The following is a 112,714-nucleotide window of genomic DNA, read 5'->3' on the forward strand; positions in this document are numbered from 1 at the left end:
TCGGCGTCGTGCGCCGTGTGGCAGTCGCGGGGGACGACGGTTCCGGGGGCGTCGCGGTCGATGTCGAAGCAGTCGCCGACGCGCAGCACGTCGTACGGGCGGGGCTCGGGGCCTGCCGGGGCGCGGCGGGCCGCGGTGGTACGGGGGCGGGGGCCGGCGGTGCCGGTGGCGCGGGCGGTGGGGGCGGGCGTGCCGGTCGCGGTCGGGTGCCCGGGGCGGGCGTGGTCCGCGCCGGGCGTGGCGGTGGGCCGGGCGCCGCGGGTGGGCCGCGTCGAGGGCGTGCCGGTGCGCGCGGCGGGCCGTTGCCCGGACGCGCCGGAGGCCGTATCGGACGGCCGGACGGCCATGCCGGAGGTGTTGCTGGGGACGGCCGGCGCGGGGGTGGCCGCGGTGGCGCGCGCGTGGCCGTCGGCGGTTCCGCCGCGCGCGGTGACGGCGACGGAGAGCGCCAGGACCGCGGCGAGCGCCGCGACCGGCAGGACGACGACGCCCGGCCGTCTCGGTGGCCGGGCGTCGCGGGACGGGGTTTCCGTCGGCGGGTGGAGCATGGGATCCAGGGTCACCCGGCCGCGCCCATGTGGCGACCGATACCGGTGAGTTGGGCGGCGCTCGTACAGAACCGTGACAATTGCGCGGCGCGGACGGGATCCGCGCCGTGCCCCCGTGCTGCCTGCCGTCGCAGTCGCCGTCCCATGGGCGCGTCCGGCCTAGCGGGCGGCCAGGCCGAGCTGTCGCTCGGCGGCGTCGGCGGTCTGGGCGAGGAGAACGGCGATGGTCATGGGGCCGACGCCGCCGGGGACGGGGGTGATGAGGGAGGCGCGCTCGGCGGCGCTGTCGAAGTCGACGTCGCCGACGTTGCCCGGGTTGTAGCCGGCGTCGATGACGACGGCGCCGGGCTTGATGTCCTCGCCCTTGATGAAGTTGGGCTTGCCGACGGCGGCGACGAGGATGTCGGCCTCGCGGACGGCGGCGGAGAGGTCGGTGGTGCGGGAGTGGCAGTAGGTGACGGTGGCGTCGCGGCCGAGGAGCAGCAGTCCGGCGGGCTTGCCGAGGATGGCGCTGCGGCCGACGACCACGGCCCGCTTGCCGCTGAGCTCGACGTCGTACGCGTCGAGCAGCCGCATGATGCCGCCGGGGGTGCAGGAGACGAAGCCGGGCAGGCCGAAGCCCATGGCGGCGAAGGAGGCCATGGTGACGCCGTCGACGTCCTTCTCGGGGGCGATGGCCTCGAAGGCGGCGCGCTCGTCGATGTGCGGTCCGACCGGGTGCTGGAGCAGGATGCCGTGGACGTCGGGGTCCTCGGACAGCGCGGTGATCGCGGCGACGAGTTCCTCGGTGCTGGTCTCGGCGGGCAGCTCGACGTGCTTGGAGCGGATTCCGGCCTTCGCGCAGCGGTTCTGCTTCATCTTCACGTACGTGACGGAGGCGGGGTCGGCGCCGACGAGGACGGTGGCGAGGCAGGGGGTGGTGCCGGTGCGGCGGGTGATCTCGGCGGCGCGGGCGGCGGTCTCCTCGACCGTGCGGCGGGCGAGCGCGGTGCCGTCCATGAGGCGTGCGGTGCTGGTGGGCATGGGAGCTCCTGAGCGTCGTCGTTGACCGGTTGATCGCCCAGGCGCACGGCAGCGGCACGGAGGCACGGAATGCGCGCGTCCGCCGGGCCGCTCCCCGGTGGTGATCCACCTCAAGCGCCAGTCACGGCCCGCGCACCACTCTACGTGACGCCCAGGTGAGAGATACCGGCCCGGTATCGGTCAGGACCGGGTCGGGCATCGGCCGGCGCGCGTATCCGGTATCCGCCGGAGCGCGTGTCAGGTATCGGTCAGGGCGCGTGTCAGGTATCGGTCAGGGCGTGTGTCAGGTATCGGTCAGGGCGTGTGTCAGGTATCGGTCAGGGTGCATATGCGGTCCGGTCCGGACGCTTGTCGGCGGGGCGTGCGCGCATGACGATGACGTCCACGGTGCGGACGACCTCGACGGGGAGGCCGAGTTGATCGGGACGACATCGGCGGCGGGCACGGACGGCGCGGCGGTACGGCGGGCGCACGAGGCGTTCACGGCCGGCACCGCTCCCGGGGCGCCGCCGGACACCCCGTCCGTGCGGCCGCTGGTCGCGGATTCCTGGCGGCGTTCGGCACGCGCGCGCGTGAGCCCGGACGGCGCGGCACGCGTGGAGCTGGACGAGGAGGAGCTCGCCGGGCACCGGGACGGGCATCCGCTGGCGGCGGTGATGCCGGTGGTGCGGGAGCTGATGGGGGCGTACGCGCGGGACGGCGAGCATCTGCTCGCCGTGTGCGACGCGGCGGGCCGGATGCTGTGGGTCGAGGGGCATCCGCGGACGCTGCGGCTCGCGCAGGGGATGAACTTCGTCGCGGGGGCGCGCTGGTCGGAGTCGGCGGCGGGGACGAACGCCCCGGGGACGGCCATGGCGGTGGACCGGCCGGTGCAGGTGTGCGCGGCGGAGCACTTCCGGCGGCCGGTGCAGGCCTGGACGTGCGCCGCGGCGCCGGTGCACGATCCGCACAGCGGGCGGCTGCTCGGGGCGGTGGACATCACCGGCGGGGCGGGGCTCGCGCATCCGCACAGCCTGGCGTTCGTGCAGGCGGTGGCGCGGGCGGCGGAGTCGCAGCTCGCGCTGGTCTCCCCCGCTCCGGCGGCCGGTGGCCGGCCCCGGCTCACGGCTCTCGGCCGGGACGAGGCGCTGCTGCACGTCGCGGGGCGGCGGCTGCGGCTGAGCCGGCGGCACAGCGAGCTCCTGGTGATCCTGGCGCAGCGCCCGGAGGGGGTGTCCGGGGAGGAGCTGCTCACGCTCCTGTACGAGGACGAGTCGGTCACGCCGGTCACGCTGCGGGCGGAGCTGTCCCGGCTGCGGGGCCTGCTCGGCCCGGAGCTCCTCGCCTCGCGTCCGTACCGTCTGACGGCGGACGTCGACGCGGACTTCGCCGCGGTGGACCGCCGGCTGTCCTCCGGGGCGGTGGCGACGGCGCTCGGCGGGTACGCGGGGCCGCTGCTGCCGTCCTCTTGCGCGCCGGGTGTCGTACGGCTGCGGGAACGGCTCGCCGGGCGGCTGCGGGCGGCGCTCGTCGACCGGGGCGATCCGGGGCTGCTGGCGGACTGGGCGTACAGCACGTGGGGCGAGGACGACGTGACGGTGTGGCGGGCGCTCGCCTCGGCCGTACCGGCGGCCCAGGCGCCGGCGGTACGTGCCCGGCTGGCCGCTCTGGACGCGGAACTGTGCGCCGGTGCAACGGGGTTGCAACGTCGGGGCGCGCACCATCGGCCGTGAACGCCGGCCGAGGGCGGCCGGCGCGGTCCGAGGGAGGTCCTGCCCATGACCCGTTTCGCCGCACCCGGCACCGAGGGTTCGCTCATGTCGTACGCGAGCCGTTACGACCACTGGATCGGCGGGGAGTACGTGGCCCCGGCGGGCGGCCGGTACTTCGAGAACCCGAGCCCGGTCGACGGCCGGGCGTTCACGGAGGTGGCCCGCGGCACCGCCGAGGACGTGGAGCGCGCCCTGGACGCGGCGCACGCGGCGGCCCCGGCCTGGGGGCGCACGGCGCCGGCCGAGCGGGCGCAGGTGCTGCTGCGGATCGCCGACCGGATGGAGGCCTCGCTGGAGGCGCTGGCGGTGGCGGAGAGCTGGGAGAACGGCAAGCCGGTACGGGAGACGCTGGCCGCCGACATCCCGCTCGCCATCGACCACTTCCGCTACTTCGCGGGGGCACTGCGCGCGCAGGAGGGCGCGCTCAGCCAGATCGACGAGGACACCGTGGCGTACCACTTCCACGAGCCGCTGGGTGTGGTGGCGCAGATCATCCCGTGGAACTTCCCGATCCTGATGGCGGTGTGGAAGCTGGCGCCGGCGCTCGCCGCGGGCAACGCGGTCGTCCTCAAGCCGGCCGAACAGACCCCGGTCTCCGTGCACTTCTGGATGAGCCTGGTGGCGGATCTGCTGCCGCCGGGCGTGGTCAACATCGTCAACGGCTTCGGCGAGGAGGCCGGCAAGCCGCTCGCGTCCTCCCCGCGGGTCGCGAAGATCGCCTTCACCGGCGAGACGACCACCGGCCGCCTGATCATGGAGTACGCGGCGCAGAACCTGAAGCCGGTGACCCTGGAGCTGGGCGGCAAGTCGCCGAACATCTTCTTCGACGACGTGTCGGCGGCGGACGACGACTTCCGCGACAAGGCCCTCGAAGGCTTCACCATGTTCGCCCTCAACCAGGGCGAGGTCTGCACCTGCCCCTCCCGCGCCCTCGTCCAGCGCGGCCACTACCACGACTTCCTGCAGGCGGCGATCGCCCGCACGGAGGCCATCGTCCCCGGCCACCCCCTCGACACCGACACCATGATCGGCGCCCAGGCCTCCGCCGACCAGCTCGCCAAGATCCTCTCCTACCTGGAGATCGGCCAGCAGGAGGGCGCCAAGATCCTGACGGGCGGTCAGCGCGTCGAGCACGGCGGCGACCTGGCCGGCGGCTTCTACGTCCAGCCCACCATCTTCGAGGGCGACAACCGCATGCGCGTCTTCCAGGAGGAGATCTTCGGCCCCGTCGTCGCCGTCACCTCCTTCACCGACCTCGACGACGCCGTCCACACCGCCAACGACACCCTCTACGGCCTCGGCGCCGGCGTCTGGACCCGCGACGCCACCACCGCCTACCGCGCCGGCCGCGCGATCCAGGCGGGCCGCGTCTGGACCAACTGCTACCACGCGTACCCGGCGCATGCCGCTTTCGGCGGGTACAAGCAGTCGGGGGTCGGACGGGAAACCCACAAGATGATGCTGGAGCACTACCAGCAGACGAAGAACATCCTTCAGAGTTACTCCCCCAAGAAGCTGGGGTTCTTCTAGCACGCCGAGTCTGTCCACCTGTCCCGAAACTGCTCATCCAGCCCAGCGCCGAATCAGTCATCGTCCGACTCCCGTCCAGCACCTCAAGCAGTCGGCTCGATCGCTCAGCGCTCGTCTCCGGACCAGTCACGGACCGGACTCCCGCCCGAGGCGAGCCAGGCGGCAATCCTTTGACAGGTGCGGTGACACGGCGAGCGTGGACGGCTCAGGGTTCTGTCGCGCTTCCCCTTCCGCATGACGGTGCGGAGGGGGATCCCCAGTGGGGCGGACGATGGTCGTGTCCCGGCTGACCTCGATGTCCTCCGCCACCTCGGGCTTCCTGTTGAGCCAACTGGCGAGAGCGTCCACCTCGCTCTCGTCAACGGGTCACTCCTCCTGTCGATGGCTCTGCCTGCGGACAGCCCCGGTGGCGATGGTGCGGGCCTGGTCGACGGGGTAGCGGGGGCGTACGGCGTGCATGCCGTCCCGCGGGGTCACGTCCTGTATCGGCGATGGCCAGGAGGGGCGCCTGGATCCGGGTCCGGATCTCCTGGCGGCGCCTTCGGGCCGGGGTGCGGGGGCGATGAGATGCGGGCGTCGTACCCTCGGGGCAGAGTGGGGAAGGACCTGTTCGTACCGAGGTGGTCCCCCTTGGTCCCGCGTGCTGGAGACGGGACGGAGTGATGCGAGGATTGTCGTGACGTCGGAGTGATCGATGTTCCGCAGACGGCCGGCCGACAACAGCGAGGACCTTCTGGTCCGGCTCGGGTCGCTGACCGCCAGGGCCCGGGAGTTGGCCGAGACGCAGCGTTCCCGTGTCGAGCTCGCCGTGGCCCTGCAGCGCGGCATGCTGCCCTCGGACCTGCCCAGCTTTCCGGGCGCCCGGCTGGCCGTCCGCTATGAGCCCGCCAACCACGGGCTCAACGTCGGCGGTGACTGGTACGACGCCTTCTCCCTGCCCGGCGGGCAGATCGGCATGTCCATCGGTGACGTGCAGGGGCACAACATCGAGGCCGCCGCCTTCATGGGACAGGTCCGCGTGGCACTGCGCGCGCTGGCCTCCGTCACCGGAGACCCGGGAGAGCTGCTCGGTCGCACCAACGACCTGCTGATCTCTCTGGGCGCCGACCTCTTCGCCACCTGCACCTTCCTGCGGCTCGATCCCGCTGCCGGCACCCTGGAGTGCGCCCGGGCCGGTCACATCCCCTACATCTGGGCCACCAGCGACGGCCGCTCCGGCATCGACGACAGCGAGGGCGGGCCTCCGCTCGGTGTGCTCCGCGACGTCGACTACCCGGCCACGCGCCACCGGCTCACCGCCGACGGTGTCTTCGTCCTCCTGACCGACGGGGTGGTGGAGGGGCCCTCGCTCCACGTCGACGAGGGTCTGGACCGGGTGACGCGGCTCGCCGGGATCACCGCCGTCGCCGGGCTGGACGTCGACGCGCTCGCCACCGCCGTCATGAAGCTGGCGGCCACGGTGGGGCACGAGGACGACGCAGCCGTCCTGGTCGTCGGCCATGACGGCGGTCCGGCCCGGTCGACAGTCGAGGGGTGACGGGGGCTCGCCCCGGGTCGGCACGCCCCGGTTCGGGCCAGACCTCGGGCCGGTCCGGAATCCACCAGCGGATCCGGACTCCATCCGGCCCGAATTCCAGCCGGCCCGGACTCGTGCCGGACGGCGGCGCCCGACACGCAGGGGTCCTTGCCCGGTCGTGGCGGCCCGGCCGGTGTCTGATGGCTTGCGTGTTGGATATTCGGCAGTTCCGGCCCTTTACCGAGGCGGCGCTGATTTCGCTGGCCGTGGCGGTCTGCTACTACGCGGCCGGACGGCTCGGCCTGCTGGGCCGCCTCGTCGTCGACGGCGTGGTGGCCACCCCCATCTGGCCGCCCACCGGCGTCGCAGTCGCCGCCCTGCTGCTGTTCGGCGCGCGGGTCTGGCCCGGGATCGCCCTCGGCTCCTTCCTCGTCATCGCCTCCCTGACCACCCCTGGGCCCACCACAGTGGTCACCGTGGTGAGCAACACCGTCGCGCCGCTCTGCGCCTTCCTGCTGCTGAGTCGGGTCGGCTTCCGGCTCGACGTGGCGCGGCTGCGGGACGGAGTCTCGCTGGTCTTCCTCGGCGGGTTCGGCGCCATGCTGATCAGCGCGACCGCGGGGGTCGGACTGCAGGTGGTGACAGGCTCCCTGGACAGGGGCGAGTTCTGGGCCGTGTGGCTGGCCTGGTGGGCGGGCGACACGATGGGGGTTCTGCTCGTCGCTCCGCTCCTGCTCGTACTCGCGGGGCCGGCCGGACGGTTCCAGGTACGGCGCTGGAAGGAGGCGGCCTTTCTGGGGCTGACGACCCTGGTTCTCGTCCCCCTGGCCGTGCTCAGTCCGATGGGCCTGCTCTTCCTCGTCTTCCCCCTGCTGGTCTGGGCAGCCCTCCGCTTCCAGCTCGCCGGCAGCGTGCTGTGCGCGCTCTTCGCGTCCGTACTCGCCACCTTCGTGGCAACCTCTGACCAGGGTGCGTTCTTCCGCCTGTCGGACGTCGAGATCATGGTCAAGCTCCAGACGTTCAACGGTTCCGCCGCCCTGACCGCTCTGCTCCTCGCCTCCGTCATCACCGAGCAGCGTGCGACCCGCCGTTCGGTGCGCCGCGCCTGCGAGGAACTGGCGGAGGTCCTGGAGCACCTCGCGGCGGGCGAGCCCTCGCCGGGTCCGGCCGCCGGGCCCCCGCCCGAGCCCACCGAGAGCCGGGCAGCCCCACCCGGCGGACACCCGGATCCGTGACCCTCCGCGTCCGCGACCGATCCGTTCAACGGTGGCTGCGGCGGTCGGAGTCGGGCCGTTGGTCCGGGGGGGGGGCGAGGAGCGGGGCGATCGCTGACGCCGGGTGGGCGGCGGTCGAACAGAAGCGGCGTCGGAGCCGGTGCCGGGGGCAGGACGGGGATCGGAAAGCCGTGCTCCGGCGGGCATCCGCGGATCTCGGACCGGGTTTGCCACGTTCGCCCTGGCGGGCTGGGGGGGGCTGGCCGGCTGGGCGAGCGAACGGTACGTGTCGAGCAGCGCGCCCCGGTCGTGCGTGTTCCTGACCGCGGGCCCGAGGCCGACCGCGAGGAGCGGGCCGGTCCGGAGACCGGCGGGCGCGGGTAGTGGGACCGCTTCGCCCTGGGCGACGCCGGTGAGAACGACCGCCATTCCCAGGGCGATCCGGAGGCTGAAGTCCTCGTGGAGGACGACGGCGCCGAGGGCAACGGAGACCACGGGCAGCAGGTAGCCGATGGTGGCCGTGTGGGTGGCGTCTTCGGCCGCGATGTTCCGGTAGGTGAGGTGGAAGGTGACGCCGGTGGCGACGACGCCGAGGATCACCGTGGCGATCAGCTGTCTCGGGGTGATCTCGATCGGTGTCAGGCCGTCCGCCGCCAGGATCGGTGCGGTGAGGACGGTCGCGGCGGTGAGCTGCGCCGCGGACAGCGCGAGGGTCGGGATCCCCTTGCCGACCAGGTGGCGGCTCATGAACAGGAAACCGACCGCGTAACCGGCCGCCGCGCCGACGATGGCGAGGGCTCCCCAGCCGCCCGACTCGCCGGCCTGCCACGGCGCGAAGATGAGTACCACCCCGGCGAATCCCAGCAGCAGGCCGACCACCCGTGCCGGCCCCCGGTCACCGACGCCTGCGCCGCGGCAGGCTTCAGCCCTGACTTCGCGGCCACGCCGCAGGACTACGCCACCGCACAGGGCTTCGTCGCCGCGTGTCTCGGCGTGAGCCTCGTCCCGCAGCTCGGACTGAGCGCCCCTCACCCCGGCGTCGCGATCCGCCGCGTCAGGCGCTCCGAGCCGGTCAGGGCGATCCACGCCGTGTGCCGGGCCGGTTCCCTTGAACAGCCCGTCCTGCACACGCTCCTCGACGCCTTCCGCGAGTCGGGCGGGGTGGGACGACCGACGCCGGAGGCCGAAGGACGCGTGGCCCCGCGCACCCGGAGCAGCAGCTGAAGCGACGCGGTCCGACGCCGGGTGCGGGGCACCGGTTGTCGGATGCTCTTCCCAGACTCTGATTCGTCATGACGGGCATCGAGAGGATTCATCCGCGTTCGACGAGCGGTGGGAAGGGTTCTCCCAGGAGCGGCTGGGCGGATTCCCGGCTCCTGAGGACGTACGCATCCTGTCCACGGCACAGTGGGCGGGACGCGGGCACTGCTTCGAGCAGTTCGAGATCCCCCTTCTGGAGCCCGGCGCCCGGCACCAGCTGACTGACACCGGCCACCCGAGCGAGGAGCGCACCGACCGCGAGATCATGGCAACTCGGCGACAGTCAAACAGATGACCCGATATCCGAGGCCCGCAGGTGATCGACCACCAGATCAGGCGGCGGTGCCGGGCCACCCAGGGCAGGAACCTTCGGGGTGGCAAAGAACAGATGGGCGCCGAGCGATGAGTTTCCGGTGACCCGGCGGTCCGCCCTGCATGGACAACACATCACGCATGACACCGATCGACCTGGGGGCGGCCGCGGAGCGCGTCGCCCGGCTCGTCGAGGGCATCGACGACGAGCGGCTCGACGACCCGACGCCCTGCCCCGAGTACGCGGTACGGGAGCTACTCGCTCATGTCGCCGGGCTGAGCGTCGCCTTCCGCGACGCGGCCCGCAAGCAGTTCGGGCCGACGACCGGCACACCGCCCGGCTCAGCCCGTCCGGTACTGGCGGACGACTGGCGGACGGCCCTGCCGAATGCGCTGAACGAGCTGGCGGCCGCCTGGCGGGAGCCGGACGCATGGGAGGCGAACACGCAGGCGGGCGGCGTCGACCTGCCGGCCGCTGTCATGGGCCGGGTCGCGCTCGACGAACTGCTGATCCACGGCTGGGACCTGGCACGGGCGAGCGGCCAGAGCTACGAGGTGAGTGAGGAGGAGCTCCGGGTCTCCGAGGCTCTGCTGACTCCGGCTGATGACGCTTCCGGCGAGGGGTTCTTCGGGCCGGTCGTCGCGGTACCGGACGGCGCGCCCCTGCTGGACCGCGTGATCGGCCTCAGCGGCCGCCGTCCCGACTGGCACCGGCCCCAGGGGCACTGACCCGCAGGGTTGCTGACGGGACCGGGTCTTGATCACGCGAAGACCTCCGGTGTGGTGGAGGCGTCCAGGACCACACCGCACGGAGGTCTTCGTATCTCACCGTGATGCGCGCCCACTCCGCCACGGCAGGCGGCTGGTGGTGGTGGTGGAACGGGCCGCTCCGGCCGCCCCCGACGCGCACGTCGCCGCCGAGCTGGGCCGCGAAGCCGGCCAGCCGCGCGGGTCCACCGCCTCCGTGCGCAGCGCCGGGTGTGCACCTCGGGTCAGCGCACACGCTGACCCGAGGTGCCGGTCGGGCGAACGTCAGCCCTGGCAGACGCCGCGCGTGTAGTCGTACGTCGCCGTCGCCTGCGAGTACTTCCACTGCGGCGCGAGCAGCCCGTCCGCCAGCTGGCGCGCGGCGGCGGGGCTTTCGATCACGTAGCCGAAGTCCTGGAGCCAGGAGGGGTACAGGTTCTTCGAGCCGATGTAGAAGGCCGAGTCGTCCACCGAGACCAGCTTGTGGTGCTGGGCGTACGGCTTGCCGTCCGCCCACGTCGGCTTGTCCGAGGCGCGGAAGGTCGCGAGCTGCAGGTTCCGGCACATCGCGGCCCTTGCCTTCGGCACGTCACCGGTCAGTGCCGTGAGGCGGCCGCGCAGGGCGTCGCTCACCTCGGACAGCGACTTGATCTGCGAGTAGCCGCCGCTGCCGATGGTGCCCCGGTTGGCCGGGTCGCTGACGACGATGCGCACCTTCACACCGGCGGCGAGTTTCGCGGCGAGTGTGTCGTAGAGCCGGATGTCGTAGCGGGGCAGCGGCGGGCAGGTCGCGTTCAGGTCCTGCTGCGAGATCTCGACGTGCTCGGTCGCGCTCGCGACCAGTGCCCGCAGGGCGCTCTCCTCCGGGTTGACCGTGTCGTAGTCGCGGTCGGAGTTGGTGTGGTCACGCACACCGAATCCACAGGTGGTGTCGGCGGCCTTCGGCAGGACGGGCTGGAACGACGAGGACGGGTCTCTCTGCCGGATCCCGACGCCGAGGCCACCCACCGCGAGGGCGGGAATGTCACCGTCGGCGGAGGGGGCGGCAGACCGGGGCAGGGTGGGCAGGCAGCCCGCACCGTTGGAGGAGGCGAACCAGACGGCGGTCCAGTTGCTCTTGTTGCGACAGGTCCAGTCCCACAGCGTGTCGAGGTAGCGACCGGCGGAGCCCGCCGCCGGGCCGGACAGCGCGAGGTCGACATCGTTCACCGGGTGGGTGGTGTCGAGGTAGTCGTCCTTCCAGCTGTTGATGCCGCCGGTGATCACCGAGTTCCCGTCCACCACGACCAGCTTGGAGTGGTTCCAAGAGAAGGCGGTCTTCGACGTCGTCGCCGAGGCCACGTTGAGGGTGACGCTCGCGGCTGCCGAGCCGAGCCTGTTCACCAGCTCGTCGCGGTAGGAGGACGGGATGACGTTGGCGTGGTAGACCGGCGCGGCGCCGACGAGGATGCGGACCTGGAGGCGGTTGCCCTTCTCCGCCGCCTCCTTCAGGCCGGCCACGATCGCGTCCTGGAAGCCGCCGTTGGGGAACGGGGCCAGCGTGGATATGTCCACGCTCTGCCGGGCGTTCGCGATGTCCTCGCGCACCTTCTCCAGGAGGCGTCGGGAGCCGGTGCGGTCGCCGCAGGTGGGATCGCCCCAGCAGCCGGGGGTCTGGAGCAGCCAGTCGGAGGCGCCGGGGTCGGAGGCACCCAGCCGGTTCCCCGACGTGCGCTCCCACACGGAGCCCTCCAGGCCGGGAGAGACCTGGCGCAGGGACTGCTCCACCGCGTCCAGGTGCGGGGTCGGAGCGTCGGCGAACGCTGGGGCAGCGGACAGCAGAAGGGTGGAGAGGGCGAGCGGAAGGGCCGTCGTACGGATGATGCGGGCCAATGTGGTTCCTTGCTGGGGGGGGGTGGCTCGGGCCAACGGATCCGTGAACGGGGCGTCGACCTTGATCAACTCCCGTAAGTTACCAACGCGTATCTCCTGGTTCACCCCAACCACGCTGCTTTCAGCCGCAATCGCGCCCTGCAGACGAACTTCTCCTCCGTCACCCGCAGCCGGGTGAACAGGGCCGGGTCGAGCGGAACCTGCCCGATGCCGGCGGCCACCCCGAGTGGGGCGGAAGCCGGTCCGAGCAGCAGTCCGACGGCTCCGGCCACCTCCAGGGCGCCGACGACGCGGTAGAGGCCAGGCGACATGCCGAGGTGCGCTGCCGCACAGCTGCCGGGTTGACGACCTGCTCGACCGGATCGCCCTGAAGGAGGCGCTTGCCTCAGGCCCGGCTCCACTTCTGGTTGGTCTGGCCGTTGCACGTCCACAGGACCAGCGGGGTCCCGTTGGCGGTGCCGGCCCCGTTGACGTCGAGACACAGCCCGGCGTGGACGTTTCGGATCGACCCGTCGGAGCCGACTGTCCATTTCTGGTTGGCCTGGCCGTTGCAGGGCCAGGTGATGACGCGGGTGCCGTTGGTGCTGCCCTGGTTGTAGGCGTCCAGGCACTTGTCGCCGAAGACGCGGATCTCGCCGCCCGCCCATGTGGTCCACAGCTGGTTGGCGGCCGTGTGGCAGTCCCAGATCAGTACCGTGGCCCCAGCTGCGGTGGAGGCGTTGTCCACGTCCAGGCAGCGGCCGGATGCGTTGCCCCGCAGGCGCGAGGTGGTGGCCGCCTGCGGGCTGCCACCGGTCACCCGGAATACGGCCACGCCGTGGGCGGGGACGCTCGCCGAGATCTGCCCGGTCGTGCTCGCCGTGCCGCCGGTCCACAGGTCGGCGAGGGTGAACGTCCCACCAGACAGGCCGACTTGTGCGGCCGTCGTGGTGACCGTCGCGGTGCCGCCTCCTCGGTTGAACAGACCCACCGCGACCGAGCCGTCGGACAGGGGCTTGGCGAACACCTCCGTGCTGCCGTCGTCACGCACTCTGCGTCCGCCCGCGCCCAGCTGATCCTGGTTCACCGCCAGCAGACGCGGGTTGCGCAGGATGGCGCTGACGTCGGCGGACATGGTGCGGATGTCGTTGCCTGCCATGAGCGGGGCGCCCATCAGTGCCCACAGGGCGAAGTGGGTGCGGGACTCGGTCAGTGACAGGCCGGGACGGCCGACGACCAGCATGTCGGGGTCGTTCCAGTGCCCGGGCCCCGACTGTGCCGCCAGCGGCGCGGTGACATCCAGGACGTTGCCGACGCCCATCGGATAGCTGTTGGTGTTGCCGTTCTGCCAGATGTCCAGCAGGTCCTCGGTCGTCCGCCACAGGTCGGCGACCTCGCCCCAGTTGTACGTGGCACCCGTGATGGCGTGCAGGCTGTTGGGGTTGATGCTGTAGACGATCGGCCGCCCGGTGGCACGCAGGGCGTCGCGCATGAGCGTGAACCGCGCGACCTGCTCGTCGCGGGTGCCGCTGGACGAGCACCAGTCGTACTTGAGGTAGTCGACGCCCCACGAGGCGAACGTGGCGGCGTCTTGAGCCTCGTGCCCCTTACTGCCCGTGGACCCCGGGTAGCCGCCCGTGGCCTGCGCGCAGGTGCGCTCACCCGGCACCTGGTAGATGCCGAACTTCAGCCCCTTGTCGTGGATGTAGTCCCCGAGCGCCTTCATCCCGCTCGGGAACTTGGCCGGATTTGCCCGCAGGTTGCCTGCCGCGTCGCGCTGCGGGTCGAACCAGCAGTCGTCGACCACCACGTACTGGTAGCCGGCGTCGCGCATGCCCGAGGACACCATCGCGTCGGCGGCCTGGCGAACCTGGGCCTCGGTGATCCCGCACCCGAAGCTGTTCCAGCTGTTCCAGCCCAGGGGCGGCGTGAGCGCCGGGCTGCCGGGCGCGGCCGAGGCGGTGGAGTGGGAAGAGGCCGTCACGGACGCGGTGACCGTCAGCACGGCGGTCGCGAGGAGGCGGAGCAGTCGTCCGCCTAATCGTCTGGACACCAGGAACTCCTTCTACGGAAAGGCAGCATGAGGTGGGTGGATAAACATTCCTAATGTCACGTTCATGACATTTCAGGAAAAGAGAGAGAGTGTTCGGAATTTCGAATTCTATTTCGAGACTTCGGCGTCCCCCGAATAGTAGAGACGTGAACGAACATTTCAACACCACCCGATGGCCCAGCTCCGCCACGCGACCTGCCAGGGCCGGAAAGGGTGGGTGGGGACCGGACCGGCTCCTTGCCCGGGGCCGGTACGAATCAGCAGAGCCCGGGCGACAGGCGAACCCGTACGACCAGCCCGCAGGAGCGCCTAACCCGGGGTGCCCCTGCAGGCCGGCCGCCGGGTCACCCCATCGTCCACTGCTGGTTCGCGCCGCCGCTGCAGGACCACAGCTGGACAGGCGTGCCGTCGGTGGTTCCCAGGCCGGCCACGTCCAGGCAGAGCCCCGACTGCACCCCGGTGACGGTACCGTTCGGGTTGACCCGCCACTGCTGGTTGGGCTGGCCGTTGCAGGACCAGACGATCACCTTGGTGCCGTTGGTGGTCCCCTTGGCGCTGGCGTCCAGGCATAGCGTGCCGCCACCGACGGTGACGGTCAGCTGGTTCAACGCCGTACGCGTCCAGGTCTGGTTCGCGCCGCCGCTGCAGGCGAAGATCTGCTGCTGCGTGCCCGGCGCCGCGTTCGCGTCGGTCAGGCACTTACCTGCGGCCACCGCACGCAGCGCACCTGTCGTACCGCCGGAGGAGGCAGCGTCCAGTCCCATGAAGTGGACCGCGTCGGCGGCCATCCCCGAGCCCTGGACCGGCAGTTGGTGTCCGGCCCCAGCGATGCTGTACGCCTCGACCTGGGTGGCGCCGGCGCTGTTGTCGTACCGGGTCCGGGTCCAGTTGGTCGCGGGGGTGTCGGTGGCCGACGGCGTCTGGCTCACGCCGAGGACGTTGGTCCACTGCTTGATCTCTTCGCCGAGGTTGGTGTGGTTCAGGATGGTGTCGGCGGTCCCGTGCCACAGCTGCACACGCGGCCGCGGGCCGGTGTAGCCGGGGTATCCGGTGTTCCGCACCAGTCCGCCCCACTGCTGCGGGGTCATGGACACCTGGCCCTGGGCGCAGGCCGAGTTCCAGCCGCGCACCGAGCCGGTGGCGAAGCAGTGGTAGGGCACTCCCATGAACGCCGCGCCCGCCTTGAAGACGTCGGGGTAGTCGGCGAGCATCACGTTCGTCATCATGCCGCCCGAGGACTCCCCGGTCACGTACACGGCGTTGGGATTGCCGCCGTAGTGCTGCTCCGCGTAGGTGATCATCGACATGAGCCCGACCGGGTCGCTGCCGCCGTTGCGGGTCAGCGCCTGGTCCGAGGAGACGTCCCAGCAGCTTCCGCTCGGGTTCGTCGAGGGGTAGATCACGAGGAACCCGTACTTGTCGGCCTGGGAGGCGAAGTCCGTACTCGAGTACATGTAGGGGCCCGTTCCCTGGCAGCCGTGCAGGGCGAGCAGGATCGGCGGGTTGGGCTTGACGTTGTTCGGCACGTACAGGTGCATCAGCAGACCGGTCGGGTTGGTGCCGAAGTTCGTGATCTGCGTCAGCGAGGCGGCAGCGGCCCGTGGGGCCGTCTGCAGGCTCAGGCCGACCGCGAGGCCGAGCACCGTGATGATGCCGAGCAGCCGGTACGCGAGCGAGCAGGATCGGGACATGGGACCTCTCCGTCGGGATGGCCAGGAGCGTGAGGAGGTCCGGCGCCACCGCGGAGCAGCGCCACCGATACTCGCGCCGGTCCGCCGCTTCCGTCAACAACCGCGCCGCGACCTTACGGTGGCCGGGCGGGCCCGCTCCGCCCACCTGTGGATTCGCCGGCGGCCGGACCAGGAAGTCCCGCCGTACGCGGTGAAAGCCGCACACGGGCCGGCCGCCGAGAGCGGAGGACGCGCCCCGGCCGCCTCCCCGGGGCGGCCCCGTGCGCGGAGTTCCGACAACATGCAGCGCCTGACGAAGGTTTCAGCGGGGGCAATCTTGCAGAGGCTTGTCTCGCAGGGAATGTTAGCGCTAACATTCCCTGCGAGGAGCCCGGCACCGCACCCACCCAATCCCCTCGACTCTCTCCCGCCCCGTGTACGCCGCCCGGCAGGAACGGCCTGGGGGCGTATGCGCTCACAGGACCGCCAGGACGAGGCTGTGCCTCCGACCGGCATGCAGGCATCCCCCACCCAAGGAGAGCGATCCGTCATGCCATGACTCAACGGGAACCCCGTCTCCGCAAGGTCCGGACAACAGCCGGGTGCACGGCCGTCGGCATGATCACAGTCGCCATCACCAGCCCCGCGGCTCACGCCGGGGCGAGCGCGCTCGGCGCGGCAGCAGCCGGCAGCGGCCGCTGCTTCGGCACCTCGGTACCCGCGGCCAAGCTCGGCGACTCGACGTACTCCACCGTTCTCGACCGGGAATTCACCATGATCACCCCGGAGAACGAGACGAAGTGGGACACCATCGAGCCGTTCCAGGGGTCGTTCAATTTCGCCCCGGGCGACCCGATCGTCGACCACGCCCCACGGACGGCCACCACGAGGCCCGTTTCCGCCCTGTTGACGCGCGACTGATTTCATCAAACGTCATCGGCCATTCCACTCGGGCCATCGCCGCGAACCAGCCGGTCAATCTCTGCGGCGGAGTCGGCGGCGAGGCGGTAGATGCCCTGGAGGCTCGCTGAACGGATCAGGCGTCCGTCCTCGACGTGCTTGAGCAGTCGCTCGCCCCGGCGGGATGTGTAGGTCAGCCGCTCCAGGAGGTCCCCTGGGACGACGGTGTCGAACCTGAGCGGGGCACCTGGCGGCCCGATGAGAACTTCGGTGACACATCCGGTCTTGAGCGGGCGCCAGTCCAGCAACTTCACGTAGTCGTCATCGGGAAGCGCCGAGCCGGCGTTCTCGTAGGGGACGATCTGAGCTACCTCCAGCGCTCCCAGCACGTAGAGACAGGTGCGGTTGGCTCGCACAGGGTAGACACGGTCGCCAGGCTGCACTCCCGCACGCAGGAAGCTCGGCAGTGACTGGTGCGGCCCGCCGAACAGCATCGTAAGCCGCTGCCCGGTCCGGCCCGACCGTTCCAGCTCCCGGCACAAGCCGTTGGTCCACAACGTCGTATAAGAGTTCGCCACGTCGGCACGGTAGCCGCGCCCCCTGACAGCCATGCCCCTGGAGGTCGATGTCAGTACGTGGTGGCATGCTCGCGGCCATGAACAGGGAGCAGTTCTGGGTATTGATCGAGGAAGCCCGCGAGCAGGTGCTCGACACCAGGGACGCCTCCGGCATCGCCTGCCGTGCCTCCGAGCTGCTTGCCGGCCGCTCGTCACCAGAGATCACCGCAGCAGAGCAGATCCTCTGGGATCTCATGGCCGACTCCTACCGAAATCCGCTGTGGGCCGCCGCCTACGTTCTCAACGGCGGGTGCTCGGACGATGGCTTCGACTACTTTCGCGGCTGGCTGATCGCGCAAGGCCGCACGGTATTCGAGCGCGCCGTTGCTGACGCCGACACACTTGCCGTACTCCCTGATGTCCGCGCTGCCGCGCCTGAAGGGGTCTTCGACTGTGAAGAGATGCTGAGCATCGCCTGGAACGCCCACCGGAAGGCCACCGGCCAGGGACTTCCCGCCGATGTCTTCACCATCCGGTACCCGGACCTGGACCCTGCCTGGGACTTCGATTTTGACGATCGTGAAGAGATGGCTCGCAGGCTCCCCGCCTTGAGCGCGCTTTATTTGTACTGACAGCGGACAGCAACATCCCGTGCTCCCGACAGAGCCCGGCCTGAGCTGACCCACCGTAACCGCCCCTCAAGTCCTCTCCGGAAGGCCACCATGAGCTGGGACGTGATCCTCCTACGCCTGCCCGACGACGTCACATCGGTGCAGGTGCTCCACATCCGGGGCTCCGGCGACGGCGTGCTGGCGCCCGTCCTCCGTCTCGCCGAGGCTCTGCGGTGCAAGGCGCTCGACTGCGCCGAAGGGGACCTGATCGCTCCGGGTCAGACCTCGGGCTGGCACGCTTTCCAGCAGTTCCGCGATCGAGTGATGGGATCCTCTCAGTGATAACTCCCGGTCACAGCACCAGCAGCCGCCCCCTGCACTCCGAAACCCGATGGGGCCTTCCGCCCGGTCGGATGGTCACATCCGATGAGGGCGACGGAGATGTACAGCCCCTGTGGCTCAGCGACGACCCGGCCACGGCCGAGCTGTGGACGCGGATGCACGCCGAGCACACGCGCTCCGGACTGTGGCCGCTGCTACTCGACTCGCTGGATCCGAGCGATGGCGAGTTCCGCCCATGGGGATCCGGAGAGGTCTTCCCCGAGCAGATGTCGTCCCCGGCGAACCACGACTCTGCCGGCCTCCTCGCGCAGTGGTGGGCGACCTACACAGCCGTCGACGAAGACGACATGCTCGACACCGACAGGCGCTTCGCCGTCACGGCCCCCTTCGGACAGAGCTGGCCCGGCCCCGCGCTCAGCCGGGAGACGGCAACGGACCCCGACCATCTGGCCGCCGAGTACGCGCAGGCATTCCTCGCCGACCACCCACAGACACGACTGGGGCTGGTCGCCGCGGCATCCGGTGCGGAGGCGTTGGCAGCTGTGGGCTGGTCCGGGCCCTGCAACTACGACAACGACACCGCGAAGTTCTCCGCGGTCGTCCGTGACTGGGAACACCGCTTCGGCGCCCGGGTCATCGCGGTCGGCTTCTCCACGCTGCGCCTCAGCGTCGCCGCGCCACCTGTGGACGAGCACGAGGCTCTCCTGGTCGCAGCCGAGCACTTCGCCTTCTGCCCGGACAACATCTGGCAGGGCAGCAGGCCGTACACAGTGGCCGCATACGCCGAGCGGATCGCCGGCGCCCATCAATGGGACTTCTGGTGGGACTGATCCACTCGACGGAGGACGCTCAACCGGGAACCGGCCTTCAGGGATGCGGTGCTGGTTCAAGCGACGACGGACAGTCTGTGCCACCAGTGACTGCAGCCTTCGGAGCAAAGGCGCTCGCGGCGCCGCGCGTCGGCAACGGTGAGCACCGCGGTCAGTAGCCTGAACGCCTTCCGGCGCTCGTCCAAGGGTGTGAGGCCGGCGATCTTTCCCAGTTGCTCGTCGATCCGGCCTCGTGAGAGCAGCACTGCGGGCGTATGCGTCGGGCGCAGCCCGGAACGGCGGATGCTCTCTGGTGCGTCCTCGGCGACGGCGCGCGCCTGGATGCAGTGATGACGCAGGAGCAGCAGCACTTCGGACTGCTCTTCCTGGCTGAGGGCGTCGAACCATTCAACGCCGTCTGACATCGGGCGCATCTCCTGCGCGAGCTCGTTGAGCAGGACATCGCGTTCGTTCATGACTGCCTCCCGTGGGACGGACGCTGTTCCGCGGCGGTGATCAGGATTCCGAGCAGCACCGCCAGGTCGGCCGCGCCTTCGGCGTCGTCGGCCCCTGGTCGAGGAGAACGCCTTTGCAGGCCAGGACGAAGGCCAACGCCAGTATGGCCGCACGGGCGTTGCCGTCTTCGAACGGATGGAAGAAGAGGATGTAGAGGAAGGTCCGGGCAGCGCGTGACGGGATGGGCAGATCAGATTGAAAGCTCTCTGAAACCGCCGCCATCGTGGCCCAGCACGGTTCGCTGCCACTTTGCCATGAGGGCGAAGGTCAACGGCCTGCCTTGCTCCGCGTCGGCGAAGGTCACGCCGAGGGCGGGTTTGAACCTGGCCGCATACGTTCAGACTTCGCCGTCTTCCAGGATGTCGCGAAATGCGACGCGGCACTCGATGACATTCATCGAGCCCTCGTCGGTCTCCTGCGGGAGGTCGTCACGCTAGACCTCACATCGATTCGCCGTACAGCTCAGGCGCGGGAGTTGCACGACCTCGCCTCCGTCACGCCATTTCTCCAGCCGGCTGACTGGCAGAAGATCCAGCGAATGGGCGAGACCTTCGCGTATGCCTCCACACTGCTGCTGAGGTTCGAGGGCGGGCAGCCGTTCAAGCCCACCGCCGAGTTCGTGCAGCGGTACACCGAGGACGTGGCCGCCCTACCCGCTCGGTACGGAACCTTGAAGGAGTGGGGGGGGACGACCTCTGGGGCATGGTGTCCTCGCTCCTCGATCTCCTGTCGAAGCCACCGGCGCTGGACATGGCAGCCGTGGACACCGTCCATCACTCCGATTTCGAACAGCTCGTCGCCGGGACGGCAACGGACCAGTAGGGCAACCGGTCGTACAGCACCTGTACGGCGGGGCCATGGCGGACCATCCCTCGACGCTGCCGATCGTGGTCACGAACGGCCGGTTCACGGGCGGGGGCACAGATGTGGGCGGAGGAGCGTGACCGGGTCCGGCTCGTAGACTGCGAGGGCCTGGGGCGGTGGATTCAGGAAGGCACACCGCTCACGGACATCATCGCCCCATCACACCGAGCACTCTCCGGGATCCGCGATCCTCGGCTCAGACTCGGGCGATCCGAAAAGCCGTCCATGAACTGCAGCGGACCCCAAGTCCGACCCAGGACCTGGTCATGGGCCGGACCCTGGTTGTCATCGTCCTCAGCCCATGTCGAGCGCGTTGCGCAGGCCGAGTCGGTAGCGCAGACGGTCGTGGCGCTTGAGTCCCTCCAGTTCCGGGGCGCGGAAGAGCGGTCGCACCGCGCAGCGCGCGGCGGGCGAGTCGGTGCTGTCGAGCAGGGCGTTGACGGCCTGGCGGGCGGAGGCGTTGGCGCCTTCCATCGTCGCGAGGTCGATGTCGACGGCCACGTAGTCGCCGGCCAGGAAGAAGTTGGGGATCTTGGTGGCGGCCTGCGGGCGATTGTGGAAGGTGCCGACCGGATGGATGAGGAGCTGGTCCTCGTTGGTCGGGTTCGGCGTGCCGAGGCCGTCGACTCCCGGGTCCAGGAACCAGGAGTGCAGCGCGCTGTCCTTCAGGACCGTACGGCCGGTGTCGTTGAACGCGGCTTTCAACTGCGCCCAGACCTCTCGGGCGACCTCTGTGCGGGTGCACTGTTTGGCTGTCTTTCCGTAGAGGATGCCGGGTCGGTCCCATTCCGAGATGTCGACCGAGAGGCAGTCGACAGCGGCTCCGTCGCCGTAGTCGGCGGGGAAGTCGCGGGAGGGCCAGTGGCGCGCCTGCTGGATGGCCGTCAAGGACCAGGGGGAGTCGATGCAGTTGGCGTGTCCGGCGAGGAGCGGCGCGTGTTCGGTGAGATAGAACTGGATGCCCGTCATCCAGTCCGTTTCCAGCTTGTCGCACCGTGCCAGCTGCGGATCCGCCGCCCGCAGGGCCGCACTCCAGGTCCGCCGGGCGTGCTCCACCGGCATCGCGGAGACGTAGTGATCGGCGGTCACCGAGCGGCGGACGCCCTGCGGGTCCTCGACGACGGCCGCGCCGATCCGCCCGGAGCCGGCGTCGTAGTCCAGCTCCCGCACGGTCCAGCCGATGCGGAACTCCACCCCGAGGCTCGTCAGATGAGCCGCCCAGGGATCGATCCAGGCCTCGTTGGTGGGCAGGTTCAGGATCCGGTCGAGGGGCCCGTCGGCGCCGCGCCCCAAGGCGTTGAAGGTGAAGGCCTCCAGGAGGGTGGCGACCGTACGGGTGCTGGCCTCCTCGGCCTTCGTCGCGACGATGTTGCGGGTCAGCCCGACCGCCAGGATGCGCTGGTAGTCGTAGCTCATCCGCTCGGCCCGCAGGAACTCCCACCAGGGTGTCCGTTCCCACGCCTCGTCGCGCCGCTCGTCGCAGCTGGTCAGGAAGACGAGGAAGCGGTTGACGAAGTACGCGGCCTCGTGGAGCGGGATGGAACGGGCGGTGTCGAGGAGAGCCGTCAGGGCGCGGCGGATCTCGTCGAGGGTGAGCTCGGCGGGCCTGTGCCCCGGCCAGGGGAGCGGGATGCGCAGGTCCTCGCGGCCGGTGCGGGCGAAGGACATCTCGGCCGGAGCGACGAGGTTGTCCCAGACTCCGTTGGCGTTCCCCGGGAAGGGGATGCGCCGCATCGTGTCGGGGAGATTGTGGTAGATGCCGGGGATGAATCGGAAGCCGTGCTCGGCGGGGAGCGGGCGCCGGCTGCCGTGCGCGCTGTCCGGCACGTCCATGGAGCGGGCCTTGCCGCCCAGCGCCCGGCGCTCGTAGACGGTGACCCGAAAGCCGCGCTCGGCCAGCTCGTGGGCCGCGGTCAGTCCCGCGACGCCACCGCCGAGCACGGCCACGGACTGCGGCGCGGGCGACTCCGCGGCAACGGCCGGTACGGCGCCGGGCGCGACCGCCCCGACGGCGGCCGCTCCGGTCGTGGCGGCCACGCCGGCCACGAAGGTGCGTCGCGAGGTTCCCGTACGATCCATACCCCAACCCCTTTACCGGCGGTAACCCGATGTCCGACGCAGGAGCATAGGGGTGTCCCACCGGTCCCGGAAGTTGCGTGCGGGTCCCGTTCACAGTTGGCGCGATCCCGCCCCTCGCACGGCGTGCCATGGGGAGCGGTCCGGTCTCACCTGCGCCTTTCGTGTAGTGATGCGGGGCACATCCGGCCGGAGAGCGCATCTCCCGCGTGTAACCTCCGGCCGTGACTTCCCCGGCCCTGGAGGCGTTCCCACCCGGCACCGGAGCAGCCTGGGGCCGCTCCGGTCCGCCCGGGCTGCTCGACGTGTTCGGCGAGCCCTTCGTCAGGGACCCGTACCCCTGGCTGGAACTCCTGCGGACCGACTCCCCCGTCCACCACGACGCCGGCACCGGACTGTGGCTGGTCAGCCGGCACCGGGACATCCGGCGGGTCCTGCTGGAACCGGAGGACTTCCTGCCGGACAACGCCCAGCACGCCGTCACCCCGCTGCCCGTCTCCGTGCTCAGGATCCTCGCCCGCGCGGGCTTCACGCTTCCGCCCGCGCTCGCCAACAACGGCACCGAGAGCCACGCGGGACTGCGCCGCCTGGTCACGCGGTTCTTCCACGCGCGGCGCGTGGAAGAAGCCGTGCCCGTGATCGAGCGGATCGCCGGGGAGCTGCTCGGCCGGGTGCGGTCCACGCTGGACGCCGCCGGCTCCTGCGACCTGTTCGCCTCGTACGCGCAGATCCTTCCGTGCCGGGTCCTGATGGAGCTGCTCGGCATCGAGGACATCGAGCCGACGACCCTGATCCGCTGGAGCGACGCCTCGCTGGAGCTGTTCTACGGCAGGCCGTCTCCGGAACGGCAGCCGGCGCTGGCGGAACTCGTCGCGGACTTCCACCGATGGCTCACCGCGACCGTCCGGAGCGGCACGGTTCCCGAGGACTCCTTCATCGGGGCGCTCCGCCGCCATCGGCTGCCCGGCGGCGAGCCGCTGGACGTGCGGACGGCGGTCGCCGCCTGCTTCTTCGTCTTCATCGCCGGTCAGTCCACCACCGGGCAGCTCATCGCCACGGTGCTTCGCCGCGTGTCCTCGGAACCGGGCCTGTGGACCCGGGTGGCCGACGAAGCCGGGCTCGCCGAGGCGTGGGTGGAGGAGGTCCTGCGCCGGGAGCCGCCGGTGACGACGTGGCGCCGGCTCACCGCGCGGGCCGTTTCGCTGGGCGGGGTACGCCTGCCGGCCGGCGCCCCGCTGCTCCTCATGCTGATGGGCAGCGGGTCCGATCCGGAGGTGTTCGCGGAGCCCGCGACGATGTGTCCGTACCGGTCCGGCATCCGCCATCACCTGGCCTTCGGTGCCGGCCGTCACCGGTGCCCGGGCGCCTCCCTGGCGCGCACGGAGGCGACCGTGGCCCTGCGGGCGGCGGCACGCGCCCTTCCCGGCATCCTGCCGGCCGACGCCGACGGGCCGGCGGAGCCTCCCATGCTCGGCCTGCTGTCGTTCCGGGCGCCGCTGGAAGTGCCCGTGCGAGTGCCGTAGGCCGCCAGCCGGTCAGGCGGCAGAGCGCTGACTGGCGTGGCACGGTGGAACGGGAAGGTGCAGGTTCTGCAGCACGGGTGCCGTTGACACGCCCGCCGCATCTTCCGAGCGCAGGACGACGACAACCGCTGGCACTCGACTGTAAGGGCCCGCCACCGTGACCGGACGCATCCCCGAGCCGCCCGAGAGTTCGAGTGCGCACGGGCCCGTCGGTGAGAGCCGGTGGCCGATGGCCACCGCTGTCGTCGCCGCCATGGTGCTGACCATCCTCCTCCCCGACGACCTCCGCCTCGCGCCTCACTGGGTACTCCCGGCCGTGGAGGGATTGCTCCTGCTCGCGCTCATCGCCGGCGACCCGGGCCGGATCGACCGACGATCGACGGTGCTGCGCACCATGTCGATCGCCCTGGTGTGCGTTCTCGCGCTCAGCGCCGTCTGGTCCACCGCCCAGCTGGTCGACGACATCCTCCAGGGCGGCAAGGAGACCAGCTCCGCCACCAGCCTGCTGCAGAGCGGCGGCACGGTGTGGGCCTGTACGGTTCTGGCCTTCTCCCTGCTGTACTTCGAGCTCGACTGCGGTGGGGCGGCGGCCCGTCTCCACCACATGCCCGCCACGCCCGCGCTCGCCTTCCCGCAGCAGCTCAACCCCGAAGTGGCAGACGCCGACTGGCGGCCCCGCTTCGTCGACTACCTCTACCTCGCGCTGACCAACGCCACCGCGTTCAGCCCCACCGACGTGATGCCCCTGGCTCCTTGGGCCAAGATCGCCATGGGCATTCAGTCCCTGGTCTCCCTGCTCATTCTCGGACTGGTGGTCGCCCGCGCCGTCAACGTCCTCGCCTGATCCTCGATCAGAGGCCCGAGCGCTCCAGCCAGCCGGCTCGCACGGCGTGGGCGCCCAGCTGCATCCGGGTCCGCACCCCGGCCAGGTCCATGAGATGACGCAGGCGCCGGTGCAGCGTACGCGCCGACAGACCGAGCTGGGTCGCGGCCGACAGGTCCGTCAAGCCGGCCAGGAGCAGCGCGAGGATCCTGCGGTCGAGCTCGGTGGGGCCCTCGGGGCCGACCTCGGTGATCGCTTCGGATTCGCCCTCCGTGCCCGACAACCGGAGCGGCTGGGCCGTGCGCCACACCGTCTCGAACAGGGCGTCCAGCGCGTCCAGCAGGCCGCTGCGGTGCAGCAGCACAGCGCCGGGCTCACCCGCCGGGGTGACCGCGAGCGGGACCAGGCCCAGATCGGCGTCGGCGAGCACGAGTTTCATCGGCACGTGGTCCGCGACCCGCAGTTCCACACCGTTGCGCAGGGATTCGATGGCGTCCTGGACGATGCCCGGCTCGGCCAGGACCTCGCGGTCCAGTACGGCGCGGAAGTGCACCCCGCGGCCGAGGGCCATGGGCTCGGCCGTGTTCTCGTCCGGCGGCAGGGCGACGAACGGTGCGGTGATGAAGGAGCGGACCTGTGTCCGGGCCGCCTGCTGCACCTGGAGGAAGCGGTGCCGGATGGCGTCGACGCCGGTGACGACCTCGATCAGATCGGTGATGCTGCTGCCGGTCATCGCGGCCCGGTGTTCCTCGGCGAAGGTGACCAGCGCCTGCTCGGCCGTGCGCAGTTCGTCCCGGCGCCGGCCGATGAGGGCGCCGAGGGCCATGGCCGGCGGCGCGGCGGTGAAGCGGGCGTCCGCCGACCGGGTCGCCAGGCCGCACTCGACCAGGCGCGACAGGGCCTGGTCGACGGGGGCGTGGGACAGCGCGAGCTGGTCCGAGAGCAGGGCCGCGGTGGTGTCGGGCCGTCCGATCAGCGCCCGGTAGACACGCTCCTCGTCGGGTTCGAGGCCCAGAACATCCAGCATCGGCGATCGACTCTCTTCCGGTTGCCGCAGCGGGGAGAGTATGCGCCACGGTGGCAGACCGTGAAAAGACCCTGATGGGAGCGGGTGCGTGGGGAAGGGCCCCGGGGCGTCGCCGCCCCGGGGCCCGAGGGTGGGGCTCATCGCAGGCCGTACGCCCGGATGATCTCGTTCTTGACGCCGAAGCCCCGGTCCGTCCCGGCACCCGCGCGGAGCGAGACGAAGCCGCCGGGCTTCCGGGCCGTCCTGAAGGAACCCGTCCAGGAGCCGTCGGTGCCCTTGGCCAGGGTCACCTTCTGCCAGGTGGCGCCGTCGTCGTACGAGACGTCGAGCGTCACGGTGGTGACCTTGCCCGGCACGGCGCCCAGGTCCGTCGACACCGGCTTGAGCGCGATCTGCTGGGTGGTGTTGGCCCTGACGTCGCCGTGCAGGTCCGTCTCCAGGCGGTAGTCCAGGTTCAGCACCGAGAACGGCTCGAAGAACTCCGAGTCCACCGTGCCGGACCTGAAGGTCCACTCGGTGTGGGTGCGCGTCGACAGCCGGAAGAGGTCGGCGGGCCGCTCCGCGTCGAGGACGGCACGGTAGGGCAGGTCACCGGCCGGCACCTCCGCCCACTGCATGTCGGAGCCGTTCGGGTTGTCGTGGATGAGCGTGTCGCCCTGGAAGATCTGCAGGTGGGTCGGCGTCTCGCCCCACGGCAGGTAGCCGCCGAGGCGCATGGTGTCGCTGGCCGAGGCCCAGGGCTGCACGTTCCAGGTCATGTAGTTCTGCCAGCGGGAGTTGTAGACGCCGAAGGACTCGCTCTGGCCGGGACGGGTCGCCGGAGCGAACCAGTCGAGCCGGGTGGTGCTGCCCGCGGCGTACGTGTTGTCGCCCGACACCATCGACCATGGCAGGGCGGTGTCCATGCCCTGGGTGTGGAACTCCCGCCAGACCTGACCCGGGGTCACCCATTCGGTGCGGGTGCCCGGGTGCCACTCGGCCTCGGGGAAGTTGAACGACGGGCTGAGGGTGAAGTCGGACCGGTAGCCCTCGGCGAGGCGGCCGCCCGCGGCCGCGTGGTAGCGGGCGTCGATCCGGGCGAGCTCGGCCTTGGTGGGCTGGTAGACCAGGGCCCGGTCCGGCACCTGGCCGGGGTAGTCGCGGGTCAGGTCGTAGACGAACGGCGTGTACTCGGTCTGCCGCACGGTCAGCTTGAGGTTGCCGGCCCTGGCCTGCGCGACGAGGGCGCGACCCGCGTCGCGGTGCACGGTGGCGACCGGGATGGCGGACTCGCCGACGTACTCCAGCAGGCCGCCGACCGCGTCGTTGACCACGATCAGGGCCTTCGCCCCGGCGGCGGCCGCGGCGGCGGCGCGCTCCTCCGGCGCGACCTCGTCGCTGCGCTCGACGACGGCGACCTTGCCCTTCACGCCGAGCCCCGCGTAGTCGGCGGCCGCGCCCTTGCCCGCGTAGACCGCGGTCAGCCGGTCCGTGGCGGTGCCCAGGGCACTGCCGCCCTGCACCAGGGTCTCCAGGTCGAGCCGGCCGTCGACCGTGCTCAGGCCGAGCTGCGGTTCGCCCTTGCGCCAGCGGGTGATCAGCGTGAACTCGCCCTGCGTCATCGGCTCCGTCGGGGAGACGTAGACGTCGTCGTACGTCGGCGGCAGCACGTACGCGCCGCGGTAGTCCCACCAGGCGTCGAAGCCGGTGTAGTGGACGTTGAAGTCGACCTTGCGCTGGCGGTCCTGGGCGCGCTGCGGCGCCTCGGTCCGCAGCAGGTGTGCCTTGCTCGCGTCGAGGACCACGTCCGCGGAGGCGTCCTTGAGCACGGTCTCCGGGTCGACGAGGACGGCCAGGCCCGAACGGTCCGCCCGCTCGCCGGTCACGTCGAGGTAGGCGGCGACGGTGTACCGGCCGGGGGCCATGCGCATGGTGGCGGAGCCGTCGACGTAGAGCGACCAGGGCCAGCCGTCGCCCGCCAGGTTGACCGAGACCCAGCCGGCGGCGGGCTTGCCGTCCCGGCCGACCAGCTTGATGTTCAGGTCGTAGCGCTCCTCCTCCTTGAGCAGCGCCACGGAGGTGCGGGTCACCGGCCGTCCGGTGGCCGCGTCGGTACCGATCACGTAGCCGACGTGCCGTCCGGCCGAGGCGGCCTGCGGGTCGCCGGTCACCGGGACGGTCGCCTTGTCGCCCGCCGGGACCGTCACCGTGGCGGCGCCCAGCGAGAACGGGCCGTCCGTGCCGGTCAGCGCCAGGTTCAGCGTGACGTCGGCGGAACCGGAGTTGGTGAAGGTCAGGTCCTTCGTGACGGCCACGTCACTCGGCTCGTGGGGCCAGGTGTGGTTGCCGAAGAAGAGCGATCCGGTGCCGCGGACGGCGGTGCGCACGGCGGCGGTCACGTCAAGACGGCCGGTGCCGACCTCGTACGGCGAATACGCGGCGTCGAGGCCCTTCGCGGTGCTCATCAGGTGTTCCTTGAGCTGCGCGCCGGTCCAGTCCGGGTGCTGCTGTGCCAGGAGCGCCGCCGCGCCGACCACGTGCGGGGTGGCCATCGAAGTGCCGCTCAGGGTGCGGTAGAGGCCCTCGCCACCGTCGGTCATCTCCTGCGAGCGGGCGGCGGTGATGTCCACGCCCGGCGCCGCGATGTCCGGCTTCATGCCACCGGAGTACGCCAGCGGGCCGGTGCTGGAGAAGGACGCGAGCCCGTCCTGCTTGTCCGTGGCCGCCACGGTCAGCGCCGCGGCCGCCGCGCCCGGGGCGGAGATGCTCTCCGGACCCGCGTTGCCGGCGGCTATGACGAACAGCGTGCCGTACTGCTCGGAGAGCGCGTCGACCAACTGCGACATCGGGTCGCTTCCGTCCGTGGGGTAGGAGTCGCCGAGGCTCATGTTGACGACGTCGGCGCCGGACTCGGCGGCCCACTGCATGCCTGCCATGACCCAGGAGTCCTGGCCGGAACCCTCGGCGCCGCCGAGCACCTTGCCGACGTAGAGGTCGGCGCCGGGCGCGACGCCCTTGTTCTCGCCCCCGGAAGCGGCGCCCGAGCCGACGATGGTGCCGGCCACATGCGTGCCGTGTCCGTTGACGTCGGTGACGCCCTCCCCCGGCACGAAGCTGGTCGTGCCGTCGATCAGCCCGGCGAAGTCGGGGTGGTTGACGTCGACGCCGGTGTCGAGCACCGCGACCTTGACACCCTTGCCGGTGTAGCCGGCGGCCCAGGCCTCGGGCGCGCCGATCAGCGGCACGCTCTCCTTCAGGGCGGGCTTCACCCGGCCGTCGAGCCACAGCTTGGCGACGCCGGCGCCCAACTGTGTGCCGCCCTGCGGCGCGACGGTGTTCCAGAAGGTGCGGGCCTGGCGCTTCTCGGTGCTGAGCGCGGCGGCGCCGATGCCCTTGAGCTTGCGGGTCAGCCTGCTTCCCCGGGGAGCGGTCGGTTCGACGGCCGCGCGGGACTTCGCCGGGGTGTACGTCGCGATCAGCGGCACCGCGCCCGACTTCGCGTCGTCGTAGCCCATCTCGATCAGGTCGGTGACATTGAACAGCCGCCGGTCCAGCGTGCCGGCTCCGAGCAGCGGCCCGGCCTCGTCCGGGATGACGAACAGGTCGCCCTGGATCTCTTGGAGTCTGACACCGCCGAAGGCGTCGTCCGGTCGGTCGACGTCGGCCATCTGCTTGCCGTCGGCGGTCGTGGTGACCGTGACGACGTCTCCGGTGACCAGGGTGACCCGGTGGGTCGCCGAGGGCTTGGCGGGGACGGCCGGCTTGCTCGGAGCAGCCTGGGCCGGTGCCTGCGCGACGGCGAGACCCGAGGCGAGGAGGGGCACCGCGACGGCGGCCGAGATCAGCTGCCGGCGCCTGCGCCGGAGGGCGGAAAGATACGAGGGGGAGGACATGCCATGGGTCTATCGACCGGTGAACACCGTCGTGAAGGCCCCGTGACGGCAAGTCCTCGCCATGGCAAAGGCTTGCCAGCCATGAAGCGCGCGATTCCGGGCGGAAAGACGCCGTACCGAGCACCGGCCTGCTCGTCCCGCCGACATGCGTCGGGGGACGACGCGGGTCAGATTGGAGGTAGCCGACCCACCGGACGGGGACGTCTCGGCGGGCAGACGCGGGAGGAGCCCGGCATGACGACCCACACGAACGCGCCCGGTCCGGGAGGGCAGACACGCGGCGGCGAGTGGTGCGTCGCTCCCCGACCGGTGCGGAACTGACGTCCGGGACGGCCGCCGTGGCATGCGAAGCGACGACGCCCGCACGGCCGACGCTGCTCCTCGTCATCGGTGTCGCCGGCTCGGGCAAGTCGACCGTGGGCCGCCTGCTCGCCGAGCGGCTGGGCTGGGCGTACCGGGACGCGGACGATTTCCACTCCGAGGCCGACCGCGCCAAGATGGCCGCCGGTCGTCCCCTCACGGACAGCGACCGGCGGCCGTGGCTGGAGGCGATCGGGGCCTGGATGGACCGGACGATCGCAGCCGGCGGGCAGGCCGTCGTCACCTGCTCGGCGCTCAAGCGCGACTACCGGAACGGACTCCTCGCAGGGCGCCCCGAGGTTCTTCTGGTGTACCTGCACGGCTCGCGCGAGCTGCTGGAGTCCCGGTTGGCCGCGCGGCACGGTCACTTCTTCCCGGCGGACCTGCTGGACAGCCAGCTCGCGGCGCTCCAGGAACCGGAGCCCGACGAGCACCCGTTGGTGGTGGAGATCGACCAGTCTCCGGAGGCCGTCGTCGCGGCGGTGCTGTCGCTGATGCCCGGGGAGTCCGCTGTCGGGACACCGCCGGCCTGGTGCCCGGGCCCCACGGGCGCCTCGTGGCGGTTGGTCCGGGGAGAGCAGAGCGCGGTCGTGGTCCAACTGGGCGGCACCCTGCGCGAGTACGTCGTGAACGGCCGACCGCTCCTTGACGGGTTCTCCGCGGGGTCCGCCATCACCGGCGGGCGGGGGCAACTGCTCGTCCCCTGGCCGAACCGGGTCGGCGACGGACGCTACCGCTTCGACGACAGGAGCCTGCAACTCCCGCTGACCGAAGTGGAGAAGAGCAACGCGATCCACGGACTGCTGCGCTGGACCCTCTGGAAGCCGCTGGCCCGCACCGACGACTCGGTGCTGCTCGATACGACGCTCTGCCCCCAGCCGGGCTATCCGTTCCTCCTCGACGTCCGTGTCGAGTACCGGCTGGGCCCGGACGGGCTCAGTACCGCCGTCCGCGCGACCAACACCGGTACGGAGCCCGCACCGTACGGAGTGGGGCAGCATCCGTATCTGACGGTCGGCACCGACCTCGTCGACAGCGCCGTGCTGACGGTCCCCGCGCGGTACCTGCTCCGTACCGACGACAGGGGCCTGCCCGTCGGCCGGGAGCCCGTCGACGGCACGCCGTACGACTTCCGTACCGCCCGGCCCATCGGCGAGCTCCGCCTGGACACCGCCTTCACCGGGCTCGACCGCCTCCCCGACGGGCCGGCGACCGTACGGCTCGCGCACCCCTCCGGACAGCACGGCGTCGATCTCCGGCTCGGCGAGGGAACCCGCTGGGTGCAGGTGTACACGGGTGACACGCTGCCCGAGGCCGCCGAACGGCGGCGAGCCGTCGCCGTGGAGCCCATGTCCTGTCCGCCGGACGCCTTCCGCAGCGGCACGGACCTCACCGTGCTGCGGCCGGGCGAGACGCACGTCCTCCGGTGGGGGCTGAGCCCCTGGGGGTACTCATGACCCCGGACGAGTTCCGGGAGCTCTACGAGCGCCTGCGACGACAGACGGCCCGAGAGGCGGCCCGGCCGGCGGTGGACGACCGGTGCGGCGCGCTCCGCCATCTGACTCCCGAACGGGTGGCGGCGGCCGCCGCCGAAGTCCGCCTCGGACGCTCGGTGTCGCTGGCGGCTCCGATCGACACCGTGCGCGGGCCCGACGATCCCGAGCCGGCGGTACACCGGATGACCGGGCCGAGCCCGGGCGATGTCGCCTCCGGCGCACTGTGCTTCGCCACGGACCGCTTCGCCATGAACGTGCACGGCGACGCGGACAGCCATCTCGACGCCCTCTGCCATGTCGTGTTCGACGGAGAGCTCTACGGCGGGGTGCCCGCCGGCACCGTGACGGCCGAGGGCGCCCGCAGTCTCTCCGTGTCCCTGGTCGAGAACGGCATCGTCGGCCGGGGCGTCCTCCTCGACATCCCGCGGCTGCGCGGCGTGCGCTGGCTGAAGCCGGGCGACCAGGTGACCCCGGACGATCTGACGGCTGCCGAGTCCGCGCAGGGCGTCCGCGTCGGAGCGGGCGACCTGCTGTTCGTCAGGGTGGGACACCGTCTCCGGCGCACCGAACTCGGGCCGTGGAACGCGGCGGAGGCACGGGCGGGTCTGCACCCGGCGGCCGTGGAGTTCCTGGCCGAGCGCGAGGTCGCGGCCCTGGGCGGAGACGGAAACAACGACACCGCGCCCAGCGCGGTGCGGGACGTCGCCTTCCCCGTACACGTCCTGGCCATCCACGCCCTGGGCATCCACCTCATGGACTACCTGCAGTTCGAGGATCTCGTCCCGGTCTGCGCGCGGGCCGGCCGCTGGAGTTTCCTGTGCGTCGTCGCTCCCCTGCGGCTGACCGGAGCCACCGGGTCGCCCGTGAACCCGCTCGCGGTCCTGTGAGCCGGGCCGCGCTCCTGGGATGCGCGCTCCGGTCGCCGTCCCGCGGCAAGGCGGATACGTTCGAGGGAGGTGGGACCGCTGGAGCCTCGCCCAGCGGGGCGCCAGGCGCCTGACAGCAGGTCGGGGCCATGATCCCAAGGACGGTGGTCGCCGTGGGCGACGCCCCTCACTACGACGTCATCATCATCGGCACCGGCGCCGGCGGAGGGACTCTCGCCCATCGCCTCGCCCCGTCGGGCAAACGGGTACTGCTCGTCGAACGCGGCGGCTATCTGCCCCGCGAGCGGGACAACTGGGACTCGACGGCCGTGTTCGTGAAGGGCAAGTACCGGGCCCCGGAGTTCTGGCTCGACAAGCACGGCACCGAGTTCCCGCCCGAGGTCAACTACTACGTCGGCGGAAACACCAAGTTCTACGGAGCCGCCCTCTTCCGGCTGCGGCCCGAGGACTTCGGCGAGCTCCGCCATCACGGCGGCCTCTCCCCCGCCTGGCCGATCCGGTACGAGGACCTGGAGCCGTACTACACCCAGGCCGAGCACCTGTACCTGGTCCACGGACGGCACGGCGAGGACCCCGGCGAGGGTCCGGTCAGCGCGCAGTACGCGTATCCGCCCGTGGAGCACGAGCCGCGCATCCAGCAGCTGAGCGACGACCTGGAGAAGCGCGGCCTGCACCCGTTCCACCTGCCGATCGGCGTCAATCTGAGCCAGGAGGACGGGGGTCGGCCCACCCACTCCAGCGTCTGCATCCGGTGCAACCGGGTCGACGGCTTCCCCTGTCTGGTGCGCGCCAAGTCCGACGCCCAGGTGATCTGCGTCGAGCCCGCCCTGGAGCATTCCAACGTCGAGCTGGTCACGGACACCCAGGTGGTGCGCCTGGAGACCGACGAGCGGGGGCGGAGGGTCAGCGCGGTCGTCGGCCGGCTGCCCGACGGCTCGGAGGTCCGGTTCACGGCGGACGTGGTGGTCGTCTCCTGCGGGGCGGTCAACTCCGCGGCACTGCTGCTGGCCTCGGCGAACGAGCACCATCCCCACGGCCTTGCGAACAGCTCCGACGTGGTCGGCCGCCACTACATGCGGCACAACAACATGGCCCTGATGGCCGTGTCGAAGGAACCCAACGACACCCAGTTCCAGAAGACGTTGGCCCTGCACGACTGGTATCTCGGCGCGGACGACTGGGACTTCCCGCTGGGCGGCATCCAGATGCTGGGCAAGTCGGACGCCGAGCAGATCCACGGCGAGGCACCCCGGTGGGCCGGTGCCGTGACCCCCGACCTGCCGTTCGAGGTGCTGGCCCATCACGCCGTGGACTTCTGGCTGTGCGGCGAGGACCTGCCGATGCCCGGCAACCGGGTCACCCTCGACGGCGACGGGCGCATCCGGCTCGCCCTCGACGAGCAGAACAACATCGAGGGCCTGAAGCGGCTGCGGCACAAACTGCAGGGGATGCTCGGCCACCTGGGCATGCACGAGCACCATCTGCTGTCCCACAGCATCTATCTGCACAAGGGCATGCCGATCGGGGCGACCGCGCACCAGGCGGGCACGGTGCGCTTCGGCACCGATCCCGCCGACTCCGCGCTCGACGTGAACTGCAAGGCCCACGACGTCGACAATCTGTATGTCGTGGACACGAGCTTCTTCCCGAGCATCGGCGCGGTGAACCCGTCCCTGACGGCCATCGCCAACGCGCTGCGGGTCGGCGACCACCTGCTCGCCCGGCTCGGCTGAAGGCTGACGGCGGGCACGGGGCACCGGGCACGGGGCACGCAGGGGGCCGGCCGGTGGTCCGTACGGACGAAGCCGCCGCCCCCAACGGCCCAACAGCCCTTCCGAGAAGATGCCGACCACCTCATCGGGTGATTGCGTGGCTGAGTCCGGCCCGACCGGCCGGGATCGGCGCAACCGCGCAGCGAGGAGGCAGGACGGCATGGATTCCACGGTGGGAGCGCCGCAGGGCGTGATCCCGGCGCGTTTGCTGCACGGCCAGAAGGCTCTGGTCACCGGGGCCAACTCGGGCATCGGCAAGGCCACGGCCATCGCCCTCGGCCGGGCCGGCGCCGACGTGGTGGTGAACTACGTGGCGGGCCGCGACGCCGCCGAGGAGGTGGCCGAGGAGATCGCCTCGTTCGGGGTGCGCTCGGCGGCCTACGAGGCCGACGTGTCCCAGGAGGGCCAGGTCGTCGCCATGACGGACCGGATGGTGAAGGAGTTCGGCACCGTCGACATCCTCGTGGCGAACGCGGGCCTGCAGCGTGACGCCTCGGTCATGGAGATGACCCTCGCCCAGTGGCAGAAGGTCATCGACGTCAATCTCACCGGCCAGTTCCTGTGCGCGCGCGAGGCGGCCAAGGAGTTCCGGCGCCGGGGCGTGGTCCCCGAGGTGTCCAAGGCCGCGGGGAAGATCATCTGCATGAGTTCGGTGCACCAGATCATCCCCTGGGCGGGGCACGTGAACTACGCGTCCTCCAAGGGCGGTGTGCAGATGATGATGCAGACCCTGGCCCAGGAGCTCGCGCCGGAGAAGATCCGGGTGAACGCGGTGGCCCCGGGGGCGATCAAGACCCCGATCAACCGCGCGGCCTGGGAGACGCCCGAGGCGCAGAAGGACCTGCTGCGGCTCATCCCGTACGACCGGATCGGCGAGCCCGACGACATCGCGCACGCCGTCGTCGGGCTCGCCTCCGATCTCATGGACTACGTGGTGGGGACCACCCTGTACGTCGACGGCGGCATGACCCTCTTCCCCGGATTCGCCACCGGCGGCTGAACCGCTCCCGGCCCGTCACCCACCGATCCGACGAAGGCGGTCATGCCCCTCTCGCTCCATCTGCTGGCGGACGCCCCGGCCCAGCTCCTGCCGGCCCGGGAGCTCATGGCCTTCACGCTGGCCGCCCACATCATCCTGGTCCCCCTCGGCGTGGCGTTTCCCCTGATCACCCTGGTCATGCACTACCGCGGGCTGCGCCGGAACGACGCCACGGCCCTGCTCCTGGCCCGGCGTTGGTCGGCCGTCATGGCGGTGCAGTTCGCGCTCGGCATCGTCACCGGCACGGTCCTCTCGTTCGAGTTCGGTCTGCTGTGGCCCGGCCTGATGGGACGGTGGGGTGACGTCTTCGGCGTCGGATTCGGCGTCGAGGCCTGGGCCTTCTTCCTGGAGGCCGTGCTCATCGCCATCTATCTGTACGGGTGGCGGAGGCTGAGGCCGCGCACGCACTTCCTCCTCGGGCTGCCCCTGCCGTTGGCCGCGCTGCTCGGGGCGTTCGGCATCCTGGCCGCCAACTCGTGGATGAACACGCCCCAGGGCTTCTCGCTCGACGCGGCGGGCAACCCGGTCGACGTGAACGTCTGGAAGGCGATCTTCACGCCGATGTTCGGCCCGCAGTACTGGCACTTCGTCGTGGGGATGATCCTCACGGCGGGCTTCGTGGTGGCCGGTGTCTACGCCACGGGCTGGCTGCGCGGCCGCCGGGACCGCTACCACCGGCTCGGGTTCGCCGTGCCGTTCACCATCGCCGCCGTCGCCGCCCCGGTGCAGTTCGTCCTCGGCGACTCCATCGCCCGGTCGGTGTTCCACAAGCAGCCGGTGAAGTTCGCCGCGATGGAGATCGTCTGGAAGACCGACACGCGGGTCCCGGAGTATCTCTTCGGGCGCCTGCAGGAGGACGGCAGCGTCAAGGGCGGCCTCAAGATCCCGCTGCTCGACTCCTTCCTGGCCGGATTCAGCCCGAACACCGAGGTGGTCGGGCTGACCTCCGTTCCGGCCGATCAGCGCCCGACGGCCACTCAGGCGACCATCGCCCACTGGGCCTTCGACCTGATGGTCCTCATCGGGTCCGCGCTCGTCCTGCTCGCCCTCTGGTACGGGCTCGTCTGGCTGCGGCACCGCCGGCTGCCCGCCTCCCGCTGGTTCTACGGCGCCGCGGCCTGCGCCGGCGTCGGTTCCGTCGTGGCCGTCGAGTGCGGCTGGATCGCCGCCGAGGTGGGACGCCAGCCCTGGATCGTCTACGAGAACATGCGGGTCGCCGAGGCCGTGACCGCGACCCGGTCCACCAGCCTGTGGATCATGTTCGGGGTGGTGGCGGCGGTGTACGTGTTCCTGTTCGGCTCGTTCCTCGTCGTCCTGCTGAAGATGCGCACCCGCTGGCGGCTCGCCGACGAACAACAGGCCGCGGCGGGCGCCCACACGCCGGAGGACGACATCCCCTACGGTCCGCGCGCGTCGATTCCCGCGGGTGACGTGCCCGCCGGCGGCCCCGGAGCCGGCCGGTCCGGGGGTGAGGGCCCGTGACCGCCGACCTCATCGCCGTGGTGCTGCTCCTGGCCGTGACCGCGTACGCCTGCGCGGGCGGCACGGACTACGGGGCCGGTTTCTGGGACCTGACGGCCGGCGGGACGGAACGCGGCCGGCGTCCCCGCCGGCTCATCGACCAGGCCATGGCTCCCGTGTGGGAGGTCAACAACGTCTGGCTGATCTTCGTTCTGGTCATCATGTGGACCGGCTTCCCCGTCCTCTTCCAGACCGTGTTCTCCGCGATGTGGCTCCCGCTCGCCCTGGCCGCCGTGGGCATGGTGCTGCGGGGCGGCGGTTTCGCACTCCGCAAACCCACGCGACGTCTCGCCGGCCGACGCCTGTACGGTGCCGTGTTCGCGTGCGCCTCGCTCGTCACGCCGTTCTTCCTGGGGGCCGCCGTCGGCGGGGTCGCGTCGGAACGGGTGGCTCCCGGCACCGAGGCCTCGGCCGACGTCTGGGCCGGCCCGACCTCGGTGGTGTTCGGCCTGGTCGCCGTCGCGACCACGGCGTTCCTCGGCGCGGTGTTCCTCACCGGGGACGCCCGCAGGTTCGACGCGCCCGATCTGGTCGGCTACTTCAGACGGCGGGCGCTCGCCAGTCTCGCCGTGCTCACCGTCCTCGCCGTGGTCACCGGGTTCGTCACCCACGAGGACGCCCCCTACGTCTGGCACGGACTCACCCATGGCCTCGGGCTGTTCTTCGTCGTCGTGTCCGGAGCGGCCGCCCTCGCGACGGCCTGGCTGCTGCTGCGTACGCCGGGCGCCTGGGTGCGCGTCACGGCGGTCGGCGTCGTCGCGTGCGCGATCGTCGCCTGGGGCATGGCCCAGCGTCCGTACCTCCTCCCGACCTCGCTGACGGTGTCCGACGCCGCGGGCGCGCCCGCCACGCTGACCTGGCTGGCGATCGTCACCCTGGTGGCCCTGCTCGTGGTCATGCCGGCCGTCGTCCTCCTCTACCGGCTGGACACCCGCGGTGAGCTGGCGGAGCTCTCCGACTCCGAACTGCGGAAGCCGGAATGAGCGAGAACGACATCCTGCTCGGCCTCGCCCTGACGGTGGTGCTCGCCACCGCCTCGCAGATCCTGGCGAGCAAGCTGCGCGTCCCGGCCCTCGTCGTGCTGCTGCCCGTCGGGTTCGCCGCCGGCGCGCTGACGGACGTCATCCACCCCGACAATCTCCTCGGGTCGGCCTTCTCGGACCTGGTGTCCCTGTCGGTCGCGGTGATCCTCTACGACGCGGGGCTCGGGCTCGACCTGCGCAAGCTGGTCCACCCCACCCGGGGAGTCGTGGGCCGGCTGCTCGCGTACGGCGTGCTGCTCACCTTCCTCGTCGTCGCGGCGGTGTCACCGGCGATGTTCGGCATGGACCTGCGCGTGGCGGCGATGCTCGGCGTGATCCTCGTCGTCTCCGGGCCCACGGTCGTGGGGCCGCTGCTCGACTTCGTGCGGCCGACCGACCGAGTGCGGCGCATCCTCATCTGGGAAGGCACGCTGACCGACCCGATCGGTGGCATCCTCGGCGCGCTGACCTTCCACGCGGTGGCCACCTCGCACCAGATCGACCTCGGCCGCGGCTACCAGTTGGGCCAGTTCTTCATCAGCCTGGCGGTGGGTCTGGTCGGCGGCGTCGTGGGCATCGCGCTGCTCTGGTTCACCCTGCGCGTCCTGCGGCTCGGCGAGATCCTGGGGACGCTGGCGCAGCTCGCCGTCGTGATCGCCATCTCGGCGGGCTGCGACATCGTGCGCGACGACACGGGGCTGATCGCCGCGATCGTGGCGGGCCTCGCCGTCGCCAACATCCGCGGCTTCGACATGCCGGCGCGCCGGCCCTTCTTCGAGACGCTCGTCCAGCTGATCATCGGACTGCTCTTCGTCTCCATCTCCTCCACCGTCACCCCGGCGTCGGTGGTGCCGGTGATCCTTCCCGCGCTCGGCCTGATCGCGATCCTCGTCCTGGTCGTGCGCCCCCTCGTGGCCTTCGGCGCGACCGCGCGCACGGATCTGTCACGGGGAGAGCGCGGCTTCATCGGCTGGATGGACCCACGCGGCATCGTCGCGGCGTCCACGGCCTCGGCCTTCTCCGCCGGTCTGGTCGAGCGGGGGGTGACCGGGGCGTCGAAGATCCTTCCGGTGACCTTCCTGGTGATCGTGGGGACCGTGCTGCTCTACGCGCTGACGGCGGCGCCGATGGCCCGGCGCCTCGGGGTCGTCAAGGACACGGGTACCCGGGTGCTGCTCGTGGGCGGCGAGCCCTGGGTGGTCGACCTCGGCAGAGCACTGCGGTCCGCGGGCCTCGACGTGCTGATGTGGGCGGGTCTCGACGAGGAGCGGGAGAGGATCAGGGACACGGGTATCGAACTGGCCAAGGGCGAACTCCTCGCCACGGCCATCAACCCCGGGGCCCGGCTCGAGGGCGTGACGGCGGTCTTCCTGGCCACGGACGACGACGACTTCAACGCGCTCGCCTCGATCGTGATGCAGGACAACGTCGACGGGCCGGTCTACCGGGTGGGCCCGCCGCAGGACAGCCACGGCGTGGTCGCCCCGTACACGGGCGCCCACATCCTCTTCGGGCGCTCGCTGGTGCGCCATGTCCTCGCGGAGCGCTACCGGCGCGGCGCCCGGTTCGTGGTGCTGCCGGCCGGCGAGCCGCTGCCGCCCGAGCACGACACGCTGTTCGTGGTGCGGGCCGACCACCAGCTGGATCCGGTCACGGAGCGGAGCGAGAGCGCCCCCCGGGACGGGGACACTCTCGTCCTCCTCGGGCCCGCGGCTACCGATGCTCCCTGAGCATCGAATCCAGGGTGATGGCCGCGTCGATCAGCGCCAGGTGCGTGAACGCCTGGGGGAAGTTGCCCAGTTGCCGGCCGGTCAGGTCGATCTCCTCGGAGTACAGGCCGAGATGGTTGGCGTACGTGAGCATCTTCTCCAGGACCAGTCGGGCCGTGTCGATGCGTCCGGCCCGGGCCAGGGCGTCGACGTACAGGAAGGTGCAGAGCGAGAAGGTGCCCTCGGAGCCGCGCAGCCCGTCCGGAGACGCCTCGGGGTTGTAGCGGTAGACGAGACTGTCGCTGACGAGTTCGCTCTCCATCGCGTCCAGGGTGGACTTCCACATCGGGTCGTCCGGCATGATGAAGCCGACGGTCGACATGCGCAGCAGCGCCGAGTCGAGCACGTCGTCGCCGTAGTGCTGGACGAAGGCCTGCTTCTTGGGGTCCCAGCCGCGGTCGAGCACCTGCGCGTAGATCTCGTCCCGCGCGTCCACCCAGCGCCCGCCGGCCGCGGGGCGGCCGTCGTCGTAGGCGATCCGCAGGGCCCGGTCGAAGGCCACCCAGGACATCACCCGGCCGTACGTGAAGTCCTTGCGGCCGCCCCGGGTCTCCCAGAGCCCTTCGCCGGGCTGGTCCCAGTGGTCGACCAGCCAGTCGAGCAGGGTGTGCAGCGCGGTCCAGCCGCCGTGGTCGAGGTGCATGCCGTGCTCGTGCGCGAAGTAGATGCTGTCGAGCGCCTCGCCGTAGATGTCCAGCTGGAGCTGGGTCGCGGCCCCGTTGCCGATCCGGACGGGGGCGGAGCCGCGATACCCCTCCCAGTGGTCGAGGGTCTCCTCGACCAGGTCGGCGGTGCCGTCGACGCGGTACATGATGTTCAGTGGTCCGGAGCCGTTACCCTGGCCGGCATCCTGCTTCACCCGGTCGTGCAGCCAGTCGATGAACGCGGCCGCCTCTTCCTTGAATCCCAGGCCCAGCAGGGCGTACACCGAGAACGAGGCGTCACGGATCCAGGTGAACCGGTAGTCCCAGTTGCGCTCGCCGCCCAGCTGCTCGGGAAGTCCCGCCGTGGGAGCGGCGACCAGCGCACCGGTCGGTGCGTACGTCATGAGCTTCAGCGTCACGGCGGAACGTTCCACCGCCTCCCGCCAGCGGCCGGTGTAGGTGGACTGGCCCAGCCACGAGCGCCAGAAGCCGACCGTCTCGTCGAAGAGCCGCTGGAACTCCTCCAGGTGGACCTCCTGCGGCGGCCCCGCGGGGGACGATTCCAGGACCAGGCCGCGCTGCTGGCCGGCCCGCAGGGTCAGCGAGAAGCGCACGTCCCTGTCGCCGGCCCGGAGCGTGCTCGCCAGCCGTTCGTCCGCGGGTTCGCGGACGGCGTGGACGGCGAGGGTGAGATCCTCCGAGGTGAACAGGGCCCCGTGCTCGGTGAGGTGCACCTGGTGCGGCTTGCGGCCGTAGTCGAAGCGCGGGGCGATCTCCCCCTCGAACGTCATGCTGCCGCGTACACAGCGCAGCATGCGGACGATCCGGTGCCGGTCGGTCGCGGTCCGTCCGGTCACCGGCATGAAGTCGACGACCTCCCCCGCCCCGTCCTCGGTCATGAAGCGGGTCACCAGAACGGCGGTGTCCGGGTGGTAGAGCTGTTTGGTGGTGTACGTGTCCACCGCCGGCCGCACGGAGAAGTGACCGCCCTCGCGCCGGTCGAGCAGAGCGCCGAAGACGCTGGGCGAATCGAACCGTGGACAACAGAACCAGTCGATCGTCGCCTCGGTCGTCACGAGGGCCGCGGTCTGCAGATCACCGATCAGGCCGTGGTCCTCGATCAGGGGATAGTCGTCCATCGTCGACCCCTTTCAGCCCCGGTCGACCGCACTCGGGGCACCGTCGCGCCGCGGTCGGAGCGGACCCGGCGCACCCGATCAGCTTAGGTCGCCGTCGCCGGTCCGTCCTGACGGCACCGTCGCCCCAGGTGACGGCGGGGCCGCGCCGCCACTGCGCCGGTGCGGGAATCGCCCTAGCGTGGTGCGCATGATGTCGTGGGCCACCAGATTCCGACTGCGGCAGTACGTCAAATCGAGCCTGTGGATCGTGCCGATGCTCGGTCTCGCCCTCGGCACGCTGCTCGCCGAGCTCGCGCTGACCGCCGACGACACGAAGTGGCTGCCCGGTGACTGGGACTACTCCGCCACGACGGCGAGCGGTGTGCTCACCGCCATCGTGGGGGCGATGGTGGCGCTGCTCGGCTTCGTCGTCACGATCGGGGTGCTTGTGGTGCAGCAGGCCACGGGTACGCTCTCGCCCCGGTACATGCGCCTGTGGTACCGGGACCGGCTGCAGAAAGCGGTTCTGGCGACCTTCACGGGAACCTTCGCGTTCGCCTTCTCCCTGCTGCGCAGCGTCGAGTCCGACGCGGTGCCTGACGCCGGGGTGGCGCTGGCCGGCCTGGCGGTGGCCGTCAGTCTCGTGCTGCTGCTCATCTATCTGAACCGGTTCATCCACAATCTACGGCCGGTGGCCGTGGCGGAGCTGGTGGCGGCGATGGGAGAGGCCGTCTTCACGAGCGGCGCGGCACAGATCCGGGGCATGTCCGCCCGGGGGGCCGAGGCCGTGCCGGCGGACGGTCCGATGCTGCGCGTCCGTACGGAACGGGGCGGTGCCCTGCAGGCCTTCGACGTGCCGGGCCTGGTCGCGGAGGCGGCCCGCCACGACTGCGTCTTCGTCGTGACGCGGCTGATCGGGGACTTCGTAGCGCCGGACACCGTGCTCGTCGAGGTCCACCGGGCCGGGGGCGCGTCCGCATCCGCGTCTGTGCCGGACCCGGCGCGGGTGACCGGTCTCGTCGCCCTGGGCCCCGAGCGCACGATCGACCAGGACGCCGCCTTCGCGCTGCGGGTCCTCGTCGACATCGCGATCCGGGCACTGTCCCCGGCGGTCAACGACCCCACGACCGCCGTGCAGGTGATCAACTACATCGAGTGGCTGCTGCACACGGTGGGCAGGACGCGTCTTCCCGGCCGCTTCGTGCTGGCCGACCGGCACGGGGTTGCACGGCTCGTGCTGCCGGGGCGCGACTGGGAGAGCTATCTACAGCTCGCCACCTGCGAGATCATGGCCTACGGCAGCTCGTCCGTGCAGATCTGCCGGCGCCTGCGGGCCATGCTGGAGGGGTTGCTCGACACCCTGCCGCCGGAGCTGCACCCCTCGGTGCACGCCCAGTTGCGCCTGCTGCGGCAGTCGGTCGAGCGGGAGTTCACCGATCCGGACCGCCGTGCCGTGGCGGAACAGGCGGACCACCAGGGCATCGGCGGGCAGTCCTCCTGAACCCGCTCACGCCGCTCACCCCGCCGCCCGCGCGAGGCGTGCGCGCGGGCGGCGGGGTGAGCAAAGGTTCAGGAGAGGTCAGGAGCGGTCAGGAGCCGAGGATGCGGCTCTTCTGGGCCTCGAACTCGGCCTCGGTGAGCACCCCTTGCTCCTTGAGCTGACCGAGCTCCTTCAGCTGGGAGATCTTGGCGTCCATCGACTCCGCGGCCGGCGGTGCGGGTGCGGGCGGCGGGGCGGCGTAGGCCTGCTGGGGCGCCGCCGCGGCGCTTCGCTCGTAGTCCTGCTGCGCCCACCGGCCCGCCTGCCGGCGGGAGACGCGGTTGGACACGGCGGTGGCGGTACCAGCGACGACCGCGGTGCGTGCGACACCGCGAAGAAGACCAGGCATGACAGTTTCCTTCTTGTCGGGGCGGCCGTCGGCCGTCAGGAGGCGGAGCCGGCCTCGACGGCCTCCAGGGTTTCGAGCAGGTCCTGGGCCGGGATCCTTCCGTTGGCCACCATGCGTGCTCCGCTGCGGCGCAGGGCGGCCGCCAGCGGCGCGGCCCACAGGTTCTCGTACACGATGACGCCGGCGGAGTTGCCGGGTTCGAGGACGCCGGCGGCCTCCTGGAGGTCGTCCTCGCCGAGCAGGCCGGAGGAGGCGCCCTCGAAGACGGCGAGGTCGAGTTCCCCGTCGCCGTCCAGGTCGGTGAGTTCGAGCGCGGTGACCGTGCCGTCCTCGTCCTTGCGGACGAAGGACAGGTCGAGGATGCGGATGATGCGCCGCTCGACGAGATCGAGCAGCAGGGGCAGGCCTTCTCCGGTCATGCGATTGCCCGGGAACTCCAGGACCAGGTAATCGACGGGTCCCATCTCGGAGAGTTCGTCGACGCTCATTCCGACTCCTCGCTGGCGGCTGACTTCGCCGGCGGCTGACTGCCTCCGACGGTGCGGCGCCCACGGCCCCCGGCCGCACCCATTGCCGCCTCCCATTCCAACACCGGGCGACCGCGCACGCACCTTCGTGGCGACCCCGGCGACCGCCTCGCCGCGGCGCGGTCGGGTGACCCATCAGGGCCCGGAGCGACCATGCCCCACCCGTTCGGAGGACTCGCCGCGCGGGTGGCGGGAGGCGCTCGTAGCGTCGGGCCCGGACGAGAACCGCCGCAGCACCTGGGAGAAGCGATGACGGACGAGTCGATGGAGAAGACGGCCACGGAGGCTTGGCTCTACGGGTATCCGCTGGTCACGGCGGCCCTGACGAAGAGCGACATGACGGCGGTCCCGGCCCGGGACGACGCGCGCCGGAAGGCCCCGGTCAATCAGTTCTGCTACATGCGGTCCACGCCGGACGCCGCCTTCACCGAGGTCGTCTCGCCGAACGCCGACACCCTGTACTCCAGTGCCTGGCTCGATCTGTCCGAGGAGCCGCTGGTCCTGGCGCTGCCCGACTTCGGTGACCGGTTCTGGATGGTCCCGATCCTGGATGCCTGGTCGAACGTCTGCGCCGTCGTCGGCCGGCGCACGTACGGTTCGTCCGCAGGCCCGTTCCTGATCGCCGGGCCGTCCTGGTCGGGCCCGACCCCCGCCGGCCTGACCCTGCTGAAGTCGCCCACCACCGTGAACTGGATCATCGCCCGGTACGCGACCAGCGGCCCCTCGGACTTCCCGGCCGTCAACCGGCTCCAGGACGGCACGCGGCTGATCCCGCTGTCGGAGTGGACCGGCGACCCCGACGCCTACTCCCCTCCCACCGACGTCCCCGTCCCGGCCGGTGCCGACACCACGACGGCACCCGTCGACAAGGTCCACGCGCTCAGCGGCCGCGCGTACTTCACGCTGCTCAACCGGATGATGGTCGACAACCCTCCGGACCCCGCCGACGCCCCGTTCCTGGGCACCCTCGCGAAGCTCGGCATCGCACCGGGCGCGAGCCTGGACGACCTGTCCCCCGAGCAGCTCGCCGCCCTGGACGCGGGCGCGCGGCGCGGTCCGGAGGTGCTGCGCGAACTGCTCGCCAAGGCGGAGTCCGCGGGCTCCGGCGGGTGGACCGTGCACCGGGGTCTCGGTGCCTACGGGACCGACTACGCCAAGCGCGCGGTCATCACCCGGTTCGGGTACGGGGCCAACCTCGACGCCGACGCGCTCTACCCGCACGCCACGACCGACTCCGACGGCCGGCCGCTCGACGGCGCCCACACCTACGTGCTGCACTTCGACGCCGGGCAGACCCCGCCCGTCGACGGCTTCTGGTCCCTCACGATGATGAACGAACGTCAGCTCTTCGCCGACAACCCGCTGAACCGCTACGCGATCGGCGACCGCAGCGGCATGCGGACCAACCCCGACGGCTCCCTGGACATCTACGTCCAGCACGCGAACCCCGGCCCGGAGCGCGAGGACAACTGGCTCCCCGCCCCCGCGGGCAGCTTCAACGTCTTTCTGCGTCTCTACTGGCCCCAGGAGCCCGCCCTCACCGGCGGCTGGACCCCGCCGGCGCTGCGCCGGACCAGCTAGCTAACCCCCGCACGACCTGCCCTCAGTGGGGCAGGTCGTGTTCCGCCCAGACCACCTTGCCGGTCGCGGTGCGGCTGGAGCCCCAGCGGCGGCAGAGCATGTTGATGAGTTGGAGGCCACGGCCGCCCTCGTCGCCGAGGTCCGCGTGCTGGATCTGGGGCAGGTCGGGGCCGGTGTCGGAGACCTCGACGATGAGGCGGTCGCCGCGCAGCAGGCGGAGTCGGCCGGGGCCGTTGCCGTAGCGGAGGGCGTTGCCGACGAGTTCGGAGACGACGAGTTCGAAGACATCGGCGAGCTCGGTCAGGTCCCACACGGCGAGCTGGTCCGTGACCAGGCCCCGGGCGACGGATGCCGCGCGGCCTTCCTGGGGCAGCGGCCACTCGCGCAGGTCGGCCGGGGTGTCCGAGGGGGCCGACGCGGTCGTGGCCGGCGTCGCGGTCGTCGCGACGAGGAGCACGACCTCGTCGAAGCGGGCCGCGTCGGCGGGAGCCCGCTCGAACAGGCCGCCGCTCTCCAGGGCCTCGGGCGAGAGGTCGCGCGCCGCGGAGCGCAGACCGTGCAACTGGTGGTCCACGTCCTCGTGCCGGGACTTGACGAGCCCGTCGGTGTACATCACCAGATGGGCGCCCGCCGGGACTTCGAGACGGATCCGGTCGTACGGGATCACTCCGGCGCCGAGCGGCGCGCCGACCGGCACGTCGACGAACTCTGCGGAGCCCTGGCCGTCGAGGAGCAGCGGTGGCAGGTGCCCGGCGCTGGCCAGCGTGTAGGTGGAATCGGCCGGGTCGAACACGGCGCAGAGGAAGGTGGCGACCTGTTCGTCCTCCAGGTCGCGCGTGGCCAGGTCAAGCCGGGCCAGGACGCGCTCCGGGGACATGTCCAGGGTCATGAGGGTGCGGGCCACGGCCCGCAGGCGCCCCATGGTGGCGGCGGCGGGCAGCCCGTGCCCCATGACGTCGCCCACCATGAGGGCCGTCCGCCCGCCGGGCAGGGCCATCACGTCGTACCAGTCGCCGCCCACGCCGTGGTGGCCCGTCGAGGGCGCGTACTCGGCCTGGACGCGCAGCCCGGGCGTCACCGGGGTCGCGCGGGGCAGCAGCGTCCGCTGCAGCGAGACGACGTGCTCGCGCTCGCGCCCGTACAGCCGGGCGTTGTCGATGTAGACGGCGGCCTGGGAGGCCAGCTGTTCCGCCAGTGCGAGGTCGGTGGTGGAGAACGGCGGTGTCCCGGGGCCTCGGACGAAGTCCACGCTCCCGAGCAGCAGCCCGCGGGCGATCAGCGGCACGGCGAGGTAGCTGTGCACCCCGGCGGCGCGCATCTTCGCCGCCGCGCTCTCGGTCGGCGCGACCTTGATGAAGTCGTCGTTCCGCATCCGGCTCACCAGGACCGGCCTGCCCTGGCGCAGGCAGTAGCGGTGGAGCAGCGTCTCGTGCGACTCCTCGGCGCGGACGAAGGTCTCGCCCACCGGGGTGGGTTCCAGGGAGGACAGCGCCTCGACGGCGCACACGGCGATGGCCCGCATGAGCGGAACGCCCGTTCCGGTCCACCGTGAGCCCTCCTCGCCCCGCAGGACGCTCTCCAGGATGTCGACGGCGGCTCCGTCGGCGAAGCCGGGCACGGTGAACTCGGCCAGCTCCTGGGCGGTGCGCTCCAGGTCGAGGCTGGTGCCGATCCTGGAGCCTGCGGAATTCAGCCAGGCGAGCCGGCCGCGCGTGGTGAGCCGGTCCAGGGGGACCTCGCCGCCGGTCCGTCCGAGCCGCCTGCGGGCGGCGGCCGTACGGTGCGATCCGGCGCCCCTCCCGGCCGAGGCGCGGGCCGCCAGACGTCGTCTCCCCTTGCCGCCGTTCACCTTTTCGGCCTCCAGACTGGAAATCGACCGTGCTGGTGCCCAGCATGCACCTGTTCCCGGCCGATCGGGGTACTCGCCGCCCACGAGATAATGCTGCAATGAGTGAACCGACGAAGCCCGAGGTCGCCGTTCCGGAGGGTGACGCTCCCACCGAGCTGACCGTCCGGGACCTGGTCGTCGGGGACGGGGCCGAGGTCAAGCCGGGCATGGTGGTCAGGGTGCACTATGTCGGGGTGACCTTCGAGTCCGGGAAGGAGTTCGACGCCTCCTGGGACCGCGGCGAGCCGTTCAAGTTCGCGCTCGGCGCCGGCCGGGTGATCAAGGGCTGGGACCGCGGGGTGCGGGGCATGAGGCTCGGCGGCCGGCGCGAGATCATCGTCCCCCCGCGTCTCGGTTACGGGGATCAGTCGCCCACGCCGGCGATCCCGGCCGGCTCGACGCTGGTCTTCGTGGTGGACCTGGTCGACGTGTACTCCCGCACCACCGGGTGGAGCAAGCCCTAGAGAGTCCCTGGAGAGCGCGGTCAGGCCAGTACGCGAAGGGCCGCGGGCATCGCCCTGAGGGTGACCGGCAGGGTCGCGTCGACCTCGCCGTCCGCGCCGTACGGGAGGGGGCGGTCGGCTTCGATGCGGATCTCCTTGCCGCGCAGGATCTCGATCTGCGGACGCTTCACGTGCGCGCCCGTCTTCAGCTCGTTCATCATGGCGAAGAAGAGACGTTTGGGCGCCTCCTTGATCACCACGACGTCCAGGAGGCCGTCGTCGACCCGCGCGCCCGGTGCGACGTTCCGCCCGAATCCGTAGAAGCCGGAGTTGGCCGCGACGACGGTGTAGCCGGTGCGCTCGTGCCGGACGCCGTCGATCGTGATGCGGTACGCGGCGGGCTTCCAGGCGAGGACCGCCCGGAGGCCGCCGGCGTAGTAGGAGGCCGCGCCGCGCAGCAGCCGGGAGGCGTTGGCGTGGCGGTTGGCCACCGCGTCGACGCCCGCGTACACGCTGCCGAGGACGCAGATCCCGTGGTGCCGGGCGGACTCCACCCGGATGGTGTCGACGGCCCGCGGTACGGCGTCGAGCAGCACCTTCGCGAGGCCCGGGGCGTCGGTGGGAAGCCCCAGGGCGCGCGCGAAGTCGTTGCCGCGGCCCGCGGGGACCAGGCCGAAGACGGTGTCCGTGCCGCTGAGCGCGCCGCCGACGGTGCCGGCCATGCCGTCGCCGCCGACGGCCAGCACGATGTGGCCCTTCCCTCCGGCGTCCCGGGCGAGTTCCTGGGCGTGTTCCAGGCTGCGGCTGTAGACGGTGTCGAGCCGCGCGCCCGCCTCCCGCAGCAGCCGGGCCAGCGGGAGCAGGCTCGCCGTGCCGCTGGAGCCCCCGGCGGTGGGGTTGACGACGGCGGTGAACTGTCGCATGGATCTGGCCTCCGGGCGGCAGAAGGAGAGGTGGGGAGGGAAGGGTTCGGGAGGGAAGGGTTCGGACGGAGCGGGATCAGCGGACCGGGATCAGGACCCCGGGGCTCAGCACGCCGGACGGGTCGACCTCGGCCTTGACCGCCTGGAGCATACGGATGCCGAGGGGGCCGACCTCGCGGGCGTACCAGTCGCGGTGGTCGGTGCCGACGCCGTGGTGGTGGCTGATGGTGCCGCCCGCCGCCAGGATCGCGTCGTTCGCCGCCCGCTTCACCGGCGCCCAGTGCGCGACGGCGTCCTCGCCCTGCGCGGAGACGACGGTGAAGTACAGCGAGGCGCCGTTCTCGTACGTGTGCGAGATGTGGCACATGACGAGCGGCGGGGTCCCGGCCTCGGTGAGGGTGCTGGTCAGCGCCTCCCGTACGGCCGTGTACAGGCCGGGGATCGCGGACCAGAAGGCGGCCGTCTCCAGCGTCTCGGCGAACGCGCCGGCGTCGAGCAGCGCGTCGCGCAGGTAGGGCGCGTTGTAGCGGCCGTGCTCCCACTTGTCGCCGGGCTCCTCGCCGATGAACTCGCCGTCGCAGGCGAGGAGGACCGCACGGGCGGCGGCGCGGCGGGCGGCCGTGTCTGCCTCGGTGCCCTCGAAGCCGACGATGGCCATGCAGCCGGGGTTCTCCGGGAGTGCGGCGCTGCCGATGGCGTCCGGCTGTGCGAGGCCGATGAAGGTCTCGGACTCGTCCGACAGGCGCAGCACCGTGGGGCGCGGGCCGTCCTGGGCGAGGCGGCGCAGCGCCGCCGTGCCAGCCTCGAAGGAGGCGAAGCGCCAGCCTTCGTAGATCCGCTTCGGCGGCAGCGGCCGGATGCGTACGGTCACCGAGGTGATCACTCCGAGGGCGCCTTCGGAGCCGAGGATCAGCTGGCGCAGGTCGGGGCCGGCGGCGGAGCGGGGGGCGCGGCCGGTCGACAGGGTGCCCTCGGGGGTGGCGACTGTCAGGCCGAGGACCATCTCGTCGAAGCGGCCGTAGCCGGCCGAGGCCTGGCCGCTGGAGCGGGCCGCGGCGAAGCCGCCGACGGTCGCCCATTCGAAGGACTGCGGGAAGTGGCCGAGCGTCCAGCCCTGCTCGTTGAGCAGCGCCTCGGCCTGCGGGCCGCGCAGGCCGGGCTGCAGGGTGGCGGTGCGCGACACCTCGTCGACGGCGAGCAGCTGGTCGAGGCGCCGCAGGTCGAGCGCGACGAAGGGCCGCTTCGTGGTGGGCGCGAGGCCGCCGACGACGGAGGTGCCGCCGCCGAACGGGACGGCGGACAGGCCGTGGTCCGCGCACGCCCGCAGGACGGCGAGGACCTCGTCGTGGCTGCCGGGGAGCACGACGGCGGCGGGGATGTCGTCGACCTCTCCGGCGCGGATGCGCAGCAGGTCGGGGGTCGACTTGCCGCGGGTGTGCCGGATGCGGCTCTCCGCGTCGTCCCGCAGGCCGTCGGGTGCGGCGACGGCGGCGCGCAGTGCTCCCCTCGCCTCGCCGGTCAGTGCCGGGGCGGGGACGTCGATGTCGGCGAGGTCGGCGGGGCCGCTCTCGCGCGGCGTGACGCCGAGCAGGTCCCGCAGCAGGCCGGTCACCGAGTCGGGCAGGGGCGCCGCCTTGGCCGGGTCGCCCCAGCCGCTCCACAACATGTCCACTTCGAGAGGTTCCTCACGGTCTGTTTCACGGACGGCGCTGCCGCTCGGCCCGCACTGGCATTACACTGTGACAGATGACGCCCATTCGTCACAACCATGCGGACGCGGATCCCGTACTCGACGCGGCACGGGACTGCGTGCTCGCCGTCGGCGTACGACGGACCACCCTCACCGATGTCGCCCGGCGGGCCGGCGTGTCCCGGATGACGCTGTACCGGCGCTGGCCCGACGTGCGGACCCTCGTCGGCGACCTGATGACCCGTGAGTGGATCGCGGTCGCCGCCGGCGCCATGCCGCCCTCCGACGACGACCGGCCCGAACGGGCCCGGATCGTCGAGGGGTTGGTGGCCGGAGTCGCCGCGTTCCGGTCCCATCCGCTGTTCCGGAAGATCCTCGACGTCGACCCCGAGCTGCTGCTGCCGTACGTCCTCGACCGGCGCGGCGCCAGCCAGGACGCCCTGCTCGGGCTGCTCCTCACCGCGTTGGAGGAAGGACACGAGGACGGTTCCGTACGCCGCGCCCACCCCGACCTGCAGGCCCGGTCCCTGCTGCTCGTCGTCCAGTCCTTCACGCTCTCGCTGCGCACCATAGCCGACGAGAACGATCCCGAACTGAGCGAAGCCGCCTTCCTCGAAGAGCTGCGCACCCTCCTTGAGAGGACCCTCACGCCATGAACTCCGTGAACCCCACGAGCGGCACCGCCCTGCCCGGCTCCTCCCTCAACGCCGAGCGGCGGCGGCGCGAACTGGACCGGCTCGCCGACGGCGAGACGGTCGACGTGCTCGTCGTCGGGCTCGGCGCCACCGGAGCCGGAGTCGCCCTCGACGCCGCCACCCGCGGACTGAGCGTCGCCGCGATCGACGCCCACGACCTCGCGTTCGGCACCTCCCGCTGGAGCTCCAAGCTCATCCACGGCGGACTGCGCTACCTCGCGTCCGGGCAGCTCGACGTCGCCCACGAGAGCGCCGTCGAGCGCGGCATCCTGATGGAACGCACCGCCCCCCACCTGGTCCGCGCCCAGCCCTTCGTGCTCCCCCTCACCCCGCTCGTCAGCCGCGGCCAGGCCGCCCTCGCCCGCGCCGGATTCGCCGCGGGCGACCTGCTGCGGGTCGGCGCCCGCACCTCGCGCCGCACGCTGCCGCAGCCGCGCACGCTGTCCGCCGTCGAGACCCGCCACCTCGCCCCCGCCCTGCGCCCCGTCGGGCTCCGCGGCGGCCTGCTCTCCTGGGACGGCAAGCTCTCCGACGACGCCCGCCTGGTCACCGCGATCGCCCGCACCGCGGCCGCGTACGGTGCCCGCGTCCTCACCCGCGCCCGGGCCCTGGAACTCCACGGCGACGGCGCGCTGGTGCGCGACGAGACCACCGGCCAGGAGCTGCGCGTCCGCGCCCGTACGGTCGTCAACGCGGCCGGGGTCTGGGCGGGCGGCCTCATCGACGACGTACGACTGCGGCCCTCGCGCGGCACCCATCTCGTCCTGCGCTCCGAGACCCTCGGCCGGCTCTCCGCCGGACTGCACATCCCGATCCCCGGCGAGACGAACCGCTTCGTCCTGGTCCTGCCCCAGGGCGACGGGCGGGTGTACGTCGGTCTCACCGACGAGCCCGTCGACGGCGACATCCCCGACGTGCCGGAGGTCCCCGAGACGGACATCGGCTTCCTGCTCGACGTGCTCGGCTCCGCCCTCGACGTCACGGTCCACCGCTCCGACGTGGTCGGGGCCTTCGCGGGACTGCGGCCGCTGCTCGACACCCGGGACGCGGAGGGCCGCACCGCCGACATCTCGCGCAAGCACGCCGTGCTGACGTCGCCCGACGGCATCGTCACCGTCGTCGGCGGCAAACTGACCACCTATCGCCGCATGGCCCAGGACGCCGTCGACGCGGCCGTCGCCGTCCGCGGCCTGACCGCCGGCGCCTGCCGCACCGCGTCCGTCCCGCTCGTCGGCGCGGCCCGCCCGCAGGCCCTCGCCGGTCTCGACGTCCCGCCCCGCCTGGTCCAGCGCTACGGCTCCGAGGCCCCGGCCGTCCACGCCCTCGGCCTCGAAGACCCGGCCCTGGCCGCGCCCGTCGTCCCCGGCCACCCGGTCACGGGCGCCGAACTGGTGTGGGCGGTCCGCCACGAAGGCGCCCTCGACACCGCCGACCTCCTCGACCGGCGCACCCGCATCGGCGTGGTCCCGGAAGACCGCGCCCTCGCCGAAGCAGCGGCCCGGGACGCCCTCGCCCGTACGGCGGCGCAGTCGCGGTGAACGGACGCGGTGCCTCTGCCCGGCATCGGGGCGGGGGCACCGTCGTCCGCCCGGCGCAGGGGTCACGGCGGGGGCGGTGTCAGTCCGCTCACGTATCCTTCCGGCCACCGCACACCGACTCGGAGGATCAAGAGCGTTGACCGGCCTGACCGCTTTCCCGCTGCCCTTTCACGCGTCCCGTTCCACAGCGTTCGCGACGCCCCGGACGCTGCGGGAACTTCAGATGATGGAATGCAGCGCACACATACGGGCGAAGCCCGGCTGGTTCGACAAGATGAACGACGCCGGCATCGTCGCCAGGTGGACGCGGGAGGCGGTCGCCCAGGGCCTCACCGAGGCGCAGGTTCGTTACGTGCTCGACGAACTCGCGCACTACGCGGCGCTCCGGGACGGGCGCAGCGGCATCGAGGTGTCCGCCGTCGACGGGGTGTGGCAGTCGGACGGACTGGTCGACGACAAGCTCAGGGCCCGGCTGCGCGAGGCGGTGCGGGTGCTTGAGGAGGTGCCCGAGGCGGAGCGGGACTGGCATCCCGGATCCGGGAACCAGGTCCTTGATCTGGTGCATCCCTCGCTGTTCTGTCTGGTCAAGGGGGTGAGCGGCGAGCCGGAGCGGGCGTGGGAGAACCCGACGAACCGCTACTCCAAGTACGAGTTCTCGGAGCAGTTCCAGTGGCTGCCGACGGACGTCGACGTCCACGAGGACGGCGGGGTCGCCTTCCGTTCGTACGTGAACAACGTGCACCCCGAGGCCCATCACGAACTGGCCGCCGTCCTGCCGGACCTGTTCGCGTGCGTGCGCCCGCTGTTCGAGAACGTGCTCACCGATCTGCGGCATCCGCGGCCGGTGCGGATCAAGGCCGATCCGTTCGGGTGGTACGGGGACTCGGAGCCGGAGTATCCGGACCGGGCCTCCTTCAGCGACAACGACGCCTACGCGGAGGCCCGGAGCGCCTGGGACGAGGCGATGGACGCCTGGTGGGAGAACCGCAGCCCGATCGTGCCGGACGCCCCGGCCTTCACCCCGCCCGAGGTGCCCGAGGGCTCCGCCCGGGTCGATCTGCGTGGCCGCCGCCTTCAGGTCATCGTCAAGCTCGCCACGATTCATCTCACCCCGGACCGGCCGGAGTACGCCGGCGGTTCCTGGCATGTCGAGGGGATGCTGAACGAGCGGATCGTGTCGACCGGGATCTACTACTGGGACAGCGAGAACATCACCGAGAGCCGGCTGAGTTTCCGGGCCGCGCTCGACGACCCGCACTACGAGCAGAACGACGACGACGGCCTGCGCGAGGTCTACGGCCTGGAGGACGAGGACGCGCTGAACCAGCTGCTCGGGTCGGCGGCGACCCCGGAGGGCCGCTGCCTCGCGTTCCCGAACGTGCTGCAGCACCGCGTCGGCTCGTTCCGCCTCGCGGACCCGACCCGTCCGGGACATCGCAAGATTCTCGCGTTCTTCCTGGTCGACCCGTCGGAACGGATCGTCTCGACCTCCGACGTGCCGCCGCAGCAGCCCTGGTCCGAGACCTCGACCATGACGCTCGATCAGGCCAAGGAGTACCGCGAACAGCTCATGCGGGAGCGCAAGTTCTTCGTGGACGAGCACAACGAGCAGCTCTTCGAGCGGGCGTTCTCACTCTGCGAGCACTAGGTCAGCGGATGGCCAGGGCGACGATCTGCGTCACCGCGTCGTCCACGAAGTTGTCGTCGCTCACCAGGATCAGCGACCGCTCGCCGGACGGCAGGACCGGGCCCCAGGTCATGCCCTCGGTGTTGTCGACGGTGGACAGGCCCAGGGTGTCGAAGTCCGCGACGAGCGTCTTGCGCATCGGCACCACGCTCTCCCCGTCCGGTCCGGCCAGGGAGTCCGTCGACCGCACGTCGGTCGCCCCGCGGGTGGTGGCATCGAAGACACGGATCTTGTAGCCCGCGCCGGCGACCCAGGTGCGTTCGAGCACGAGGTAGCGGTCGGGGTCGTCGGGGAAGGCGAGGATCGAGGGGACGCCGGTGTCCGGGCCCCACGGGCTGTTCGGGTCGTTCACGGCGAAGATCTTCTCGACGGGGTACGCGAACTGCGCGAGCACCCGGCCGGTACGCGTCTGCTGCGTGACCCGGACGAGCGCGCCGTGCTCGGTGTCGGGCAACGGGCCGTCCTCAAGGAGCGGGCCCTCGACCGCGCTGGTCAGCACCCGGCCCCGGTCACCGAAGGTGATCGCCTCGATCGACTGGTTCCGGCGCGGTCCGCGCTCGTCGGTGATCGCGTAGTTCGACGGCAGTCGCAGGCTGCCGAGGTAGGCGCCGGTGGGCGAGGCGGACTGGATGGACGGCTGGATCACGGGGGCCCCGGCCGCCGACGGCCGGTCGCCCTCCTGCGCCCACCAGTAGTCGCAGCGGCGCGGGTCGACCCGGATCTCCTCCGGGTCGACGGCCTTGCCGTCCCCGAGGGACGGGGACGGATAGACCGAGCCGTCCGGCTGGAGGAACGGGTGGGTGCCGGTGAAGTCGACGGAGTGCACGCCGTCGGCGTCCACGTCCAGCCTGGCGGTGTAGAAGCGGGCGGGCTGGAGGGCCGAGCGGTCGTCGCTGATGAACACGTACTCGCCGGTGCAGCGGTCGCGGTCGACGCCGGAGAGGCCGCCGACCGTCGTGCCCTGGACGTCCAGCTTGTACGGGACGATCTTCTCGCCGAGCAGGCGGGCCTGCGCCGCACGCTCCACCGGCCGGGCGGGATCGGCGGGTCGAGCGGCGGCGACCGCCGCGGGGGTGAGCGTGGAGGACAGAAGCAGGGCTGCGGCGCACGCACGGCGCGTCAGGGAGGCTCGCATGCCGACGATCTTGGCCCGGAGCGGCCCTGATCCGCAGTCACCCAGACGGGTACTGCTGCCGGTGTCCGCTCACACCACCCGTTCACCCCACCCGTCTGGCGCCCCGTCAGGCCGAATCCCGCCGTACCAGTTCCGTCGGGAGGATCACCGTGACCGGGTCCTCCCCCGCTATGCGGGCGAGGAGGGTGCGGACCATCTCCGCGCTGATGCGGTCCCAGGGCTGGCGGAGGGTGGTGAGCGAGGGACGGGAGGCCAGCGCGGCCGGGGAGTCGTCGAAGCCGCCGACCGCGATGTCCTCGGGGACGCGGCGGCCGGCCCGGTCGAGGGTGTCCAGGACGCCGAGGGCCATCAGGTCGGAGGCGACGAAGACGGCGTCGAGGTCCGGGGCCCGGTCGAGGAGCAGCCGGGCGGCCGCCTCGCCGCCCCGGCGGCTGTAGTCGCCGGTGGCGACGAGGTCCTCGTCGTACGGGAGTCCGCACTCGGCGAGGGTCTCGCGGTAGCCGGCGAGGCGTTCGACGCCGCCGGGGGTGTCGAGCGGGCCGGTGACGGTGGCGATGCGGCGGCGGCCGGTCGCGTGGAGGTGGCGCACCATGTCCTGGGCGCCGCCGCGGTCGTCGGCGGCGACGTAGCCGATCCTGGCGGTCTGGCCGAGCGGTTTGCCGCAGGCGACGACGGGGACGCCGGCCGCGTGGAGCCGGTCGACGACCGGGTCGCCGGAGTGGCTGGAGACGAGCAGGACGCCGTCGACGTGACCGGCCTCGATGTAGCGGAGGTTGCGCCGGCGTTCGTCCTCGGTACCGGCGATCATCAGCAGGAGCGGGATGTCCTGCGCGGCAAGCGCCTGGGTGCAGCCGCGGAGCAGGACGTTGAAGCTACTGGCACGGCCCGTTGTCCTCGCTCCAGGCCAACCTGGACGACGTCTCCGCCCGGTACGGCAAGAAGGTGATGGTCGTGGAGACGGCCTATCCGTTCCGCCTGGACAGCGAGGACGGCCACGAGAACATCATCGACACGACCGCCGAGCTCGTCTCCGGCTACCCGGCGGGCGCAGCGGGCCAGTCGGCGTGGCTGCGGGACGTCATGAGCGTGGTCGAGGCGGTCCCGGGCGGCCGCGGCCTCGGCGTCGTCCACTGGGAGCCGACGTGGACGGCGGTCGCCGGGAACGGCTGGGACCCGGCCGACCCCGCGTCCGGCAACGGCTGGGAGAACCAGGCGCTGTTCGACTACGCCGACCGGCTCCTTCCGGCGGCGGGCCGGCTCGCCCACCGCTGACGGGCCTCCCGCGGGGCCGGTGCCGCCGCTCTTCGGCGGCGGCACCGCCCGGGAGCCGAGCGCTGCTACTTCACATAGCCGAGGACGGTCATCATCCCGGACTCGGCGTGGTAGACGTTGTGGCAGTGGACCATCCACAGGCCCGGGTTGTCGGCGTCGAAGTCGACTTCGAGGCGCTGCCCCGGCAGCACGATCGAGGTGTCCTTGCGCGCGCCGCCGTCGGCGAGTGCGTAGGTGTGGCCGTGCAGGTGCAGGGGGTGCCACATCGTGGTGCGGTTCACGAAGGCCAGCCGGACACGCTCGCCCGAGCGGACGGGGTGGCGCTGGGCGGGGTCGTACGTCGTGCCGTTGATGGCCCAGTCGTATTGCGTCATCGAGCCGGTGAGCCTGAACTCGATGGTGCGGTCGGGCCGGCGCGCCTCCAGGCGGACGGACTCCGCGGCCTTGAGCCGGCCGCCGTGCACGACCTCGCCGTCGAGCTCCTTCGGGCGTACGGAGGCGGTGGGCGCGGCTCCGCCGGCGGTGCGCAGAACAGCGAGGGCGGTGCGGCGCTTGCCTTCGGCGAGTGCGGTCAGCGGGAAGGCACCGCTGCCGACGGTGACGAGGGCGTCGACACGCTCGCCCATCCCGAGCAGCAGCGCGTCCGTCTGCGCGTGCCGGACCGGGAAGCCGTCGGTGTGGGTGACCGTGAGCCTGTGGCCGCCGAGCGCGATCCGGAAGGCGGTGTCGCCGCCGGCGTTGATGATCCGCAGCCGGATGCGGTCGCCGGGCTTCGCGGTGAAGGTCTGCGGGTTCTGCGGCGTACGGCCGTTGATCAGGTAGTGCGGGTATCCGACGTCTCCGGCGTCGCCGCCGAGGAGCTCGCTGGTCGCGCCCATGAGCATGCGGGAGGGGCCGCCTGATCCGCTCGCGCCCATGGCGCCGTGGTCCATGCCGCCCATGCCCTTGCCGAGCTCGGCGAGGACGGCGTCGGGGGTGGAGCCGTCGACGCCGTCGACCCAGTCGTCGAGGACGATCACCCACTCCTTGTCGTACGCCAGGGGCTCCCTGGGGTCTTCGACGATCAGCGGCGCGTACAGGCCGCGGTCCTGCTGGACGCCGGAGTGCGGGTGGAACCAGTACGTGCCGGGGTGGGTGACGGCGAAGCGGTACGTGAAGGAGCCGCCGGGCCTGATGTCGCGCTGGGTGAGGCCGGGCACGCCGTCCATGTCGTTGCGCAGCGCGAGTCCGTGCCAGTGGATGCTCGTGGCCCGGGGCAGGTGGTTGGCCAGGGTGGGCGCGAGGGTGTCGCCCGCGGTGACCCGCACCACCTTGCCGGGGAGCTGGTCCCCGTACGCCCAGGTGCGGACCGTGCGTCCGCCGCCGAGGTCGATCGGGGTCTCGACGGCGGTCAGCCGCACCTTGCGCTCGGGGCCGGGCTTGCGGAGTGCTTCGGCCGCCCCGATCTCCTTGCTGTCGGGGGTGAGGTAGTCGGGGGCGGGCTGCGTGGCGGAGCCGCCGGTGGAACAGGCGGTGAGGAGGCCGGCGCCGGCGGCGGCGAGTCCGGCGCCGAGGACGGTACGGCGGGTGGGTCGGGACATGTTCGTGGAACCTCTTGACGTGGTCGTGGCATGCAGAAGACGGCGTTCCGCTCGTGGCGAGGAGCGGCGGCGCGTGCTATCTGCGCGACAACGACAGGAGCGTCAGCAGCGACCCGGGCGGGGCAGGTGGCGGGATCGCGCGGAGCGCGTACGCGAGCCGGGTCGAGGGCGGCGGCACGTCGAGGGTGAACGGGCGCCTCCGGGCGGCCCCCTTCAGGAGCAGGGCCCCGATGCCGGCGCCGAGCACGGCGAGGCAGACGGCGGCGGCCTCGGCCCCGTGGGCGGGTGCGGGGTGCGTCGAGTGAGACGACGGGGCGACACTGCTCGACCGCTCCGCCGTCATGTGCGTGGCGTGCTGCTCGGCAGGGCCGGGGCCGGAATGTTCGCCGGGGTGGCCGAGGGCGTGCATCAGCACGACGCCGAAGAGCAGCGCGACGGCGAGCAGACAACGGCCCACCCATGGCGCGGTGCTCCGGCGTGCTGTCACTTCGATCTCCGTCCTCGACCCACCGGATTATACGGGGTAGGGGTATATCCAGGCGCACCAGCTGATTCCGGCGCAGAAGTCTCTTGTGCCCCCGGCCCGCCTCCACTGGGCTGTCCCCCATGAAGAGGAAGAGAAGCGTTGCGGCGGTGACCGCGGCTCTGACCGTGGCGCCCCTTCTGATGGCGGGTGCGCCGGGGCAGCGGGCGGCGGCCGCCGAGGCCGGTGCCGGTGGTGCCCCGTCCGGCGTCGCGTCGGCGACCCTGCGCGGGGTGGACCTGGACACGGTGACCATCCCCGAGTTGCAGGCCCGCATGAAGCGCGGGTCCCTGACCTCGGCGGAGCTGACCCGGGCGTACCTGCGCCGGATCGAGACGGTCGACCCGAAGATCAACGCGGTGCTCCGGACCAGCCCCACCGCCCTGGACCAGGCGCGCGCCAGTGATGTCAGGCATCGCCTCGGGAAGGTCCGCGGCCCGCTCGACGGCATCCCCGTCCTGCTCAAGGACAATGTGAACACCCGCGACATGCCGACGACGGCCGGGTCGCTGGCACTGGCCGGAAGCCCGCCGGTCCGGGACGCGGAGCTGGTGACGAGGCTGCGTGCGGCGGGAGCCGTGATCCTGGGCAAGGCCAATCTGTCCGAGTGGGCCAACTTCCGTGCGGCCAAGCCGACGTCGGGCTGGTCGGCGGTGGGCGGGCAGACCCGCAACCCGTACGTCCTCGACCGCAATCCCTGCGGATCGTCCGCCGGTTCGGCCGCCGCGCTCGCCGCCTCGCTGGCGCAGGTGGCGATCGGCACCGAGACGGACGGCTCCATCGTGTGTCCGGCCGGGATGAACGGGATCGTCGGCCACAAGCCCAGCCTCGGCCTGGTCAGCCGGTCCGGCGTCGTCCCGATCTCCGCCGAGCAGGACACGGCCGGCCCCATGGCACGCAATGTCGTCGACACGGCGATCACCCTGTCGGTGCTCAGCGGCGGCCATGACGCCGGGACCGCAGAGGCCGTGGACGCGGCCGCGGGTCCGGGTGGTCTGCGCGGCAAGCGGATCGGCCTCTGGCGGCTCCCCTCGCTCGGCGCCGACGTGGACGCCCTGATGACCCGGACCGCGGCCCGGCTGCGGGCCGCCGGGGCGCAGGTCGTCGAGGTGACGCCGCCGTACCAGGCCCGGCTGGCCGAGCTGGAGTTCCCGGCCCTGCTGAGCGAGTTCCACCGGGACATCGACGCCTACCTCGCCACCCGCAACGGGCCGCGCGACCTCGCCGCGCTGATCGAGTTCAACCGCGCGCACCCGGCCGAGCGGACCTGTTTCGCCGGTCAGGAACTCTTCGAGCAGGCGCTGGCCGCGCCGCCGGTCACGGACCCGGGCTATCAGGCCATGCGCGCCGAGCTGAAGGATCTGTCCCGGCGGTCCATCGACGAGACGATGGCCGCCCATGACCTGGACGCCATCGCCTCCCCGGCGAACCCGCCCGCCTGGACGACCGACTGCGCCCGGGGCGACAACGACGTGATCCCCTCCTCCACCCCGGCCGCCGTGTCCGGCTACCCCTCGCTGTCCGTGCCCGCCGGGTTCGTCGGCGAGTTGCCGGTCGGCCTGCTCCTGATGGCCGGCGACCACCAGGACGCGGCGCTGCTGTCGCTGGGTGCGGCGGTGGAGCAGCGCCTGGACACGTGGCGCGCGCCCCGGTACCTGCCGTCGGTGACGTCCGGCACCAACGGCTCCGGCACCACCGGCTAGGCGGCGGGTCGCAGGGGGCGGCCGGCCGCATGGCTGGGCGGGGCGCGGGCAGTCGCCGAACGGAAGAGTGTGCGCGGCGCGCGCGCAGCAGATCGAGGGAAGTGGAGATGGCCATGAACTTCCCGGTTCGACGCGGCACCGGCGGCGGACTCATGCCTCGCCCCGTCTGGGGCACGTGGGATCCCTGGCGGGACTTCGAGGACATGTGGAGCCAGATGGGCCGATACCTGGAGCAGGCCGCAGGGCCCGGCATGACGATGGCCGAGCGAGGCGGCTGGACGCCGACCGCCGAGATGAACGAGACCGACGACGCCTACGTCATCAAGGCCGAGATGCCCGGCATTCCCCGTGACGACATCGACGTGGAGCTCAAGGGGAACGAGCTGTGCATCACCGGCGAGATGGACGAGAAGTCCGAAGGCAAGATGCTCACCCGGCGCAAGGGCTCCTTCTCCTACCGGGCGAGTCTCCCGGGCAGCATCGACAGTGAGCACGTCGAGGCCGACCTCGACGAGGGCATCCTGACCGTACGGGTGCCCAAGTCCGAGGCGGCTCGGCCGTACAAGATCCGTGTCACGGGCAACGGCGGTGAGAGCAAGGCCGCGTAAGCACGTGCGGCACTGATCCCGGACAACAGATCCCCGGACGATCCCGGACAACAGATCCCCGGACGCCGGTGGGCCCCCTCGCGAGGGGGCCCACCGGCGTCCGGGATCCGGCGTGGTCAGTCCTCGGCGTCTCCCTCCGCGCCTTCCGCGTCTTCCGCGTCGTCTTCTTCCACGGCCTTGGGTTCCACGTCCTTGGGCGGCAGCAGCGCGATGCACTCGGCGTCGATCTGGTCGGCCACCTCCATGAGCCCGTTCGCGAGGGTGAGGACGGTGGCCGGATCGTAGTCCGTCTCTCCCCGGTCCGTGGCCTGCAGCCAGACGGCCGCGACGTGCCGCAGCAGCGCGGTCATCTGGTCCGCCCGGACGAGAAGATGCCCGCCCGAGAGGAGGAGGAAGGGGGACGAGGCCGTCATGACGCCTCCAGGACGAGTGGGCGGATGGACGGATGGGCTATGGAACGGATCGGCGGCGGGACGGATCAGCGGTCGGCCGTCGCCTCCGGCTCGCTGCGCGGCCAGCGCAGGATCGCTCCGATGCCTCCGGCGGGGCCGCCGTCCGAGCGGTCGCCCGGCACCATGACCGCCTCGGCGCCGGTCGTGGTCGCGCACAGCACCAGGGCGTCGTCGGCCCGGACCGGACGCGGCTGGGCGGTGCCCGGCGCGGCGGCGGCCTCGGTACGCCGTACGGCCAGCTGGTCCGGTTCGTCGCCGAGCCAGACCTCCCGGCCGGTGTCCGCGCCCGCCAGGTTGATCAGCAGGGCGTCGACCCGGTGCTGCCGGGCGGCGTCGGTCACCGCGGGGACGCCCTCGACCGAGGTGACGTGCCGGCCGCTGTCGTCCCGGCCGGCGCGGAAGCGGTCGAGCACGGCCTCGGTGTGCCGAGCCGCGATCTCCAGACGCGCGGCTTCCACATCGGCCGCGAGCAGGGCCGTTTCGGCGCCCGCGGCGCGCCCGCCGTGGCCGCTGATCATGGTGATCTCCCGCAGTTCCTCGGGCAACTGCTCGCGTACGGCGTGGCATTCGCGCGCGCCGCCGGCGAGCATGATCAGCTGCGCGCCGGACTCGCGGCAGACGCCGGCCAGTTCGCGGGCGGTCAGTGCCGCGTTCTCCTGCCAGGTGTTCTCGACGGCGGCCTCGAAGTGGATGGCCGACCAGTCCCCGGAGGCGGCGCTGTGCAGGGGCCAGTCGCGGCCGTCGACCGAGCCCTGCCGCTCACCCGCGTCGGCGTCCGCGCCCGCGTCCTTGCCCGTGCGGGCGGCCGTGCCGGCACCCGTACCGGTGCCGTACGTACGGTAGTCGGCTCCGCTCCGGTCGACGCGCGCGACGAGGCAGACGGGTTCCCGGCGGGCGGGGTCGAGGAGTGGTGTGACGCGGGGCAGTTCCGCCCAGAGGGCGGACGGTACGCCGGGCGCCCGGTCGAGGTGGCAGGTGACCGCGACGCGGCCGTCGGCGGCGAAGAGCGCGAGTCCCCGCTGCCCGGCCTCGGGACCGGCACGGTCCAGCTCCTCGCGCACCGCGCCGACGGTCCGCTCGTCCGCGCCCTGCTCCTCCAGGGACCGGCACAGCTCGCGCCACACGAGCTCACGGCGCTCCGCCGACGCCTCGTCGGGCGGCCCGGTCGTTGCGTACACGGACGCCCAGGGCCCTTCACGGGTCACGGGTTCCAGGAAGTCGAGCTTCACCCTCATCACCTCAGTGCCTCAGTCCGCTGGTGGTGGCAGCGGCCGGTCCGCGCCGCCGTCGACCGCCGTCTCCCGGTGCATCGCCGCCTCCTCGGCGGCCGCCGCCCCGTCGTCGGGCCCGACGTCGCGTGCGGCGACCCGGCCCGGCACGGACGGGTCGGCCGGGACGATGCGCCCGGCACGGACGGCACCGGATTCGGCGTCGAGCGGCTCGCCCTCCCCGCCGGGCACGTCACCGATGCCGTTGGCGTCGTCGGGTGTCACGTCCGGCTGCTCTTCCGCGAGCCGCTCGTCGAGGGACGCGCCCGCCCGCTGTTCGCCGGCGGTCGTACCGCTGCGGGTGACCGCGACCGGCCGGTCGGGCGGCGAGTAGCCCGGCTCTTCGGGCGCCTCGGTGGGTTCGACCCCTAGTGCGTTCTCCGGGTCGAACGGGTCGCTGGGCCGGTTGGAGGCGTCCGAGCCGGCCGGCTGGTACACATCGTCACCGCGCGGGCCCGTTCTTGTGGTGTGGGCCTCCGCCGGGGCTTCCGCCGGGGGCTCCGCATGATCCTTCGCGGAGTTCTGCGACGCGGTCATGGCTCTTCCTCGTCCTTCTCCTTCTCCGTGTAGGGCGGGGGCTCCACCATGGGTTCCGGCTCGCGCCAGTCCTCGGTCCGCGTCGGGTGTCCGGCGCGCATCTGGCCCTCGATCTCCTTCTTGCGTGCGTCGTCCAGGCGCGGCCCGGACTTGCTGCTGCCGCGTTGTGGCGTGGTCATCTCGGTCTCCGGTGCTCGGTCGATCTCGGTGCGCTCGGCGCCCGCGGCGCCGCAGTGCCTTCCGTGACCGCGACTACCCGAACGGTGCCGATGAAATCGGCCCGTAGGCGGGGTCGAACCCGAGGGCGCGCAGGACCCCTTTCGGCCCCGGATATCCCGGGGCGGATGCGTACACGCCGTCGGACGGGGTAGTCGCAGGCGTCCACCGAGAAATTCCGGGCGACGGAACGCGGATGCGCCGCGCGCGGAACGCAGCCGGGAGGAGGAGACCATGAGCATGGTGCAGGAGACGATCCGGGTGACCGCCCCGCTGCGCACGGTGTACGGCCAGTGGACGCGGTTCGAGGAGTTTCCGCGCTTCATGGAGGGTGTCGAGGAAGTCCGGCAACTCGACGACCGCCTCTGCCACTGGCGTACCCGGGTGGCGGGGGTGACCCGGGAGTTCGACACCGAGATCGTCGACCAGCTCCCCGACGAGCGCATCTCCTGGCGCACGGTGAGCGCGGGCGTGAAGCAGAAGGGCGTCGTCAGCTTCCGGCGCCTCGACGACGAGCACACGCGCGTGAGCCTGGCCATGGAGGTCGAGCCGCAGGGGATCATCGAGAAGGCCGGTGACGCCCTCGGCTTCCTGGAGGAACGGGTCCGCGGCGATCTGCAGCGCTTCAAGCGGTACGTCGAGGAGAGCGACGGCACCGACAGCGGCTGGCGCGGCCGGCTGCGGCCCGCCGACAGCACGGGCGAGTCACCGGAACCGCCCGAGCCCCCTGAACCTCCCGAGCGCCCGGGCCCCTACCCGGGACCGCTCCCCGACGCCCCTCCCGGCGCGCCCCACATCTGAAGGGCCTGGTCGTGCTGCTGTCGTCCCGCGAGCCGGCGCGTCGGACGTTCGACGGACGGACCGTGGTGATCACGGGTGCGAGCGCCGGGGTGGGCCGGGCCACCGCGCGTGCCTTCGGGGCGTGCGGGGCCCGGGTGGCGCTGCTCGCGCGGGGCCGGGTGGGGCTTGAGGCTGCGGCCGAGGAGGTGCGCCGGGCCGGTGGTCAGGCGCTGGTCGTGCCGGTGGACATGGCGGTGCCGTGGATGGTCGAGGAGGCCGCGGACCGCGTCGAGAGCCGCCTGGGTCCGGTGGACGTATGGGTGAACGCGGCGTTCACGTCCGTCTTCGCGCCGTTCCTCGCCGCGGCTCCGGACGAGTTCGAGCGGGTCACGGACGTGACGTACCTCGGCTGCGTCAACGGGACCCGGGCCGCGCTGCGGCGGATGCTGCCCCGGGACTCCGGCGCGGTCGTCCAGGTCGGCTCGGCCCTCGGCGAGGCCGCGGTGCCGCTGCAGGCGGCGTACTGCGGGGCCAAGCACGCGATCAACGGCTTCACCGCCTCCGTACGGATCGAACTCCTGCACCGGCACAGCCGGGTGGCGGTCACGCTGGTGCAGCTTCCGGCCGTGAACACCCCGCAGTTCTCGTGGGCGCTGTCCCGGCTGCCCCACCGGCCGCGCCCGGTGGCGCCGGTGTTCCAGCCGGAGGTCGCGGCCCGCGCCGTGCTGCACGCCGCGCGCCGGCCGCGGCGCAAGGAGTACCGGGTCGGGGCCTCGACGGCCGCGGCGGTGCTCGCCCACCGGGCGGTGCCCGGTCTCCTGGACCGCTACGTCGCCCGTACCGGTTACGCGTCCCAGCAGACGGGCGAGCCGTCGGGGGGCGAGGACCCGCACAATCTGTGGGCCCCGCTGGACGGGCCCGACGGACAGGACCACGGAGCCCATGGCGCCTTCGACGACGAGGCGGTCGCGCACTCGCCGTACGCGGCGCTGGCCCGTCATCCGGCGGTCACGGGCGCGGTGGCCGTGGGTGCGGCGGCGCTGGCGGCCCGGAGCCTGCACCCACGGCACGGGCGGCCCGGCGGCTCCGGCGCACGAGGCGGTGCATCGCGATGAAGGCTTTCGAACTGGTGGACCTCTGCCTGCACACGGAGGATCTGGGGCGCCTCGACGTGGCCCTGTGGGACGGCGACGACGGGGAGGGTGGGGAGGGCGTGGAGCCCGTGGAGCTGCCGGAGGGCACGGTGATCAGCGTCGGACTCACGTTCCGGCTCGGCCGGGACATCGACGGGCTGACCTTCGAGGAGACCCGGGTCAGGGACGGGACGGTGGTCTCGACCGCGCGGACCGTGCTCGGCGGCTTCCGGACCGGTGGCCCGTACGAGGTACGGCTCCCGGCCGAGCGGCTGCCGCTGGGCCGGGCGCACTGCGGGGTGTACGTGGTGACCAGCCGTTTCACCGACGGCGCCGGCGACGGGCTGCTGACGCTGCGCCACCGGATGCGCCTGGTCCCCCAGCCGGCCCCGCACCCCGCGACGGATCCGCCGGCCGGTGAGGGGGCCGCACCCGGATCCGGCCCGACGTCGAAGGTCTGAGCCCGGAAGCCGCTACTCCGGACCGGTGAGCCGTGCGGCCGCGGGCGGCGCGGGGCGGACCGCGGGGGTGGCGGGCGCGGTAGATCTGGCGGCCGGGACGGGCGGGGCCGCTCGCCCCTCGGGCCGGCCGTCGGGGCCGCAGGCTGCGGGTGACGAGGACGGGGAGGCGCCATGGCACGGGCATCGGTGGAGGTGCTCGCCTGGTGGGTTCCGCTGGTCGCCCTCCAGATGCTGCTGATCGGTTCGGCGAGTTGGCCCGAGTTCGCGGTGGCGGCGGCCGGGGCGCTGCTCGCCGCGCTCGCCGCCCGCGCGGTGCGGGTGGCTGCCGGGGCGCGGCTCGGCGGCACCGCCGGGTGGGCGCACGCGCTGCTGATGTGGCCGGGGGCGCTGGTCGCCGACACCTGGCGGCTTGCCCGGGCGGTGGTCCGGACGCTGCGCGGGCACCGGGTCGTCGGCCGTTTCGTCACGGTCCGCTGGCGGGAGGGCACGGGTCCGGCGTGGGCGGGCGGGCTGCTGTCCACGACGCCGGGCGCCTACGTGGTCGACCAGGGCCCGGAGCGCGCGGCGCTCGTGCACACCCTGCCCGGCGGGGCCGGTGCCCTGGAGACCGCGCTGACCGCCGGCGGTCGCGGGTGACCGGCGCGAACCCCGCCGGGGAGTGGAACGGCTGGCTGATCGCCTTCGGGGTGCTCCTGGTCCTCGCTCTTCCGCCGGCGCTGCTGGCCGCCTGCCGGGGCACTCCCCCGGCGCGCCTTGCCGGGCTGAGTCTGACCGGCACGCTGGTCACGGTGATGCCGCTGCTCGCGGCGCGCGGGTTCGGCCGCGACGCGTACGGGGATCTCGGTCTGGTGCTCGCGGTGCTCGGCCCGGTGGGCGTGCTGGTGTTCGCCCGCTTCCTCGGCGGGTCGGAGTCGGAGGCTCGCGACGGGGCCGGGAGGGGCTGACGTGGACGCCCGTACGGTGTGCGCGGCCGTGCTGCTGACGGCCGGGGTCGCCGTGCTGCTGCTGGCGGTCCTGGCGCTGCAGGTGCTGCCCGGTCCGTACGCCCGGCTGCACGCCCTGTCGCCCGCCACCTCGCTCGGGGCGCCGCTGGTCCTCCTCGCGCTCGCGGTGGCCGAGGGGTCGGCCCGGCGGGCGGCGCCGCTGCTCGTGGTGGCGGTGCTCGTCGGTGTCGGGGGTGCGCTGACGGCCCCTGCCCTGGGCCGGTGCACCGCGCAGCACGAGGGGCGCATCCCCCGGAAGGACCCGCCGTGACGGGCGCGGTCCCGAACCCGGCCGAGGTGTTCGCCGCCGTGGCCGTGGTGCTCGCGGCCGCGGTCGCGACCGCGGCGGCCCGTACGCGTGATCCGGTGCGGCAGGCGGTGGTGCTCAGCGCCCTCGGCCTGGTCCTGTCGGTGCTGTTCCTGCTGGTCCAGGCTCCGGATGTGGCGCTGAGCCAGCTGGCGGTCGGCTCCGCGATCACGCCGCTGCTCATCCTGCTCACGGTACGGGCGATCCGGCGCCGGGCGGCCCAGCAGACCGGGCGGAAACCGGAGGGCGGCAAGGGCTCGGGGGGCGGAGGGTGAGCCGCGCGGCCCGGGTGCGGCTGTTCTGGGCGGCGGCGCTGCTCTTCGCCGCCGGGTACGCCGTCGCCTGCCTGGAACTGCCGCCGCTGGGCGGCCCGTTCCATCCGTACGGCGAGCGGGCGGTCGCGGCCGCGCTCGGGCGGCGTACGGCGAACACGGTCTCCTCGGTCAACTTCGACCTGCGCGGATTCGACACGCTGGGCGAGGAGTTCGTGCTGTTCACGGCCGCGCTGGGGGCCGTACTGCTGCTGCGCAGGACCCGGGACGAGCACGTCTCGGCGCCGCGCCCCGGGCGGGTGCTGCCGACGGTCCGGCTGGCCGGCACGGTACTGCTGCCCGTCGTCCTCGTGACCGGTGTCTCTGTGGTGGCGCACGGGCAGTTGACGCCGGGCGGCGGCTTCCAGGGCGGCGTGGTCCTCGCCACGGGTCTGCACCTGGCGTATCTCGCGGCCGACTACCGGGTGCTGCGGAGGGTGCGGCCGCGGGCCGTCCTGGAGGTCGCCGAGGCGGTGGCGGCCGGGGGGTTCGCGCTGCTCGGCCTGATCGGTCTGGTGCGGGCCGGGGCGTTCCTGGAGAACGTGCTGCCGCTCGGCACCTTCGGCGAACTGGCCTCCGGCGGCCAGGTGCCCGTACTCAACGCCTCGGTGGGCCTGGAGGTCGCCTCGGCGCTCGTGGTCGTGCTCGCCGGCTTCATCGACCAGGCCCTGGAGATCGAGTCCTGATGCCCTTCCTGTCCGCTCTGCCGTACCTGGCCGCCGGATGGATGCTCCTGGTCGGTATGCACGGCCTGGTCACCAGCCGGAACGCGGTGCACGCGGTCGGCTGTCTGACGGTCGTGCAGTCCGGCACGTACGTCCTGCTGCTCGCCGTCGGCTACCGGCGCGGCGGCACCGCGCCGTACTTCACGGACATCCCGGCCGGGACTCCCGTGGTGGATCCGGTCGCCCAGGCGCTCACGCTGACCGACGTGGTCGTCGGCGCCGCCCTCACCGCCCTGCTGCTCGCGCTCGTGCTGCAGACCGCCAAGCGGCACGGCACCACCGACCCCGACGCCCTCACCGGGCTGCGGGGCTGACCCCTCAGGACCCGTGTGACCGTCTCTCTGGCCGCCTCCCCGGCCGCCTCCGAGCTCCTCCCGCTGGCCGTCGCCTGCCCGCTGACCGGGGCCGCGCTGCTCGCCGTGCTCGGTCGCCGGCTGCCGCGCTCCGGCACCGACGCGCTCGCCACCGCGTGGGCGGCGGGGCAGCTCGCTCTGGTCTGGTGGCTGGCCGCCGCGACGGGCGGCGCGGGCCGGACGGTCACCTGGGTGGGCGGCTGGACTCCGGTCGAGGGCCGCAGCGTCGGCATCGTCCTCGTCGCCGACGGCCTCGGGCTCGGCCTCGCGGTCCTGGTGGCGCTGCTCGTACTCGCCGCGCTCGGCTACGCCTGGCGGTACTTCGAGGAGCCGGAGCGCGCCCGGGGGCACGGCGGCGGCTTCCCGGCGCTGCTGCTGCTCTTCGAGGCGGGGACCACGGGGTTCGCGCTGACCGGTGATCTGTTCAACGCGTTCGTGTTCTTCGAGCTGATGGGGGTGGCGGGGTACGCCCTGACGGGGTACCGGGTCGAGGAGCCGCGGCCCCTGCAGGGGGCGTTGGCGTTCGCCGTGACCGGTTCGCTGGCCGGTTATCTGGCCCTGGTCGGGGTCGGGTTGCTGTACGCGCGGACGGGCGAGCTCTCGTTCGCCGGGATCGCGCGGGAGCTGGCCGGGCAGCCCGCCGACGCCCTCGTCACCACGGCCGCCGCCCTGCTCTGCTGCGCCATGCTCGTGAAGGCGGCGGCGGTCCCCTTCCACTTCTGGCTGCCGGACGCGCACGCGGAGGCGCCGACCCCGGTCTGCCTGCTGCTCTCGGGGGTGATGGTCGAGCTGGGCCTGTACGGGCTGCTGCGGGTGTACCTCACCGTCTTCTCCGGGACCGGCGGGGTCCCGCACGAGGTGATGCGGGGCACGCTGATCGCGGTGGGCACCGTGACGGCGCTGACCGGTGCGCTGCTGTGCTGGCAGCAGCGGCATCTGAAGCGGCTGCTCGCCTTCTCCACGGTCGGGCACATGGGCCTGTTCCTGTGCGGTGCGGGGCTGCTCGACGCGGAGGCGACGGCCGGCACGGCGCTGTACGTGGCGGGGCACGCCGGTGTGAAGGGCCCGCTGTTCTGTCTGGCCGGGGTGCTGCTCGACCGGCATGCCTCGGTCGACGAGCACGGGTTGTGGGGGCGGGCGCGGGACATGCCGCTGGTGGGGGTGCTGTTCGCGGTGGGCGGGTGCGCGCTGGCCGGGCTTCCGCCGTTCGGCACGGGGCTCGGCAAGTCGCTGGTGGAACACGCGGCGCACGAAGACCCGTGGCTGGTGGCGCTGTTCGTCCTTGTACCGGCGGTCACGGCGGGTGCGGTGCTGCGGGCCGCGGCGCGCGTGTTCGCGGGCGCCGGGACGAAGCCCCGGGAGCGGCACTCGGGCGCGGAGACGACCGGCGCAGGTGAGGAGCCGGAGGTGAGCGGTCCGCGCCGGGAGGTGCCGCGGCCGATGCTGGTGGTGCCGGCGGTGCTGCTCGCGGGTGCGCTGGCGGTGGGTCTGGTGCCGGCGCTGTGGCGTTATGTGGCGGCGGGCTCGGTGCTCTTCCACGATCCGGCGGGGTACGGGGCGGCGGTGACCGGTGTCCCGGGCGGCGGCGGCACGGGTACGGCGCCGCCGCCCGAGGTGGCGTGGTCGCTGCCGGGCATCCTGTTCGGACTCCTTTCGACGGCCCTGGCGGCCGGCTGCGCGGCCGGGGCGCTGTGGGGCCCGGCGTTGCACGGCCGGCTCGCCCGCACGGCGCGGGCCGGCGCGGACGCCGTGGACCGGACGGTGGTCCTGGCCGTGCGGCGGCAGCATTCGGGGCACGTGGGCGACTACGTGGCCTGGCTGCTCGCCGGACTCGCCGCGCTGACCGCCGTGTTCGCGCTGTGGGGATAGCCGACGGGCCGGCCCCGGTCCCGGCCGATGGACTCGACGACCGCGGGTGCCGATGCCGTACGCCCACTGGCTGCTCCGGTGCGCGCCATGGCCCGCATGAATGCCCGGAGCAGGGGCAGCGGCCGGGTGAGGGTTCCCCCACATGAGAGCGAGCACGGTCATGAACACCGCACGCGATCTGATGACCCCCGACGCCACCTGCATCCGCTCGACCGAGTCCGTGGTCGACGCCGCCCGGAAGATGGCCGAACTCGACGTGGGCGCCCTGCCCATCTGCGGCCCGGACGAGCGGCTGAAGGGCATGCTCACCGACCGCGACATCGTCCTGAAGGTCGTCGCCCAGGGGATCGACCCGGCCCGCTGCACGGCCGGCGACCTCGCCGGCGGCGACATCGTCACCGTGGGCGCGGACGACTCGGCCGACGACGTGCTGCGCGTGATGAGCGACCACCGCATCCGCCGGGTCCCGGTCATCGACGGGCACGTCCTCGTCGGCATCATCGCCCAGGCCGACATCGCCCGCGACATGCCGGACCAGGAGGTGGGCGACCTGGTCGAGTCGGTCTCGGCAGCATCCTGACACCATCGCTATGACACTCGTTATAGAAGGCTGTAACCTGGAGCCGTCTTATAACGAGTGTCATAGGAGAGTGCCGTGACGATCATCACCGTGAACACCCCGACCGGGCGGCTGAACCCGGAACAGCGCCGGAAGCTGGCCGAGACCCTGACGGACGCCGTTCTCGTACCCGAGGTGGGACAGTTCGCACCGGCGGCGCGCGTCGGGTTCCAGGTGCACTTCGTCGAGCGCGAGCCCGACATGATGGCCATCGGCGGGCGGCTCCTCGCGGACCTGGGCCCCGACGCCGACGTCATGGCGATCGACGTGGCCGTGATGGACGGCGACTGGCGCCAGGAGGTGAGGGCAGCCGTCATCGAGCGCATCCTCGGCGCGCTGGCCGAGAGCTGCGGCCTCGCGGAGCCGTCACCGGCCTGGTGGGTCAACTTCCGCGTGATCGACGAGGGCAGCTGGGGCTCTCGCGGCGGGGTGCTGTCGGTCCTCCCGCTCCTCGACAGCGGCGTGTTCACCGAGGAGAAGGCCAGGGCCGTCCGCGCCGCGCTCGGCGTCTGATCCGGACGCTCCGGACCTCGAAACCACCCCGCCGGCCCCGGTCAGTCACCGACGGCCGCCGCGATGAGGACCTGGAGCTGTGCGGCGGTGTGATCGAGGGGCTGCGTGCTGCGCTTGGCGCGGCACATGGCTACCGTGCCCTCGACGGCGGCGACGACGAGGGTCGCGAGCTGCGCCGCCCGCTCGCCCCCGGCACCGTGGTCCCGCAGGGAGGCGGCGAGCAGGGTCTCCCACTGCTCGAAGACCTCGGCCGCGGCGGCCAGGGCAGGCGGAACCTCGTCGGCCGGGGGCTCCTCGATGGCCACGGCCAGGACCGGGCAGCCGGCATGGAAGTCGCTGTCCACGACGATCTTCCGCCACAGATCCAGGAAGGCCCGGAGTCCCGCGGCCGGCCCCGCCTCCAGCTCCTTGCGCAGGCTTCGGGCGACCCACTCCCCGGTGTGGCGGACGGCCTCGCCCGCCAGCTGCTGCTTGCCCTCCGGGAAGAAGTGATAGGTCGACCCGAGCGGCGCCTTGGCGTGCTTGGCCATCTCCCGGATGCTCGTGGCGCTCAGCCCGCGCCGGCTGATCATGTCGGCCGCTCCGGCCACGATCCGCTCGCGCGACGGCGCGTTCGCACTGCCCCTGGTCACCTGCACACCTCTTCCGAACTCCCCTGGATATAACGACCGTCATAGTCTACCGTGAGCGCCGTCTATAACGATCGTCACAGGAGCAGCCAGGCCCATGATCCGGTTGACCGTCCCGGCCGGCGCCCTCACCCCCGAGGGCCGCACCACCGTCCAGCGCGAGCTCGCGGCCGTACTGCTGCGCTGGGAGGGCGCGCCGGACACCGCGTTCTTCCGCGCCCAGGCCTGGAGCTACCTCGTCGAGCTGCCCGCGGACGCCCAGACCACCGCCGAGGACGACGCCCCCCGCTTCCTGGTCGAGGTGACGGTGCCGCAGGGCGCGCTCTCCGAGCGGCGCAAGGCCGGCCTGGTCCAGGACGCGACGCGGACCGTCCTGTCGGCCGCCGGACTCGACCCGGCCGAGGCCCTGCGCGTCTGGGTGCTGGTGCACGAGCAGCCGGACGGCACCTGGGGCGCGGGCGGCTCCGTCGTCCGTTACGCCGACCTGGTCGCCCTGGCCAAGGGACCGGCCGATGCGTGAACTGACGTATGTCGCCCGCCGCACGGTCGCATGGCGCGAGGCCCCGGACCCCGTCGTGCGGTCGGCCGGGGAGGCGATCGTCGCACCGGTCGCCGCCACCGGCACCGTCGCCCCCGAGCGGGTCGTCTCCCACGTCCTCGACTGGGACGACCTGCCGGACGCGCTGCCGGAGAAGCATCTGAAGCCGGTCCTTCGTCCGGCCCGACGCGTGACCGGCGCACTGAGGGTTCAGGGGGCTTCCGTTCGACGGGCGTTCACGTGGCAACCGGGCCGTTGCCGACCGCCGTTCGGCAACGGCCGGGACCCTCGTCTCGCCCAGTCAGCACTCCCCTGCCTCCCAGGACGGACACCGTGCCCGAAGTACGCGCTCCCCGAGGGCGTCGTCGACGCGCCCCGCTCCGCGTCGCCGTAGCCGGCGCCACCATGGCCGCCGCCGCGGCCCTGCTCACGCCCGTGGCCCAGGCGGCCCCGGCGGACGACATCCGCATCAACGAAGTGGTGACGACCGGCGGTGTCGACGACTCGGTCGAGCTGTTCAACAAGGGCACGGCCGCCGTGGACATCTCGGGCTGGATCCTGAAGGACGACAACAACAGCTCGAAGTTCACCGTGCCGTCCGGGACGACGCTCGCCCCGGGGGCGGTCCGCGCGTTCGACGTGTCGGGGTCGTTCGGTCTCGGTTCCGGCGACAAGGCCCGCCTGTATCTTCCGGGCGGCTCCACCCTGGTCGACAGCTTCTCCTGGAGCAGCCACTCCGCCCCGTCCTGGTCGCGCTGCCCCGACGGCACCGGCGCCTTCGTGAACGGGGCCACCCTGACGCTCGGTGCGCTCAACGACTGCGGTTCCGGCGGCGGCGGTACGGGTGCGGTGGCCTGGCCCGGCGGCAGCACGGTGGCGACGGCCGACGGCTCCAACGTCTTCGGCCCGGACCTCAGCGGCCTGTACGAGGAGGGCTCCGTGCTGTGGGGCGCCCAGAACTCCGGCAAGCTGTGGCGGCTCGTCCGTGACGGCTCCGGCGGCTGGAGGCCCGACACCGCGAACGGCTGGACCTCCGGCAAGACCCTGCGCTACCCCGGCGGCAGCGGCTCCCCCGACAGCGAGGCCGTCACCCTGACCTCCGGCGGCGCCGCGGGCGGCGCGTACGTCGCCACCGAGCGCAACGGCGACGCGTCCGGCACCAGCTGGCTGTCCGTCCTCCGTTACGAGGTCGGCTCCGGCACCGGCACGACGCTGACCGCCACGAAGGAGTGGAACCTGACCGCCGGTCTGCCGGCCGTGGGCTCCAACGCCGGCTTCGAGGCGATCACCTGGATCCCCGACGCCACGCTCACCGCGGCGGGCTTCAAGGACGAGTCGACGGGCGCGGCCTACGACCCGGGCCGGTTCGGCGCGCACACCGGCGGCGTCTTCTTCCTCGGCGTCGAGGGCACCGGTTCGGTGCACGCCTACGTCCTGGAGGACGGCGGAGCCGCCACCCGGGTCGCCACCTTCAGCAGCGGCTTGTCCGGTGTGATGGAGCTCCAGTGGGAGGCGCAGGCCGCACGCCTGTGGCTGGTCTGCGACGACACCTGCTCCGGCCAGCACCGCACCATGAAGATCGGCACCGGCGGCACCTTCGGCCCGGCCGCCGTCTACAACCGCCCGGCCGGCATGTCCAACCTGAACAACGAGGGCTTCACGCTCGCCGCCGCCGACGAGTGCGCCGGCGGCACCAAGCCGGTCTACTGGGCCGACGACGGCAACACCGGCGGCCACGCGATCCGCCGGGGCACCGTCAGCTGCTGAGCCCGGACGGCTTTCAGGGTCCCCTGTAGCCGGTATATCGCGGGCGTATCGAAAATCGCATACGTGGTCACAACAGCCCCTCGTCTCCAATGAGGGGTATGAACCGAAACGCATCACCGTCGCCGACGCCGACGCCGTCGCCGGGGAGCACACGAGGGATCGTGCTCCCCGGCCTCGTCGTTCTCGCGCTGGCGGGCATCCTGTTCTTCATGCGGGGGCCGCTCATGATGTCCGCTCCGCGGTGCCTGGCCGGGCGGTGGCACGGCTGCTACGACACGTTCAACGGTGTGGTGCTGATGACGCTGGTCGCGCTGCCGCTCTCCGGCCTGGTGGTGTGGGCGCTGGCGCGGCTGCGCCGGGCGGCGGCCGACGGCACGTCGGCGCTGCGGCTCTCGGTGGCCGAGGTGGGCATGGTGCACGGGACGGTGCCGTTCCTGTGGCTGACGCTGATGCCGGGCGCCGGGGCCGGCGTCGTGCCCGGGCGGTTCAGTCTGGTGCCGCTGCGGGACCTGGTGACGATGGGGTCGCTCGGGATCGCCGGCAATCTGCTGGTCTTCGCGTCGCTGGGGTTCTTCGCCCCGATGCGGTTCGCGGCGCTCGCGTCCCTGCCGCGGGTCCTGGCGCTCGGGGCGGGCTGCTCGGTCCTGGTGGAGACCGCGCAGTACGTCCTGCGGCTCGACCGGGTCTCCTCCGTGGACGACGTGCTGGTCAACGCCGCCGGCGCCGGGCTCGCCGCGCTGGCCTCGCGCCGCTGGTGGCGTACGGGGGCGGGGGCGCCGTCGGACCGGTCCGGGCCCGTGCTCGTACCGGCGGGCTGAACCGGGGCCGAGCTGGGCCGGGGCCGAGTCGCATACACCGGCGATATGTCGTGCTGATTAGGCTTCCGGCATGCGTGTACTGATCGTGGAGGACGAGCCCTATCTGGCGGAGGCCGTCCGTGACGGTCTTCGTCTGGAGGCGATCGCCGCCGACATCGCGGGCGACGGCGACGCGGCCCTGGAGCTGCTCGGCGTCAACTCCTACGACCTCGCCGTCCTCGACCGCGACATCCCCGGACCCTCGGGCGACGAGGTGGCCCGGCGGATCGTGGCCTCGGGCAGCGGCATCCCGATCCTCATGCTCACCGCCGCCGACCGGATCGACGACAAGGCGTCCGGGTTCGCGCTCGGCGCCGACGACTACCTGACCAAGCCGTTCGAGCTGCGGGAGCTCGTCATGCGGCTGCGGGCGCTGGACCGCCGGCGCGCCTACGCCCGGCCGCCGGTCCGGGAGATCGCGGGCGTGCGGCTCGACCCGTTCCGCCGGGAGGTCTTCCGCGACGGGCGGTACGTGGCGCTCACCCGTAAGCAGTTCGCCGTCCTGGAGGTCCTCGTCGCCGCCGAGGGCGGGGTGGTCAGTTCCGAGGAGCTGCTCGAACGGGCCTGGGACGAGAACGCCGACCCCCTCACCAACGCCGTGCGGATCACCGTCTCCGCCCTGCGCAAGCGGCTCGGCGAGCCCTGGGTCATCGCGACGGTCCCGGGCGTCGGCTACCGCATCGACGCGGCCCCCGCCCGTACCGACGGTCCCCGTGCGTAGACGCCCCGGGCTCAGCGTCCGGCTGAAGCTGACCCTCAGTTACGCGGGCTTCCTCGCCGTGGCCGGTGCGCTGCTCCTGGCGGTGGTGTGGGTGTTCATCCTGCGCTACGTACCCGACAAGGACCAGGGCCTGCTCGGGATCTCGCCGAACCGCTATCTCCTCGTGCACACCTTCGCCCCGGCGGCAGCGGTGGCGATGGCCTTCCTGCTCGTCTTCGGCCTCGTCGGGGGCTGGCTGCTCGCCGGCCGGATGCTCGCACCGCTCACCCGGATCACGGACGCGGCGCGCCTGGCGGGGCAGGGGTCGCTGTCCCACCGGATCCACCTTGAGGGCCGCCGGGACGAGTTCCGCGAGCTCGCCGACGCGTTCGACACGATGCTCGAAGAACTGGAGTCGCACGTCGCCGAGCAGCGGCGGTTCGCCGCGAACGCCTCGCACGAACTGCGCACCCCGCTGGCCATCACGCAGGCGCTGCTCGATGTCGCCCGCAAGGATCCCACCCATGACCCGGGCGAACTCGTCGCACGCCTGCAGGCGGTCAACGCGCGGGCGATCGGTCTCACCGAGGCGCTGCTGCTGCTCAGCCGCAGCGACCGCGGCACCTTCACCCGCGAGAGCGTCGATCTCTCCCTCGTCGCCGAGGAGGCCGCCGAGACACTGCTCCCCCTCGCCGAGCGGCGCGGGATCACCCTCGACGTCACCGGCGGACCGGCGCCCACCAGCGGCTCCGCGGAGCTTCTGCTGCGGATGGTGACGAACCTCGTCCAGAACGCCGTGGTCCACAACCTCCCGGCCGGCGGCACCGTGACGGTGCACACCGAGACGGTCCACACCGAGTCGCGCGGTGGCACGAGCGTGCTGCGGGTCGAGAACACCGGCCGCCCGGTGCCGCCGGAACTGCTCCCGACCCTCACCGAGCCCTTCCAGCGCGGTGCGGAGCGGGTCCGCGCCGGAGAGCCCGGCGAGCACCCCGGCGTCGGTCTCGGCCTCGCCATCGTGCACAGCGTGGTCCGTGCCCACGACGGAACGCTGGAGCTCGCCGCGCGCCCCGGCGGCGGTCTGCTCGTCACGGTCCGGCTGCCTACCCCGTAGCGCCCGTAGCGCTCGTGGCGCCGGCCGGCTGCGGCTCCTTTGCCGTGGTGAGGCCGCGGGCCTCGCGATCGAAGGCGAGCCGGATGCCGACGGCCAGGACGGGAACCGCGGCCGCGGCGAAGGCCCAGCGGAGGTCGCCGGTGACCAGGAGGCCCATGACCGCCAGGGAGACGGGTTCGAGGACGACCCGGGGCAGGTACATGACGCTGTTGATGCGCCCCAGGACGTCCTCGGGGGTCCGGGTCTGGATGAACGTGGGCAGGGCCACGTCGCTGGAATAGGCCACGCCCACGCCGAGCAGGGCCAGGACCGTCGCGGCGAGCCAGACATTGGGCAGGACGCCGAGGAGGACGAAGGTCACGCCCTCGGTGAGGGTCATGCCGATGATCAGGATGCCCCAGCGCCGGGGCAGTCCCGTGAAGACCGCGGCGACGGTGCCGGCGAGCTGGCCGAGTCCCCATGCCGACAGGAGCAGACCCAGGGCCATCGAGTCCTGGGGGAAGGACTTCGCGAGGGCGGGCAGGCCGACCGCGAAGAGGCCGCTGTAGCTCAGCGCCGCGGCGCCGATGATCATGAGGACGGTCCGGACCTCCCGGCTCCGCCGGACGTGGCGCAGCCCGTCCACGATCTCGTGGCCGATGACGGAGATCGGCTTCGACTCCTCGCCCTCGCCCCCGGCTCCGCGCCTGGGCGCGGCGAGGACGGTCCAGGCCGCCACGAAGAAGGTGGCGCTGTTGAGCAGGATCGCCGCCGGGGTGCCGACGAGGCCCACGAGAGACGCGCCGAGGAGCGGTCCGAGGAACCGCGCGCCCTGCTCGCCCAATCCCACGAGCGCGTTGCCGCGCGGGATCTGCTCGGTGGGCAGCAGGGACGGCAGGATGCTGTCCTGGGCCGGCATGAAGAAGGCCTCGGCCACGCCCGCGACGGCGCCCAGCGCGTACAGGTGCCACACCTGCACCCCGTCCATCACCGCGAGCAGCCCGAGCAGTCCGACCGCGGTGCCCCTGACCAGGTGGGAGCAGAGCATGACCGTCCGGGGCGACACCCGGTCGGTGACCGCGCCCCCGACGAGCAGCAGCACCCCGCGCGGCACCGTCTGCACCAGCAGTACGGCCGCCAGGGCGCCGGCCGAACCGGTCTCCTGGAACACCAGCCAGACGAAGGCCACTTCGAAGCTGTAGTCGCCCAGCATCGACAGCGTCTCACCGCACCACACCGCTCGGAACGCGCGGTGGCGTAACGGCCATCGAACTTGTTCCAGCATCATTCTCTCTGCGTTTCCTGGTCTGGGTGGCTGTCGCTCAGTCCGTCATCCGGCCGCTTCGGCCTCGCGCAGCGATCTCGGCGTCATGTCGGTCCACAGTTCCTGATCCTGCGCAGGCACTCCTCCCGCGGCGCGGGCTCCCCGACGCTCCGCCAGCCCCGGGCAACGTCGTGGTAGGTGGGCCAAACCGAGTACTGCTCCTCGTGTTTGACGACCACGTGGAACCGGTCCTCGTGCTGATCCTGGTGCATCATTCCTCCTTCTCGTGCTCGCGGACAACGACAGGGGGCAATCCGTGGCGGGCCACGCCCGCGCGGCGTGTACCCGGGTCGCGGCGAGCTCCCCGTCGGCCCCGGACACCCGACCGGTCCGCCCGGCGCCCTGCGGCACGGCTACACCCGGAGCAAATGGGTGGCGGAACGGCTCGTCGAGGCCGCCCCGGCCGGTGTGGACACCGCGTTCGACTGGTGCCGGTGGACCACGTCGCCGAGGCCGTCGTCGCGCTGTCCCTCCGGCCCGAGGCGGCCGGCCGCACCTTCCACCTGGCCGCCGGGCGGCTCACCCGCCTCGACGCCGCGCTCGACGTGCTCCGCGGCATGGGCCACCGGCTGCCGGCCGTCGAACCCCGGGAGTGGCTGCGCCGGATCGGCGGGGATCCGGACAACCCCGCCTTCCCGCTCCTCGGCACGCTGGCCGAGGAGCTCACCGGCGGCGGGTCGGAGGGGACACTCCGCCTCGACGCCTCCGCCGCCGATGCCCTGCTCGCGGGCACCGACGTGGTCCGCCCGGGGGGACGGCGCCGCACTCGTCGCCCGCAGCGCCGCCTCGTTCACCCGCACCGGCTGGCTGCCGGAACCGGCCGCACCGGGCACGTAGTCCACGCGGGACTCCGTCACTGCTCAACGGTCAACGGTCGCCGGTCAAGGGTCAGCGGTCGAGGGGCTTGTGGGCCGTCTCCGGCAGGCGCAGATAGACCGCGGACGAGACGAGGCAGAGGGCCGCGACGTACCAGGGGAAGAGGTGCGGGCGGTCCAGTTCCTTGAGGAGGGTGCCGACGTACGGGGCGGTGCCGCCGAACAGGGCGACGGTGAGGGAGTACGGGAAGCCGATGCCGGCGGCGCGGACGCGGGCGGGGAAGGTCTCCGCGTTGACGGCGGCCGAGATGGAGGTGAAGCCGGTGAGGAGCACCATGCCGGCGCACTGCACGAGGAGGAGGGTGAGGAAGGAGCCGTCGAGCGCGCGGAGCAGCGGGACGACGAGGACGGCGAAGCCGAGGCCGAAGAAGAGCAGGGTGGGCTTGCGGCCGAAGCGGTCGGACACCAGGCCGCCGACCGGCTGGAGGAGGGCGAAGAAGGCGAGCGACAGGGTGCCCGCGAGCAGGGCGTCCTCCTTGGCGATGCCGGTGTTGAGCTCGGCGTAGGTCGGCAGGTAGGAGGTCCAGGTGTAGTACGCGAGGGTGCCGCCCGCGGTGATGCCGCCGATCAGGAGCGAGGCGCGGGGGTGGTACCGGAGCGCGTCGAAGAGTCCGGGGCGGCGTTCGTCCGCGGGCCGCTCGGCGCGGGTCTCCTCGGCGCCGCGCCGGATCCAGAAGCCGGCCAGGCTGAGCACGGCGCCGAGCAGGAACGGCACCCGCCAGCCCCAGCCGTCCATGGCGGAGTCGGAGAGTACGGCGACGAGCAGCGCGGCCACGCCGGAGGCGGCGAGCTGGCCGACGGAGGTGGAGACGTACTGGAAGGAGGAGAAGAGGCCGCGCCGGCCGGGCCCCGCGGACTCCACCAGGAAGGTCGTGGAGGCCGCGAACTCCCCGCCCACCGAGAGGCCTTGGAGCAGTCGGGCGGTCACGAGCACGACCGGGGCGAGGACTCCGGCGGCGGCATAGGTGGGGGTGATGGCGACGAGCAGGCTGCTGGCGCCCATGAGGAGGATGGTGACGGTGAGCGCGGTGCGCCGGCCGCGCCGGTCGGCGATGGCGCCCATGAGCAGGCCGCCGACGGGCCGCATGAAGAATCCGACGGCGAAGACCGCGAACGTGGAGAGCAGCGGGACGAGGGAGTTGCCGGTGCCGGGCGGGAAGACCTGGCGGGCGAGGTAGGCGGCCAGGAAGGTGTACGCGTACCAGTCGTACCACTCGACGGCGTTGCCGACGGAGGCGGCGAGCAGCTGGCGTAACGGGCGTGCGGTCGGGGGCGCCTGGGCACGTGTCGTCTCTGTGGCGGGTGTGGCGGACGGGACCGAAGGTGTGTCTGTCATGATCACGCTCTGCCCGCCGGACGGGCCTCGTACGCACCCGCCGGCGGTTCGCCCCGGCACCGGCCGGCGGTTCGCCCCCGCACCGGCCGGGCTCAGGGGCCGAGGACCTCCATGTGCTCGGCCACCGCCACCACCAGGACCCGGGTGCCGGGTGCGGTGGTGCGCCAGCGGTGCCGGACCCCGCCCGAGAGCAGCAGCGAGTCGCCGCGCCCGAGCCGGTGGATCCGCCCGTCCGCCTCCACCTCCACGCCGCCGTCGGCCACGTACATCAGCTCGTCGTTGCGGTGCCGGTACTCGCGGTGCGCCTCCTGCTCGCCCGTGAACTCCAGGGCGTGCAGCTGGTGCCGGCCGCGGACCACCGGCCGGACCCGGCCCAGGGCGTCGCCCCGCAGGCCGCTGTCGTCGTGCGCGCGCACCAGGTCGACCGTACGGGACTCGTCGGAGGCGGCGAGGAGCCGTACCGCCGTGGTGTCCAGGGCGTCCGCGATCCGCTGCAGCGAACGCATGCTGGGGCGCGCCCGGTCGTTCTCGATCTGGCTGAGGAAGGGCGAGGAGAGGCCGCTGCGCGCCGTCACCTCGGCGAGGGTCAGGTCGAGCGCGCGCCGCCGCCGGCGCACGGCCGCGCCGACCCTCGGCGTCCTCGCGCCGCCCTCGGCCACCATCGCCGTCGCCCCCCACCTGCACTCGGATGCCTTCCCCCAGCACCTTACGCGGCCTTCTCCCGCCGCCCCGGGACGGTTTCGTACTCCCGACACACGCCCGTCACACGAGGCCCCTAGTTTCAAAGCCGGTTGCTCTCATCAAAGAAAGTTTGATGACGGGCGCCACCCCTCCACCACCTCCGACGGGAGCTCCGCCATGCCCACGGTCGACCAGAACTCACGGCGCCGCCGCCCCACCGGCCTGATCGCCCTCGACGAGACCGCCGCCTTCCCCGGCCTCACCCTCTACGCGCCCCTCACCGGCAGCGGCGAGGTGTATCTCGTCGACCTCCACGGACGCACCGTCCACCAGTGGCACCTGCCGTACCGCCCCGGCCGGCACGCCCGCCTCCTCGCCGACGGAACGCTCGCCTTCAACGGCGTGCTCCCCGGCGAGCCCGCCCTCTTCCCGATGTGGCACAAGTACCGCGGCGGTGTGATGCTCCGGGCCGCGCCGGACGGCACGGTGCTGCGCGAGCACCGCGACCCGCTCCAGCACCACGACGCCCACCACCTCGACGACGGCCGCATCCTCTACTCCGCCCTCGAACCGCTCACCGGCGCGGACGCGGCGGCGGTACGGGGCGGGGTGCCCGGCTCCGAGGCCGCGGGCGGCACCGTATGGGCCGACACCCTCCGCGAGGTCGGTCCGGACGGCGAGCTCCTCTGGTCCTGGCGGGCCGCCGAGCACCTCGACCGCGCCGAGTTCCCGCTGCACGAGGCGTACGCCCGCGAGCACTGGCCCCTCGTCAACAGCGTGACCCCGCTCCGCGACGGCAACGTCCTGGCCAGCCTGCGCAGCGTGTCCGCGGTCGTCGTGATCAGCCGCGAGACCGGCGAGATCCTCTGGCGCAGCCGCCCCGGCAGCGTCAGCCAGCAGCACGCGCCGACCGAACTCGCCGACGGGCGGCTCCTCGTCTTCGACAACGGCGTCTTCCGGCCCGGGCACGACGTGCCGTACTCGCGGGTCGTCGAGCTCGACCGGGCGAGCGGCGAGGTCGTGTGGGAGTACCACGACCCGGCCCGCGAGTTCTTCTTCGCGCCCTTCATGGGCTCGGCGCAGCGGCTGCCGAACGGGAACACGCTGGTCACCGACTCCCCCTCCGGGCGCCTCTTCGAGGTGACCCGCGACGGCTATCTGTGCTGGGAGTACGTGGTCCCGCACTTCGCCGCCTACCACGAGAGCGAGGTCCGCGGCCTCTTCCCGTCCGAGCCCAACGCGGTCTTCCGCGCCTACCGTTACGCGCCCCAGGACATCCCGTGGCTGGGGGCCGGGGCATGACGGACACCCCGGGCACGGCCCGTACCGTCGCCGACGGCCCGGTCGACGCGCCCGACGCGGTCGACGAGCGGGTCCCCTTGCGGCGGCTGGCGCCGCTCGCGGCCCAGCACGTCCTGGCGATGATCGCCGCGCCCGTCTCCACCGTCTTCCTGGTCGCCGGCACCCTGCGGTCGTCCCCCGGCGCGGCCGCCTCGCTGCTCAGCGCCGTGCTGCTGATGTGCGGGGCGGGCACGCTGCTGCAGTCGCTCGGGCTGTGGCGGTTCGGCGGGCGGCTGCCGTTCGTGATGCTGCCCGGCGGCGCGGCGACCGCGCTCTTCCTGCAGATCGCGGAGGAGCACGGGGCGCCGACCGCCGCCGGCTCGGTGCTGCTCGCCGCGGCGCTGCTGCTCGCCGTGCTCCCCTTGTACGCGCGGGTCGTGCGGCTCTTCCCGCCGCTGGTCATGGGCGTGACCGTGCTGCTCATCGGCATCGCGATGATCCGGGTCGCGGCGCGGCTCGTGACCGGCCCGGACGGTACGGGCGCACCGCGCGCGGTGCTGCTCGCGGCGCTCACCGTCGCGGCGACGGCCGCCGCGTACGTCGTGCTGCGCGGGGTCTGGCGGCAGACCGCCGTGCTCCTCGGCATGGCCGCGGGCACCACGCTCGCCGCCGTGACCGGGCTCGGCGGCTTCGCCCCTGCGGCGGGCAGCGGCTTCGCGCTGCCGTCCCTTCTCCCGTACGGCGCACCGGAGTTCGACGTGCTCGCCGCGCTGCCCCTGCTGGTGTTCGCGCTGACCACGCTCGCGGAGATCACCGGCCAGACGGTCCTCAACAGCGAGACCGTGGGGCGCGCACCGGCCCCGGGGCGGGACGTGCCGCGGGTCGCCCGCGCCGACGCCCTGGTGTCCCTCCTGGGCGGCCTGTTCGGCACCTCCCTCATGGTGACCAGCGCCGAGAACATCGGCATCGGGCGCCTGACCGGGGTGCGCAGCCGGTTCGTGACGGCCGGCGCCGGCGTGCTGCTCGTCCTGCTCGGCCTGGCCACGCCCGTCTCCCGCGTCCTCGCGGGCATCCCGGAGGCCGTGGTGGGCGGTTCCTCGCTCGTCGTGTACGCCGTCATCGCCGTCCTGGGCGTCGAGATGCTGCGCCGCGCCGACCTCGGCGGCGGAGGCGGTACGGGCACGGGCTCGGGCTCGGGCACCCTCGTGGCGGCGCTCGCGCTCGCGGTGGGCCTGCTGCCGATGCTGAGCCCGGACCTGTACGCGGGGTTCCCGGGGTGGGCGCGCACCGTGCTGGGCAGCGGAGTGGTCGCGGGCACCCTGACCGCCGTCCTGCTGACCGCGCTGCTCGGGCGCGCCGGCGGAGGCGGAGGCGGCCGGGGCGGAGGCGGAGGCAGAGATCACGGTCATGGCGGTGGCGTCCGAGCCGGAAATCGGGAAGGCTCGCGCCCATGGTTTCGGTAGTGCAGAACGTGGCGATCGACTGTGCGGACGCCTATGAGCTGGCCCGGTTCTGGAGCGCGGTGACCGGCCGTCCGCTGCATCCGGACGACCGGCCGGGTGACCGGGAGGTCCAGGTGATGCTCGCGGAGGGGCCGGTGCTGTACTTCAACCAGGTGCCCGAGCCGAAGACGGTCAAGAACCGGATCCATCTGTGTCTGCGCCCGGAGACCTCGCGCGACCAGGAGGTGGAGCGCCTGCTCGCGCTCGGCGCCGGCTTCGTCGGGGACCACCGGAATCCCGACGGCTCCGGCTGGGCGGTCCTCGCCGACCCCGAGGGCAACGAGTTCTGCGTGCTGCGCAGCGCGTCCGACCGGGCCGCCACACCGTCCTGACCGTCTCGTCCGGCGCCCTTCCCCCTCCCCCTCATCCCCTTCGTCTCCCCGCGGCCGTCCCGGCCGGCTCTCGTCCGAGAGCCGGCCGAGGGCGGCCGCCGCGTTTCCCGGCCGGAGGCGGCGGCCGACGGCCGACGGCCAGCGCGGCACACAGGCACCCGGGTCCCGAACGCCCGATCGCCTCTCCTCGCCCACCGGCCCCATCGGCTCGCCCCACCGCCCGATCACCCCCGCACGCCCCGCCCCACCCCCGTGCGCCCCCTTGCCCGCGCCCGGCCCGCCTCGACGCCGCCCCGTGCCGTACGGCACGCACATCCATGCCACCACCGCGATCATTTTTGATCGCCTGATGACATTTTCAGTTCGAGTTTCTTTCCCTTTATCGGCCCGGAGGGATCGATGGAGGCTTCCGCTCCATCCGGGGCACATGCCAATCCCGAACTGACTATGCTCCCCACATGTGTTGCGACGCGCTCACACAGAGTCACGCGTGCGGAAACAGGTGCGGAATCGGCCACGGACGAAAACCGGCCGCGAAACGAAAAGCCCATCAGTCGGTCGCAGCACTCTCTTCCGCTCGCACACCCTTTGCCAGCTCATTCGTTCCCCTCGTTCATTAGTCCGCTCATTTCCGTCTGTTGAGGGACCCTTTGATGGTTCGTGCAGCTTCGACTTCCAGAGCCAGGCCGCGGAACGCGGCACCGGTGTGGCTCATTCCCCCCGGGGCCCTGGCCGGCGTCCTCGCCATAGGGCTGTTCTTCTCCTCCGCGCAGATACGGTCGTCGCTCGCCTGGTACGGCCTGGTGGCCGTCGCCCTCACGGCCGTCACCTCGGCCGTGACGATGCGCCGGCTCCGTACGAGCGACTCGGCCCGCCGGACCCAGGCGGCCGCCGAGGCGCGGGAGTACTACGCCCGGCGCGAAGCCGCGCTGCTCGGCCGCCTCGCGGACCAGCGGTCCACCACCCGGTGGATGGCCGACGAGCTGCTCCCCGCGGCCGTGGCCCGGCTGCAGAAGGGCGAGAGCGCGTCGGACATCATGCAGTCCGTCTCCTTCGGCGACCACCTCGACGACGAGTTCACCGAGGCGCTGAAGGGCGCCCTGCGAACCCTCCTGGAGGCCGTCGAGGCCGAGGAGAGCACCCGTGACTCGTCCCAGCGCGCGCTCGTCGCCGTCGCCCGCCGCGTCCAGGCGATCGTGCACCAGCTCGCCAAGGACCTGCACGCGATGCAGATCCTGCACGGCACGGACATCGTCGTCTCGCGCGGTCTGCAGGACATCGACCACCGCAACGCGCTGATCGGCCGCCTCGCGGCCAGCATCGCCGTGCTCGGCGACGCCCGGCCCGGCCGCCAGTGGTCGAAGGCGATCCCGCTCTACGACGTCCTGCGCGGCGCCATGTCCCGTATCGTCGACTACCCCCGCGTGCGGCTGCAGGCGGTGACCGAGGTGGCCGTCATCGGCCCCGGCGCCGAGCCGCTGATCCACCTGCTCGCCGAACTCCTCGACAACGCCACGACCTTCTCGCCGCCGCACACCCCGGTGGAGGTCACCGCGAGCGAGGTGCCCTCCGGCATCGCGATCGAGATCGAGGACCGCGGCGTCGGCCTGACCGAGGAGGTCCGGCAGCGCATCGACCGCGTCATGACGCAGTCGGCCACCGGCATCTTCCTGGCGGGTCTCGGCGAGGTCACCCAGCTCGGTCTGCCCGTCGTGAGCCGGCTGGCGCGCGAGCACGGCTGCGAGGTGGACCTGCGCACCTCCGCGTACGGCGGTGTGCGGGCCGTCATCCTCGTACCCCGACGCCTGATCACCACGGTGCCCCAGCCTGTCATGAGAGCCCCCCACGAGAACCAACGGAAGCGCTCCGGCGGCCCGGGCTTCCCGACGCCTCCGCCGCCTCCCACCATCATTCCGCCCGCGCCGGCTCCGATGCCCGAGCGCGCGTCCGCACCGGCGCCCGCGCCCAAGCGCGTGCCCGCTCCCGCTCCGGCCTCCACCGCGCGCCACGCCGCCCCCACGGCGTCGACGACGGCCCCCGCCGCGCCCTCCGCGTCGCCTTCCGCGTCGCCTTCCGCGCCGTTCACCACCGCGCCGTTCACGGCCGCGGCGGACTCCGGCGCCACCGATGCCGGCGAGCCCGGCAAGACCGTCAACGGGCTCCCGCAGCGCCGCCGCGCGTCGCCCGTCCCCACCCCGGTCGTCCGCACGGGCAGCACTCCCCCGGAGGCGCCGGCCCTCCCCCGGCGCAACGGCACGCCGCGCCAGCCGGGCCTGATGTGGGAGGCGTTCAACGGCGAGAAGCGGACGGCCGCCGATCCCTCCACTCCCCACAGCGATCCGTCAGATGAGGTCGAGTAACCATGCAGCCACTGCCCAACATTGACTGGATGCTCACGGAGCTCGTGGGCAGCGTTCCGTACGTGCGCCACGTGGTCGTCCTCTCCTCGGACGGCCTGTGCATCGGCCAGGCCAACACCACCCCGGACACCGCCGACGCGATCGCGGCCGCCTGTTCCGGCATCCAGAGCCTGGCCAAGGCCATCGCGCAGATGTTCCCGCACGGCGACGGCTCGACGCGGATGGTCGGGATCGAGGCCGACGGCGGCTACTTCTCCCTCATGGCGGCCGGCCCCGGCGCGTACCTCGCGGTCCTGGCCGACGAGGAGGTGGACGCGGGGCTGCTCGGCGACCGGATGCGGACCCTGGTGGTGCGGATCGGTCAGCACATGACGAGTCCGCCCCGTGATGACGTGCGGCAGGCGATGTGACATCAGAGCGCAAAGGCCCTTGGGACGAAGGCACTCCCGTTCCGCTTTACGTCATCACCGGCGGCCAGGGCTCCGGGGAGAAGGCGTTCAACCTGGTGACCCTGATCGCGTCGCGGTCCTCGCCCGAGCCTTCGATGCAGCCCGAGACCGCCGCCATCCTCACCATGTGTCAGTACCCGCTGTCGGTCGCCGAGGTCTCGGCGTACCTCAGCCTCCCGTTCAGTGTCGTCACCGTGCTCCTGTCCCAACTCGTCGAGGACGAACGTGTGGAAGCCATCGCACCCGTGCCCGTCGCGGCATTTCCCGAACGCGGTCTGTTGGAGGCGGTGATCCATGGACTACGCAAGCTCTGAGGCCTCCCTGGCCAGCCCGCGCGGCACCGACGTGCTGCTGCCGCACGGCGCCCGGGGAGTCAAGGTCGTGGTCGTCGGCGGCTTCGGCGTCGGCAAGACCACCATGGTCGGGGCGGTCAGCGAGATCAAGCCGCTGACCACCGAGGAGAACATGACCCAGGCGGGTGTCGGGATCGACAACAACCCCGGCGCCGCTGGCAAGAGCACCACCACCGTCGCGATGGACTTCGGACGGATCAGCATCAACGAGGAGCTGGTCCTCTATCTCTTCGGGACCCCGGGCCAGGAACGCTTCTGGTTCCTGTGGAACGGGATCTTCGAAGGCGCGCTCGGCGCGGTCGTCCTCGTCGACACCCGCCGGATCGAGGTGTGCTTCGAGGTCATCACCCGTCTCGAGGACCGCCGTGTCCCCTTCGTCGTGGCGGTCAACACCTTCCCGGAAGCCCCGCAGTACCCCCTGCCCGAACTGCGCACCGCGCTGGCCCTCGGCGAGTCCGTCCCCATCGTCACCTGCGACGCCCGCGACCGGGCGTCCTGCCGTGACGCGCTGCTCTCGCTGATGGTCTACCTGTGCACCCTCGCCGCCCAGGAGACCCCCGTATGACCGTCCCACCCTCCGAACACGCCGGCCCGGAGACCGACCTCCTGCCGCCGCCGGGCTGCCCGGCGCACGCGGCGGCCACCGGCCCCGACGGCACCACCCGGCTGTACGGCCCCACCGCGGCCACCGACCCGATGGGTCTGTACGAGAAGCTGCGCGCCGCGCACGGAACGGTCGCGCCGGTCCTGCTCGACGGCGACGTGCGCGCCTGGCTCGTCCTCGGCTACACCGAGAACCGCGACGTCGCCACCCGCGCCACCCAGTACTCGCGCGATCCGCGGGTCTGGCACGGCTGGCGCAGCGGCGAGATCGACCCCGCCACCTCGCCGCTCATCCCCATGATCGGCTGGCGGCCGGACTGCGTGTGCGCGGACGGCGAGGACCACCAGCGGCTGCGCGGTGCGGTCACGGCGGGCCTCGACCAGTTCGACCACCGCGGACTGCGCCGTCACATCACCCGCTTCGCCCACCAGTTGATCGACGGGTTCTGCGAGAGCGGCGAGTCGGAGCTGGTCAACCAGTTCACCGAACACCTTCCGATGCTCACCCTCATCCATCTCCTCGGCATGTCGGACGAGTCCGGCCCGGAGCTGGTGCACGCCGCGCGTGACCTGTTCAAGGCGACCGAGACCTCGCTCGCCAGCAACGCCTTCGTCCTGAAGGCCCTGGAGGAGCTGGTCGTCGCCAAGCGCTCGCGGCCGGGGCAGGACATCGCGTCCGCGCTGCTCGCCCACCCGGCCGGGCTCACCGACGAGGAGGTGATGCACCACCTGCGGCTGATCCTGCTCGCCGGGTACGAGACGACGGCCAACCTGATGTCCAACGTGCTGCGGATGGTGGTCACCGACCACCGCTTCCGCGGTTCGCTGGCCGGCGGTCAGATGACGCTGCCGGAGGCCGTCGAGCAGGTGCTGTGGGACGAGCCGCCGCTGATGGTGTGCCCGGGCCGCTGGGCCAACGGCGACACCACGCTCGGCGGGCAGCAGATCAAGGCGGGCGACATGCTGCTGCTCGGCCTGGCCGCCGGCAATGTCGACGAGACGATCCGGCCGGATCCGGCGACCCCGGTGCACCACAACCGGGCGCACCTGTCCTTCAGCGCGGGCAGCCACGAGTGCCCCGGCCAGGACATCGGCCGCATCATCGCCGACACCGGCATCGACATCCTGCTGACCCGGCTGCCGGACATCGCGCTCGCGGTGCCGGAGGAGGAGCTGTCCTGGCGTTCCTCCACCTGGGCGCGGCATCTGACGGCGCTTCCGGTGCGGTTCGCGCCCCGGCAGCCGCGGGCGCAGGACCTGCCGGCGCCGCTGCCTGCGCCGCCGACGCAGAGCAGCGGGCTGCCGGCGCCCGGCCTGTGGCCCGAGACCGCGCCGCCGGTCCCGGAGCAGCGCCCGGCGGCGGCCCCGGCCTCGTGGTGGGCGCGGCTGCGGCGGCTGCTCTCCCGCCGCTAGGGGTTTGCGCGGTTTCCGGAGTACGGAGGGGGTGTCGGCACACGGGTGCCGGCGCCCCCTCCGGCGTGTCCGGGCGGGTACGGGCGGGTACGGGCGCTCCTGCGCCGGGCTCTCACGCGCCCGGCGGGTACCGCTCGTCGAGGCTCCGCTGTTCCGGAACGGTGTGGTCGGCCGGTACGTAGCGGGGCGCCCCGGTGTACCAGGCGTGCAGCCCGGAGAGGAACCCGCACGCGCCCGCCAGCCAGGCGTCGAGCTCGTCGCGCTCGTCGGGATGGAGCCCCGACTGCCGTACGAGCAGCGGGAGTTCATGCGTCCGCAGGTACTCGAAGTCGCGGAGGCGGGAGTTGACCAGGTGGACGGAGGCGGGCACGGCGTCGTGGAGGGGCAGTCCGAGGGACTCGCCGATGACGACGACCAGGTTGTTGACGTCGTGCTCCTCGTGGACCTCCCGTTCGTAGGAGGCGAGGTCGTTGGCGAGGCCCATGAAGTCCATGAAGGCGTCGAGCAGACCGCGGACGGTGCCGCTGTCGCGTATCGCCTCCGGTATTCGCGCACGGGTGGAGAGTTCGACGGAATAGGGCGCGGTGTGCGCGGCGAAGCTCTCGCGGCGGAACGGCGCGTATTCGATGAGGCTCGGAACGCGGCCGGCGAGGCTGTTGGCGAGTTCCGTCACTCCCGCGTCGATGTATTTCGCGAGGGCCCGGTTGAATTCCAGCCGCCAGTGCGCGAGCCGGGGCGGGAAGAACTGCGCCTGGAGGTCGGCGATTCCGCGTTCCACGGCGTTCTCCGGATACGGGAGGCGGGCCGGGATCTCGGGGCGCAGAAAATCGTGCAGCCGGGCCGTGAAGGCGAGTGCGCCCGGGAGATCACCGGTCCGCTTGAAGGCGTTGGCGAAATAGTCGTCCCAGGCCAGCGCCCAGATGTTGAACCGGTGGTTCAGCCGCAGATCGGCCGGTGAGGCGTCGGGCAGACACCAGGCGGTCAGCTGGTCCACGGTCATGGCGTGGAACTGGGACCGCGTCCATATCCCCTCGTACGTTCTCAGCCTCCCCTCGCCGTGCAGCATCCCCATCTCGCGCGCCCAGGTCTCGGTCTCCGCGCGCAGACCCGGCAGATACGGGTTCACCCGCAGCGGGTGGGGCATCCACAGCTCGGGGAGCTCGACGGCACGCACTGTCATGGGACCAACCTCCTTCGTTCTCCGGCCCGTTCCACTGTGCGGACCACCATCGCGTCGTTCTCACCTCGGGGCGCCCGGGCTGCGTCGGCATGGCATCCCCCGGAGGGACGCGCTGCTCCACCACGGCGCGCCGCGGCACACTCCTGCTTCTTCCGCCCCACCGGACCGCCCTCCGTCGCCACTGGCAACTGCCACTGCCACGGGCAATGTCAGTCACTGACGCCGGACCCTTCCCCAGGTCCTGAACCCCAAACCTGCCCACCTTGGCCGAACTACAACCCCAACTGGCTTTATTCCGCTCGCCCTTGATAGCGAGGGGCCCGAAGCTGCTCGTTCTGTGTGCGCTCTCTGTGCCGGGCGTCGGCGTGCGGGGCGCGCGTGACGAACGGGGCGCCACACGGGCCCCTCCGGTGCCGCCGGCGGCTCTACACCCTCCGCCGGGACGGCGCCAGCGGGCGTACGGGCGGGCGCGATGGCGGGCGCACGGGGGCGCGCGCCGGTGAAGGCCAAGGGTCGGGGGGCCGGCCCGAACCCGCGTTCGCTCCGGCCGCCCCGGCCGCGTCGCCGGTGCCGCCTCAGCGCTCGGCCTCGGCCCGCGGGGTCGCGGTGTCCTCGGCCGGTGGGGCGGGACGGGTGCGTTCGGCCCAGGCGGCGACCGGGGGTCCGGCCAGGCCCAGGGCCGCGAAGAAGAGGGCGAGGAGGAGCCATCCGGTGTGGCCGAGGGCGAGGACCGCTCCGGTCAGGATCAGCGGGGCGAGGGCCTGGCCCGCGTTGAAGCCGATGCCGAGGAGGCCCTGGTACTGGCCCTGGGCGTGGTCGGGGGCGAGGCCGAAGCCGAGGGCGTAGCCGCCGGACGACTCCCACACCTCGCCGATGCTGTGGAGGCACACGGCGAGGACGGCGAGGGCCGGTGCGACCCACATGGGGACGTCGGCGGTCAGCGCCATCAGCGGACAGCTGACGAGGAAGAGGAGTCCGGCGCGGCGGAGGGCGCGGCCGCCCTGGTGCGGGGTCTCGACCTTGGAGCCGAGGCGGCTCTGGAGCAGGACGCAGACCCCGCTGTTGACCGCGTAGACCGCGGCCACGGTCCACCGCGGTGCGTCGGTGTGGGCGGCGAGCCAGATCGGCAGAAGAAGGGAGACGGTCTGGTACTGCAGGCCCATGGCGCTGTAGAGCGCGACGAAGGACAGGTACGGCCGGTCGGCGAGGACGCTCCACTGCCGGTGGTCCTCGGGCTTGGGCAGGGGCCGGTAGTTCGGGACGCCGATCAGCACGATGAGTCCGGCGAGGGCGAAGCTGGCGGCGTTGGCGAGGATCAGCGCGGTGTAGGCGGCACGGGTGTCGATCTGGAGGGCGACGCCCGCGCCCAGGGTGCCGACGACGACGCCGAGGTTGACGTAGGTCCGGAGCCGGGCCCGGAAGGCGGCGGGCCGCTCGCCGCCGACGCGGGCGACGAGCGCACCGCCCGCCGCGCCGGCGGCCGTGGCGGCCAGCCGGTCCAGGGTGGCGACGAGGGTGAAGGCGAGCCAGCTGTCGATGAGGACGAAGGACGCCATGGTGAGGGCCAGCACGGCCTGGGCGATCAGCGAGACGACCCGCGGACCGTACCGGTCGGCCAGATTGCCCGCCGGTACGCCGGCCGCCAGGCCGCAGAGTCCGGCGATCGTCAGGCCCGCTCCCACCTGGGCGGCGGGCAGGTGCACGACGAAGGTGAAGTAGAGGATGGCGGCGGTGTTGAAGAGCCCGTTGCCGATCCTGCTGACGAAACTGGAGATGATCAGAGCCCGCTGCGGACCGGATTCCGCCCCGCCGCGTAAGCGCTTCCCGATTCCTGTCGTGATCATGCCGGTGAGGCTAACAGGGTGCCGGTGCGCACAACGGGCCTACGCGGGCTCGGGCAGCTCCCCGAGGCGGGCGGCGACCCGGGTGCGGAGCAGGAGGTACTCGTCCCAGCGGCGGGGCAGCGGGCCCGGGGGCCGTTCGACGACGCGCGCGGCGCCGACGAGCTCGCCCCGGAGGAACTGCTCGCGGGTCAGGTCGAGTTCGACGCCGTTGGGGAGGCGGTTCCACCAGTGGTAGCCGTGCTGCTCGCCGTCCAGGTGGACCTCGCCGACGACCAGGTCGCCGCCGAAGAGGTCGTTCACGATGAGGGCGGTGATGTCGCAGTGGCCCCAGGCGGGATTGTCGGGCACCCATTCGGTCTGGTAGTCGGGCGAGCTGGTGTCGGCCGCCCAGGACGCGCGCAGGGCGCGGTCGAGATCGAGGAGATTCCAGGTGATCGTCACGGGGGCCAGCATGGCACCGGCCACTGACAACGGGTGCCGTCGTCGGCGGCCGGTGCTGCGGGGGCGCTCTTCGCGGCGGCTCGGGCTTCCCCGGGCTGCACGGACTACCCGGCCTGCTCGGGATAACCCGGCGTGCCTGGGACTACCCGGCCGACTCGGGCTTCCCCGGGCTGCCCGGCCTGCCGGCTGCTCGGGTTTCCCCGGCCGTGCGGACTTCCGGCGCTGCGCGGGTTTCCGGCGCTGCGCGGGTTTCCGGCGCTACTCGGGCGGCGCGATCGCCGTTCCGCTGGCGCGGAGGTCGGCGAGGAGCTCGGCCTGGCCGGCGAGGACGCCGGACAGGATCGAGCGGGCGACCACCAGGAGCTCGGCGACCTGCGGATCGGTCAGTGTGTAGTGGACCGCCGAGCCCTCGCGGCGCGCCACGACCAGGTTGGCGCGGCGCAGCACGGCGAGCTGCTGGGAGAGGTGCGCGGGCTCGACGCCGACCTCGGCCAGCATCTCCGAGACCGCGTGCTCCCGCTGGCTGAGCAGCTCCAGGACGCGGATCCGCACGGGGTGGCCGAGCGTCTTGAAGAATTCCGCCTTCAGCTGGTAGAGCGGCGCGCTCATGGTGCCCACCGCCCCTTCCCGGGGAGCGCCGCCGACGCGTACGCGCCCGGCCGCTCGCTCCCTCGCCACGTCGATCGTGTGCAGTCAGAACTCTTCGTCATGGGGCTATCCTCGCGCCTTCACGGCGTCCCGATGAACGCCCTCGGCGGTCAGGCCTTCTTCACCACGCTGGACTTCAGCTGCATCGGGCCGAAGCCGTCGACCTTGCAGTCGATGTCGTGGCCGTCGACACCGTCGACCAGACGGATGTTGCGGACCTTGGTGCCGGCCTTGATGCCGCTGGGGCTGCCCTTCACCTTGAGGGTCTTGACCACGGTCACCGTGTCGCCGTCGGCGAGGACATTGCCGACGGCGTCCCGGATGACCTTCTCGCCGCCGGCGGCGTCGTCGGAGCCGGCCTCACCGGCGGAGGCCGACCACTCGTGGCCGCATTCGGGGCAGACGAGCAGCGAGCCCATCTCGTAGGTGTAGACGCCGGAGCACTCGGGGCACGGGGGAAGGTTCTCGTTCACCCCTCGATTCTATGAGCAGCCGAATGAATTGCGAAAATCGGCAACCCGCCCGGTGGGGTGAGCCACCGGGCCGGGGGGCGGCATCGGCCCCGGTCAGGGGGCGGTGCGGACCGGGAAGCTGGTCGGGTGACCCTGCTGCTTGAGCCAGGGGAGGACCTGGCGGAGGGCCTCGACGGTCTGGCTGCGGTCGCCGCCGCCGTCGTGGAAGAGGATCGTCGGGCCGTTGGACAGCTCGTTCTTCACGGCGCCGACGATCGCCGCGGTGCCGGGGCGCTCGAAGTCCTTGGTGTCCACGTTCCAGCCGAGCGGCCGCATGCCCTCGGCGGCGGCGATCTTCCGGCTGTCCGGGGTGAAGGCGCCGCCCGGTGCGCGGTAGTAGTCGATCTTCGCGCCGCCGGCCGCCTCCTCGATCAGCCGCTTCGCGTCGAGGATCTGCTGCTTCTGGTACGCGACCGACTTCTTGTCCATGGTGGTGTCGTGGTCCATGGTGTGGTCGCAGAGCCGGTGGCCCTCGGCGACGACCCGCTTCACGAGCGCCGGGTACTCCTTGGCGCGCGGCCCGACCATGCAGAACGTGGCCTTGACGCCGTTCTCCTTGAGGATGTCGAGCATCTGGGGCGTCCAGTTCGGGTCGGGGCCGTCGTCGATGGTGATGTTCACCGACTTCCCGCCCGCCTCGGTGGCGTGCGCGATGCTCTCCGGGACCTTCGCCGGCTTCACCTGCGCCGGGGCCTTGCCGTCCTGGGTGGGCGGTACGCGCTGCTCGTGCTGCGCTCCCGCGCCTGCCCCGTCGCGCGCCTCCGCCTCCGTGTCCGTCAACACGGCGGCCCCCCAGGCGGCCAGACTCAGCGCGACCGCCGATGCGACCGCGGCTATCTGCGGCGTGTACTTCTTCTTCTGCCCCATGTGATGCCCCACTCCCCGTGTTCGTCCCGACGTCTCCCGGAGGAGAGGACGGAGGAACGGCCGAGAAGGTTTCACCTGATCGGGTGAGGAATACGCGCCGGGTGGGCGAGGCCGGCTTGACGTGCCCGCGGGGTGCCGTGCACGGCACCCCGCGGGCGATGGTCCGTCAGTAGGCGCCGAAGACGTTGTCGATGGAGCCGTAGCGGTCGGCGGCGTAGTTGCAGGCCGCGGTGATGTTGGCGACCGGGTCGTACGGGTCGAAGGAGGTGCCGGCCACGTGGTAGGCACTGAAGGTGGGGTCGATCACCTGGAGGAGGCCCTTGGACGGGGTGCCGGCGACGGCGTTGGAGTCCCAGTTGTTGATGGCCCGCGGGTTGCCCGAGGACTCGCGCATGATGTTGCGGTAGATGCCGTCGAAGGTGCCCGGGATGCCTTCGCGGGCCATGATGTCGAGGGACTCGCGGATCCAGCCCTCGAGGTTGTCGGCGTACGTGTAGCCCGCGGAGGTGGCGGAGCCGGCCGAGGTCGCGACGGCCTGGACCGCCTTCGGCTGGACGGCCTTCGCGGGGGCCGAGGCGGCGGCGCCGCTCGTACCGGTGGCGGCCTTGGCGGTGGTCTTCGCGGCGGTCTTCCCGGCGGTCTTCCCGGCGGTACGGGTGGCGGTGCCGGCGACGGAGAGCTGCTGGCCCGGGTGGATCAGGCGCGGGTCGTCGCCGACGACGCGGCGGTTGTCCTTGTAGAGCTTCTTCCAGCCACCCCGCACCCCGTGCTCGTGGGCGATCTTCGACAGCGAGTCACCGGCCACGACGGAATACTTCACCGGCCCGGACTTCACGGCCGCCGGGGCCGCGGCGGGCGCTATCTGAATCGTCTGCTTTGCCACTGCGACGGAGGGAGCCGCGGCGGTCGGAGTAGCCGCACCGGCCGTGCCGGCTCCGGCCAGGGGCAGGGCGAGGGCGGCGCTGCCGGTGAGGCCGACGGCGGCGATGCCGCGGGCGAGCGGGGTGTTCTTCGGGCGGCGGTGCTTGCCGGGTCCACGCATGGCGAGTCCTCTCCTTCGCCTGCGAGGTGAGCTGTCGGGTTCGGGCAGGAGATGCCCGGCCGCGCTGCGCGCGGCTTCACCCCGAGCCGTCCCCGGAGACCGGGGCCGGCGGCAAACCTGGGTCCCCCGCTCCTGCCGGAAGTGTGGTGAGTGCGGTCGACCGGGCGGCGGCAGGATTCGGCGTTTCCGTCCGGTTTCGGGGCGACCGTATGCGAAGACAAATATCGAAAACAAGGAGGGAATTCATCGCACGGAATTGATCTACGGGGGAATTCGGAAGGATCATTCCGCCCACCCGCGAGCCTCGCGCCAATCCTTTTCCGCGCGGCCGTTCCTGACGCTGCGACAGCTGTCCGGAATCCCTCCCCGCGACCGGCGCGAGGTGACTCACATCACCCTGCGCCGCTCCCTTGCCTTTCTCACCCGAATAACCCCCTTCGGTCATCACTTCGGCATTCCGGCATTGCAATGCAATAACCGGACATCGCCCGTTTTGCGCACCTGTAGCGCCGGCGGGCTCGGGCCGTCCGCCCGCGGCCCGGTGGCTCGCCCGGACGTGCGCGTGGTGCTGCTCGACCGCCTCGCTGCGGTCCACCGGGCCGAGCACGATGACCAGGTGGTAGCGGCCGGGCCGCAGCTCCGGCTCGTGGTCCCGCTGGTACGCGAGGGGGTCGGCGGAGTAGCGGGAGGCCAGGTCGCCCGTGCCTCGCGGTGTACGAGGAGGTCGTGTCCGGCCCGCACCGTGCCCATGCCGCCCGAGCCGAGCGGCTCGTCGAGCCGGTAGCGGTCAGGCGCCTCCCCCGTCACCATGCGAGCATCAAGCCCCAGCGGGCCCGGGCGGAGAGCCGGGTCGGGCGTCAGGACCAGGCGAGGTCGGCGCGGTGGCTCCAGTAGGCGGCGGGCGGTTCGGTCAGGGTGGCGAGCTCGGCCAAGTCCCCTGCATCGAGGGCGAGTCCGGCGGCGGTGAGGTTGGAGGCGAGCTGTGCCTCGGTGGCCGCGCCGGAGAGCACGATGTCAGCCCAGGGGCGGGCGGTCACCGCCGCGAGGGCGACGGCGTCGCCGCCGGCTCCGGTGCGGGCGGCGACGGCGCGGAGGGCGGCCGTGTCGGGGCCGGTGGCGTTGCGTCCGGCGAGCCGGCCGTTCGCCATGGCCTCCTTGACGACCACCAGCCATCCCGCGTCGTGCGCCTCGGCGAGCGCCGGTCCGGCGGAGGGTTCGAGCACGTTCCAGGTGGACTGCACGGCCGTGAACAGCGGCCGCCCGGCCACGGTCACGCCGAGGGCGGCGCGGATCGTGTCGGCCTGCGCCGGGCCGCTGGTGGAAAGCCCCACCCGTACGCCCTCGTCGGCGAGTTCCGCGAGCCGGGCGTGCAGGGCGGGGTCGGAGAGCGCGGGGCTGTCCGGGGTGACCGAGTGCACCAGGTACACGTCAAGGTGCCGGCCGAGCAGCGCCCGGGTCTCCTCGACCTGCCGCTCGAACACCGCCACCGAGTGCTCCTTGACCTCGTGCGCGGCGACGCCGGAGGTCCGCCAGCCGGCGGTGTACGTGTACCCCCACTTGCTGCCGACCCGCACCGAACCGGCCGCCTCCGGCCGCGCGTCCAGCCATCCGGCCAGGAACTCCTCGGCCCGCCCGTACGACCTCGCCGTGTCGAAGTACCGCACGCCCGCGGCGTAGGCGGCGTCCAGGAGCGCGTCCGTCCGCTCCCGGAGCGCCGCGACACTCCGGTCCCCGGGAAGGTCGAGCTCCCGCCCGAGCGTGATGTACCCGGGCCGCCCCACGGCGGCGGTTCCGAGCCCGAACCGCGCGAGCGGCCCGCCGGAGGCGGAAGACGTGGCGGCGTCGGCCGGCATGACGGTGTGTCCCTTCGTCGGTCCGCGGGCGACCCGCGCACGCGCCGACCCGTACCCCGACCCTAACGGCGCCGCGGGAACCGGCCGGGGAACGCCCCCGCCCTCCACCACCAGGCATCAGAACCGGCCACCCCTCCCCCGCCGGGCAACCCCGTCTCGTCCTCCCCCGTCCTCCGGGGGCAAGAGGGTGCCCCGGGGGATCACAGGGCGCCCGTGGGCGTGCTGGACGAGAACCAGATCGTGAGGAAGAGCGCTTTGATACGTGTCACACGCGGCGTGACCACCGCCGTGACGCTGATGGCCCTGGCGGGCGTGTCGCCGGGGCTCGCGTACGCACAACCGGATCCCGCCACTGCCGGGGTCGCCGGATCCGCCGCGGCGGGGCTGCCCGAGGGGTGGCGGGTCGTCGGGTCCGGTGCCGGGCGGGAGTTGGTGTGGCGGACGGCCGGGGAGGCCGTGCCGATGGGCGATGCCCGGGTGGAGTTCCGGGTCGACGGGAGGCTGCTCGGGTATCCGGAGCCGGCGGCGGACGGGCGGTCGTTCCGGCTGCGGCTCGGGGATCAACGGGTCGACGGCGGGGCGCGGTTGAGCGTGACGGCGGGCGGGCGGCGGCTGGACGCCGCCGGGGCGCCGGCCCTCGCGCCCCGTCTGCGGCCGAAGGCACCCGCGGCTCCCCCGGCTCCGGAGGCGCCGCTGCCGGCGAATCCGGTGGATCCGGGGGTGCCCGGCCCGTACCGCACCGTGTCCGGCGAGTACGCGCTGAAGGACGTGCGGCTGCCCGGTTTCCCCGAGCCCGTGGAGATGCGCGCCGCCGTGACGGCGCCGGCCGGCGCGCCGGGGAAGCGGCCGGTGGCGCTGTTCCTGCACGGCCGGCACGGCACCTGCTACAAGCCGGGCACGGAGGAGGACTCGGGCGCGTGGCCGTGCCCGGCGGGGATGCGGCCGATACCGAGTCATCAGGGGTACGGGGCGGCGCAGCGGCTGCTCGCCTCGCAGGGGTACGTGACGGTGTCGGTGTCCGCGAACGGCGTCAACGGGCAGGACCATGCGGCGGACGACGGCGGCGCGCAGGCCCGTTCCTCCCTCGTCCGGCAGCATCTCGCCCGCTGGGCGGAGTGGGGCGCGCACCCGGACAAGGCGCCTGCGGTGGTGCGGAAGGCGGCGGCCGCCGATCTGTCCCGGGTCCTGCTCGTCGGGCACTCGCGGGGCGGCGAGGGCGTCAACCGGGCCGCGCTCGACAGCCTGTCCGCGCCGCCCGCGAGCCAGGACGGCTACCGGGGGCCGGTGCGGTGGAAGATCCGCGGCAACGTCCTCATCGGACCGACGATCTTCGGCCAGAACCCGGTTCCGGACGTGCCGTCGATGACGATCCTGCCCGGCTGCGACGGCGACGTGTCCGATCTGCAGGGGCAGATGTATCTGGACGCCACGCGCGGCGTCGGCCGGGGCGCGGCGCTGCACAGCGCGGTGTACGTGGTGGGCGCCAACCACAACTTCTTCAACAGCGAGTGGACGCCTGGCCAGGCGAAGGCGCCGGCCGTGGACGACTTCTGGTCCGACGGGGAGCAGCCCGACCCGGTCTGTTCCCCCGGCGCCCCGACGCGCCTGACCGCCCCGCGGCAGCAGACCGCGGGCGCCGCCTACATCGCGGCCGCCGCCCGGCTGTTCGTGGCGGGCGACGACCGGGTGCGGCCGCTGCTCGACGGCACCGGCCGGCGGGCGCCGTCGGCGGGCCCGGCGCGGGTGCTCGCGCACGCCGTCGGGGCCGGCCGCACCCCGGCGTTCGTCCCGGGTTCGCCCGACACCGGCGCGGCGCTGACCGTGTCCGGCGCGGGCCGGCTGTGCGCGCAGATCGACCCCGACGCCGCGCGCTCGTGCCTGTCGCCCGACGAGGGCGGGCAGTCACCGCACTTCGCGTCCTGGGAGACCTCGCCCGAGCCGGGCCGCGACGCCGTCGCGCTGCGCTGGACCCGTGCCGGCACGCCGGTCACGGTGCGGACGGCACGGCCCGTGTCCCTGGCGGGCACCGAGTCGCTCGCCCTGCGCCTGGTCGTGCCGCCGAACACCAAGGGCACGGAGCTCGACGTGACCGTGGCCGACGCCTCGGGCCGCCGCGCGCCGCTCGGGCGGGTGCGGGTGGACGGGCTGCCGGGCAGTGAGCGCACCGCCTCGTACTGGGCGCGGGAGGTCCGGGTCCCGCTGTCCCCGGCGGTCCGGGCGCGCCTCGACCTGAGGAAGGTCGCCGCCCTCGAACTCACCCCGCGCACCGCTGAGGGCCGGGCCTGGCTGGTGGACTCCTGGGGCTTCCGCCCGGGTCTGCCGGCGGTCCGTCCGGCCCCGCTGCCGCGGGTGGACGTCGGGCGGCTCACGGTCGACGAGGGCGACTCCGGGGTGCGGACCTACCGCGTTCCGGTCACGGTGTCCGGCTCCGGCAGCGGCCAGGTGCGCCTGTTCACCCCGACGCCCGGGACCGACGGGACCGACGGGTTCACCTCCCGCGTGGTCACGGTCCGCCCGGGTCATCAGGACATCGACGTGCGGGTGCCGGTGGAGGGGAACACGCGGTACGGCTGGGAGGTGAGCCACGACGCGTTCGTGAAGGCCGTGCGCGGCACCGTCGTCGGCGCGCACCGCGGTGGTGTGACGGTGCGCGACGACGACCCGATGCCCGAGGTGCGGGTGACGCCCGTCGCCGACGCCGTCACCGAGGGGCAGGCGCTGGTGTGGCGGGTCACGCTGTCGCAGCCCGCCGACGCCGACGTCATGGGCGGTGTCTCCTTCCTGGCCCCGGCGGGCGGGGCGCCGGAGCTGTCCACGGCGGACGTCGACCCGGAGTGGGTGCGGGACACCTACGGCTCCGTGCCCGACCCGGCCCGGCTTCTGTCCCGGCCGGAGTATCCGGACGCGTACGCGGGGTTCGCCGTGCCGGCCGGGGAGACGGTCGCGGAGGTGCGGGTGCCGACCGTGCGGGACGGGGTCGCCGAGCCGGTGGAGACGCTGCGGGGCGTGCCTTTCACGTACGACGCCGAGTGGCGGCAGGTGCCGGGTGCGGAGGTCACGGGGACCGTACGGGACGCCTCGTAGCGTGGTGTGAGGGGCGTACGGACGCCGGGACGCCGGGGGCAACTCGCGAGGTGCCCCCGGCGTCCTTCCGTACGACAGCACGTACGACGTCACGTACGACAGGACGGACACGCGATGAGCGACAAGGCCCGGGTTCTCTTCGACGCGCTCGATCTCGACCACGACGGCACCCTGACGCGCGCCGAGGTCATCGCCGCGCTGCACGCCAAGGGGCCGACGCTGGTCGCGCAGGGGGTGGTTCCGGCGTGGGGCGTCGGGGACGCCGACGCCTCCTCGGCGCTGTTCGACGAGGCCGACGCGAACGGCGACAAGGTGCTCAGCTTCGAGGAGTTCGCCGCGATCGTGAACCGCCGCTTCGGCTGGTGAGGGGGCCGCTAGGCGGCCGTGGGGTGCGGGGGTGTGTGGGCGACGCGGACCGGGCCCACGACGGTCAGCGGGATCCCGAGGTGCTCGCAGAGGCGGCGGGCGCGGGAGAGGGCGCTGAGGGAGGCCGGGGAGGGGTCGGCGGTGGGCAACTGCACGCGGACGAGCCGCGGCCGGTGGGACAGCAGGAGGGCCTCGGTCTCCAGGAAGGCCGCGGCCCTGCTGGTGACGTCGAGGTCGCGCAGGAACGACAGGTGCAGGACGCCGTCCTCGAAGGCGTGGCTGATGAGCATTGACGATCTCCTTCCGCCGCCCGGTGGCCGCCCCCGCCTCGCGGCATGCCGGACGGCATGAGCGGGGCGGACGACGGCTCACCCAGTATGCGGAGAAGCATGCCGGATGCACCCTTTCGTGCGTCGTGTCGGAGGACGGCCGCACGAAAGCCACGCGGACCGGCCGCGCGGCCGGTCAGGCGTGGCGGGGCGGGACGGCGGCGCCGTCGTCGGCGAGCAGGCCGGCCCTGAGTTCGTCCAGGATCCGGGTGAGCAGCCGGGAGATGTGCATCTGCGAGAGCCCGAGGCGTTCGCCTATCTGGGCCTGGGTGAGTTCCTGGCCGAAGCGCAGGGACAGGATGCGCCGGTCGCGTTCGCCCATTCGGGCGATGAGCGGCTTCAGCGCGGTGAGGTCCTCGATGAGGTCGTACGAGGGCTCCGGCGCGGCCAGCCGGCGGCTGACGAGCGGCGGGGCGTCGTCGTCCTCGGAGAACGCGACGTCCAGGGAGCGGGCGGTGTAGCCGCGGGCCGCGAGCTCGCCCTCGGCGACCGCCGCCACGCCGATCTGGAGGTGGTCGGCGACCTCGGCGCGGCTGGGCCGGTGGCCGTGCCGCTGCTCCAGGAGGTCGCTCGTCCTGGCCAGGTCGATGCGGAGCTCCTGGAGCCGCCGGGGCACCCGTACGGCCCAGCTGGTGTCCCGGAAGAAGCGCTTCATCTCGCCGACGACGGTGGGCAGCGCGAAGGCCGAGAACTCGATGCCGCGGTCGGGGTCGAAGCGGTCGATGGCCTTGATCAGGCCGATGGTGCCGACCTGGACGATGTCCTCGCGCTGCTCGGGCCGGTTGCGGAAGCGGCGGGCGGCGAAGCGCACCAGGCTCAGGTTGAGCTCGACCAGGGTGTTGCGGACGTACGCGTGGGCGGGCGTGCCGGGCTCCAGTTCGCGCAGCCGGACGAGGAGGGCGGCGGACAGGGTCTGTGCCTCGTCGGTGGAGACCCGGGTGGGCCGGTCGATCTCGGGCAGCCCGGCGAGGGCGGCGCGCCGGGTCTCGGCGGCGGAGGCGGGGGCGGGGGCCCGGGCGGTTGCGGGGGCCCGGGCGGAAGCGGAAGCGGTGGCGGACATGAGGCTCCTTCGACGGTGGCGGTGGGCCTGCGCCGCCGGCCGGTGGGGGCGGCGGCGGGGGTCCGTCGGTCGAGCGTCCTGTCAGAAGGATTCCCTGTTTGGTCCGGTTTGACACGAATGGAGCAGCGGGGAGGGGGTGGCCGGCATCCGGGTACGCGTGCGTCCGGCCGGGCGCTGGGGCCCGGCCGGACGCATGGGGGCGCGGCTCGCTACTGCGGGGGCTGGTCCCGGCGCTCGGTGCCGGCGTCGGTGCCACCCAGTTGCTCCTTGAGCTTCTCCTGGGCCGTGTCGACCTGGCTGCTGTACTTGCCCTGGGTCTTGTCGTCGACGAAATCGCCGGCCTTGTCGATGCCCTTGCCGGCCTGGTCCTCGTGCCCCTTGAGCATCTGCTTGAGCTTGTCCATCACGGACATCGCGGCCCTCCTCGGACGGCCCCCCTGGTCCGTCCCAGCATCCCGGACCCGCCCGTGGTACGCATCCGCAGGCCGCCGTGAGGCGGAGGGGACGGTCCGACCGGGGGTCTACGCCCGGCCGCCGGATTCCGCCCGTGGTCTGACGCGGGGCGGTTGGGGGGCGCCGTAGCGTCCTGGGCATGATCGCACTTCGCCGGGCGGCCGCGGCCGCCCTTCTCGCCTGTGCCGTCGCGTTACCCGCGACCGCCCTGCCCGCCCACGCCGCGACGCCCCTCGCGCCCGCGGCATCCCTCCGCGCCGCCGCCCCCGCCGTACCGGCGCTGGAACTGCCCGCCCCGACCGGCCGGTTCGCGGTCGGCAGCTCCGTGCTCCATCTCGTCGACCGGTCACGGCCCGACCCGTGGGTGCCCACGGCGGACGGCCGGGAACTGATGGTGACGATGCACTACCCGGCCGCGCGGGGGACGCAGGGGCCGCCCGCTCCGTACGTCTCCGAGGAGGTCGCCCGGACCGTCCTGTCGGGCGTCGGGGTGACCGATCCGGCCGCGGTGAAGGCCGTGGCCGGGATGACGGCGTACAGCAGTGTCGACGTGCGCCCGGCGCCCGGGCGGCATCCGCTGGTGGTGCTGTCGCCGGGCTTCGGGGTGCCGCGCTTCACGCTGACGAACCTGGCGACGGAGCTCGCCTCGCGCGGCTACGCGGTGGCGTCCGTCGACCACGCCTACGAGGCCTCGGCCATCGCCCTCCCGGACGGGCGGACGCTCGGCTGCGTGGCCTGCGAGGCGCTGGAGGCGGGCCGGATCAAGGGGGCCGACGTGACGGCCGCGCGGGCGGCGGACGTGCGCTTCCTGCTCGACCGGCTGACCGGGCCGCGGGCCGTCGCCACCTGGCCGTACGCGCGGACCATCGACCGGAGCCGGGTCGGCATGGCCGGGCACTCGATCGGCGGGGCCGCCGCCGCGGCCGCGATGCTCGCGGACCGGCGGGTCGACGCCGGGCTGAACATGGACGGCTCGTTCCACGACACGCTGCCGGCCGGCGGGCTCGGCGGGCGTCCGTTCCTGATGCTGGGCACCGACGACGAGATGCACCGCCCCGGCGGCATCGACAAGACCTGGGACACCACCTGGAGGGCGCTCGACGGCTGGAAGCGGTGGCTGACGGTGACCGGCGCGGACCACTTCACCTTCACCGACGCGCCGGTGCTCCAGCGGTACTTCGGGCTGCCGGCCGGTGACATCCCGGCCGACCGGGCGCTCGCGGTGACCCGCGCGTATGTCACGGCCTTCTTCGACCAGCAGCTGCGCGGACTGCCGCAGCCGCTGCTCGCGGGGCCGAGCCCGCTGCATCCGGAGGTGCACTTCCAGCAGCCGTAGAACACTGCCCGGGCAGTCGGGGGTCGCGGGGCGGTGCCGGTCAGGCGCGGCCCGCGGCCTTCTGGCTGCGCCGGGACAGGGAGTCGACGACCACGGCGGCGAGCAGCACCGATCCGGTGATCATGAACTGGACGGCGTTGCTCACGCCCATGATGTTCATGCCGGACTGGATCGAGCCGATGACCAGCGCGCCGAGCAGCGCGGACCACACGGAGCCGCGTCCGCCGAACAGGCTGGTGCCGCCGATGACGGCGGCGGCGATGACGTTCATCAGGAGGTTGCCGCCGCCGGAGGTCTGGCTCGCCGACTGGATCTGCCCGGCGAGGAAGAGACCGCCGACCGCGGCCATGGTGCCGGCGATGGTGAAGACGCTCATCCGTACGAAGGGCACGCTGATGCCGGCCCGCCGGGCGCCCTCGATGTTGCCGCCGACCGCGAAGATCTGCCGCCCGTAGCGGGTGCGCCGCAGCACGAAGTCGAGCACGACCAGCAGGATCAGGAAGATCAGCAGGGCGAGCGGCAGGCCCTGGTACTGGTTGAGGATGTACGCGGCGACGAAGGCGATGGCCGCGATGACAACCGTGCGCAGCACGATCTCGGCGATCGGCCGGAACGGCACCCGCGCGGCCTGCCGGCGCCGGGCGTCGAGCAGCGAGGCGAGCAGGAAGAGGCCCACGCCGACGGCGGCCGTGATGTAGGCGGTGGCCGGGCTGTGGAAGATCGTCGAGTACATCTCGGCGACGACGGTGTCGCTGGGGATGTTGACGGTGCCGGTGCTGCCGAGCACCTGGAGCATGAGTCCGTTCCAGGCGAGGTTGCCGGCCAGGGTGACGACGAAGGCGGGCACGCCGACCTTGGCGAAGAAGAAGCCCTGGATGAGGCCGACCGCCGCGCCGCCGGCGACCGCGACGAGCAGCGCCAGCCATTCGTTCATGCCGTTGTTGACGTTGAGCACGGCGAAGATGGCCGCGCACAGGCCGCTGACGGAGCCGACGGACAGGTCGATCTCGCCGAGCAGCAGCACGAAGACGATGCCGACGGCGATCATGCCGGTGCCGACGATCTGCTGGCTGAGGTCGGAGAGGTTCTGCGCGGAGAGGAAGGTGCTGTCGAGGCTGCCGAAGACCGTCCAGATGATGATCAGGGCGATGACGACGGGCAGGGAGCCGAGCTCGCCGCTGCGCATCTTGCGCCGGAACTCCTTGACGTAGCCGCGGACGCCCTCCTCACGGGCGATCAGCCGGCTGTCGACGGCGGGCACGGCCTCGGGTGCGGGCGCCGGGGTCGTGTCGTTCTGGGGGCGCTCGTTCCCGCCCGCCTTCCGGTCGCGGCTCATGGCAACTCCTCCCCGCGGGCCTCCCGCTCCTCGCGTATGCGGGCCTGACGCCGGGTCACGGCGCTCTCGGTGGCTCCGGTGATGGCGGAGATGATCTCCTCGGTGGTGGTGGAGCGTTTGTCGAAGACGCCGTTGTTGCGGCCGAGCCGAAGGACCGCGATCCGGTCCGCGACGGCCATCACGTCGACCATGTTGTGGCTGATGAGGATGGTCCCCAGGCCGTGCCCGCGGAGCCGTTCGACGAGGTCGAGGACCTCGGCGGTCTGTTCGACGCCGAGCGCGGCGGTGGGCTCGTCGAGCAGGACCACCTTGGGGTCGCCGATCAGCGAGCGGGCGATGGCCACGGTCTGGCGCTGCCCTCCGGAGAGGGAGGCGACCGGGATGCGGACCGAGGGGATGCGGATGGACAGGGTGTGCAGCAGCTCGCGGGAACGCTGCTCCATGCGGACCTCGTCGAGCACGCCGAAGCGGCGCAGTTCCCGCCCGAGGAACAGGTTGCCGACCACGTCGAGGTTGTCGCACAGCGCGAGGTCCTGGTAGACGGTGGCGATCCCGAGGTGCTGGGCGTCGTGGGGCCGGCCGATGGAGACCCGCCGGCCCTCCCACTCGATGACGCCCTCGTCGGGCGGGTTCACCCCGGCGATGGCCTTGATGGCGGTCGACTTGCCGGCGCCGTTGTCACCGACGAGGGCGACGACCTCTCCGGCGCGCACCTCCAGGTCGAAGCCCGACAGGGCCTGGACCGCGCCGAACCGCTTGGAGATCCCCCGTAGTGACAGCACAGGTGCTTCCGGCACGGCGACCGCCTCCGACCCCTGCCAGGCCCGTTTCCCGGGCGGTTACTTCAGACCGGCCTGCTGGCACGCGGCCTCGTACGTCGGCGTGCAGATCTCGTTCACCGTGTAGAGGCCCTGCTTGACGACGGTGTCACCGATGTTGCTCTTGTCGACCACGATCGGAGTCAGCAGGTTGGCCGGGACCTTGTTGCCGCTGCCGCTGGTGACGGTGGTCGGGACCAGGTCCTTGGTGAGCTGCTTGCCCTGCGCCAAGTCGACGGCCATCGTGGCGGCGATGTCGGCCTCGGGCTTGTACGGCTTCATGATCGTGATGGTCTGATTGCCGATCAGAATCCGTTGGATGGCGTCGAGTTGGGCGTCCTGACCGGTGAGCGGCACGCTCAGGCCGGCCGCCTTGAGGGCGGTGGAGATGCCCGCGGCCAGTCCGTCGTTGGCCGAGTAGACACCGACGATGTTGTCCTTGCCGAGGGCCGCGATGGCGCCGGACATCTGCTGGTTGGCGTTGTTCGGGTCCCAGTTGGGGGTGTCGTACTCCTTGCCGATCTTCACCTTGCCGTCCAGGACGGAGTGCGCGCCGGCCTTGAACTCGGCGGCGTTGGGGTCGGTGGGCGACCCGTTGTGCATCACGATCACGCCGCTCTGGGCCTTGCCGCCGAGGGCGTCGAGCAGTGCCTGGCCCTGGAGCTGGCCGACCTTCTTGTTGTCGTACGAGACATAGGAGTCGACCGGGCCCTGCGCGAGCCGGTCGTAGGCGACGACCTTGACGCCCGCGGCGTTGGCCTTCTGCACGGAGGACTGGATCGACTTGGAGTCCACCGCGTCCAGGATGAGTACCTTGTCACCCTTCGCGAGCGCGGTGTTGACCTGCTGCTGCTGGGTGGTGGCGCTCTCGGCCGCGTTGTAGTAGTCGATCTGGGCGCCCGGCGCCAGTTCCTTGATCTTCGCCTCGATGTAGGGGCGGTCGAACTTCTCGTACCGCGTGGTCTTGCTCTCCGGGAGCAGCAGGCCGATCTTGACCTGCCCGGCCTGCGCCGCGCTCGTCCCCGAGTTCGTCGCCTGGTCGGCGTCGGAGCTGCAGGCGCCCAGGCTCAGGGACAGCGCCACGGCTCCCGCGACGCTGATCGCCGCTCGCAATGTACGGGTCATGGCCGGCTCCTTCCGCGCGCCCTCCGTCCCTTCACCGCGGGACTGTGGGGCTGCGAAATCCGCCCGACCGCGGGAGCGTCGGCGCACTTATGGCCTACGTATCGACCCTAGCCCCAACCGGTGAAGGCGACCATTCGCGGCGCCGCGCCCCCGTGACGCGGCGCCGCGAGCGGGACCGGCCGGGCGGGTCAGCCGGCGACGCGGGCCATCCAGGCCTCGACCTCGGCGGAGGAGCGGGGCAGGGCGGCGGACAGGTTCTCGTGGCCGTCCTCGGTCACGAGCAGGTCGTCCTCGATGCGGACGCCGATGCCGCGCCACTCCTCGGGGACGGTGAGGTCGTCCGGCTGGAAGTACAGGCCGGGTTCGACGGTGAGCACCATGCCGGGCTCCAGGACGCCGTCGACGTACTCCTCGTTGCGGGCGTGGGCGCAGTCGTGGACGTCGAGGCCGAGCATGTGGCCGGTGCCGGCCATGGTGAAGCGGCGCTGCAGGCCGAGTTCGTAGGCGCGCTCGGCGGGGCCCTCGATGAAGCCCCACTCGACGAGCCGGGCGGCGAGGTGGCGCTGCGCGGCCTCGTGGAAGTCGCGGTAGGCGGCGCCGGGCTTCACGGTGGCCATGCCGGCCTCCTGGGCCTCGTACACCGCGTCGTACACCCGGCGCTGCACGTCGCTGAAGGTGCCGCTGATGGGGAGGGTGCGGGTGACGTCGGCGGTGTAGAGAGTGGTGGTCTCCACGCCGGCGTCGAAGAGCAGCAGTTCGCCGGGGCGGACCGGGCCGTCGTTGGTGGTCCAGTGCATGATCGTGGCGTGGTCGCCGGCCGCGCAGATGGAGCCGTAGCCGACGGAGTTGCCCTCCAGGCGGGCACGGCGGTAGAAGGTGCCGTCGATCCAGCGCTCGGAGGTCTCGACGGCGCGGGACAGCTCGCCGACGGCGTCGGTGAAGCCGCGGACGGTGGAGTCGACGGCCCGGCGCATCTCGCCGATCTCCCACTCGTCCTTGATCAGGCGCAGCTCGCTGAGCACCTCCTCCAGCTCGTCGTCGCGGTCCTCGTCGGTGGTGACGGCGGCCTCCAGGGCCGGGTCGACGCCGCGGACGATCCGGGTGGGGACGGTGCCGGCCGCGGCGGCGAGGTCGGCGGCGGCGGTGCGGACGTCGCGGCAGGGCAGTCCGAGGACGGTCTCGGCCTCGGCGAGGGAGTGGCGGCGGCCCATCCAGAGTTCGGCGGTGTAGCCGCTCCAGAACTCGTCGTTGTCGCGGGCGTCGCGCGGCAGCTGGTAGCAGTAGGCGTCGTGGCCGCCGTCGGCGCGGGGTTCGAGCACCAGGGCGCCGTCGCGGGCCTGGTCGCCGGTCATGTGCACATAGCCGGAGTACGGGCGGAACGGGTAGGTGTCGTCGTTGGAGCGGGCCTTGAGGTTGCCCGAGGGGATCACCAGGCGCTCGCCGGGGAACCGGGCGGACAGCGCGGCCCGCCGGCGGGCCGCGTACGGGGCCTGCGGGTCGGGCGTCAGGTCGTGCCGCTCGGTGTCCGCCCAGCCGGTGCGCATGAGCGCGGACAGCTCCTCGGAGATGCCCGTGTAGAGACCGTTCTTGCGGGCCTTGGCCACGTCGTACCCCTTCGTCCGGGTGGAGGGGACCGCTCCGGTCGGTGTGCGGTCCGACCCGGACGGTAGTGGGCGCGGCGGCCCGTGGGTGCACGGGAGTGCCAGTGGCACGGATCGGACACCCGCGGGGCTCGCGGCGGCCGAGAATGGGGGCATGACGAACGCGAGACTGGGTGAGGCCCTGCGACTGCTCGGGCTCGGGGCGGCGGCCGGGCGGGTGTACGCGGCGCTGCTCGACGAAGCGCCGGCCCCGCTCGGGGCGATCGGGCGGGCGGCGGGGCTCTCCGGTGCGGAGCTCGCCGCCGCGTACGAGGAGCTCGTCGACGCGGGTCTGGCCAGCGCCGCCGGGGGCGAGGGCGAGCCGGTGGCGCCGGTGCCGCCGGCGGCGGGCCTGGAGGTGCTCGCCCGGCACCGGGCGGCGGCCGTCGAGGAGTCGCGGATCGCGGTGGGCGGCGCCTTCGAGGCGTTCCGGCGGCACCGGCTGGCCGCGTACAACGACGACCTGGTGGAGGTGGTGACCGGCGACGCGATCGGGCCGCGGATGCGGCAGGCGTGGGCGAGCGCACGGGAGCAGATCCGGCAGTTCGAGTCCCCGCCGTACGTGAAGCTGCCGGGCGCCACCGAGGACGCCCTCGCCACCCTCGCGCGCGGGGTGCGGCAGCGGGTCGTCTACTCGCGGGAGTCCCTGGAGCACCCCGGCCATCTGCGGGACTCCATCGAGCCGACGGTCGCGGCGGGCGAGCAGGCCCGGGTGCTGCCCTCGGTGCCGGTGAAGCTGCTGATCATCGACGAGGCGTACGCGCTGGTGTCGCTGTCGATCCGGGAGGCGGACGTCGTCAACTCGATGCTCGTGGTGCAGCCCTGCGGGCTGCTGTCGGCGCTCGTCGCGCTGTTCGAGCAGAGCTGGAACGCCGCCCTGCCCCTGCACGGCGGCGCGGCCCGTCCGGCCGGCCTCGCGCCCGCCGACCGGCGGCTGCTGCGGCTCCTCGCGGGCGGCGCGAGCGACGAGGCCATCGCCCGCGAACTGGGCGTCAGCCGCCGGACCCTGTTCCGCCGCCTGCAGATCCTGATGGCGCGCCTGGGCGCGGCGAACCGCTTCCAGCTGGCGCTGCAGGCGCAGCGGGCGGGGTGGTTGTAGGGGGCTGCTTCCGGCACAGGCCCACGGGCGTGGGGCGCGCGGCGGGCCCTGCCGAGAACCTGCACATTGTGTACGTGGCTTGAACCGCACCTCCCCCGCCGTCTCCCGGTCCGGCACAAGGCGGCGACCGCACTGTCGGAATTCACCCCGGTTCGTCCGGGCCGGTGCGCACCACCCCGGACTTTGTTACTCGTTCCTGCGGAGAAGGTGTCGGTGTTCCGTGAAAAACGGTGCACGCGGGGCTTCCCCCGGTGTTGTTCCGGCGCCGAAAGGGCGTCAACAGAATTGGCTCGCATAGCCGTTCGCGTGCTTTGATCTGGCCCGCCGCGGCAGTGGATTCCCCCCATCAGATGAAAGGTGCGCTTTCATGCGTAACAACCTCGAGACCCGTGAGATCGCCGACACCGAGCTGGACGCCGTCTCCGGCGGCCTCGTCAGCATCCAGGGCGGTCTCGTCGGCGCCGTGGCCGGCGACGTGACCAACGTCCTCGGCGTGGTCGGCAACCTGCAGACCGTGCAGAACGTCGAGGGCCTCGTGCAGGGTGTCCCCGGCCTGGTGCAGGGCGTCACCGGCGTCTCCGTGAACACGGGCGTCGCCGGTCTCTGAGCGGACTGAACGGTGGGCCGGGCACTTCGGGGTACGACCGCCCCGGGGTGCCCGGCCCGCCGGACGCCCGCCGCCCCTTTTGCGCGGCGGGCGGAGAAATGCGGTCGAAGGCAGTCGAAGGAATAGTCCATGCAGTTTCGCCAAAAGGCTCTTTCCAAGCTGCAATCGCCCGAAGAACTTGATCTGCCGGTGCGTTTCGCGCGCCCGCAGGGGCGGCTCGTGCTCGCCGTCACGGTGTTCGTGACGGCCGCGGCCGCGTTCTGGGCGTTCACCGGGACGGTGACGTCCAAGGTGCCCGCCACCGGCGTCCTCAGCCGCGCCGAGGGGCGCTATCTGCTGCAGAGTCCGGTCGCGGGCCAGGTGACCGAGGTCCTGGCCGCCGAGGGCAGGACGGTCGCGGCGGGCGATCCGCTGATCGTGGTCCGTACGGCCGACGGCGACCGCCAGGTGCGGGCCGTGGCGGCCGGGCGGCTCGCGGTCCTGTACGCCCGGACCGGCGCCGTCGTGACGGCCGGCGCCGATGTCGCCGCCGTCGAGCGCGGCACGGACCCCGACGAGCCGCTGGTGGCGGTGGTTTACGTGCCGGCCGGCGCCGTCGCCGGGATCCGCCCCGGTGCCACGGTCGACGTCACCGTCCGCACCGCCGGCCAGGGCCGGGACGGGGCGCTGCGCGGCCGGGTCACCGCCGTGGGCCGGGCGCCGCAGTCGCGGGCGCAGATCGGCGGCTTCCTCGGCGACGACGGACTCGCCGCCGAGTTCACCCGGCAGGGCAACCCGGTCGCGGTCCTGGTCCGGCTCCCCGCTCCCCCGGCGGGCCCCGAGGCCGCCGACTCCGGCACGCCGGTCACGGCAGCCGTCCATCTCTCCGCGCAGCGCCCGATCGACTGGCTCCTCCCGTGAACCCGCGCAAGAAGAACGCCCGTTCCGCCCGTGCCCGGCGTGGCTCGGCCCGCCCCCTGGCGCTGCCGAAGGGCCGCCGGCCGCGCCCCGTCCGTACCCCCACCGTGCTCCAGATGGAGGCGGTGGAGTGCGGGGCGGCGGCGCTCGCCACGGTGCTCGGGCACCACGGCCGGTTCGTGCCGCTGGAAGAGCTGCGGATCGCCTGCGGGGTGTCCCGGGACGGCTCGCGGGCCAGCAACCTCCTGAAGGCGGCGCGGAGTTACGGACTTGCGGCCAAGGGCATGCAGATGGACCTGGCGGCGCTCGCCGAGGTGCCGGGGCCCGCGGTGCTGTTCTGGGAGTTCAACCACTACGTCGTGTACGAGGGCATGGGCCGGCGCCTCGGGCGCCCCGGCGTGTTCGTCAACGACCCCGCGAAGGGGCGCCGTTTCGTGCCGATGGAGGAGTTCGACGGGGCCTTCACCGGGATCGTCCTGGTCATGGAGCCCGGGCCCGGGTTCCGGCGCGGCGGGCAGCGCCCGGGCGTGCTCGGCGGGGTGTCGGGCCGGCTGCGCGGCACCTCGGGCACGATGGCGGCGGCGATCCTGGCGAGCGTGCTGCTCGTGGCGGTCGGCGCGTGGGTGCCGGCGCTGAGCCGTACGTACATCGACACCTTCCTCATCGGCGGGCAGTCCTCGCTCCTCGGCGTGCTGTTCGCGGCGATGGCCTGCGCGCTCGTGCTCACGGCGGTGCTCACCGCGCTGCAGCAGGGCAATCTGCTGCGCGGGCGGATCGTCTCCTCGACCCTGGGCGGGGCCCGGTTCCTGCGGCATCTGCTGCGGCTGCCGGTGGCCTTCTTCGCCCAGCGCA

The 112,714-nt window shown here is 72.5% G+C and carries 106 protein-coding genes, 3 pseudogenes and 2 riboswitches (2 of these 111 cut by a window edge); of the genes and pseudogenes, 61 read left to right on the forward strand and 48 right to left on the reverse strand.

Features of this window, described 5'->3' with window-relative positions; genetic code table 11:
* Both KV205_RS08330 and KV205_RS08335 read right to left on the reverse strand, forming a co-directional pair.
* Positions 1-548: the 5' portion of a hypothetical protein gene (locus KV205_RS08330; protein ID WP_265863439.1), read on the reverse strand. 244 nt of this gene lie to the left of the window's left edge; the window shows 548 of its 792 coding nt (coding positions 1-548); it begins with the start codon at positions 546-548; the stop codon falls past the left edge of the window.
* Between the two features lie 159 nt (positions 549-707).
* Positions 708-1,571 carry a bifunctional 5,10-methylenetetrahydrofolate dehydrogenase/5,10-methenyltetrahydrofolate cyclohydrolase gene (locus KV205_RS08335; RefSeq protein ID WP_265863440.1) on the reverse strand — a complete coding sequence of 288 codons (864 nt, stop codon included), beginning with the start codon at positions 1,569-1,571 and terminating at the stop codon, positions 708-710.
* A 28-nt stretch (positions 1,572-1,599) separates the two neighbouring features.
* Positions 1,600-1,706, reverse strand: a riboswitch (ZMP/ZTP riboswitch).
* Positions 1,707-1,987: 281 nt separating this feature from the next.
* On the opposite strand from KV205_RS08335, the gene KV205_RS08340 reads away from it, so the two are divergent.
* The 4 genes from KV205_RS08340 to KV205_RS08355 all read left to right on the forward strand — a co-directional run bounded on the left by KV205_RS08340 (position 1,988) and on the right by KV205_RS08355 (position 7,603).
* Positions 1,988-3,283 carry a GAF domain-containing protein gene (locus KV205_RS08340; protein ID WP_265863441.1) on the forward strand — a complete coding sequence of 432 codons (1,296 nt, stop codon included), beginning with the start codon at positions 1,988-1,990 and terminating at the stop codon, positions 3,281-3,283.
* Positions 3,284-3,328: 45 nt separating this feature from the next.
* Entirely contained in the window at positions 3,329-4,852 is a 1,524-nt protein-coding gene (locus tag KV205_RS08345; RefSeq protein WP_265863442.1) for an aldehyde dehydrogenase family protein, read from the forward strand.
* A gap of 694 nt (positions 4,853-5,546) precedes the next feature.
* Entirely contained in the window at positions 5,547-6,389 is an 843-nt protein-coding gene (locus tag KV205_RS08350; protein WP_265863443.1) for a PP2C family protein-serine/threonine phosphatase, read from the forward strand.
* A 179-nt stretch (positions 6,390-6,568) separates the two neighbouring features.
* On the forward strand, positions 6,569-7,603 hold the full coding sequence (locus tag KV205_RS08355; protein WP_265863444.1) for an MASE1 domain-containing protein: 1,035 nt from the start codon (positions 6,569-6,571) through the stop codon (positions 7,601-7,603).
* A 441-nt stretch (positions 7,604-8,044) separates the two neighbouring features.
* Here the strand turns inward: KV205_RS08355 and KV205_RS08360 are convergent.
* Positions 8,045-8,329, reverse strand: a pseudogene (locus tag KV205_RS08360) (EamA family transporter); the annotation flags it as partial.
* On the opposite strand from KV205_RS08360, the gene KV205_RS08365 reads away from it, so the two are divergent.
* On the forward strand, positions 8,318-8,806 hold the full coding sequence (locus KV205_RS08365; RefSeq protein WP_265863690.1) for a LysR substrate-binding domain-containing protein: 489 nt from the start codon (positions 8,318-8,320) through the stop codon (positions 8,804-8,806). The pseudogene KV205_RS08360 and the gene KV205_RS08365 sit on opposite strands and share 12 nt — an antisense overlap.
* Before the next feature lie 489 nt (positions 8,807-9,295).
* Positions 9,296-9,883, forward strand: a complete 588-nt coding sequence (locus KV205_RS08370) for a TIGR03086 family metal-binding protein (protein WP_265863445.1) — start codon at positions 9,296-9,298, stop codon at positions 9,881-9,883.
* Between the two features lie 303 nt (positions 9,884-10,186).
* On the opposite strand, the gene KV205_RS08375 is transcribed toward KV205_RS08370, so the two are convergent.
* From KV205_RS08375 to KV205_RS08390, 4 genes are all read right to left on the reverse strand, one after another.
* The gene (locus tag KV205_RS08375) at positions 10,187-11,773 is read right to left on the reverse strand and encodes a phospholipase D-like domain-containing protein (RefSeq protein ID WP_265863446.1); all 1,587 of its coding nucleotides are present in this window, start codon (positions 11,771-11,773) and stop codon (positions 10,187-10,189) included.
* 101 nt (positions 11,774-11,874) lie between these two features.
* Positions 11,875-12,255, reverse strand: a complete 381-nt coding sequence (locus KV205_RS36515) for a DoxX family protein (protein ID WP_374214643.1) — start codon at positions 12,253-12,255, stop codon at positions 11,875-11,877.
* Positions 12,159-13,805, reverse strand: a complete 1,647-nt coding sequence (locus KV205_RS08385) for an RICIN domain-containing protein (protein WP_265863449.1) — start codon at positions 13,803-13,805, stop codon at positions 12,159-12,161. The genes KV205_RS36515 and KV205_RS08385 overlap by 97 nt, the downstream gene beginning before the upstream one ends.
* A 344-nt stretch (positions 13,806-14,149) precedes the next feature.
* A complete protein-coding gene (locus KV205_RS08390; RefSeq protein WP_265863450.1) occupies positions 14,150-15,496 on the reverse strand; it encodes a PHB depolymerase family esterase in 1,347 nt (448 codons plus the stop codon).
* Positions 15,497-16,093: 597 nt separating this feature from the next.
* Between KV205_RS08390 and KV205_RS08395 the strand changes: the two genes are divergently transcribed.
* Positions 16,094-16,396 carry an endo-1,4-beta-xylanase gene (locus KV205_RS08395; protein ID WP_306806273.1) on the forward strand — a complete coding sequence of 101 codons (303 nt, stop codon included), beginning with the start codon at positions 16,094-16,096 and terminating at the stop codon, positions 16,394-16,396.
* A gap of 5 nt (positions 16,397-16,401) precedes the next feature.
* Here KV205_RS08395 and KV205_RS08400 read toward each other — a convergent pair whose 3' ends face one another.
* On the reverse strand, positions 16,402-16,953 hold the full coding sequence (locus KV205_RS08400; RefSeq protein ID WP_265863451.1) for a hypothetical protein: 552 nt from the start codon (positions 16,951-16,953) through the stop codon (positions 16,402-16,404).
* A 77-nt stretch (positions 16,954-17,030) separates the two neighbouring features.
* On the opposite strand from KV205_RS08400, the gene KV205_RS08405 reads away from it, so the two are divergent.
* From KV205_RS08405 to KV205_RS08415, 3 genes are all read left to right on the forward strand, one after another.
* Positions 17,031-17,564 carry a DUF4240 domain-containing protein gene (locus tag KV205_RS08405; protein WP_265863452.1) on the forward strand — a complete coding sequence of 178 codons (534 nt, stop codon included), beginning with the start codon at positions 17,031-17,033 and terminating at the stop codon, positions 17,562-17,564.
* 90 nt (positions 17,565-17,654) lie between these two features.
* A complete protein-coding gene (locus tag KV205_RS08410) occupies positions 17,655-17,885 on the forward strand; it encodes a hypothetical protein (RefSeq protein WP_265863453.1) in 231 nt (76 codons plus the stop codon).
* A 71-nt stretch (positions 17,886-17,956) separates the two neighbouring features.
* The gene (locus tag KV205_RS08415) at positions 17,957-18,715 is read left to right on the forward strand and encodes a DUF4253 domain-containing protein (RefSeq protein WP_265863454.1); all 759 of its coding nucleotides are present in this window, start codon (positions 17,957-17,959) and stop codon (positions 18,713-18,715) included.
* Between the two features lie 56 nt (positions 18,716-18,771).
* Here the strand turns inward: KV205_RS08415 and KV205_RS08420 are convergent, their stop codons facing one another.
* The 3 genes from KV205_RS08420 to KV205_RS08430 form a co-directional block, all read right to left on the reverse strand.
* The gene (locus KV205_RS08420; RefSeq protein ID WP_265863455.1) at positions 18,772-19,170 is read right to left on the reverse strand and encodes a DUF5958 family protein; all 399 of its coding nucleotides are present in this window, start codon (positions 19,168-19,170) and stop codon (positions 18,772-18,774) included.
* 40 nt (positions 19,171-19,210) lie between these two features.
* On the reverse strand, positions 19,211-19,432 hold the full coding sequence (locus tag KV205_RS08425) for a Fic family protein (protein WP_265863456.1): 222 nt from the start codon (positions 19,430-19,432) through the stop codon (positions 19,211-19,213).
* A 936-nt stretch (positions 19,433-20,368) separates the two neighbouring features.
* Positions 20,369-22,153, reverse strand: coding sequence for an FAD-dependent oxidoreductase (locus KV205_RS08430; RefSeq protein WP_265863457.1), 1,785 nt, complete (start codon positions 22,151-22,153; stop codon positions 20,369-20,371).
* 221 nt (positions 22,154-22,374) lie between these two features.
* Between KV205_RS08430 and KV205_RS08435 the strand changes: the two genes are divergently transcribed.
* Together KV205_RS08435 and KV205_RS08440 are read left to right on the forward strand one after the other, a co-directional pair.
* Complete coding sequence (locus tag KV205_RS08435; RefSeq protein ID WP_265863458.1) at positions 22,375-23,673, forward strand: cytochrome P450; 1,299 nt, start codon at positions 22,375-22,377, stop codon at positions 23,671-23,673.
* A gap of 229 nt (positions 23,674-23,902) precedes the next feature.
* The gene (locus KV205_RS08440) at positions 23,903-24,517 is read left to right on the forward strand and encodes a hypothetical protein (RefSeq protein ID WP_265863459.1); all 615 of its coding nucleotides are present in this window, start codon (positions 23,903-23,905) and stop codon (positions 24,515-24,517) included.
* A 7-nt stretch (positions 24,518-24,524) separates the two neighbouring features.
* Here KV205_RS08440 and KV205_RS08445 read toward each other — a convergent pair whose 3' ends face one another.
* The gene (locus KV205_RS08445) at positions 24,525-25,523 is read right to left on the reverse strand and encodes a helix-turn-helix domain-containing protein (protein ID WP_265863460.1); all 999 of its coding nucleotides are present in this window, start codon (positions 25,521-25,523) and stop codon (positions 24,525-24,527) included.
* Between the two features lie 137 nt (positions 25,524-25,660).
* A complete protein-coding gene (locus KV205_RS08450; protein WP_265863461.1) occupies positions 25,661-29,395 on the reverse strand; it encodes a S8 family serine peptidase in 3,735 nt (1,244 codons plus the stop codon).
* Between the two features lie 338 nt (positions 29,396-29,733).
* Here KV205_RS08450 and KV205_RS08460 point away from each other — a divergent pair, with 338 nt between their 5' ends.
* The 7 genes from KV205_RS08460 (at position 29,734) to KV205_RS08490 (ending at position 39,222) form a co-directional block, all read left to right on the forward strand.
* Positions 29,734-31,212, forward strand: a complete 1,479-nt coding sequence (locus KV205_RS08460; RefSeq protein WP_308404067.1) for a gluconokinase, GntK/IdnK-type — start codon at positions 29,734-29,736, stop codon at positions 31,210-31,212.
* Positions 31,209-32,138: a cyclase family protein gene (locus KV205_RS08465; protein WP_265863462.1), complete on the forward strand. Its 930-nt coding sequence runs from the start codon at positions 31,209-31,211 to the stop codon at positions 32,136-32,138. The genes KV205_RS08460 and KV205_RS08465 overlap by 4 nt, the downstream gene beginning before the upstream one ends.
* 128 nt (positions 32,139-32,266) lie before the next feature.
* Complete coding sequence (locus KV205_RS08470; protein WP_265863463.1) at positions 32,267-33,871, forward strand: GMC oxidoreductase; 1,605 nt, start codon at positions 32,267-32,269, stop codon at positions 33,869-33,871.
* A gap of 199 nt (positions 33,872-34,070) precedes the next feature.
* Positions 34,071-34,910 carry an SDR family oxidoreductase gene (locus tag KV205_RS08475; protein ID WP_265863464.1) on the forward strand — a complete coding sequence of 280 codons (840 nt, stop codon included), beginning with the start codon at positions 34,071-34,073 and terminating at the stop codon, positions 34,908-34,910.
* 42 nt (positions 34,911-34,952) lie between these two features.
* Positions 34,953-36,431 carry a cytochrome ubiquinol oxidase subunit I gene (locus KV205_RS08480; protein ID WP_265863465.1) on the forward strand — a complete coding sequence of 493 codons (1,479 nt, stop codon included), beginning with the start codon at positions 34,953-34,955 and terminating at the stop codon, positions 36,429-36,431.
* Positions 36,428-37,453: a cytochrome d ubiquinol oxidase subunit II gene (locus KV205_RS08485; protein ID WP_265863466.1), complete on the forward strand. Its 1,026-nt coding sequence runs from the start codon at positions 36,428-36,430 to the stop codon at positions 37,451-37,453. The genes KV205_RS08480 and KV205_RS08485 overlap by 4 nt, the downstream gene beginning before the upstream one ends.
* On the forward strand, positions 37,450-39,222 hold the full coding sequence (locus KV205_RS08490; protein WP_265863467.1) for a sodium:proton antiporter: 1,773 nt from the start codon (positions 37,450-37,452) through the stop codon (positions 39,220-39,222). Before KV205_RS08485 ends, KV205_RS08490 begins: the two co-directional genes overlap by 4 nt.
* Here KV205_RS08490 and KV205_RS08495 read toward each other — a convergent pair.
* Positions 39,206-41,044 carry a glycoside hydrolase family 15 protein gene (locus KV205_RS08495; protein WP_265863468.1) on the reverse strand — a complete coding sequence of 613 codons (1,839 nt, stop codon included), beginning with the start codon at positions 41,042-41,044 and terminating at the stop codon, positions 39,206-39,208. The genes KV205_RS08490 and KV205_RS08495 overlap by 17 nt on opposite strands.
* A 187-nt stretch (positions 41,045-41,231) precedes the next feature.
* Here KV205_RS08495 and KV205_RS08500 point away from each other — a divergent pair, with 187 nt between their 5' ends.
* The gene (locus KV205_RS08500) at positions 41,232-42,524 is read left to right on the forward strand and encodes a DUF2254 domain-containing protein (RefSeq protein WP_265863469.1); all 1,293 of its coding nucleotides are present in this window, start codon (positions 41,232-41,234) and stop codon (positions 42,522-42,524) included.
* Between the two features lie 88 nt (positions 42,525-42,612).
* Here KV205_RS08500 and KV205_RS08505 read toward each other — a convergent pair whose 3' ends face one another.
* Positions 42,613-42,912 carry an SHOCT domain-containing protein gene (locus KV205_RS08505; RefSeq protein WP_265863470.1) on the reverse strand — a complete coding sequence of 100 codons (300 nt, stop codon included), beginning with the start codon at positions 42,910-42,912 and terminating at the stop codon, positions 42,613-42,615.
* A gap of 35 nt (positions 42,913-42,947) precedes the next feature.
* Complete coding sequence (locus KV205_RS08510; RefSeq protein ID WP_265863471.1) at positions 42,948-43,400, reverse strand: DUF6325 family protein; 453 nt, start codon at positions 43,398-43,400, stop codon at positions 42,948-42,950.
* A 288-nt stretch (positions 43,401-43,688) separates the two neighbouring features.
* Here KV205_RS08510 and KV205_RS08515 point away from each other — a divergent pair, with 288 nt between their 5' ends.
* Entirely contained in the window at positions 43,689-45,020 is a 1,332-nt protein-coding gene (locus KV205_RS08515; RefSeq protein WP_265863472.1) for a DUF1254 domain-containing protein, read from the forward strand.
* 22 nt (positions 45,021-45,042) lie between these two features.
* Here KV205_RS08515 and KV205_RS08520 read toward each other — a convergent pair whose 3' ends face one another.
* Positions 45,043-46,869, reverse strand: coding sequence for a SpoIIE family protein phosphatase (locus KV205_RS08520; RefSeq protein ID WP_265863473.1), 1,827 nt, complete (start codon positions 46,867-46,869; stop codon positions 45,043-45,045).
* A gap of 98 nt (positions 46,870-46,967) precedes the next feature.
* Here KV205_RS08520 and KV205_RS08525 point away from each other — a divergent pair, with 98 nt between their 5' ends.
* A complete protein-coding gene (locus tag KV205_RS08525; RefSeq protein WP_265863474.1) occupies positions 46,968-47,372 on the forward strand; it encodes an FKBP-type peptidyl-prolyl cis-trans isomerase in 405 nt (134 codons plus the stop codon).
* 20 nt (positions 47,373-47,392) lie between these two features.
* Here KV205_RS08525 and KV205_RS08530 read toward each other — a convergent pair whose 3' ends face one another.
* Together KV205_RS08530 and KV205_RS08535 are read right to left on the reverse strand one after the other, a co-directional pair.
* Positions 47,393-48,274: a diacylglycerol kinase family protein gene (locus KV205_RS08530; protein WP_265863475.1), complete on the reverse strand. Its 882-nt coding sequence runs from the start codon at positions 48,272-48,274 to the stop codon at positions 47,393-47,395.
* 76 nt (positions 48,275-48,350) lie between these two features.
* Positions 48,351-49,946 (reverse strand): FAD-binding oxidoreductase, encoded by a 1,596-nt coding sequence (locus KV205_RS08535; protein WP_265863476.1) that lies wholly within the window; start codon positions 49,944-49,946, stop codon positions 48,351-48,353.
* Between the two features lie 74 nt (positions 49,947-50,020).
* On the opposite strand from KV205_RS08535, the gene KV205_RS08540 reads away from it, so the two are divergent.
* The 3 genes from KV205_RS08540 to KV205_RS08550 all read left to right on the forward strand — a co-directional run bounded on the left by KV205_RS08540 (position 50,021) and on the right by KV205_RS08550 (position 53,845).
* On the forward strand, positions 50,021-50,620 hold the full coding sequence (locus KV205_RS08540) for a TetR/AcrR family transcriptional regulator (RefSeq protein ID WP_265863477.1): 600 nt from the start codon (positions 50,021-50,023) through the stop codon (positions 50,618-50,620).
* Positions 50,617-52,197: a glycerol-3-phosphate dehydrogenase/oxidase gene (locus KV205_RS08545; RefSeq protein ID WP_265863478.1), complete on the forward strand. Its 1,581-nt coding sequence runs from the start codon at positions 50,617-50,619 to the stop codon at positions 52,195-52,197. Before KV205_RS08540 ends, KV205_RS08545 begins: the two co-directional genes overlap by 4 nt.
* Before the next feature lie 136 nt (positions 52,198-52,333).
* Complete coding sequence (locus KV205_RS08550; protein WP_265863479.1) at positions 52,334-53,845, forward strand: DUF4246 domain-containing protein; 1,512 nt, start codon at positions 52,334-52,336, stop codon at positions 53,843-53,845.
* Position 53,846: 1 nt separating this feature from the next.
* Here the strand turns inward: KV205_RS08550 and KV205_RS08555 are convergent, their stop codons facing one another.
* Positions 53,847-55,019, reverse strand: coding sequence for an esterase-like activity of phytase family protein (locus KV205_RS08555; protein ID WP_265863480.1), 1,173 nt, complete (start codon positions 55,017-55,019; stop codon positions 53,847-53,849).
* Positions 55,020-55,125: 106 nt separating this feature from the next.
* Positions 55,126-55,893 (reverse strand): annotated as a pseudogene (locus KV205_RS08560) (LacI family DNA-binding transcriptional regulator); the annotation flags it as partial.
* On the opposite strand from KV205_RS08560, the pseudogene KV205_RS08565 reads away from it, so the two are divergent.
* A pseudogene (locus KV205_RS08565) lies at positions 55,893-56,291 on the forward strand (glycosyl hydrolase 53 family protein); the annotation flags it as partial. The pseudogenes KV205_RS08560 and KV205_RS08565 sit on opposite strands and share 1 nt — an antisense overlap.
* Before the next feature lie 65 nt (positions 56,292-56,356).
* On the opposite strand, the gene KV205_RS08570 reads toward KV205_RS08565, so the two are convergent.
* Positions 56,357-57,871: a multicopper oxidase family protein gene (locus tag KV205_RS08570; protein WP_265863481.1), complete on the reverse strand. Its 1,515-nt coding sequence runs from the start codon at positions 57,869-57,871 to the stop codon at positions 56,357-56,359.
* 76 nt (positions 57,872-57,947) lie between these two features.
* Positions 57,948-58,358, reverse strand: coding sequence for a DUF6153 family protein (locus KV205_RS08575; protein WP_265863482.1), 411 nt, complete (start codon positions 58,356-58,358; stop codon positions 57,948-57,950).
* Positions 58,359-58,477: 119 nt separating this feature from the next.
* Between KV205_RS08575 and KV205_RS08580 the strand changes: the two genes are divergently transcribed.
* Together KV205_RS08580 and KV205_RS08585 are read left to right on the forward strand one after the other, a co-directional pair.
* Positions 58,478-60,097 carry an amidase gene (locus tag KV205_RS08580; RefSeq protein WP_265863483.1) on the forward strand — a complete coding sequence of 540 codons (1,620 nt, stop codon included), beginning with the start codon at positions 58,478-58,480 and terminating at the stop codon, positions 60,095-60,097.
* A gap of 107 nt (positions 60,098-60,204) precedes the next feature.
* On the forward strand, positions 60,205-60,705 hold the full coding sequence (locus tag KV205_RS08585; protein ID WP_265863484.1) for an Hsp20/alpha crystallin family protein: 501 nt from the start codon (positions 60,205-60,207) through the stop codon (positions 60,703-60,705).
* Positions 60,706-60,821: 116 nt separating this feature from the next.
* Here KV205_RS08585 and KV205_RS08590 read toward each other — a convergent pair whose 3' ends face one another.
* The 4 genes from KV205_RS08590 to KV205_RS08605 form a co-directional block, all read right to left on the reverse strand.
* Positions 60,822-61,118: a DUF6213 family protein gene (locus KV205_RS08590; RefSeq protein ID WP_265863485.1), complete on the reverse strand. Its 297-nt coding sequence runs from the start codon at positions 61,116-61,118 to the stop codon at positions 60,822-60,824.
* 65 nt (positions 61,119-61,183) lie between these two features.
* Entirely contained in the window at positions 61,184-62,386 is a 1,203-nt protein-coding gene (locus KV205_RS08595; protein ID WP_265863486.1) for a Vms1/Ankzf1 family peptidyl-tRNA hydrolase, read from the reverse strand.
* Positions 62,387-62,404: 18 nt separating this feature from the next.
* Positions 62,405-62,962 carry a DUF5709 domain-containing protein gene (locus tag KV205_RS08600; RefSeq protein ID WP_265863487.1) on the reverse strand — a complete coding sequence of 186 codons (558 nt, stop codon included), beginning with the start codon at positions 62,960-62,962 and terminating at the stop codon, positions 62,405-62,407.
* Entirely contained in the window at positions 62,959-63,141 is a 183-nt protein-coding gene (locus tag KV205_RS08605; RefSeq protein ID WP_265863488.1) for a hypothetical protein, read from the reverse strand. Before KV205_RS08605 ends, KV205_RS08600 begins: the two co-directional genes overlap by 4 nt.
* Before the next feature lie 271 nt (positions 63,142-63,412).
* Between KV205_RS08605 and KV205_RS08610 the strand changes: the two genes are divergently transcribed.
* The 12 genes from KV205_RS08610 (at position 63,413) to KV205_RS08665 (ending at position 71,232) form a co-directional block, all read left to right on the forward strand.
* Entirely contained in the window at positions 63,413-63,979 is a 567-nt protein-coding gene (locus KV205_RS08610) for an SRPBCC family protein (protein WP_306806274.1), read from the forward strand.
* Positions 63,980-63,990: 11 nt separating this feature from the next.
* On the forward strand, positions 63,991-65,073 hold the full coding sequence (locus KV205_RS08615; protein WP_265863489.1) for an SDR family oxidoreductase: 1,083 nt from the start codon (positions 63,991-63,993) through the stop codon (positions 65,071-65,073).
* Positions 65,070-65,552, forward strand: a complete 483-nt coding sequence (locus KV205_RS08620; protein WP_265863490.1) for a hypothetical protein — start codon at positions 65,070-65,072, stop codon at positions 65,550-65,552. Before KV205_RS08615 ends, KV205_RS08620 begins: the two co-directional genes overlap by 4 nt.
* Before the next feature lie 171 nt (positions 65,553-65,723).
* Positions 65,724-66,188 (forward strand): Na+/H+ antiporter subunit E, encoded by a 465-nt coding sequence (locus KV205_RS08625; RefSeq protein WP_265863491.1) that lies wholly within the window; start codon positions 65,724-65,726, stop codon positions 66,186-66,188.
* Entirely contained in the window at positions 66,185-66,496 is a 312-nt protein-coding gene (locus tag KV205_RS36400) for an MrpF/PhaF family protein (protein WP_265863492.1), read from the forward strand. Before KV205_RS08625 ends, KV205_RS36400 begins: the two co-directional genes overlap by 4 nt.
* Before the next feature lies 1 nt (position 66,497).
* Positions 66,498-66,806: a monovalent cation/H(+) antiporter subunit G gene (locus KV205_RS08635; protein WP_265863493.1), complete on the forward strand. Its 309-nt coding sequence runs from the start codon at positions 66,498-66,500 to the stop codon at positions 66,804-66,806.
* Positions 66,803-67,117, forward strand: a complete 315-nt coding sequence (locus KV205_RS08640; protein WP_308404069.1) for a DUF4040 domain-containing protein — start codon at positions 66,803-66,805, stop codon at positions 67,115-67,117. Before KV205_RS08635 ends, KV205_RS08640 begins: the two co-directional genes overlap by 4 nt.
* Positions 67,114-67,839 (forward strand): MnhB domain-containing protein, encoded by a 726-nt coding sequence (locus KV205_RS08645; protein ID WP_265863494.1) that lies wholly within the window; start codon positions 67,114-67,116, stop codon positions 67,837-67,839. The genes KV205_RS08640 and KV205_RS08645 overlap by 4 nt, the downstream gene beginning before the upstream one ends.
* Before the next feature lie 8 nt (positions 67,840-67,847).
* Positions 67,848-68,192 (forward strand): NADH-quinone oxidoreductase subunit K, encoded by a 345-nt coding sequence (locus KV205_RS08650; RefSeq protein WP_265863693.1) that lies wholly within the window; start codon positions 67,848-67,850, stop codon positions 68,190-68,192.
* A 15-nt stretch (positions 68,193-68,207) separates the two neighbouring features.
* Positions 68,208-70,100, forward strand: a complete 1,893-nt coding sequence (locus KV205_RS08655; RefSeq protein ID WP_265863495.1) for a complex I subunit 5 family protein — start codon at positions 68,208-68,210, stop codon at positions 70,098-70,100.
* A 160-nt stretch (positions 70,101-70,260) separates the two neighbouring features.
* The gene (locus tag KV205_RS08660) at positions 70,261-70,680 is read left to right on the forward strand and encodes a CBS domain-containing protein (protein WP_265863496.1); all 420 of its coding nucleotides are present in this window, start codon (positions 70,261-70,263) and stop codon (positions 70,678-70,680) included.
* Between the two features lie 75 nt (positions 70,681-70,755).
* Positions 70,756-71,232, forward strand: a complete 477-nt coding sequence (locus KV205_RS08665; protein WP_265863497.1) for a tautomerase enzyme — start codon at positions 70,756-70,758, stop codon at positions 71,230-71,232.
* A 41-nt stretch (positions 71,233-71,273) separates the two neighbouring features.
* Here KV205_RS08665 and KV205_RS08670 read toward each other — a convergent pair whose 3' ends face one another.
* Positions 71,274-71,864 carry a TetR/AcrR family transcriptional regulator gene (locus tag KV205_RS08670; RefSeq protein ID WP_374214644.1) on the reverse strand — a complete coding sequence of 197 codons (591 nt, stop codon included), beginning with the start codon at positions 71,862-71,864 and terminating at the stop codon, positions 71,274-71,276.
* A gap of 94 nt (positions 71,865-71,958) precedes the next feature.
* Here KV205_RS08670 and KV205_RS08675 point away from each other — a divergent pair, with 94 nt between their 5' ends.
* The 6 genes from KV205_RS08675 to KV205_RS08700 all read left to right on the forward strand — a co-directional run bounded on the left by KV205_RS08675 (position 71,959) and on the right by KV205_RS08700 (position 76,837).
* Positions 71,959-72,381, forward strand: a complete 423-nt coding sequence (locus KV205_RS08675) for a tautomerase family protein (protein ID WP_265863500.1) — start codon at positions 71,959-71,961, stop codon at positions 72,379-72,381.
* Positions 72,374-72,793, forward strand: a complete 420-nt coding sequence (locus KV205_RS08680) for a hypothetical protein (RefSeq protein WP_265863501.1) — start codon at positions 72,374-72,376, stop codon at positions 72,791-72,793. Before KV205_RS08675 ends, KV205_RS08680 begins: the two co-directional genes overlap by 8 nt.
* 11 nt (positions 72,794-72,804) lie before the next feature.
* On the forward strand, positions 72,805-74,166 hold the full coding sequence (locus KV205_RS08685) for a lamin tail domain-containing protein (protein ID WP_265863502.1): 1,362 nt from the start codon (positions 72,805-72,807) through the stop codon (positions 74,164-74,166).
* Positions 74,167-74,264: 98 nt separating this feature from the next.
* Complete coding sequence (locus tag KV205_RS08690; protein ID WP_265863503.1) at positions 74,265-74,984, forward strand: VanZ family protein; 720 nt, start codon at positions 74,265-74,267, stop codon at positions 74,982-74,984.
* Positions 74,985-75,054: 70 nt separating this feature from the next.
* Positions 75,055-75,744 (forward strand): response regulator transcription factor, encoded by a 690-nt coding sequence (locus tag KV205_RS08695; RefSeq protein ID WP_265863504.1) that lies wholly within the window; start codon positions 75,055-75,057, stop codon positions 75,742-75,744.
* Positions 75,737-76,837, forward strand: a complete 1,101-nt coding sequence (locus KV205_RS08700; RefSeq protein WP_265863505.1) for a HAMP domain-containing sensor histidine kinase — start codon at positions 75,737-75,739, stop codon at positions 76,835-76,837. The genes KV205_RS08695 and KV205_RS08700 overlap by 8 nt, the downstream gene beginning before the upstream one ends.
* Here KV205_RS08700 and KV205_RS08705 read toward each other — a convergent pair.
* The 5 genes from KV205_RS08705 to KV205_RS08725 form a co-directional block, all read right to left on the reverse strand.
* Positions 76,827-78,104 (reverse strand): MFS transporter, encoded by a 1,278-nt coding sequence (locus KV205_RS08705; protein WP_306806275.1) that lies wholly within the window; start codon positions 78,102-78,104, stop codon positions 76,827-76,829. The genes KV205_RS08700 and KV205_RS08705 overlap by 11 nt on opposite strands.
* An 80-nt stretch (positions 78,105-78,184) precedes the next feature.
* Positions 78,185-78,355, reverse strand: coding sequence for an MbtH family protein (locus tag KV205_RS08710; protein ID WP_306806276.1), 171 nt, complete (start codon positions 78,353-78,355; stop codon positions 78,185-78,187).
* A gap of 138 nt (positions 78,356-78,493) precedes the next feature.
* Complete coding sequence (locus KV205_RS08715; RefSeq protein ID WP_265863507.1) at positions 78,494-78,997, reverse strand: hypothetical protein; 504 nt, start codon at positions 78,995-78,997, stop codon at positions 78,494-78,496.
* A gap of 31 nt (positions 78,998-79,028) precedes the next feature.
* Positions 79,029-80,351, reverse strand: coding sequence for an MFS transporter (locus KV205_RS08720; protein WP_265863508.1), 1,323 nt, complete (start codon positions 80,349-80,351; stop codon positions 79,029-79,031).
* 92 nt (positions 80,352-80,443) lie between these two features.
* Positions 80,444-81,013 (reverse strand): helix-turn-helix domain-containing protein, encoded by a 570-nt coding sequence (locus KV205_RS08725; RefSeq protein ID WP_265863509.1) that lies wholly within the window; start codon positions 81,011-81,013, stop codon positions 80,444-80,446.
* Between the two features lie 196 nt (positions 81,014-81,209).
* On the opposite strand from KV205_RS08725, the gene KV205_RS08730 reads away from it, so the two are divergent.
* From KV205_RS08730 to KV205_RS08765, 8 genes are all read left to right on the forward strand, one after another.
* Positions 81,210-82,334 (forward strand): aryl-sulfate sulfotransferase, encoded by a 1,125-nt coding sequence (locus KV205_RS08730; protein WP_265863510.1) that lies wholly within the window; start codon positions 81,210-81,212, stop codon positions 82,332-82,334.
* Positions 82,331-83,776: a uracil-xanthine permease family protein gene (locus KV205_RS08735; RefSeq protein WP_265863511.1), complete on the forward strand. Its 1,446-nt coding sequence runs from the start codon at positions 82,331-82,333 to the stop codon at positions 83,774-83,776. The genes KV205_RS08730 and KV205_RS08735 overlap by 4 nt, the downstream gene beginning before the upstream one ends.
* Positions 83,764-84,147 (forward strand): VOC family protein, encoded by a 384-nt coding sequence (locus KV205_RS08740; protein WP_265863513.1) that lies wholly within the window; start codon positions 83,764-83,766, stop codon positions 84,145-84,147. Before KV205_RS08735 ends, KV205_RS08740 begins: the two co-directional genes overlap by 13 nt.
* A gap of 704 nt (positions 84,148-84,851) precedes the next feature.
* Entirely contained in the window at positions 84,852-86,507 is a 1,656-nt protein-coding gene (locus KV205_RS36405; RefSeq protein WP_265863514.1) for a sensor histidine kinase, read from the forward strand.
* A 29-nt stretch (positions 86,508-86,536) separates the two neighbouring features.
* Positions 86,537-86,917: a roadblock/LC7 domain-containing protein gene (locus tag KV205_RS08750; RefSeq protein ID WP_265863515.1), complete on the forward strand. Its 381-nt coding sequence runs from the start codon at positions 86,537-86,539 to the stop codon at positions 86,915-86,917.
* Positions 86,914-87,270: a DUF742 domain-containing protein gene (locus tag KV205_RS08755; RefSeq protein ID WP_265863516.1), complete on the forward strand. Its 357-nt coding sequence runs from the start codon at positions 86,914-86,916 to the stop codon at positions 87,268-87,270. Before KV205_RS08750 ends, KV205_RS08755 begins: the two co-directional genes overlap by 4 nt.
* Complete coding sequence (locus tag KV205_RS08760) at positions 87,251-87,874, forward strand: ATP/GTP-binding protein (protein WP_265863517.1); 624 nt, start codon at positions 87,251-87,253, stop codon at positions 87,872-87,874. Before KV205_RS08755 ends, KV205_RS08760 begins: the two co-directional genes overlap by 20 nt.
* Complete coding sequence (locus KV205_RS08765) at positions 87,871-89,325, forward strand: cytochrome P450 (RefSeq protein ID WP_265863518.1); 1,455 nt, start codon at positions 87,871-87,873, stop codon at positions 89,323-89,325. The genes KV205_RS08760 and KV205_RS08765 overlap by 4 nt, the downstream gene beginning before the upstream one ends.
* Before the next feature lie 112 nt (positions 89,326-89,437).
* Here the strand turns inward: KV205_RS08765 and KV205_RS08770 are convergent, their stop codons facing one another.
* The 8 genes from KV205_RS08770 to KV205_RS08805 form a co-directional block, all read right to left on the reverse strand.
* Positions 89,438-90,505, reverse strand: a complete 1,068-nt coding sequence (locus KV205_RS08770) for a hypothetical protein (protein ID WP_265863519.1) — start codon at positions 90,503-90,505, stop codon at positions 89,438-89,440.
* Positions 90,506-91,080: 575 nt separating this feature from the next.
* Positions 91,081-92,349 carry an MFS transporter gene (locus KV205_RS08775; RefSeq protein ID WP_265863520.1) on the reverse strand — a complete coding sequence of 423 codons (1,269 nt, stop codon included), beginning with the start codon at positions 92,347-92,349 and terminating at the stop codon, positions 91,081-91,083.
* A 39-nt stretch (positions 92,350-92,388) separates the two neighbouring features.
* On the reverse strand, positions 92,389-92,802 hold the full coding sequence (locus KV205_RS08780) for a hypothetical protein (protein ID WP_374214645.1): 414 nt from the start codon (positions 92,800-92,802) through the stop codon (positions 92,389-92,391).
* 246 nt (positions 92,803-93,048) lie between these two features.
* On the reverse strand, positions 93,049-93,399 hold the full coding sequence (locus KV205_RS08785) for a metalloregulator ArsR/SmtB family transcription factor (protein WP_265863522.1): 351 nt from the start codon (positions 93,397-93,399) through the stop codon (positions 93,049-93,051).
* A 149-nt stretch (positions 93,400-93,548) separates the two neighbouring features.
* Entirely contained in the window at positions 93,549-93,911 is a 363-nt protein-coding gene (locus tag KV205_RS08790) for a zinc ribbon domain-containing protein YjdM (protein ID WP_265863523.1), read from the reverse strand.
* A gap of 93 nt (positions 93,912-94,004) precedes the next feature.
* Positions 94,005-94,817, reverse strand: coding sequence for a polysaccharide deacetylase family protein (locus KV205_RS08795; protein ID WP_265863524.1), 813 nt, complete (start codon positions 94,815-94,817; stop codon positions 94,005-94,007).
* A 166-nt stretch (positions 94,818-94,983) separates the two neighbouring features.
* On the reverse strand, positions 94,984-95,859 hold the full coding sequence (locus KV205_RS08800) for a LysM peptidoglycan-binding domain-containing protein (RefSeq protein WP_265863525.1): 876 nt from the start codon (positions 95,857-95,859) through the stop codon (positions 94,984-94,986).
* Positions 95,860-95,862: 3 nt separating this feature from the next.
* Positions 95,863-96,018: riboswitch (cyclic di-AMP (ydaO/yuaA leader) on the reverse strand.
* A gap of 698 nt (positions 96,019-96,716) precedes the next feature.
* Positions 96,717-97,712, reverse strand: coding sequence for an aldo/keto reductase (locus KV205_RS08805; RefSeq protein WP_265863526.1), 996 nt, complete (start codon positions 97,710-97,712; stop codon positions 96,717-96,719).
* A 255-nt stretch (positions 97,713-97,967) separates the two neighbouring features.
* Here KV205_RS08805 and KV205_RS08810 point away from each other — a divergent pair, with 255 nt between their 5' ends.
* On the forward strand, positions 97,968-100,796 hold the full coding sequence (locus KV205_RS08810; protein WP_374214646.1) for a hypothetical protein: 2,829 nt from the start codon (positions 97,968-97,970) through the stop codon (positions 100,794-100,796).
* Between the two features lie 114 nt (positions 100,797-100,910).
* Positions 100,911-101,162, forward strand: a complete 252-nt coding sequence (locus tag KV205_RS08815) for an EF-hand domain-containing protein (RefSeq protein WP_265863527.1) — start codon at positions 100,911-100,913, stop codon at positions 101,160-101,162.
* Between the two features lie 8 nt (positions 101,163-101,170).
* Here the strand turns inward: KV205_RS08815 and KV205_RS08820 are convergent, their stop codons facing one another.
* The 3 genes from KV205_RS08820 to KV205_RS08830 all read right to left on the reverse strand — a co-directional run bounded on the left by KV205_RS08820 (position 101,171) and on the right by KV205_RS08830 (position 102,964).
* Positions 101,171-101,452, reverse strand: a complete 282-nt coding sequence (locus tag KV205_RS08820; protein WP_265863528.1) for a hypothetical protein — start codon at positions 101,450-101,452, stop codon at positions 101,171-101,173.
* 175 nt (positions 101,453-101,627) lie between these two features.
* The gene (locus tag KV205_RS08825) at positions 101,628-102,551 is read right to left on the reverse strand and encodes a SigB/SigF/SigG family RNA polymerase sigma factor (RefSeq protein ID WP_265863529.1); all 924 of its coding nucleotides are present in this window, start codon (positions 102,549-102,551) and stop codon (positions 101,628-101,630) included.
* Between the two features lie 209 nt (positions 102,552-102,760).
* Entirely contained in the window at positions 102,761-102,964 is a 204-nt protein-coding gene (locus KV205_RS08830; protein ID WP_265863530.1) for an antitoxin, read from the reverse strand.
* A 179-nt stretch (positions 102,965-103,143) separates the two neighbouring features.
* Between KV205_RS08830 and KV205_RS08835 the strand changes: the two genes are divergently transcribed.
* A complete protein-coding gene (locus KV205_RS08835; RefSeq protein WP_265863531.1) occupies positions 103,144-104,340 on the forward strand; it encodes an alpha/beta hydrolase in 1,197 nt (398 codons plus the stop codon).
* Positions 104,341-104,380: 40 nt separating this feature from the next.
* On the opposite strand, the gene KV205_RS08840 is transcribed toward KV205_RS08835, so the two are convergent.
* The 4 genes from KV205_RS08840 to KV205_RS08855 all read right to left on the reverse strand — a co-directional run bounded on the left by KV205_RS08840 (position 104,381) and on the right by KV205_RS08855 (position 109,223).
* Complete coding sequence (locus tag KV205_RS08840) at positions 104,381-105,676, reverse strand: sugar ABC transporter permease (RefSeq protein ID WP_265863532.1); 1,296 nt, start codon at positions 105,674-105,676, stop codon at positions 104,381-104,383.
* Positions 105,673-106,473 (reverse strand): ATP-binding cassette domain-containing protein, encoded by an 801-nt coding sequence (locus tag KV205_RS08845; RefSeq protein WP_265863533.1) that lies wholly within the window; start codon positions 106,471-106,473, stop codon positions 105,673-105,675. Before KV205_RS08845 ends, KV205_RS08840 begins: the two co-directional genes overlap by 4 nt.
* 42 nt (positions 106,474-106,515) lie before the next feature.
* On the reverse strand, positions 106,516-107,619 hold the full coding sequence (locus KV205_RS08850; protein ID WP_265863534.1) for a substrate-binding domain-containing protein: 1,104 nt from the start codon (positions 107,617-107,619) through the stop codon (positions 106,516-106,518).
* A gap of 188 nt (positions 107,620-107,807) precedes the next feature.
* Complete coding sequence (locus KV205_RS08855; protein ID WP_265863535.1) at positions 107,808-109,223, reverse strand: aminopeptidase P family protein; 1,416 nt, start codon at positions 109,221-109,223, stop codon at positions 107,808-107,810.
* A gap of 151 nt (positions 109,224-109,374) precedes the next feature.
* On the opposite strand from KV205_RS08855, the gene KV205_RS08860 reads away from it, so the two are divergent.
* The 4 genes from KV205_RS08860 to KV205_RS08875 form a co-directional block, all read left to right on the forward strand.
* Positions 109,375-110,358 (forward strand): helix-turn-helix transcriptional regulator, encoded by a 984-nt coding sequence (locus KV205_RS08860; RefSeq protein WP_265863536.1) that lies wholly within the window; start codon positions 109,375-109,377, stop codon positions 110,356-110,358.
* 367 nt (positions 110,359-110,725) lie between these two features.
* Positions 110,726-110,965, forward strand: coding sequence for a hypothetical protein (locus KV205_RS08865; protein WP_265863537.1), 240 nt, complete (start codon positions 110,726-110,728; stop codon positions 110,963-110,965).
* Between the two features lie 129 nt (positions 110,966-111,094).
* The gene (locus KV205_RS08870; protein ID WP_265863538.1) at positions 111,095-111,865 is read left to right on the forward strand and encodes an HlyD family efflux transporter periplasmic adaptor subunit; all 771 of its coding nucleotides are present in this window, start codon (positions 111,095-111,097) and stop codon (positions 111,863-111,865) included.
* Positions 111,866-111,921: 56 nt separating this feature from the next.
* Positions 111,922-112,714: the beginning of an NHLP family bacteriocin export ABC transporter peptidase/permease/ATPase subunit gene (locus tag KV205_RS08875; protein WP_265863696.1), read on the forward strand. It continues 1,382 nt past the right edge of the window; the window shows 793 of its 2,175 coding nt (coding positions 1-793); the start codon lies at positions 111,922-111,924; the stop codon falls past the right edge of the window.

It is taken from the genome of Streptomyces sp. SKN60 (assembly GCF_026236535.1).
In the GTDB taxonomy this organism is placed as follows: Bacteria; Actinomycetota; Actinomycetes; order Streptomycetales; family Streptomycetaceae; genus Streptomyces.

Bases quoted from the DNA above. Each gene is read 5' to 3' on its own strand.
- KV205_RS08335 (WP_265863440.1), bottom strand. From the start codon at position 1,571: ATGCCCACCAGCACCGCACGCCTCATGGACGGCACCGCGCTCGCCCGC.
- KV205_RS08345 (WP_265863442.1), top strand. From the start codon at position 3,329: ATGACCCGTTTCGCCGCACCCGGCACCGAGGGTTCGCTCATGTCGTAC.
- KV205_RS08350 (WP_265863443.1), top strand. From the start codon at position 5,547: ATGTTCCGCAGACGGCCGGCCGACAACAGCGAGGACCTTCTGGTCCGG.
- KV205_RS08355 (WP_265863444.1), top strand. From the start codon at position 6,569: ATGGCTTGCGTGTTGGATATTCGGCAGTTCCGGCCCTTTACCGAGGCG.
- KV205_RS08370 (WP_265863445.1), top strand. From the start codon at position 9,296: ATGACACCGATCGACCTGGGGGCGGCCGCGGAGCGCGTCGCCCGGCTC.
- KV205_RS08390 (WP_265863450.1), bottom strand. From the start codon at position 15,496: ATGTCCCGATCCTGCTCGCTCGCGTACCGGCTGCTCGGCATCATCACG.
- KV205_RS08395 (WP_306806273.1), top strand. From the start codon at position 16,094: ATGATCACAGTCGCCATCACCAGCCCCGCGGCTCACGCCGGGGCGAGC.
- KV205_RS08405 (WP_265863452.1), top strand. From the start codon at position 17,031: ATGAACAGGGAGCAGTTCTGGGTATTGATCGAGGAAGCCCGCGAGCAG.
- KV205_RS08410 (WP_265863453.1), top strand. From the start codon at position 17,655: ATGAGCTGGGACGTGATCCTCCTACGCCTGCCCGACGACGTCACATCG.
- KV205_RS08415 (WP_265863454.1), top strand. From the start codon at position 17,957: ATGGTCACATCCGATGAGGGCGACGGAGATGTACAGCCCCTGTGGCTC.
- KV205_RS08420 (WP_265863455.1), bottom strand. From the start codon at position 19,170: ATGAACGAACGCGATGTCCTGCTCAACGAGCTCGCGCAGGAGATGCGC.
- KV205_RS08425 (WP_265863456.1), bottom strand. From the start codon at position 19,432: ATGGCGGCGGTTTCAGAGAGCTTTCAATCTGATCTGCCCATCCCGTCA.
- KV205_RS08430 (WP_265863457.1), bottom strand. From the start codon at position 22,153: ATGGATCGTACGGGAACCTCGCGACGCACCTTCGTGGCCGGCGTGGCC.
- KV205_RS08440 (WP_265863459.1), top strand. From the start codon at position 23,903: ATGGCCACCGCTGTCGTCGCCGCCATGGTGCTGACCATCCTCCTCCCC.
- KV205_RS08445 (WP_265863460.1), bottom strand. From the start codon at position 25,523: ATGCTGGATGTTCTGGGCCTCGAACCCGACGAGGAGCGTGTCTACCGG.
- KV205_RS08450 (WP_265863461.1), bottom strand. From the start codon at position 29,395: ATGTCCTCCCCCTCGTATCTTTCCGCCCTCCGGCGCAGGCGCCGGCAG.
- KV205_RS08465 (WP_265863462.1), top strand. From the start codon at position 31,209: ATGACCCCGGACGAGTTCCGGGAGCTCTACGAGCGCCTGCGACGACAG.
- KV205_RS08470 (WP_265863463.1), top strand. From the start codon at position 32,267: ATGATCCCAAGGACGGTGGTCGCCGTGGGCGACGCCCCTCACTACGAC.
- KV205_RS08475 (WP_265863464.1), top strand. From the start codon at position 34,071: ATGGATTCCACGGTGGGAGCGCCGCAGGGCGTGATCCCGGCGCGTTTG.
- KV205_RS08480 (WP_265863465.1), top strand. From the start codon at position 34,953: ATGCCCCTCTCGCTCCATCTGCTGGCGGACGCCCCGGCCCAGCTCCTG.
- KV205_RS08490 (WP_265863467.1), top strand. From the start codon at position 37,450: ATGAGCGAGAACGACATCCTGCTCGGCCTCGCCCTGACGGTGGTGCTC.
- KV205_RS08495 (WP_265863468.1), bottom strand. From the start codon at position 41,044: ATGGACGACTATCCCCTGATCGAGGACCACGGCCTGATCGGTGATCTG.
- KV205_RS08500 (WP_265863469.1), top strand. From the start codon at position 41,232: ATGATGTCGTGGGCCACCAGATTCCGACTGCGGCAGTACGTCAAATCG.
- KV205_RS08505 (WP_265863470.1), bottom strand. From the start codon at position 42,912: ATGCCTGGTCTTCTTCGCGGTGTCGCACGCACCGCGGTCGTCGCTGGT.
- KV205_RS08510 (WP_265863471.1), bottom strand. From the start codon at position 43,400: ATGAGCGTCGACGAACTCTCCGAGATGGGACCCGTCGATTACCTGGTC.
- KV205_RS08515 (WP_265863472.1), top strand. From the start codon at position 43,689: ATGACGGACGAGTCGATGGAGAAGACGGCCACGGAGGCTTGGCTCTAC.
- KV205_RS08525 (WP_265863474.1), top strand. From the start codon at position 46,968: ATGAGTGAACCGACGAAGCCCGAGGTCGCCGTTCCGGAGGGTGACGCT.
- KV205_RS08530 (WP_265863475.1), bottom strand. From the start codon at position 48,274: ATGCGACAGTTCACCGCCGTCGTCAACCCCACCGCCGGGGGCTCCAGC.
- KV205_RS08540 (WP_265863477.1), top strand. From the start codon at position 50,021: ATGACGCCCATTCGTCACAACCATGCGGACGCGGATCCCGTACTCGAC.
- KV205_RS08545 (WP_265863478.1), top strand. From the start codon at position 50,617: ATGAACTCCGTGAACCCCACGAGCGGCACCGCCCTGCCCGGCTCCTCC.
- KV205_RS08555 (WP_265863480.1), bottom strand. From the start codon at position 55,019: ATGCGAGCCTCCCTGACGCGCCGTGCGTGCGCCGCAGCCCTGCTTCTG.
- KV205_RS08570 (WP_265863481.1), bottom strand. From the start codon at position 57,871: ATGTCCCGACCCACCCGCCGTACCGTCCTCGGCGCCGGACTCGCCGCC.
- KV205_RS08580 (WP_265863483.1), top strand. From the start codon at position 58,478: ATGAAGAGGAAGAGAAGCGTTGCGGCGGTGACCGCGGCTCTGACCGTG.
- KV205_RS08585 (WP_265863484.1), top strand. From the start codon at position 60,205: ATGGCCATGAACTTCCCGGTTCGACGCGGCACCGGCGGCGGACTCATG.
- KV205_RS08590 (WP_265863485.1), bottom strand. From the start codon at position 61,118: ATGACGGCCTCGTCCCCCTTCCTCCTCCTCTCGGGCGGGCATCTTCTC.
- KV205_RS08600 (WP_265863487.1), bottom strand. From the start codon at position 62,962: ATGACCGCGTCGCAGAACTCCGCGAAGGATCATGCGGAGCCCCCGGCG.
- KV205_RS08605 (WP_265863488.1), bottom strand. From the start codon at position 63,141: ATGACCACGCCACAACGCGGCAGCAGCAAGTCCGGGCCGCGCCTGGAC.
- KV205_RS08610 (WP_306806274.1), top strand. From the start codon at position 63,413: ATGAGCATGGTGCAGGAGACGATCCGGGTGACCGCCCCGCTGCGCACG.
- KV205_RS08620 (WP_265863490.1), top strand. From the start codon at position 65,070: ATGAAGGCTTTCGAACTGGTGGACCTCTGCCTGCACACGGAGGATCTG.
- KV205_RS08625 (WP_265863491.1), top strand. From the start codon at position 65,724: ATGGCACGGGCATCGGTGGAGGTGCTCGCCTGGTGGGTTCCGCTGGTC.
- KV205_RS08660 (WP_265863496.1), top strand. From the start codon at position 70,261: ATGAACACCGCACGCGATCTGATGACCCCCGACGCCACCTGCATCCGC.
- KV205_RS08675 (WP_265863500.1), top strand. From the start codon at position 71,959: ATGATCCGGTTGACCGTCCCGGCCGGCGCCCTCACCCCCGAGGGCCGC.
- KV205_RS08680 (WP_265863501.1), top strand. From the start codon at position 72,374: ATGCGTGAACTGACGTATGTCGCCCGCCGCACGGTCGCATGGCGCGAG.
- KV205_RS08685 (WP_265863502.1), top strand. From the start codon at position 72,805: ATGGCCGCCGCCGCGGCCCTGCTCACGCCCGTGGCCCAGGCGGCCCCG.
- KV205_RS08690 (WP_265863503.1), top strand. From the start codon at position 74,265: ATGAACCGAAACGCATCACCGTCGCCGACGCCGACGCCGTCGCCGGGG.
- KV205_RS08695 (WP_265863504.1), top strand. From the start codon at position 75,055: ATGCGTGTACTGATCGTGGAGGACGAGCCCTATCTGGCGGAGGCCGTC.
- KV205_RS08705 (WP_306806275.1), bottom strand. From the start codon at position 78,104: ATGATGCTGGAACAAGTTCGATGGCCGTTACGCCACCGCGCGTTCCGA.
- KV205_RS08710 (WP_306806276.1), bottom strand. From the start codon at position 78,355: ATGATGCACCAGGATCAGCACGAGGACCGGTTCCACGTGGTCGTCAAA.
- KV205_RS08720 (WP_265863508.1), bottom strand. From the start codon at position 80,351: ATGACAGACACACCTTCGGTCCCGTCCGCCACACCCGCCACAGAGACG.
- KV205_RS08725 (WP_265863509.1), bottom strand. From the start codon at position 81,013: ATGGTGGCCGAGGGCGGCGCGAGGACGCCGAGGGTCGGCGCGGCCGTG.
- KV205_RS08730 (WP_265863510.1), top strand. From the start codon at position 81,210: ATGCCCACGGTCGACCAGAACTCACGGCGCCGCCGCCCCACCGGCCTG.
- KV205_RS08735 (WP_265863511.1), top strand. From the start codon at position 82,331: ATGACGGACACCCCGGGCACGGCCCGTACCGTCGCCGACGGCCCGGTC.
- KV205_RS08740 (WP_265863513.1), top strand. From the start codon at position 83,764: ATGGTTTCGGTAGTGCAGAACGTGGCGATCGACTGTGCGGACGCCTAT.
- KV205_RS08750 (WP_265863515.1), top strand. From the start codon at position 86,537: ATGCTCACGGAGCTCGTGGGCAGCGTTCCGTACGTGCGCCACGTGGTC.
- KV205_RS08760 (WP_265863517.1), top strand. From the start codon at position 87,251: ATGGACTACGCAAGCTCTGAGGCCTCCCTGGCCAGCCCGCGCGGCACC.
- KV205_RS08765 (WP_265863518.1), top strand. From the start codon at position 87,871: ATGACCGTCCCACCCTCCGAACACGCCGGCCCGGAGACCGACCTCCTG.
- KV205_RS08770 (WP_265863519.1), bottom strand. From the start codon at position 90,505: ATGACAGTGCGTGCCGTCGAGCTCCCCGAGCTGTGGATGCCCCACCCG.
- KV205_RS08775 (WP_265863520.1), bottom strand. From the start codon at position 92,349: ATGATCACGACAGGAATCGGGAAGCGCTTACGCGGCGGGGCGGAATCC.
- KV205_RS08780 (WP_374214645.1), bottom strand. From the start codon at position 92,802: ATGCTGGCCCCCGTGACGATCACCTGGAATCTCCTCGATCTCGACCGC.
- KV205_RS08785 (WP_265863522.1), bottom strand. From the start codon at position 93,399: ATGAGCGCGCCGCTCTACCAGCTGAAGGCGGAATTCTTCAAGACGCTC.
- KV205_RS08795 (WP_265863524.1), bottom strand. From the start codon at position 94,817: ATGGGGCAGAAGAAGAAGTACACGCCGCAGATAGCCGCGGTCGCATCG.
- KV205_RS08800 (WP_265863525.1), bottom strand. From the start codon at position 95,859: ATGCGTGGACCCGGCAAGCACCGCCGCCCGAAGAACACCCCGCTCGCC.
- KV205_RS08805 (WP_265863526.1), bottom strand. From the start codon at position 97,712: ATGCCGGCCGACGCCGCCACGTCTTCCGCCTCCGGCGGGCCGCTCGCG.
- KV205_RS08815 (WP_265863527.1), top strand. From the start codon at position 100,911: ATGAGCGACAAGGCCCGGGTTCTCTTCGACGCGCTCGATCTCGACCAC.
- KV205_RS08820 (WP_265863528.1), bottom strand. From the start codon at position 101,452: ATGCTCATCAGCCACGCCTTCGAGGACGGCGTCCTGCACCTGTCGTTC.
- KV205_RS08825 (WP_265863529.1), bottom strand. From the start codon at position 102,551: ATGTCCGCCACCGCTTCCGCTTCCGCCCGGGCCCCCGCAACCGCCCGG.
- KV205_RS08830 (WP_265863530.1), bottom strand. From the start codon at position 102,964: ATGTCCGTGATGGACAAGCTCAAGCAGATGCTCAAGGGGCACGAGGAC.
- KV205_RS08835 (WP_265863531.1), top strand. From the start codon at position 103,144: ATGATCGCACTTCGCCGGGCGGCCGCGGCCGCCCTTCTCGCCTGTGCC.
- KV205_RS08840 (WP_265863532.1), bottom strand. From the start codon at position 105,676: ATGAGCCGCGACCGGAAGGCGGGCGGGAACGAGCGCCCCCAGAACGAC.
- KV205_RS08850 (WP_265863534.1), bottom strand. From the start codon at position 107,619: ATGACCCGTACATTGCGAGCGGCGATCAGCGTCGCGGGAGCCGTGGCG.
- KV205_RS08860 (WP_265863536.1), top strand. From the start codon at position 109,375: ATGACGAACGCGAGACTGGGTGAGGCCCTGCGACTGCTCGGGCTCGGG.
- KV205_RS08865 (WP_265863537.1), top strand. From the start codon at position 110,726: ATGCGTAACAACCTCGAGACCCGTGAGATCGCCGACACCGAGCTGGAC.
- KV205_RS08870 (WP_265863538.1), top strand. From the start codon at position 111,095: ATGCAGTTTCGCCAAAAGGCTCTTTCCAAGCTGCAATCGCCCGAAGAA.